The sequence below is a fragment of the Paenibacillus sp. p3-SID1389 genome (assembly GCF_025151705.1).
Classification (GTDB): domain Bacteria; phylum Bacillota; class Bacilli; order Paenibacillales; family Paenibacillaceae; genus Fontibacillus; species Fontibacillus phoenicis.
The window spans coordinates 1-91,664 of sequence record NZ_JALXVO010000012.1; the positions used below are offsets into that span (position 1 = coordinate 1).

75 protein-coding genes and 1 riboswitch are annotated in these 91,664 nt (G+C 55.2%); of the genes, 21 read left to right on the plus strand and 54 right to left on the minus strand.

Annotated elements, in window-relative coordinates:
• Positions 1-209: 209 nt before the first annotated feature.
• Positions 210-1,130, plus strand: coding sequence for a transposase (locus M3G15_RS07120; protein ID WP_260070480.1), 921 nt, complete (start codon positions 210-212; stop codon positions 1,128-1,130).
• Positions 1,131-1,565: 435 nt separating this feature from the next.
• On the opposite strand, the gene M3G15_RS07125 is transcribed toward M3G15_RS07120, so the two are convergent.
• From M3G15_RS07125 to M3G15_RS07160, 8 genes are all read right to left on the minus strand, one after another.
• Positions 1,566-2,132, minus strand: coding sequence for a flavodoxin family protein (locus M3G15_RS07125; protein WP_009223964.1), 567 nt, complete (start codon positions 2,130-2,132; stop codon positions 1,566-1,568).
• A 147-nt stretch (positions 2,133-2,279) separates the two neighbouring features.
• On the minus strand, positions 2,280-3,995 hold the full coding sequence (locus M3G15_RS07130; RefSeq protein WP_397376596.1) for an MGH1-like glycoside hydrolase domain-containing protein: 1,716 nt from the start codon (positions 3,993-3,995) through the stop codon (positions 2,280-2,282).
• A gap of 14 nt (positions 3,996-4,009) precedes the next feature.
• Positions 4,010-4,900: a glycoside hydrolase family 43 protein gene (locus tag M3G15_RS07135; RefSeq protein WP_260070481.1), complete on the minus strand. Its 891-nt coding sequence runs from the start codon at positions 4,898-4,900 to the stop codon at positions 4,010-4,012.
• A 46-nt stretch (positions 4,901-4,946) separates the two neighbouring features.
• On the minus strand, positions 4,947-5,786 hold the full coding sequence (locus M3G15_RS07140) for a carbohydrate ABC transporter permease (RefSeq protein ID WP_036644429.1): 840 nt from the start codon (positions 5,784-5,786) through the stop codon (positions 4,947-4,949).
• Between the two features lie 5 nt (positions 5,787-5,791).
• Positions 5,792-6,742, minus strand: a complete 951-nt coding sequence (locus M3G15_RS07145; RefSeq protein ID WP_009223960.1) for a carbohydrate ABC transporter permease — start codon at positions 6,740-6,742, stop codon at positions 5,792-5,794.
• An 83-nt stretch (positions 6,743-6,825) separates the two neighbouring features.
• A complete protein-coding gene (locus M3G15_RS07150; protein WP_260070482.1) occupies positions 6,826-8,181 on the minus strand; it encodes an ABC transporter substrate-binding protein in 1,356 nt (451 codons plus the stop codon).
• Positions 8,182-8,284: 103 nt separating this feature from the next.
• Positions 8,285-9,871, minus strand: coding sequence for a response regulator transcription factor (locus M3G15_RS07155; protein WP_028539833.1), 1,587 nt, complete (start codon positions 9,869-9,871; stop codon positions 8,285-8,287).
• Entirely contained in the window at positions 9,864-11,663 is a 1,800-nt protein-coding gene (locus tag M3G15_RS07160) for a cache domain-containing sensor histidine kinase (RefSeq protein ID WP_260070483.1), read from the minus strand. The genes M3G15_RS07155 and M3G15_RS07160 overlap by 8 nt, the downstream gene beginning before the upstream one ends.
• A gap of 315 nt (positions 11,664-11,978) precedes the next feature.
• On the opposite strand from M3G15_RS07160, the gene M3G15_RS07165 reads away from it, so the two are divergent.
• Together M3G15_RS07165 and M3G15_RS07170 are read left to right on the plus strand one after the other, a co-directional pair.
• Positions 11,979-12,203 carry a PspC domain-containing protein gene (locus tag M3G15_RS07165; RefSeq protein WP_260070484.1) on the plus strand — a complete coding sequence of 75 codons (225 nt, stop codon included), beginning with the start codon at positions 11,979-11,981 and terminating at the stop codon, positions 12,201-12,203.
• Positions 12,204-12,249: 46 nt separating this feature from the next.
• Positions 12,250-12,924 (plus strand): PspA/IM30 family protein, encoded by a 675-nt coding sequence (locus M3G15_RS07170; RefSeq protein ID WP_009223954.1) that lies wholly within the window; start codon positions 12,250-12,252, stop codon positions 12,922-12,924.
• A 104-nt stretch (positions 12,925-13,028) separates the two neighbouring features.
• On the opposite strand, the gene M3G15_RS07175 is transcribed toward M3G15_RS07170, so the two are convergent.
• The 10 genes from M3G15_RS07175 to M3G15_RS07220 form a co-directional block, all read right to left on the minus strand.
• Positions 13,029-13,967: an SPFH domain-containing protein gene (locus tag M3G15_RS07175; protein ID WP_260070485.1), complete on the minus strand. Its 939-nt coding sequence runs from the start codon at positions 13,965-13,967 to the stop codon at positions 13,029-13,031.
• The gene (locus M3G15_RS07180) at positions 13,967-14,401 is read right to left on the minus strand and encodes an NfeD family protein (protein WP_260070486.1); all 435 of its coding nucleotides are present in this window, start codon (positions 14,399-14,401) and stop codon (positions 13,967-13,969) included. Before M3G15_RS07180 ends, M3G15_RS07175 begins: the two co-directional genes overlap by 1 nt.
• A gap of 148 nt (positions 14,402-14,549) precedes the next feature.
• Positions 14,550-15,254 carry a hypothetical protein gene (locus M3G15_RS07185; protein WP_260070487.1) on the minus strand — a complete coding sequence of 235 codons (705 nt, stop codon included), beginning with the start codon at positions 15,252-15,254 and terminating at the stop codon, positions 14,550-14,552.
• Positions 15,251-15,796: a hypothetical protein gene (locus M3G15_RS07190; protein WP_085170864.1), complete on the minus strand. Its 546-nt coding sequence runs from the start codon at positions 15,794-15,796 to the stop codon at positions 15,251-15,253. The genes M3G15_RS07185 and M3G15_RS07190 overlap by 4 nt, the downstream gene beginning before the upstream one ends.
• Positions 15,793-16,752 carry a type IV pilus biogenesis protein PilM gene (pilM, locus tag M3G15_RS07195; protein WP_260070488.1) on the minus strand — a complete coding sequence of 320 codons (960 nt, stop codon included), beginning with the start codon at positions 16,750-16,752 and terminating at the stop codon, positions 15,793-15,795. Before pilM ends, M3G15_RS07190 begins: the two co-directional genes overlap by 4 nt.
• Positions 16,719-17,396, minus strand: a complete 678-nt coding sequence (locus tag M3G15_RS07200) for a prepilin peptidase (RefSeq protein WP_051417100.1) — start codon at positions 17,394-17,396, stop codon at positions 16,719-16,721. The genes pilM and M3G15_RS07200 overlap by 34 nt, the downstream gene beginning before the upstream one ends.
• A gap of 17 nt (positions 17,397-17,413) precedes the next feature.
• Entirely contained in the window at positions 17,414-17,863 is a 450-nt protein-coding gene (locus tag M3G15_RS07205; protein ID WP_009223947.1) for a prepilin-type N-terminal cleavage/methylation domain-containing protein, read from the minus strand.
• Between the two features lie 51 nt (positions 17,864-17,914).
• A complete protein-coding gene (locus M3G15_RS07210) occupies positions 17,915-19,123 on the minus strand; it encodes a type II secretion system F family protein (protein ID WP_260070489.1) in 1,209 nt (402 codons plus the stop codon).
• 52 nt (positions 19,124-19,175) lie between these two features.
• Positions 19,176-20,237, minus strand: coding sequence for a type IV pilus twitching motility protein PilT (locus tag M3G15_RS07215; protein ID WP_260070490.1), 1,062 nt, complete (start codon positions 20,235-20,237; stop codon positions 19,176-19,178).
• Positions 20,234-21,913: a GspE/PulE family protein gene (locus M3G15_RS07220; protein ID WP_260070491.1), complete on the minus strand. Its 1,680-nt coding sequence runs from the start codon at positions 21,911-21,913 to the stop codon at positions 20,234-20,236. The genes M3G15_RS07215 and M3G15_RS07220 overlap by 4 nt, the downstream gene beginning before the upstream one ends.
• 247 nt (positions 21,914-22,160) lie before the next feature.
• Between M3G15_RS07220 and M3G15_RS07225 the strand changes: the two genes are divergently transcribed.
• Genes M3G15_RS07225 through M3G15_RS07235 form a run of 3 tightly spaced genes read left to right on the plus strand, consistent with a single transcriptional unit; the run spans position 22,161 to position 24,405 of the window.
• The gene (locus tag M3G15_RS07225; protein WP_260070492.1) at positions 22,161-22,643 is read left to right on the plus strand and encodes a type IV pilus modification PilV family protein; all 483 of its coding nucleotides are present in this window, start codon (positions 22,161-22,163) and stop codon (positions 22,641-22,643) included.
• Entirely contained in the window at positions 22,640-23,125 is a 486-nt protein-coding gene (locus M3G15_RS07230; protein WP_260070493.1) for a prepilin-type N-terminal cleavage/methylation domain-containing protein, read from the plus strand. Before M3G15_RS07225 ends, M3G15_RS07230 begins: the two co-directional genes overlap by 4 nt.
• Positions 23,126-23,136: 11 nt before the next feature.
• Positions 23,137-24,405 (plus strand): hypothetical protein, encoded by a 1,269-nt coding sequence (locus tag M3G15_RS07235; protein ID WP_260070494.1) that lies wholly within the window; start codon positions 23,137-23,139, stop codon positions 24,403-24,405.
• 239 nt (positions 24,406-24,644) lie between these two features.
• Here the strand turns inward: M3G15_RS07235 and M3G15_RS07240 are convergent, their stop codons facing one another.
• Positions 24,645-26,036, minus strand: coding sequence for an L-cystine transporter (locus M3G15_RS07240; RefSeq protein ID WP_009223940.1), 1,392 nt, complete (start codon positions 26,034-26,036; stop codon positions 24,645-24,647).
• Positions 26,037-26,515: 479 nt separating this feature from the next.
• Here M3G15_RS07240 and M3G15_RS07245 point away from each other — a divergent pair, with 479 nt between their 5' ends.
• A complete protein-coding gene (locus tag M3G15_RS07245; protein WP_260070495.1) occupies positions 26,516-28,270 on the plus strand; it encodes an alpha-amylase family glycosyl hydrolase in 1,755 nt (584 codons plus the stop codon).
• 255 nt (positions 28,271-28,525) lie between these two features.
• Here the strand turns inward: M3G15_RS07245 and M3G15_RS07250 are convergent, their stop codons facing one another.
• From M3G15_RS07250 to M3G15_RS07265, 4 genes are all read right to left on the minus strand, one after another.
• Positions 28,526-30,601, minus strand: coding sequence for a methyl-accepting chemotaxis protein (locus M3G15_RS07250; RefSeq protein ID WP_260070496.1), 2,076 nt, complete (start codon positions 30,599-30,601; stop codon positions 28,526-28,528).
• A gap of 89 nt (positions 30,602-30,690) precedes the next feature.
• Entirely contained in the window at positions 30,691-31,536 is an 846-nt protein-coding gene (locus M3G15_RS07255) for a sugar ABC transporter permease (RefSeq protein WP_009223937.1), read from the minus strand.
• A complete protein-coding gene (locus M3G15_RS07260; protein ID WP_009223936.1) occupies positions 31,533-32,837 on the minus strand; it encodes a carbohydrate ABC transporter permease in 1,305 nt (434 codons plus the stop codon). The genes M3G15_RS07255 and M3G15_RS07260 overlap by 4 nt, the downstream gene beginning before the upstream one ends.
• A gap of 97 nt (positions 32,838-32,934) precedes the next feature.
• Complete coding sequence (locus M3G15_RS07265) at positions 32,935-34,257, minus strand: sugar ABC transporter substrate-binding protein (RefSeq protein WP_260070497.1); 1,323 nt, start codon at positions 34,255-34,257, stop codon at positions 32,935-32,937.
• Between the two features lie 599 nt (positions 34,258-34,856).
• Between M3G15_RS07265 and M3G15_RS07270 the strand changes: the two genes are divergently transcribed.
• The 4 genes from M3G15_RS07270 to M3G15_RS07285 all read left to right on the plus strand — a co-directional run bounded on the left by M3G15_RS07270 (position 34,857) and on the right by M3G15_RS07285 (position 41,134).
• Positions 34,857-36,599, plus strand: coding sequence for an alpha-glycosidase (locus M3G15_RS07270; RefSeq protein ID WP_260070498.1), 1,743 nt, complete (start codon positions 34,857-34,859; stop codon positions 36,597-36,599).
• Positions 36,600-36,854: 255 nt separating this feature from the next.
• Positions 36,855-37,892: a LacI family DNA-binding transcriptional regulator gene (locus M3G15_RS07275; RefSeq protein WP_260070499.1), complete on the plus strand. Its 1,038-nt coding sequence runs from the start codon at positions 36,855-36,857 to the stop codon at positions 37,890-37,892.
• Positions 37,893-38,005: 113 nt separating this feature from the next.
• On the plus strand, positions 38,006-38,665 hold the full coding sequence (gene pgmB / locus M3G15_RS07280) for a beta-phosphoglucomutase (protein WP_260070500.1): 660 nt from the start codon (positions 38,006-38,008) through the stop codon (positions 38,663-38,665).
• Between the two features lie 144 nt (positions 38,666-38,809).
• On the plus strand, positions 38,810-41,134 hold the full coding sequence (locus M3G15_RS07285; RefSeq protein WP_260070501.1) for a glycoside hydrolase family 65 protein: 2,325 nt from the start codon (positions 38,810-38,812) through the stop codon (positions 41,132-41,134).
• Between the two features lie 371 nt (positions 41,135-41,505).
• On the opposite strand, the gene pulA is transcribed toward M3G15_RS07285, so the two are convergent.
• From pulA to M3G15_RS07330, 9 genes are all read right to left on the minus strand, one after another.
• Positions 41,506-43,533: a type I pullulanase gene (gene pulA, locus M3G15_RS07290; protein ID WP_260070502.1), complete on the minus strand. Its 2,028-nt coding sequence runs from the start codon at positions 43,531-43,533 to the stop codon at positions 41,506-41,508.
• Positions 43,534-43,538: 5 nt separating this feature from the next.
• The gene (locus M3G15_RS07295) at positions 43,539-43,688 is read right to left on the minus strand and encodes a hypothetical protein (protein WP_260070503.1); all 150 of its coding nucleotides are present in this window, start codon (positions 43,686-43,688) and stop codon (positions 43,539-43,541) included.
• A gap of 304 nt (positions 43,689-43,992) precedes the next feature.
• Positions 43,993-44,817 (minus strand): carbohydrate ABC transporter permease, encoded by an 825-nt coding sequence (locus tag M3G15_RS07300; RefSeq protein WP_009223929.1) that lies wholly within the window; start codon positions 44,815-44,817, stop codon positions 43,993-43,995.
• Between the two features lie 12 nt (positions 44,818-44,829).
• A complete protein-coding gene (locus M3G15_RS07305; protein ID WP_260070504.1) occupies positions 44,830-45,699 on the minus strand; it encodes a carbohydrate ABC transporter permease in 870 nt (289 codons plus the stop codon).
• Between the two features lie 64 nt (positions 45,700-45,763).
• The gene (locus tag M3G15_RS07310) at positions 45,764-47,047 is read right to left on the minus strand and encodes an extracellular solute-binding protein (protein WP_260070505.1); all 1,284 of its coding nucleotides are present in this window, start codon (positions 47,045-47,047) and stop codon (positions 45,764-45,766) included.
• A gap of 12 nt (positions 47,048-47,059) precedes the next feature.
• Positions 47,060-48,787 carry a glycoside hydrolase family 13 protein gene (locus M3G15_RS07315; protein WP_260070506.1) on the minus strand — a complete coding sequence of 576 codons (1,728 nt, stop codon included), beginning with the start codon at positions 48,785-48,787 and terminating at the stop codon, positions 47,060-47,062.
• A 34-nt stretch (positions 48,788-48,821) separates the two neighbouring features.
• Positions 48,822-49,814 (minus strand): LacI family DNA-binding transcriptional regulator, encoded by a 993-nt coding sequence (locus tag M3G15_RS07320; RefSeq protein WP_260070507.1) that lies wholly within the window; start codon positions 49,812-49,814, stop codon positions 48,822-48,824.
• A gap of 155 nt (positions 49,815-49,969) precedes the next feature.
• On the minus strand, positions 49,970-53,437 hold the full coding sequence (locus tag M3G15_RS07325) for a DUF6359 domain-containing protein (RefSeq protein ID WP_260070508.1): 3,468 nt from the start codon (positions 53,435-53,437) through the stop codon (positions 49,970-49,972).
• Positions 53,438-53,638: 201 nt separating this feature from the next.
• The gene (locus tag M3G15_RS07330; RefSeq protein ID WP_009223923.1) at positions 53,639-55,075 is read right to left on the minus strand and encodes an NAD(P)/FAD-dependent oxidoreductase; all 1,437 of its coding nucleotides are present in this window, start codon (positions 55,073-55,075) and stop codon (positions 53,639-53,641) included.
• 65 nt (positions 55,076-55,140) lie between these two features.
• A riboswitch (purine riboswitch) is annotated at positions 55,141-55,240 on the minus strand.
• Between the two features lie 255 nt (positions 55,241-55,495).
• Here M3G15_RS07330 and M3G15_RS07335 point away from each other — a divergent pair.
• Positions 55,496-56,800 (plus strand): hemolysin family protein, encoded by a 1,305-nt coding sequence (locus tag M3G15_RS07335; RefSeq protein WP_036644407.1) that lies wholly within the window; start codon positions 55,496-55,498, stop codon positions 56,798-56,800.
• 95 nt (positions 56,801-56,895) lie between these two features.
• Here M3G15_RS07335 and M3G15_RS07340 read toward each other — a convergent pair whose 3' ends face one another.
• Both M3G15_RS07340 and M3G15_RS07345 read right to left on the minus strand, forming a co-directional pair.
• Positions 56,896-58,293, minus strand: coding sequence for a DUF4129 domain-containing protein (locus M3G15_RS07340; protein WP_009223921.1), 1,398 nt, complete (start codon positions 58,291-58,293; stop codon positions 56,896-56,898).
• Between the two features lie 127 nt (positions 58,294-58,420).
• Positions 58,421-59,410, minus strand: coding sequence for an NAD-dependent epimerase/dehydratase family protein (locus M3G15_RS07345; RefSeq protein WP_260070509.1), 990 nt, complete (start codon positions 59,408-59,410; stop codon positions 58,421-58,423).
• A 250-nt stretch (positions 59,411-59,660) separates the two neighbouring features.
• On the opposite strand from M3G15_RS07345, the gene M3G15_RS07350 reads away from it, so the two are divergent.
• Entirely contained in the window at positions 59,661-60,734 is a 1,074-nt protein-coding gene (locus tag M3G15_RS07350; RefSeq protein ID WP_260070510.1) for an LCP family protein, read from the plus strand.
• Positions 60,727-62,031, plus strand: coding sequence for a right-handed parallel beta-helix repeat-containing protein (locus tag M3G15_RS07355; RefSeq protein ID WP_260070511.1), 1,305 nt, complete (start codon positions 60,727-60,729; stop codon positions 62,029-62,031). The genes M3G15_RS07350 and M3G15_RS07355 overlap by 8 nt, the downstream gene beginning before the upstream one ends.
• A 4-nt stretch (positions 62,032-62,035) precedes the next feature.
• On the opposite strand, the gene M3G15_RS07360 is transcribed toward M3G15_RS07355, so the two are convergent.
• From M3G15_RS07360 to M3G15_RS07425, 14 genes are all read right to left on the minus strand, one after another.
• Positions 62,036-63,457: a sugar transferase gene (locus M3G15_RS07360; protein ID WP_260070512.1), complete on the minus strand. Its 1,422-nt coding sequence runs from the start codon at positions 63,455-63,457 to the stop codon at positions 62,036-62,038.
• Positions 63,435-64,661 (minus strand): glycosyltransferase family 4 protein, encoded by a 1,227-nt coding sequence (locus tag M3G15_RS07365; RefSeq protein ID WP_260070513.1) that lies wholly within the window; start codon positions 64,659-64,661, stop codon positions 63,435-63,437. Before M3G15_RS07365 ends, M3G15_RS07360 begins: the two co-directional genes overlap by 23 nt.
• Complete coding sequence (locus tag M3G15_RS07370) at positions 64,658-65,911, minus strand: glycosyltransferase (RefSeq protein WP_260070514.1); 1,254 nt, start codon at positions 65,909-65,911, stop codon at positions 64,658-64,660. The genes M3G15_RS07365 and M3G15_RS07370 overlap by 4 nt, the downstream gene beginning before the upstream one ends.
• Positions 65,880-67,163 (minus strand): O-antigen ligase family protein, encoded by a 1,284-nt coding sequence (locus M3G15_RS07375; RefSeq protein WP_260070515.1) that lies wholly within the window; start codon positions 67,161-67,163, stop codon positions 65,880-65,882. Before M3G15_RS07375 ends, M3G15_RS07370 begins: the two co-directional genes overlap by 32 nt.
• Before the next feature lie 2 nt (positions 67,164-67,165).
• On the minus strand, positions 67,166-68,296 hold the full coding sequence (locus tag M3G15_RS07380) for a glycosyltransferase (RefSeq protein WP_260070516.1): 1,131 nt from the start codon (positions 68,294-68,296) through the stop codon (positions 67,166-67,168).
• 12 nt (positions 68,297-68,308) lie between these two features.
• Positions 68,309-69,829 carry a polysaccharide deacetylase family protein gene (locus tag M3G15_RS07385; protein ID WP_260070517.1) on the minus strand — a complete coding sequence of 507 codons (1,521 nt, stop codon included), beginning with the start codon at positions 69,827-69,829 and terminating at the stop codon, positions 68,309-68,311.
• The gene (locus tag M3G15_RS07390) at positions 69,768-71,213 is read right to left on the minus strand and encodes a lipopolysaccharide biosynthesis protein (protein ID WP_260070518.1); all 1,446 of its coding nucleotides are present in this window, start codon (positions 71,211-71,213) and stop codon (positions 69,768-69,770) included. Before M3G15_RS07390 ends, M3G15_RS07385 begins: the two co-directional genes overlap by 62 nt.
• Positions 71,214-71,243: 30 nt before the next feature.
• Positions 71,244-72,290 carry a DegT/DnrJ/EryC1/StrS family aminotransferase gene (locus M3G15_RS07395; protein WP_260070529.1) on the minus strand — a complete coding sequence of 349 codons (1,047 nt, stop codon included), beginning with the start codon at positions 72,288-72,290 and terminating at the stop codon, positions 71,244-71,246.
• Positions 72,291-72,443: 153 nt separating this feature from the next.
• Entirely contained in the window at positions 72,444-73,025 is a 582-nt protein-coding gene (locus M3G15_RS07400; protein WP_260070519.1) for an acyltransferase, read from the minus strand.
• 33 nt (positions 73,026-73,058) lie between these two features.
• Positions 73,059-74,408: a nucleotide sugar dehydrogenase gene (locus tag M3G15_RS07405; protein ID WP_260070530.1), complete on the minus strand. Its 1,350-nt coding sequence runs from the start codon at positions 74,406-74,408 to the stop codon at positions 73,059-73,061.
• A 28-nt stretch (positions 74,409-74,436) separates the two neighbouring features.
• Positions 74,437-75,456, minus strand: coding sequence for a Gfo/Idh/MocA family protein (locus M3G15_RS07410; RefSeq protein ID WP_260070520.1), 1,020 nt, complete (start codon positions 75,454-75,456; stop codon positions 74,437-74,439).
• Positions 75,453-76,145: a YveK family protein gene (locus M3G15_RS07415; RefSeq protein WP_260070521.1), complete on the minus strand. Its 693-nt coding sequence runs from the start codon at positions 76,143-76,145 to the stop codon at positions 75,453-75,455. Before M3G15_RS07415 ends, M3G15_RS07410 begins: the two co-directional genes overlap by 4 nt.
• A gap of 11 nt (positions 76,146-76,156) precedes the next feature.
• Positions 76,157-77,218: a polysaccharide deacetylase family protein gene (locus tag M3G15_RS07420; RefSeq protein WP_260070522.1), complete on the minus strand. Its 1,062-nt coding sequence runs from the start codon at positions 77,216-77,218 to the stop codon at positions 76,157-76,159.
• A 131-nt stretch (positions 77,219-77,349) separates the two neighbouring features.
• Positions 77,350-78,624 (minus strand): glycoside hydrolase family 55 protein, encoded by a 1,275-nt coding sequence (locus M3G15_RS07425; RefSeq protein WP_260070523.1) that lies wholly within the window; start codon positions 78,622-78,624, stop codon positions 77,350-77,352.
• A gap of 170 nt (positions 78,625-78,794) precedes the next feature.
• On the opposite strand from M3G15_RS07425, the gene M3G15_RS07430 reads away from it, so the two are divergent.
• The 3 genes from M3G15_RS07430 to M3G15_RS07440 all read left to right on the plus strand — a co-directional run bounded on the left by M3G15_RS07430 (position 78,795) and on the right by M3G15_RS07440 (position 81,466).
• The gene (locus M3G15_RS07430; RefSeq protein ID WP_260070524.1) at positions 78,795-79,721 is read left to right on the plus strand and encodes a GNAT family N-acetyltransferase; all 927 of its coding nucleotides are present in this window, start codon (positions 78,795-78,797) and stop codon (positions 79,719-79,721) included.
• A gap of 182 nt (positions 79,722-79,903) precedes the next feature.
• On the plus strand, positions 79,904-80,785 hold the full coding sequence (locus M3G15_RS07435) for a hypothetical protein (protein WP_009223918.1): 882 nt from the start codon (positions 79,904-79,906) through the stop codon (positions 80,783-80,785).
• A gap of 3 nt (positions 80,786-80,788) precedes the next feature.
• Positions 80,789-81,466 carry a sortase gene (locus M3G15_RS07440; RefSeq protein WP_009223917.1) on the plus strand — a complete coding sequence of 226 codons (678 nt, stop codon included), beginning with the start codon at positions 80,789-80,791 and terminating at the stop codon, positions 81,464-81,466.
• Between the two features lie 31 nt (positions 81,467-81,497).
• On the opposite strand, the gene M3G15_RS07445 is transcribed toward M3G15_RS07440, so the two are convergent.
• The 3 genes from M3G15_RS07445 to M3G15_RS07455 all read right to left on the minus strand — a co-directional run bounded on the left by M3G15_RS07445 (position 81,498) and on the right by M3G15_RS07455 (position 83,977).
• Positions 81,498-82,580, minus strand: a complete 1,083-nt coding sequence (locus M3G15_RS07445; protein ID WP_260070525.1) for a DUF58 domain-containing protein — start codon at positions 82,578-82,580, stop codon at positions 81,498-81,500.
• Between the two features lie 3 nt (positions 82,581-82,583).
• The gene (locus M3G15_RS07450) at positions 82,584-83,561 is read right to left on the minus strand and encodes an AAA family ATPase (RefSeq protein ID WP_260070526.1); all 978 of its coding nucleotides are present in this window, start codon (positions 83,559-83,561) and stop codon (positions 82,584-82,586) included.
• 77 nt (positions 83,562-83,638) lie between these two features.
• Positions 83,639-83,977, minus strand: a complete 339-nt coding sequence (locus M3G15_RS07455) for a thioredoxin family protein (protein WP_311202263.1) — start codon at positions 83,975-83,977, stop codon at positions 83,639-83,641.
• 186 nt (positions 83,978-84,163) lie between these two features.
• Here M3G15_RS07455 and M3G15_RS07460 point away from each other — a divergent pair, with 186 nt between their 5' ends.
• Positions 84,164-85,126 (plus strand): helix-turn-helix transcriptional regulator, encoded by a 963-nt coding sequence (locus tag M3G15_RS07460; RefSeq protein ID WP_009223913.1) that lies wholly within the window; start codon positions 84,164-84,166, stop codon positions 85,124-85,126.
• 17 nt (positions 85,127-85,143) lie between these two features.
• Here M3G15_RS07460 and nfsA read toward each other — a convergent pair whose 3' ends face one another.
• Entirely contained in the window at positions 85,144-85,884 is a 741-nt protein-coding gene (gene nfsA, locus M3G15_RS07465; RefSeq protein ID WP_036644403.1) for an oxygen-insensitive NADPH nitroreductase, read from the minus strand.
• Positions 85,885-86,044: 160 nt separating this feature from the next.
• Between nfsA and M3G15_RS07470 the strand changes: the two genes are divergently transcribed.
• Positions 86,045-86,392 (plus strand): winged helix-turn-helix transcriptional regulator, encoded by a 348-nt coding sequence (locus M3G15_RS07470; protein WP_311202264.1) that lies wholly within the window; start codon positions 86,045-86,047, stop codon positions 86,390-86,392.
• A 53-nt stretch (positions 86,393-86,445) separates the two neighbouring features.
• On the opposite strand, the gene M3G15_RS07475 is transcribed toward M3G15_RS07470, so the two are convergent.
• Together M3G15_RS07475 and M3G15_RS07480 are read right to left on the minus strand one after the other, a co-directional pair.
• Positions 86,446-88,371: a beta-N-acetylhexosaminidase gene (locus tag M3G15_RS07475; protein ID WP_260070527.1), complete on the minus strand. Its 1,926-nt coding sequence runs from the start codon at positions 88,369-88,371 to the stop codon at positions 86,446-86,448.
• A 46-nt stretch (positions 88,372-88,417) separates the two neighbouring features.
• Positions 88,418-89,278: a helix-turn-helix domain-containing protein gene (locus M3G15_RS07480; RefSeq protein WP_028537523.1), complete on the minus strand. Its 861-nt coding sequence runs from the start codon at positions 89,276-89,278 to the stop codon at positions 88,418-88,420.
• A gap of 142 nt (positions 89,279-89,420) precedes the next feature.
• Here M3G15_RS07480 and M3G15_RS07485 point away from each other — a divergent pair, with 142 nt between their 5' ends.
• Positions 89,421-90,479, plus strand: a complete 1,059-nt coding sequence (locus tag M3G15_RS07485; RefSeq protein ID WP_085279086.1) for a Gfo/Idh/MocA family protein — start codon at positions 89,421-89,423, stop codon at positions 90,477-90,479.
• Positions 90,480-90,509: 30 nt separating this feature from the next.
• Complete coding sequence (locus tag M3G15_RS07490) at positions 90,510-91,388, plus strand: sugar phosphate isomerase/epimerase family protein (protein WP_028537521.1); 879 nt, start codon at positions 90,510-90,512, stop codon at positions 91,386-91,388.
• Positions 91,389-91,664: the final 276 nt, after the last annotated feature.

Below are 91,664 nucleotides of genomic sequence, written 5' to 3' on the forward strand. Positions count from 1 at the left end.
ATATCCCCTTTGCTCAGAATTGGGAAATCCATGAACGGGATTGAAATGAGGTGGCCCGTGGAGCTGATCATTCCGATTTTTACGAAGATAAGATGGTTATCTGGGATTTTTTTCTTGATTAACGAACATATGTTTGATATAATGACAAAAAAAGAGAACGTACGTGCGTATTTAGTGAACTAGAGGAATTTGAATTGGAGGGATCGGACTTGGAATTAGGTATGAATCCGGAGCTTCAATCTATCAGCAGCCGTTTTCAAAGTGAGGCCGACTGCATCGAGGCGATCATCGCTATGAAGTGGCCAAACGGCTTCGTCTGCCCGCGCTGCGCTTTTACCGAATGGACCCGCGTGTCCTCCCGTCGCCTTCCTTTGTTTGAATGTGGAAGATGCAGCTATCAAGCCTCGCCTTTGGTTGGCACCATATTTGAAAGAACTCATCTGCCCCTGGTGAAGTGGTTTCAAGCCTTGGAGCTGTTCCTGCTTCCCGACGGCATCTCGGCGCTCCGTTTGAGTCAGGTAATCCAAGTTACCTACAAGACCGCTTGGCTCATGCTGCACAAAATCCGCCATAGCCTCAGCGAATGTGATGCCCGAAATCTGCTTTCTGGAGAGGTAAAGGTGAACCGCGATCAGTATGGAACGGATCCCAACCGTTTTCATCCAGTTTCTCAACCTTATGCCACCGCAGTCGTCGCCGGTTGCACGGTAACTGAGTCTGGTGAACCCGGGCGAGTGAAGATCCAACTGGTATCACATAAAAGAGGAAGCGAGCAATGGGCTACCCGGTGCGATCTCGTCGCGTTCATCAACAAACATGTAGACGTCCATACCTCAACCAAGCGGTGGTTCCCTTTCGTTTATCGGATGTATCTGCCCTTACGGAGAGTCGTGAGACAAGCAAGGGACTCGATCAGACGCACGTATGTCGCCTTGGGGTTAACACATTTGCAGGCGTATTTGAATGAGTACACCGTCCGCCGTCACCTGCGCATGTCCTGTTCCGAGGAAGAGATGCGCCAGAACCTGCTACAGATGTGCTTGTCCATTCCTGCGATCCCTTACCGCCAGTTAATCGCACGCCACCAGAACGCACGCCATCGGAAGCCGTTCCTTGCAACAGCGGCGTAAATTGAAACGCTCGGGGCATTAAACTTGTCTTTATAATCTGGACTTGAACTTCTTGTCCTCTTCAATCTGAATTTCACTTTCAATTCTGGACGATCTATTACTTCCTTTAACTTTTGTAACTTGCCTTCTTGCCTCAGCTTCAATCTGTCATATTGGTCATACTCCTAGGTCGTATTCCTAGGGCTATCTTAGGTTTTTTACGATTAAGTAAGGACTTAGCTCTCGACTGCTTCAAAGCAGGCTATTCTCCTCAGACAAAGCGCTTTTTCGTAACAACGATTTCTCTTTCTCTACTGCCTGATTCAACGGGATAATCATGAAAAAGAGGGCGGCTGCATAGGTTCCTACCTATCTTCGACAAAGGGAGCATAAGAAAAACGTGCCGCTGCAAATGCAACCGCACGTCGGTCTTCCATCTGTCTATGAAAGTAAAGATCAGGAACGATTCACCGCCAACGGCTCGGCTTTCCGCAGTTCGGCGTTTAGCGCCGCAGCCTCGCGGATCGCCCGGGCGTCCTTGAAGATCTCGCCCGGTCTGCTGGCTTTGCCGATCACATAACCGGCAAACGGTAACCCCACGAAATCAAACGTGTACTGCAGCTGTTGAATGAGCGGCAGCGCTTTGATCCGCGGATTATCGCCGCCGACCACGACGGCATAGGCTGTTTTGGCCGCCATCCGCTCTTTAAAGTTGAAACGGACATCGCGCAAGCTTTGTGACCAGCGATCGATGAAGTTCTTCATCAAGCCGGATGGCCCGTACCAATATACCGGCGTGGCGAAGATCAAAATATCATGCTCCAGCACCTGCAGGATCAGCTCGTCGTAATCATCGTCCACGGGATCGAAGCCGCCTTCGTCGTGCCGTTGATCGTGGATCGGTTTGATTTCTTTCTCCCGCAGGATGATATTCGTATAGGGTAACCCCTCTAAAACCAGCCGCGTCAGTTCCTCCGTGTTCCCTCCATTCCTTGCACTTCCCTGAATGACAGCAATGCGCATTCCCTGCACTCCCCTCCGAATTCTCAAGCGAAACTTCCCGAAGTTGCGCCTGCTTTACGCCTATTTATTGTTATGCGACAGGCATCTGAAATATATGCAATCTTCATAAGTTTATGGCGTTTTTTCGGGAAACGTGCAGGGGGTTGTCTAATGATACGTAGGTAGAACGACACCGGGACCTGCCAAAGCTTCAGCAGAAGCTGACTTTGGCCCTGATCCGGGACTAGAAACCGCGCTATCCCGATTCAATCGCCAAACCTCGTTCCCGCCGAGGTTTACCGGATAAGCTCGGCCCCCAAATTCCAGCAGACCCTCCACCGTCCGAACGCTCATCCCGATGAGCGCTTTAGGCTCACCGCGTCGATCGGTGACGAGACGGGTCCCGTAGGGAAACCGGCAGTACGGCTCCCCGTCCCGGTATACGGTGCTGCCTTCACGCGTATTGACCAGCTCGAATACCGTGCCGTCCACTTTCCGGGCATACGCGGTTTCCTCGGCCGGTACTTCCCCGTGATCCATCGGATAAGGCAGCAGCCCGGTGAACCACAGCTCTTCCTCCGGCGTCGGCAGGATGCCGCACAACCGCTCCACATAGTCGAGCAGACACAAAATCGCAGGGGAGTAGGTCTCGGTGAAGCCTTCCTCTCCCGTCCAAGGGCTGAGGCACTGGGCGAAACGCTCCATGCGGGCCATCGCCGACAGAATCGGCTGCAGTACCCAGGTTAGCTCCACATGCCGCCCGTGGTACTCAAACGCATGCGGAGCACGGATTAAGCTAAGGAAGTTTATCGTCCCCGCCCAGGTGTTGTAGGCCGACGACGGATCAAACCGCGGGTCGTCCATGGCAATCGAAGTGAAGGGATACTTGGCAAAAAACTTCCGCGTATTCAGCAAATATCGTCGCAGCGACGAAGCGAAAAATTCCCCGTCCCCCACCTCGCAAGCCAATACGCGCAGCAGCACGTCAGACTGGATGCGGACGAACTGTCCGCTCGCGTCCACGTCGTAGAAGAACCCGTCTTCCGCATCATAGCAATGCTTCATCAGGCTGGACAGGCTCGCCTCCGCTTTAGCTGCCCACTCCGGTCCTGCTGCCGCCCCCAGCTCCGCGGCGATGTCCGCCAAATAACGCCGCTGACAGTAGACGTTAGCCGTCAGATCCGGCGCCAAAAACGGCAGCACCGGCGAGTCCGGATCGTACCGGCGCGGGTCGCCCAGATGCGACGTATCCGGCACATGCCAGAAGCGCGGAGATAGATCATGCCCCGTATCGAACGTGCAAAACGCCTCCACGCAGCCCGTCCCCCGCGTATCACGGAAAGCGGCCAGCCAGGCGTCGTGCCGCTCCATGGCGCGGTACATCTTGTCCAGGAACTCCCGGTCCGCCCGGCCGTTCAGGCGGTAGTGGTTCCATACCGAGCGGGCCAGCGGCGTGACCATCTGGATTTGCCGGTATGCCGGTCCCGTGCCGGTCACCTTGTAGGGCATGAGGCCATCGGAGCGTTGGTAATCGGCAAACAAGGTGAAGGTCGCCTGCGCCACCGATGGCACAAAGCGGCTGAGCAGCTCGGCATTGATCGTGCCGGTGCTCTCCAGCCAAGTGCCGAGGTACACGCCGCCTTCATGCAGCACCGGCACGCCGCTTACCGACGGCACGATGCAATCGAGCAGCTTGCGCACGCCGGCGTAATAGACCCGCTCCAGCGGGCTCCCTTCGTTCGCCGCGAATTTGACGCCCGAAGCGGCAAACTCCTCCAGCACGGCTTGATCCGTGCTCTTACGCAAACCTTCTCCGCTTACAGCTGACGCAACCTCCATCTTGCGCAACCGCTCCAACACGCCCATCTCTCCCATTTCCCCCATCTGTCCCACCTCACCTATCTCTGCACTTCTTTCGGATGCGCGTATAATCGCCCGTCCTGCTCCGTCACCGGGATGAAGATCGGACGTTCATTGGGGCTGTCGTTTGGCGTATGAATCGCCAGTCGCAGCTCGCCCGCGAACGTGCGGAACACCATCCCGTGGCCGCCGTCCCGTTTATACAACGGCTCTGTGTCCTGCACCCACGGGCCGGTAATGTCTCCACCAGCTTGGCGAGCGCAGCCGATCGTGTAGCCGCCGTCGCTAAAGCTGGACCAGAGCAGCAGCAGCTCGCCGTTATCAGCGCGGTACAAGAAGGGGCCGTCCGTGACGTAATTGGCCCCGCCGCGAATCCCTTCGGCCCATGGTGCCTCCGAAGCCCGGAACAATAGCACAGGCTCAGACACCGCCCGGTCCAGCTCGCGGCTTAGACGCACCGCGCAAATCTCCCCATCCTGCACCTGTACCCATTCATGGCAGAACACCATCCAGGGCTCGCCCTGCGGGTCGACGTAAAATGTCCCGTCCAAGCACTCCCAATCGCGCGGCGTCAACGGCCCGTCCCCAAGCGGCTGGAACGGGCCCAGCGGGCTGTCCGCCACCAGCGTTTGCGTGCCCCGGCATCGGCCGTCTGCCTTGAAGGTGGCGAACATGTAGTAGCGCCCCTGCCACTCATGCACCTCCGGCGCCCAGTAGTTGAAGTCCGACCAGAAATCCGGCTCCGGGCGGAACGCCGGGTAAGGACCTTCCCATGCCGCCAAATCCGTGCTCACGTAAACGTCAAACCCGCGCGGTTTGCCCTTCCAGCACGTCTCTCCGATCGTGCCGTACATATAATATTTGCCTTCCGCCGGCATCGGCAGGAGGAACGGATCCCGAATATGGATGTCCGATAACGCCAAGGTCATAACCAATCCCTCCTAGAAGTCGTGTACAGTTCACCGTCCTGTCAGCTTACTTCAGCCCCGTCGTCGAGATTCCTTCGACGATATAACGCTGGAAGATCAGGAAGATCACGATGACCGGCGCAACCGCCACCGTCGACATCGCCATCAACGAGCCCCAGTTCGACGTGCTGGTGGAGTCAATTAACGAGCGCAAACCGATCATTACCGTAAACAGCTTAGGACTGTTCAGGTAAATCATTTGCCCAAAGAAGTCGTCCCACGTCCAGTAGAACGTAAAGATCGACGTTGTAATCACCGCCGGTACGCACAGCGGCATAATGATCCGCAAGTATATCTGCCAAGGTCCACAGCCGTCGATCCGGGCGCTTTCGTCCAATTCCATCGGTAACCCGCGAATAAACTGCACCATCAGCAGCACGAAAAACGCATCCAATGCAAAAAACTTCGGCACAACGAGCGGAAGAAACGTATTCACCCATCCAAACGTGTGGAACAGAATATATTGCGGAATGAGCGTCACTTGAAACGGCAGCATCAACGTCATCAGCATCATGCTGAACCAAAATTTCTGACCGGCAAAATTCAAACGCGCAAAGGCAAAGGCCGCCAGCGAGCAGGAGATCACGTTACCGATCACCGCCAGCGCCGCGATAATAAAGGAATTAATCAGGAAATGCCCAAACGAATAACCTTGAATCCCCCGCCAGCCGTTAACGTAATTGGAGAACGTGAAGGAATCCGGCCACAATCCCATGTCCGAGAAGATTTCCGCGTTTGGCTTGAACGAGCTGCTGATCATCCACAACACCGGATAAATCATGATCGTCCCGATCACGATCACCACCACGTGTCTCCACAGTTTGCTTAAGCTTAGCCTCAACACCATCGCTCTCAGCCCCTTTCGTCCTTGCCGTCGCCGTAATAAACCCAATACTTGGAGGAAGCGAACACGATCGCCGTAAAAATACCGATAATCACAAGCATCACCCAAGCCATAGCCGAGGCGTAACCCATATTAAAGTAAGAGAACCCCTTCAAATACAGGTACAGCGAGTAGAACATCGTCGAGTCGATCGGCCCGCCATGACCGTCCCCGATAATGTACCCGGAGGTAAACACCTGGAACGAGCTGATCATGTTCATCACCAGGTTAAACAGGATAACCGGCGACAACAGCGGCAGCGTGATCCGCAGAAACTGACGCGTCCGGCTGATGCCGTCCACCGCCGCAGCCTCGTAGATTTCCCCCGGGATCTGCTTCAGTCCCGCCAGGAAAATCACCATCGACGAGCCAAATTGCCAAACCGACAGCGCGACGATGGAATAAATAATGTAGCTCGGATTCGCCACCCAATCGGGGGCATCAATATGAAAAATCCCGAGGAACCGGTTAAACAACCCGTCACCGGAGAAGATTTTTTTCCAAACCACCGCAATCGCCACGCTCCCCCCTAACAACGAAGGGATGTAATAGACGGTCCGATATAGGCCAAGCAGCCGTAACCCTTTATTCAAAATAATCGCGACCGCCAGTGCGAACACCAACCGCAGAGGAACGGAGAGGAACACGTATTGAAATGTCAGCTTCAACGAATGGGTAAACGTGGCATCTCCCGTAAACATCTCCGTAAAATTCTGAAGCCCAATCCAAGCGGGCGCTTTCAACATGTTATAGTTCGTAAAGGACAAATACAGCGAAGCCAGAATCGGCCCAATCGCCATGCAAAAAAATCCAATCAACCAGGGCAGCAGAAACAAATAACCCGTCAAGTTCCGTTTCAGGGATCGACGTCGTTTTGGCTTTACCATCGTTTGGGTTGCCACACCTGTCACCGAATCCATAAGTAAACACCTCCGTAACCATCATTCCTTGGGTTCAGAAAAAGGGGAACCCAACGGATCCCCTCTTTCGTGTGACAGGCCGGTTAATTTGTCGTTGCACTTAAGTTTGCCTGTAAGATTTTTTGTCCCTGTGCATAAAAATCTTCTGCTGCCTTCGCGATGTCCATCCGTCCGAATGCCACGTTCTGGCTGGCTTTCAGCAGCTCTTGCTTAAACTCGTTGGAGCCCGGAACGTTGTACAACAGGTCGACATCATCCACCGCCACGATATCCAGGTAATCGTATACCACTTTATCCGTTTCGGAAGCCTCCGCCTTCAGTACGGCCCGCATCTCCGAGGAGACTGGCACGCCGCGGTTGTTGCCAAGGATTTTGGCTGCGTCCGGATCGTTCACCCAGAAGTCCATCAGCATCGCTACTTCCTTCGGATGCTTGGTATTGGCATAACCCACGATGTTCTGGCTCGATTGAACGGAGATCATGCTGCCATTTGGTCCCATCGGAACCGGGATGAGCGTCAGCTTATCCTGGGACATTTTTTGGAAATCAGCAAACTGGTTCGTCGGAATAAACTGCATCGCCACTTGGCCTTTCGTCACCAGGGACATGCTTGTATCGTCCGGATCGGCCGAAATTTGCAGCTCCGGCGTAACGATGCTGCCGGCTTTGCGCATGCCTTCCCAGAGCGTGAACCACTCGGCGACGTCCGCCGCCTCGAAGCCCAGCTTCTTCTCCGGCTCATTGTAGATCATCTTGTCCCGCTGAGTCAGATATACCCCAAACTGGTCCATCTCGCCGGAATAATCGTAAGAGCCGTAAATGTCTTTGCCGGTAGCCGCAATCTGTTCATTGATCTTGATAAAATCGTCCCAAGTCCATTCCTTCGTCGGCAAAGGAAGACCGGCTTTCTCAAACAGCGCCGTGTTCGCAAGAATCGCTGTCGAGTTCGCCCCAATCGAGATCCCCCGCAGCTTACCATCAAACGTATTCACGTTGATGAGCTGCGGCGAAATTTTGCTGGTATCGACTTCATTGCCGACGTACGGAGTGATATCCAGCAGTACATCCCGGGTGGCATATTCCAAGATATTGCTCCCTAACGTAAACAGGTCCGGGGCCGTCCCCGATGCCAGCTGCGTATTCAGCTTATCGAAATATCCGTCAAAAGGAGAGAACTCTGGGATCACCTTGATGTTCGGGTGTTTCTCCTCGAACTTCTTCAGCATGGCCGTGGTAATGTCAGCCCGGGTTTGGTCCCCCCACCACATGACGCGAAGCTCAACTTGCTCCTCGCTGGCGGCGCCTCCTGCCTCCGACGGCTGGTTCGTATTCCCCGTAGTTGCACTCCCGGCATTGTTGTTACCGGAGCCGCACGCCGAGACCAAGATGGCCGTAACAAGAAGCAAACTGGCCAACAACATCGCCTTCGTCTTCTTCATCTCTTCCTTCCCCCTTCATGAGAATGGTCTTGCTGATTAAATGGTAGCGCATACAAAAAAGGAGAAGAATCCAATTTCTTTGGGCGTTGGACTTTTACTTTTTTTAGATGTTCTTATCCTTCTGCCGGTACTCGGACGGACTGATGCCAAATACCTTCTTGAATTTCGTGCTGAAGTAGCTGGCATTGGAGAAGCCCGTCAGCTCCGCGATATCGCTTAAGGACAGCGGGGTTTCGTCAAGCAGCTGCACCGCTTTGTTCATGCGTACATCGGTCAGGTATTGGAGAAAGGATTTGCCGGTTTTTGTTTTAAACAGATCGGACAAATAAGACAGGTTATAGTGGTACTGCTCGGCGATTTGCGACAGGTTCAGATCGTTCATGTAATTCAGCTCGATCATTTCCTTCATCGCTTCCACGATGGAGGGCTCCTCCCTCGTGCTGTCCCCCTTCTTCAGCGAAAACAGCGGCTCCGCCAGCCCATACAGGAACCCGCAGGCTTTGGATACGGTGCCGAGCCCCCATACTCGCTCCGGATCCAACCAGATCTCGTCCTTCTCCCGCAGCGCAAGCCCCATGGCATCCGCTGCCGCTTCGATGGCCAAGCAGCATTGGAAAATCAGCTTGATAAACTGCGGGTGCGAGAAAGCCAGCGCGGCGGCGAGCTCCTCCTCCACCAGCTTCTCAAACGCTGCCTTGCGGCCGTCGGCCAAATGCCGCTGCAGCAGCTTCAGCTTGTCCTGGGCCGCCAGCTGTGCCGGATCCGCCAGGCCCCGCGTAGGCTCCGCTCCGGCTTGCTGCGTGTGCCGGCTCATATACCAGGCCAGCACGGAGGAAAGGTACCCCTCCCGCCATGCCTCCAGACCTTGCACGGGTTCGCCGGCCATCACCAGCGCCTTCTGTTTCAAATAGCTGCGGACAATATCAGCCACTTGGCTGGAGAAGCTTTGCACAGCGGCTGGATCGCCCGGCACGATGGCAAACAGCAAGTCGGGATGCTTCGCTTCCCGAAAGACCGGGATACCGGGAGCAGAACCGGTTGTACCCGCCAGCTCGCGGCAAAGCAGCTCAAACGGCAGACGCAGGCCGGATTCCTCCGGCGCTTCTTCCGGTGCCGGCGGTAACCCGATCGCCACAAAACGCACCGGTTGCTCCGCCAGTTCATTTAAGCCAAACAACCGAACCCGTTCCGGCCACAGGTGGCTGCTGCCTGGATAAGCTCGGATCACGCTCTGAATAAATTGCTCCTTCATTTCCTCCAGGTAGCGGGACAGCTTCCATTCCGCCAGCTTCCGCTCCGCCTGCGCCGAGCGCTCCCGGTCCAGCTCAGAAGCGACCCTGCCCAAGGCTCCGGCCAGTTCGCTCCGCGTCACCGGCTTGAGCAGCAGGTCGCTGGCGCGATTTTTGATCGCCGCATGGGCGTACTGAAAATCGTCATATCCCGTCAGCACGATCAGACGAATATCCGGATATTGCCGGGAACAGCTTTCGAGCAGCTCCACCCCGTCCATGATCGGCATGCGCATATCGGTAATGATAATGTCGCAGTCCCCGGTCTGAAGCCACTCCAGCGCCTCCTGACCATTCCCCGCTTCCCCGGCGATCTGGAGGCCCAGCTGCTGCCAATCGATTTTTAGCCTTAGTCCTTGACGAATCTCCCGTTCATCATCAACCAGCAGCACGTTATACATCCGCATTTCCCTCCCCTATCGGCAAACTCAGTGTGATCGTCGTCCCTTCCCCGGGCGCCGATTGAATCGAAAACGCAAAGCCAGCTCCATAATAAAGCGCACACCGAGCCAAAATATTCCGCAAGCCGATCTGTCTCCCGCCGGTGCTTAATACCTGCTCCAGTTGGGAATGCTGGTACTCCTCGTTCAGCTGCCGCACCAAGTCCGGCTCCATGCCAACTCCGTTGTCGGCCACCTGCAAGAGCAACCGTTGATCCTCCTCCCAAATCCGGATGCGCACAACGGCAACGTCGTTTTTGACCTGACTGTATTTCACGGCATTTTCCACAAGCGGCTGCAAAATAAACTTCACGATATACACCGGACGGTCCGGCACCGCGTTCTCCAGCGTCAAATCCAGCTGTTCCGCAAACCGATGGTGCAGAATCGCAGCGAAAGATTCGGTATACGTCACTTCGTCACGCAACGGGATCAGATCGCTTTTGGCATTCAGCGAGAAGCGCAGCATTTTGCCTAGCGATTCGATAACGTCAACTGCATCATCCGTTCGACTCTGGATCACCAGACTGCTGAGTAACTCCAACGTGTTAAACAAAAAATGCGGATTAATCTGCATCAGCAGCGCCCGATATTCCGCCTGTTGCCGGCGCAGCTTCAATTCAAACTCGCTTTTCAAATGGGCGCGCAGCCGTACAATCATGTTACGGAACGTGGCCGTCACGAACCCGACCTCATGGTTCACCTGCTGCCGCTCAGGAATACGCTGCTCCGCCTGGGCGAACTCCCCGCGCTGGACAAGCCGCATCGCTGCCACCAAGCCGCCCAGCGGTTTGGTAATGCTGTAGGAAATCCAGACGGCCGCAAGGACAGCGAACACCAACAGTGTCCCGGTCGCCACCAAAATCCCTGATTTCAGATTGATCAGGTTGGCCAGCAGTTCATTTTCCGAGACCGCCCCAACGAGCATCCAATCGTTAAATTGCAGTTTTTTATAGACGTAGATCATGTCCTCGCCCTGAGGTTTGGCATAAAATACGCCTTCCCGCGGCCCCCGCTCCCGGATCTCCCCCAGCTTGTTCAGGACCGGTTCGCTGAAATCTGATAACGGCTGGCCTAACAGCGGTTCACCTTCGCCGCTAAGCAAAAAAATCGTACCATGGGTTCCGAGATGCACCTGGCTGAGCGGGTCCTTGAAGTATTCAGCGCGAACGTTCACCTTCATGATGGCGGTAGCTTGGGAAACGCTGAACGTCCCGATCGGGATCAGGAAGCTGATGACCTCATGCTCCTTCAAACGTACCGGTTCAAACGGATCCACCGCCGCCGGGGCCCAATGCTGCTCAGACTCGTAAAAATTTCGATACCAGTCCGTCTCCAAAAACGACGGGTCCTGCAAGATCCGGTTGTCCAGACCGACATACAGCCCGTCTTTGCGATAAATCGAGGCGGTGGCGATGATGGAATAGTTGTTCACCGTCCGCGTCAAAAATTTGCTGAGCTGGATATTTTTCAGCATCTTCTGCCCTTCGGACTGCGTGGGATCGGAGACGAATTCGCTCCAGTCGTTCGTGATGTCACTGTTATAGATCACTGAGGAGAAATCGTAGATTTGGCCAATCGTGGAGTTGATGAGTGCGGTGTAGGCCGTCATTTTTTCCAATGTCGCCGTTTCGCTGTCAGAGCGCAAGATCGCGCTGGACTTGTTATAGCTGATCAGGAACATGACGCAGAAGGAAATGACCAATAAGACGACAAATACGGCAATCAGCCGATTGCGTAGCGAAAAAAACATCGGCGCCCCTCCCTTATGCACAACACTATAACGAAAACGTCCATTTCCCGCAATAAGCGCTTACATAGGCGTGACGTCAAGCTTTTTTTCATTTCACTTGCCAGAATCCCTCCCGCGCTCAAGCCCCTGCCCCGACTTCCAGACGAGGAACCGGCCCGACCAAGGTCCAGTTCACAAACCGTCCCCAGCCCGTTATGCCCTGCCGCCATTCCCGGTAGAATGAAGACATGAACAACGGATAACACATTCGTTCAATCGAGACTCAGTCCCCATGATCCTATTGACTTAAAAATAAATGAAAGCGAGTGGTTGACCATGAGAAAACTGTATCGTTCGGCAACGGATAAGCAACTGAGCGGCCTGTGCGGCGGGCTCGCCCAATGGCTTGGGGTTGACTCCACGGTCGTGCGGCTGATCGCCGTCGTGGCGGTATTCTTCAGCTTTGGCACCGTCGTAGCCCTGTACCTGATCGCAAGCCTCATCGTTCCCAAGGAACCGATCGGCAGCTACAGCTACGATGATCCGTTTTCCCCGTTTTGATCTGTGAAAGTTCCCAAACTCTATTAACCCTAAAGGAGAGATTCCAATGAGCAGCGTATTTGATCGTATCGCCAATCTGGCCAAGGCTTCCATTCATGAAGTGTTAAACAAACTGGAGGATCCGGTCCTGATGACCGGCCAATACTTACGCAACCTGGAGGACGACATCGCCGCCGCTGAGAAATTGTTGAAGGAGCAGCAAATGACCGCGACCGTTCAGGAGCGAAAAAGCGCAGATATCGCGCATCTGGCCAAGCAAAGTGAAATTCGGGCTTTGACCGCTCTGGAGCAAGGCGATGAAGTGACGGCGCGCCATGCGGCTGCGGAGAAAATCCGTTACGAGGAGCAAGCGCAGCTGTACGCCAAAGAAGCGCAGGAGGCCCGTGACCGCGTCGCTGAGCTGGAGATTCGCATCGCGGAAGGCAAAGCGGAGTTTGCCCGCTTGAAGGAGAAACGTAACGAGCTCGCAGCCCGTGCCCGCAAGGTACAAGTCAAAGCCGAGACCGAACGGCCGAACTTCAGCCGCGGCATCGAAAGCGGCGCAGCCGCGCGGGGCTTCGAGCGCATGGAGGAGAAGATCCTGAGCTGGGAAGCTCAGCAAGAAGTCTCCGCCAGCTACGGGAGAACGGCCGGTGTCGCGGATGCAGGCACAACCCAGTCCGCCGCCGTCAACGAAGAGCTGGAACGTCTGAAGGCGCAATTGTCGAACCGGCATTCCTGAGCCGTTCATATATAGAGGAACCGCCCGAGAGAGCGCCGATCGAGTTAAGCATGAAAAAGAGCCCGGCAAGAACAATCTCTTGCCGGGCTTCTTCATTTGAAAGCTTATGATTTGCCGTCCTTGCCAGCTTTGAACACTTCGCCGATCGCGCCGAGGCTTCCCAGCGTTTCGATCGCATTCGATGGGAGAAATACCTTGTTGGCCGGTCCCTTGGCCACTTCCTTCAACGCTTCGAAGGACTGGTACGCCAGGACGGCTTCGGTTAAAGCAGCGTCGCGCAGCATTTCGATCCGCGTCTTTTCGGCGGCGGCAATCGACTCGATCGCTTTTGCTTGACCCAGCGCCTCCAGCTCCTGGGCTTGGCGGAAGCCTTCGGCTTCGCGAATACGCGCTTCCTTGTCGCCTTCCGCTTTCAGAATCTTACTTTGCTTGTCACCTTCCGCACGCAAGATCATATCCTGCTTGGCGGCTTCGGCCTCAAGCACGATGGCCCGTTTGTTCCGCTCGGCCTTCATTTGTTTGTCCATCGCTTCTTGGATATCGACCGGCGGCCGGATGTCGAGGACTTCTACCCGTTCGATCCGCACGCCCCACTTCTCGGTCGCTTCATCAAGCGCCGTCCGGATATCGGTTGAAATCTTCTCCCGACCGGACAACGTTTCGTCCAGTTCCATTTTACCGATGATCTGACGCAGCGTAGCTGTTGTAATGTTACGCACCCCGTACACAAAATCAGAAATGCCGTACGTTGCTTGTTCCGGATTTACAACCTGATAGAAAATAATCGTGTCGATCTGCACCTGTACGTTATCTTTGGTGATGACGGTTTGCGGCGGCACATTCGTCTGTTGAATCCGCAAATCGTGATACGTCCGCACCTGGTCGATGATCGGGATCAGGACGTTCAGACCCGGCGTCAGCAAACGGTTAAATTTACCGAGCCGTTCAACGACACCCACCCGTTGCTGCGGTACGATTTTGACTGTCAGTGAGACAAATACGACAACAACGACCACAATGACCGCAATAATTGCCCATTGCATTAAGTAATTTCCTCCCATCTTTCTACTTCGATAATTGTACTGCTTCGCGCCAGCACCCGAACCTTCTCATCCCTGCCGATCGGGACGGAGGCCTTCGCGCTCCACGAATCTCCCCCAACCTTCACGATGCCGTATTGACCGGGTTCAATCGGTTCCACAACGACGCCTTGCTTCCCTACCAGTTCGGTACCGATGTCCTTAAACCCTTTTGCCTTGCGAAATTTTCTGGAAAGCGGCTTCGTAAACACCGTCAGGACGACAGCGACCAGACAGCCCAAAGCAACCTGCCAGAAATAAGCTTCGGGGGCCACCCAAGCTACGACTACCGCAACCAACGCGCCGATGCAGAGCCATAGCAGGTAAAAAGTCATCGTCATCATCTCAAGTACCAATAAGATTCCGGCGACGATGAGCCAAATCGCCCACATTTCCATCCCCCTGTTGCACCACCTTTCAGCATTATAGTTATTTATACGGGAAACATACCAAAAAGTATCAAGGAATCGCTGGAAATAGAAAAAAAGCACCCCAGCACACCGCCGGAATGCTTAATTCAAACGTAAAGAGCTCTGATTTCCTGAGTTACCGGTACAATGCCAACAGCCGGAACGCCGCCGTTTTGCTCTCCACCTCTTCTTCTCTTCCATATTCAAAGGAGTCGACGATATAGAGTCGGTCGGCTTTCTGCAGAGCCGCGGCGAAGTTTTTGACTTCCGCCAAGCTCCCCCGGAGCTGAAGCTGCAGCGACATCACGGTGAACCCCGCCGTACTGAGTTCCGCTTCATTTAACAATCCGGAAGCCCCCAATGCAGAAGGAACGCCGTCTGTCGACGATGAACCTGCGGGCAGACTGTTCAAAATGGACACACTTCCGTCCAGAGACAAGGAATTGTCTACGGCCGCAGCATCAGCGGAAACCGCAAAGGACCCGCCGCTTTCCGGCCCTTCGAAGACAACCTCCCGAATCTGTACGCCGGAGGACTTGGCCGCTCGTTCCAGGTCTAGCAAAATCCCTTCCCGGTCGGGCTCCTCCGGTACCGCTGCCTCCCGCTTGGCCGTATCGGCCAAAGCGTCCGATGCTGCTGTATCTGCCCGTTTGGCCTCAACAATCGCCTGTGTTTTTTGCAGAAATAATTGTTTGGCTTCGTGGTCGGACGCCAGGTTCGCCGATTTCTCCATCTCCGGCCGGTATCCGAAGAAATAAAACGATCCCGCCGCTAGCAGCACTAGCGCAGCAACCAGCATCCAGCGGGCTCCGGCCGATCCGGAGCGATGTTCCGTATTCATTCGCCTTCACCTGCCTGTTCCGCCGTTCCCGTTCCCGGCTTCAGCTCAAATGTGCCGATATACCCCCGCCCCGGCAGCTCTTTCACCGATTGAATCAGCTCGCCGCTTAGTTCCGGCTGTTTACGCAGCGCGGTGGAATAGGCACTAGCTTCACTTAAGCTGGCGAATCGGCACGTCCAAGTGAGTACGGTCTCTTGAAAGCGTACCGTTTCCAACGTGCCCCCAGCGGGAAGCGGGGCTTCCAGGCTGGTGATGAGCGCCTTCACATCCGGCCGCTGTCCGCTTAGCTTCTCGATCAACTCGATGCCCGCCGCTCCGATTCCCGCAGTCCCCAAGCTTTGCAGTTCGCTTTGCAACTCCGCCTGCTGCCGTTCCGTTTCGGCGATTCTCGTAGTTAATTCAGCAGCCGTCTCGTGAACGCCCCAAAAGGCATACCCAAAGTAAGCGCAAAGCCCAAGCCCGGCGAGCAGCAACAAGAGCGGGAGAAGGACTCCAGAGGAAGCCGGACGCGGCTTGGGAGGGAGCAAATTGATATCGATCATCGGCCTTCCGCTCCCTTCATGGCGAGGCCAAGGGCAATCGCATAGCTGCCTTGGTCGGCGATTTCCTGTCCAGCAAAATACGGGGACAAGTCCACTTCGGACACGCTCACCTGATCAAAAGCCGCCGACAGCTGGCGCACGATCTCCGGCTTGTCCGGCGCGGCGCCGGCAATCACGATGCCTTGCACGCGTTCATGCCCTTCATGTAGCGTATACTCATAGAAATTCATGATCCGGGTCACCGAGGAGACGATCTCCCCATACCGCCACGTATTCAGCTTGTCCCCGGACATCGGCTCCAAGGGAAACGTGCGCACGAAATCAGGCAACCCCTGGTGGTAGGTATAGACCTCCGCTTCTTTGGCTTTGAAATTAATCGCCATCACATTGCCGGATTCCCCTAGCAGGCGCTGCTGCCGAAGGATGCGCGACAGCGCAGTGGCCGCCAAATCGACCGCTTCCAGACGAAGTCCAGCTTGTTCCAGTGAAGACACCATCTCTTGAATGATCGGACGCGGCACGGCGGCCACAAACGTGAGCAGCGCCTCCCCCTCCTCGCGCTCCTCGATCCAATGGTAGTCAATCACCGGATCCTCAAACGGCAGGCGAATGCTGCCTTCGATCTCCAGTTCGGTCACGCGGCGTTGCTGCCTTTTGCTCACCTTCGGGACCTGGAGCAAGCGGATAAACGATTGGGAGGTGGGCGCCGCTAGACGAACTTTCTTCCCGGCTAGTCCCCGGCGGTTCGCCCAGCGCTTCACCATCTCGGTGAAGCCGGACACGTCGGGAACCCCGTCCTCGTTCAGTTCGGCATCCACCGGCAGCAAGCCGGCCCGTTCTACGATGCCACGTTTGGCGTCAAATTTGACGAAACGGATTCCATCCTCATCGATCGTAATCCCAATGTGGGCCGACCGCCGGTTTAGTAAAAAGGAATGACGTTTTGCAGATACCAATGGATGATCTCCTTTCCATACATGTAAACCACCAAGGTGCCGATTGCCAAAAAGGGACCAAACGCCAGCGTCTGGCCGCGTCTTCTGCGGCCCCACGCCAGCTGCAGCAGTCCGGCGGCCGCGCCGGCTGCGCTGGCCAGAAACAAGGCCAGAAGCACGCCGGGAAAGCCGACGACCCAGCCAAAGACGGTCAGCAGCTTCACGTCGCCCATCCCCATCCCTTTCCCGGAGGTGAGGAGGGCGATCAGCAGCAGCAGACCGCCGCCGCCAAGCGCGCCCAGCGCTTGGCTCCACAACGGCACGCCGCCCGCCAGCGGGGCGGCGACGAGCAGCACGGCGCCGAAGCCTAGGACGGCGCCGTTGGGGATAATATGCGCGGTCAGGTCAGTGACCGCGCACAGCACGGCCAGCGCGCTCAGCAGCAGGCCGAGCGCCCATGCGCCCGATGCACCGAATTGCAGGTGCATCAGCGCGAACAGCGCCGCCGTCCCAAGGGCGGCGGCCGCTTCGCCCGCTGCCGGGCCTGCGGCTTGGCTGCTGCTTGCGCGCAGCAGCCCGCGCTTCGCCACCAGCCGGCGCCCGTACCACGCCAGGACCGGCCCCAGGGCCAGCCCACCGGCAACATTCAGCGCCGTCAGGATCATATTCGCGTCCATCCGCTTCAGTCTGTAGAAGAAGCAAGCTTCTTACCTGCTTTTAATTCAGAGGTTTTAAAACTGACGCTATCACTGCCGATGATCAACGTGACTACAGCATTCTCCGTATTCCAATTGTCCAGATTTACGGAAGTATTGTCGCCTAATGCCGCCCCGGTTTTGGGATCTGTAATTCCGCTCTGGATGTATTTTTCACTAACCAAGTCGGACAGCTTATGCGTCCCTGTAACTTCCCCGTTGTTTTTCGTAATCGATCTTAATCTCGCCGCTTCATACAGCTGGTTTGCCGTTGCTGTTCTGGCATTCTCCTTCGTATCGTTCAACAACCCGGAAATCAAAGGCACCGCGATTGCAGCGATCACCCCGATAATGACGATAACGGCCAGCAACTCGACGAGCGTAATCCCCTTCTCTTCCTTGCGCAATCGTTGAATCCGTTGGATAAGTGCTGTCATAATAATTAACCTCCTAAAATAATTTGCTTCACTTCGTGAGCTCAACCCAATTCAGCTGATACTTTGATAAATACTAAGCATCGGGATCATTACCGAAGCAATGATAAAGCCAACCACGCCAGCCAGCAGCAAAATCATCGCCGGCTCGATCAGCTGCTTCAGCTTGTCCACCGTGTTCTCAACGTCCCGTTCATAAAAATCGGCCACCTTGCCCAGCATCGCATCGATCGAACCGGTCTCCTCACCAACCCGAATCATCTGGGTGACCAGCGGCGGAAACACCCACGACTGGCGCAGCGGCTCTGACAGCGGCCGTCCTTGGCGCAGCGATGCCTGGCATTCCTGCAGCGTCGCTCCGATCACCCTGTTGCCGACGGCCTTCTCTACGATCGCCAAGGCTTGAAGCACCGGCACCGCGCTGGCAAACAACGAAGACAACGTCCGCGTCATCTGGGCGATCGCGCTTTTCCGATTGAGCATCCCGAACACGGGGACTTTGAGCTTGATATAATCCCAAGCATACGCCCCTCGCTCCCACTTCAAGAGCAGGTAGACCACAGCAACCGCCGCCAAAGCGGCCAGCAGCCATACGATCCAATGCTGTTCCACACTGCGGCTGAGGGTAAGCGTAAACCTCGTAATCGCGGGCAAATCACCGCCTAATTCAGCGAACATCGCTTGAAAGCGGGGAATCATAAATTTCAACAGGAAGATAATCACAAACACGGCCATCACGCTGACGATCAGCGGATAGGTCATCGCGGACTTCACTTTCTCCCGCGTGACATGCGCTTTTTCAAAATACACCGCAAGCCGCTCCAGCGTCTCTTCCATGCTGCCTGCCTCTTCCCCTGCGCGAACCATATGTACAAAGATCGATGGAAAAATCCGCGGGTACGCCGCGACCGCCCCGGAGAGCGTATTGCCCTTACGGAGCTCGGCGGTTACTTCAGCCAGCGTCTTCTTCAGCGGTTTGCTTTCCAATTGCTCCGCTAAGATCGCGGTCGCCTCCACGATCGAGATTCCCGCCTTAATCATCGTGGCAAACTGCCGGCAAAACACGACGAACTGCTCGTTCTTCACCGGGCTGCCCAGGTAAAACTCTTTATTCCACACCGTCTCGCGCTGCTCACGCAGACCCGTTACTACGATTTGCTGCCTCTTGAGTTCGGCAAGCGCGGTTGGCCGATCCGGGGCTTGCAGAGCCCCTTTGCATCGCTTCCCCACCACATCCTTGCCCTGATATACGTACTGGGGCATCTTCCATCTGTCCTTCCGCTTCACACATCTGCTGTTTACTTAACCTCGTGAATTAATGAGGGCTTTCCGCTAGGTATGGCCGGGCTGCAGCCTCATCAATGGCCCTTTGCCGCAGCAGCTCACGCAGACTCATCTCCAGCGTGTGCATCCCAAGCTGGGAGCTTGTCTGCATCACGCTTCGAATTTGGTGCACCTTCTCCGTCCGGATCAGGTTGCCGACCGCCGGCGGATTGAGCAGCAATTCCGTCGCGCACACACGCCCTTTCCCGCTGCGGGACGGAAGCAGCCGCTGCGATAGGATTGCCAGCAACACCGAAGCCAGCTGAATCCGGATCTGCCCCTGCTGGGCCGGTGGAAAAGCATCAATGATCCGATCGATCGTTTGCGGAGCGTCCGCCGTATGTAAGGTGGCAAAGACGAGATGACCGGTTTCGGCCGCCGTGATGGCCGTCCGAATCGTCTCCGGATCGCGCATCTCGCCAACCAAGATGATATCCGGATCTTGACGAAGCGCAGCCCGCAGTCCGTTATCAAAAGACAACGTATCCAGCCCCACCTCCCGCTGATTAATGATCGACTTGTCGTGGCGGTGCAAGTATTCGATCGGATCCTCCAGCGTTACGATATGCTTGCGCTGGGTATGATTAATATGGTCAATCAACGAAGCCAACGTCGTTGATTTGCCGCTTCCCGTCGGGCCGGTAACCAGAAACAACCCTTGCGGCTTCTGCGCCAGCTTCAACAGCACCGGCGGCAAATTTAACGTTTCGAAGGGCGGGATCGAAGGCGAAATGACCCTGGCCGCGATGCTGATCGAGCCCCGCTGCCGGAAGACATTGATGCGAAACCGGGAGAGGCCCGGCACGCCGTAAGAGAAATCCAGCTCCCCGAACTCCGTGAATTTCTTATACTGCGCCGGGCTCATCAGCTCTTGCACGATCTGCTCCAGCATGGACGGCGAGAGCAGCTCTCCGTCCAGGGCGCGAAGCGCTCCATCGATGCGCAGCACCGGAGGCGAATTCACCGTCACGTGCAAATCGGAGGCGCCGGCATCAAACGCCTGCTTCAACAGTCCGTTAAACGTCCCGTCCGTCACGATCGGTCCTTGATTCATCGCTCTCCCTCTTCCACTTCACGGATGATTTCCTGCAAGGTGGTTTGTCCCTCCAGCGCTTTCTGGATCCCGTCGGCAAACAACGGCGTCATCCCTTGCTCCTTCGCCATCCGGCGCAGCTCATGAATTGAGCGGCCTTCCACAATCGCCGTGCGCAGGTCGTCGCTGATCAGCAGCGCTTCATGCACCGCCATCCGGCCACGGTAGCCGGTTTTGCCGCAGGTGCCGCAGCCGTTGCCGCGGTACAGCTTGTCCGTTTGAATGCCGAGACGCTCCAGATAAATCATTTCCTGCCGATCTGGCGTATAGGCCGTTTTGCAGTCCGGGCAGATGCAGCGCACCAGCCTCTGGGCCACGATCCCGATTAGCGACGAGGCGATCAAGTACGGCTCGATCCCCATGTCACGCAGCCGGACGACCGTACTCACCGCATCATTGGTATGTAAAGTCGAAAATACGAGATGCCCGGTTAAAGAAGCACGAATTGCAATCTCCGCCGTTTCCAGATCGCGGATTTCCCCCACCATGATAATGTTGGGATCCTGACGCAGGATAGAGCGCAACCCCCTGGCAAACGTCAATCCGGCAGCCGGATGAACCTGCATTTGGTTCACGCCGTCCAGCATGTACTCCACCGGATCTTCGACCGTAATGATATTCGTTTCTTCCCGGTTCAAGTGCTGCAGGGCCGAATACAAGGTCGTCGTCTTCCCGCTCCCCGTTGGCCCGGTCAGCAGAACCATGCCGTGCTGCTTCTCAATCATGCGCCGGAACAGGCTTAACGTCTGCTCCGTCATGCCCAGCTTGTCCAAGCCCTTCACGCCTTCGGCAAGGTCGAGCAGCCGCATGACGATTTTTTCTCCATGGACGGTTGGCAGCGACGACAAACGGATATCGATCGTTTGGCCATCCACCAGCATTTTGATCCGGCCATCCTGCGGTAACCGCCGTTCAGCGATGTTCAGGTTGCCGAGAATCTTCAGCCTGGCGATGATGACGCCTTGCATCGACTTCGGAATCGTCCGCTCATTGCGCAGCTGTCCATCAATCCGATAACGGATCGCCAGTTGGGTCTCCATCGGATCGACGTGAATGTCGCTGGCGCCAAGGCGCACCGCCTGCTCAATCATTTGCTGCACCAGCCGGACGACAGGCGAATCCTCACCCTGAATCACCGCATCTTCAACTTCAATTTGAGCGGTGCCGGCCCCAAGATCCTTGATCATTTCATTCATGGAGTCCTGCAGACCATACAACCGGGCAATGCCCCGCTGCAGCTCGCCCCGCGAAATAATCGCCGGTTCGATCGTAAAGCCGGTGCTCATTCTGAGGTCGTCGATGATAAACAGATCCAAAGGATCGGCCATTGCAACCATGAGTTTACGTCCGTCTACGCGGATCGGAAGCACTTGATACCGTCTGGCCATTTGCTCCGGAATGACCTGGCTTAATTTCGTATCAATTTGAAACCTGGATAGTGTGACATGAGGAATACCCAGCTGAAATTCCAACACCTCGATGAGCTGGTGCTCCGTCAAGACGCCTTGTGCTAACAACACGTCACCAAGCTTTTTTCTGGTGCGCTGCTGTTCCTCCAAAGCGGCTTGCAGCTGCTGCTCCGTGATGATTCCGGATTCCAGCAGAAGTTCACCCAACCTTTTCTTGATCGTGTACATGGTTCACCTCATCACTGTTGGAGTTTTCATGCGATTTAATTAATAGTTCTATTGTCCTATTTATAGCAAACAAAAATAGTTCCAGAAAAATAAATCGTAGTAATTTAATACCGATTATATACCTTTCACTAAAACGATGCTATCATTTTTGTAGTAAAATATACCTAGATTACATAGGTCGACAGAACTCTCTATCGATTAACAACACTCTGCATATGTATCCCGTTTTGAAAGCGAGGGGACGGTCATGGAACCTGCCTATAGACAAAAAAAATCACCTCTTCTCCGGGCATTTGCGCGGGAAGACGGTCTGACCTTACTTGAGGTAGCCCTGGCGTTAGTGATTCTCTCCGTCGTCTGCTTAGCTTTGTTATCTTATTTCTCGAACAGTGCATCGCAGAGCAGACTTACGAATCAGCGTTTATCCGCAACCCATCTGGCGAACGCCCGACTGCACGAGGTGCAAGCGATGGGGTTTTCGCAGCTGCAGACTTGGGCCAGCCGATCCCCGGGGACGCTGCCGAATATCACTCGCGGAATCTATTTGCTAGAAACCGAGGTGAGCAGCCATCATTCGGACTATCCTTCCCATCCTGACATCCTGTACATCACCGTAACAGCCTATTGGCAGCCTGACCGATCCCAGGGCGCAGGCGAATATAGACACAAAGTCTCGATAACCGGGGCTGTGAAGAAAAACTACGCAATCGCCGGAGGGGGCTCGTCATGAAGCATCGATTGCGGCTGATTCGCCGGGAAGACGGAATTACGCTGGTGGAGCTGCTGGCCGCCTTGGCTTTATCCGGATTGCTGGTCGTCCTGGTGTCTACCGTGCTGACCACATCGCTGTTCGCTTTTGGACGGGTTAACCATGAAACCCAGCTTCGGAACGAAGCGATCACGCTCAGTTCAGCCCTTCAGACCAAGCTGAGAAACGCCGTGTCCATTTCGGGCTCGGGCACCTTTACGCAATTTCAAGCGGAAGTGGTCACCGATGCGCTGACGGAAACGACCCAGACGCTCCGCTTTCAGCTTGTCGGGGGACAGCTTCTCCTCAACGGCGAACGTTTCAGCGACGAGAGGTTGGATTTAACCGGCACCACTTTTTCCAAAGGCCCTAACGATCTGTGGGTGAACCTTCAAGTGGCGCTAAAGAATGAGCCCGAGGTCGAGCCAATCTATCTGTTCGTTTCCATCAAACTGATTTCGTGAGGTGCGTGTGGATGACAAAACGAGGACTAGCCACAATCCGCCAAGAGCAAGGTTATGCTTTAATCTCTGTGCTGCTCTTAGTTGCCATGCTGCTCGTGATCGGCACGCTGGTCGTGCAGTCGGTAACGAATTCTCAAGGGATGGTCAACGTCTCCGAAGATATCGTCTCCGCCCAAGCCGACGGCGAAACGAAGCTGCTGATCAAGCTTTCCGATTTGCGGGCGGCCGTGATGGCGCTGAGCGATAGGGACAAAGTGACTTTGGAAGACGTGCAAGCCGCTGCCGCCCCCTATGTAGAGGCTGAGACAGTCACCTTGGACACCGAAAACCAGCGGTACGTTGCCGTTGTCAGAGCCGATGGGGTATCGGACAAAATCACGCAAACCTTCCGGCGAAAGGTGGAGATTACGCTCGCCTTCACTCCTACCGACCCTTCTCCGGGAACCGGAACGGGCGAGTACGCCGTAGTTAGCTTTGGGTCCACGGCTTTGAACGGAACGACGATCAACGGGAATGTCTATTCGGCTGGAGCAGTAGCCAACAATCAGTCCCACATTAACGGTGTCCTTGTATCCCCTACCTTGCCGGGATCGAGTCTAACTCCGCCAAAAAGATTAGATATCACCTCCATCGTGAATCAGCTCGATCAGGACCTGAAGACGACGAAATCGGCCCTTTTTGCAACCCCGGCGACACAACTGGACTTCGAGGTTCGAACTAGCACCCAGTTCACGAAATCAACCGTATTAAATGCGATCAAATTGATGCCCAACGTTGCTTTAAAGGTGGACGGCGACCTCTGGGTAAAAGGCGGGGTTACGATGGAAGCCAATTCGTCTATCGTGGCCAGCGGGATCATTTACATTAGCGGGGATTTGTTGATCAACAACGGAAACAATATGAAATTGCAAGGCAGCTTAATTAAAGTGAACGGAACCACCAACTTTAACAGCGAACCTACGGTGAACATCACCGGCGATTTTTATGGAAGCTCCTTGAATACCAGCAGTACGCTGTTCGCCCAAAACATCTATCTCACAGGAGCCTCCAACATCAATAATTTAAACGGCAGCAATCAATTTGCCTTATTCGCTGCGGGTTCGGTCAATGTGAACAACGGGACTGCCCCCTCGGCCTTAACAGGCCACATCTATACGAACGGTGCGCTTCATATTAACGGGAACAACAAAGTAACCATCAACGGTGCAGCTTCTTCCCCCGCAACTCCCGAGAAACCGTCGGAGATCAAGTTCGAGGAAAAATATTTTGTTATTAACTGAGGGGGACTCACAGGGCCAACGCTATCTCATGACCCTCGTGACCTTCGTGCCCCCCTCTGGCTCCTCTTTCCATGATTATCCCTTTCGTTCAGAAATGGAAGGATTGAGTGAGGTGATCCCCGCCCCCCCTGATGCAACGGGATAATCATGAGAAGCGTGCGGCTGACATAGGTACCCTACACAGAAAAACCGCCGGGCATACGCCCAGCGGTTTTCGTTTGCATTTCCCATGCGATGTATTAAGCAGTCACAGCGTCCAAGTCCACGTCGCGTTTGAACGCCTCGGTGTCGTTCTCGCCCAGAATCTTGCCGGTGATTACGCCAGCGGTGATCGAATCGTTGACGTTCAGCGCCGTCCGGCCCATATCGATCAGCGGCTCGACGGAGATCAAGAGACCCGCCAAAGCAACCGGCAGGTTCATTGTCGACAGAACGATCAGCGAAGCGAACGTAGCCCCGCCGCCAACGCCGGCAACCCCAAACGAACTGATCGTTACAACCAGGATCAACGTCAGGATAAAGTCCCAGCTCATCGGGTTGATCCCAACGGTCGGAGCGATCATAACAGCCAGCATTGCTGGGTAAATCCCGGCGCAGCCGTTTTGTCCGATCGTTGCACCAAACGAAGCCGACAAGTTGGCGATTCCTTCTGGAACGCCCAGACGTTTCGTTTGCGTCTCCACGTTCAACGGAATCGTTGCCGCACTCGAACGCGAGGTAAACGCAAATACCAGCGTCGGGAACACTTTACGTACATACTGAATTGGATTGTAGCCAAAGGCGGCCAACAGAATCAGGTGAATGATGAACATCACGATCAGCGCCACATACGAAGCTCCCACGAACTTGATCAGCTTCAAAATCTCTTCGGCGTTGGTCGTAGCAGCGACGTTCGTGATCAACGCCAAAATCCCATAAGGCGTCAAGCGCAGAACCAACGTAACGATCCGCATCACAACGGTGTAAACCGCTTCGACCATTTTGCGGAACGTATCCGCCTGCTCAGGTTTTTTCTTATCGAGTCCAAGTACCGCTACCCCGATAAATGCCGAGAAAATCACGACCGCCAAAGTCGAGGTGCTCCGCGCACCGGTCATATCCGCAAACGGATTGGTAGGAATGAAGTCGAGCACCTGCTGCGGAATTGTCTTATCTTCCACTGTGCCCAGCCGGTCTTCAAGTGCCGCCCCGCGCGCCTGCTCCCGTTCGCCTGCCTCGATTTCAATTGCCTTCAGATCGAAGCTCAAGCTGGTCACGATGCTGACGCTGGCCGCGATCGCCGTCGTAATCAGCAATACCGCGATGATCAGACCGCTCATTTTACCTAAGTTTTGTTTCCCCTTCAAATTCATGATTGCCGAAATAATCGAAACCATGATCAGCGGAATAACAACCATCTGCAGTAGCCCGACGTAACCACGCCCAGCCAGGTTAAACCAGTCGGTTGATTTCGCGATAACCTCAGAGCCGGCGCCGTAGGACACCTGCAGGATCACTCCAAACACGAGCCCAAGCCCCAGTCCGGTAAACACCCGCTTGGTAAAGGATATGTGCTTCTTCTGCATCCAAATCAGAATGCCGATCAGCACGAGCATAACGGCTACATTAATGATAATACGCAAGGTATCCATAACCTGATCTCCCCCTGAATATGTCCTTAAAATCGTGTTCGCACCTTGATAGGCAAACGCCGAGTTGCGAATTACAAATCGTATGATAACACATATACAAGTATTTTGATAGGATTAACTTTCACACAGCTTGTCACTAAATTACAAAGGTTGTCCCTGCTCCACACAGTAAGACTTTGCCTCATCCCCACATCTCAAATTCTAACGTTTGCATACTGATATATTGCATAATTGGGATAAATTAGATTCATTTTTACGGATACCAATCTAAATTTTCATGGTTTTGTTCAATAACAATTATGAGAACAGGCGATTATCTAATTAATATGGAGATAACTAATGATTTCGTCTTAATAATTATGTAATTTACTTATATTAACTGAAATTTCCTTAAATTCTCCTTGTGCAAACGTTTTATTTTTCTTGTTGCTCAGGTATGATGGTGAAATAAAGGTACTTTTGCGAAAGGAAGATGTTCGATGCAAACCCCAAGTCTTCTTCAGCGAACGAAGCTCCGGCGAAATGGAAGCGCTGTCCCGTTGCTTCCCCCGCACCTGCTTCGGATCCTGATCCTGCTCTTGGTGCTGCTGCCGATGCTGCTTGCCGGCTGTACCGATACACCGGGCAGTAAGAGCACCGCCTCGGAACCAAAAGGGAATTCCACCGATACAGCAGCCACAAGCCCGAACCCCCCTGAAGGCGGGAAAGCCGCTGCACCTAATGCGGTGGATTCCCAACCCTCTACGGTTTTTTATGAAATTTTTGTCCGTTCCTTTGCCGACTCGGACGGCGACGGCATTGGGGATTTCAAGGGGCTGATCAGCAAGCTCGACTACTTAAATGATGGGAACCCGGATACGGATACCGACCTGGGGATTGGCGGCATCTGGCTGATGCCGATTAATCCTTCGCCAAGCTATCACGGTTATGACGTCACCAACTACAGGGACATCAATCCGGATTACGGGACGATGGACGACTTCCGCACGTTTTTGAATGAGGCCCATAAGCGCGGGATAAAGGTCATTATGGATCTGGTCGTCAATCATACCAGCAAAGAGCATCCGTGGTTCACCCAATCAGCTGCCGATCCAAACAGCCCGTACCGGGATTGGTACGTTTGGGCCGAGGATCAAGGCCGTGCTGTGTCCGGCACCAGTGCCGCCGGAAGCGGCAACCCTTGGCATAGCCTGAACGGCGGCCATTACCTCGGAATCTTCTGGGACGGGATGCCGGATCTCAACCTCGATAACCCGGAAGTACGGAAAGAAATGATCGAGATCGGACAATTCTGGCTGGAGCAAGGCGTGGATGGGTTCCGCCTGGATGCAGCGAAGCATATCTACGAGGATTTGCTGACCGACAAGAGCCAAGAAACCACGAACAAAAATGTGGCTTGGTGGCAGGAGTTCCGCAGTGGGCTCAACGAAGTCAAGCCGGACGCCTATCTCGTTGGCGAGATCTGGGATCCTTCCGCAGCGCTGATCTCCTCCTATCTGGACAAAGCCTTGGATTCCGGGTTTAACTTTGGCCTGGCCGAAACGATCCTCAGCAGCGTCAAGAACGAAAAGGACGCGAACATCCCTTTTACGCTGGAGCGTACGTATAAGCTGTACAGCGAAAAATCCGGCGGCAACTTCGTCGACGCTACGTTCTTGACCAACCATGACCAGAACCGAGTCATGACCCAGCTGGAGGGAGATGTGCCGCACGCGAAGATGGCCGCGAGCCTGCTGCTCACGCTTCCCGGCAATCCGTACATCTATTACGGCGAGGAAATTGGCATGTTTGGGGCGAAGCCTGACGAGCTGATTCGCGAGCCGATGCGTTGGACGCCGGACGACAGCGAAGGCCAAACGACCTGGGAGCCCGCCAAAAACAATGCCGGCATCAAGGGCCTCAGCGTAAGCGAGCAAACCGGCGACTCCGCCTCCCTGCTGTCGCATTATCGCCAGTTGATCCGGATGCGCAACGATATTCCGGCGCTAAGGGACGGAGCAATCCAGGAATATACAACGGATCAGCCGGGAATCACCGCGTTTGTTCGCTTGACAGAAGACCAGGCGGTGCTCGTCGCTCACAACTTAACCGGTCAAGAGCTCACGGTCTCCTTGGATCCGAATCAAGCAGACGGCAAGAGCTTCACCAAGCTGTTGGCGGAAACAGGCGAAGGCGCCAGCCTCAGCGGCAATACGCTGACGCTGCCTGCGTATTCAACAGCGGTATTAGAATAGTAAAAGGCCCTGCCAGCTAACAAACAGCTGCAGGGCCTTTTTAAATGTAACGGACTGTATGGACGTTATTTGCTCATTTTTCGCATATTTCAAAAACTAATGGACTCCAGTGACGTTATTCGGGCTAAAACTAGCGTTTGGAGCTATCCAAGCAGCAAATAGCGGCTCCTGGGTCCGTTAGTTTTCGAGGATCCCGCTGATCAGCGGATATAACGGCATTTGAGTCCGCTAGCGACACGAAAACACGACAGACAATTAATGACTCGCCGCGCCTTCACCCTGGAACGCGCTGAGCGAACGCTGCAGTTGCCCCGCCAGTTCCTCCAGACGAGCCGACAGTTCAACCAACTCGGCGCTGACCCGATGCTGCTCTTGAGACATAGAGGCTACCTCTTCGGTGGAGGCGCTGGTTTGCTCCACAACCGAGCTGACCGTGTCCACAAAATCCTGCAGGGTCGCTTGCGATTGCAACAGCTCCTGAACGGAGGCCGACGAGCTTCGGATCTCCGTCACGAACCGCTCCATCTCCCCTTTAACGTTCTGGAAGATGCCGGCTGCTTCTTTGACGGCTTCGGTTTGTGCCGCAAACAGCGGCGCAATTCCCGTCAATACCTCCACCGTTTGTCCTATTGCCTCCTGGATTTCCTCGGTGATCGCCGATACGGTTTGGATCGATTCCCCCGAAGCGGCAGCCAGCTCGCGGATCTCCCCGGCAATGACCATAAAGCCTTTGCCGGCTGCCCCGGCACGGGACGCTTCAATCGAAGCATTTAACGACAAAATGTTCGTTTGCTTGGTCATCTCCACCATCGGGGCAAGGATCGAGCGGATCGACTGAGTGCTTCGGCTGAGCTTCGCCGAATTCTCCTCCAACAGCGCTGTCATCTGCGACACGGCTTCCGTCTTCTCCACCAGCTCCTCCATATGCGCTTCCCCATTGCGGCTGACCTCGATGACACGACCGGCGGATTCGTCCATCGCCGCGTTCAGACGAGCCACTCGGCTCATTTGATCACCGATCTGCTCCGCAGTCTCGGTGCCCTTGTCCGCCTCCACGGCCAAGCTTTCAGCTCCGGCGGCGATTTCTCCGGTCGCCTGCGCAATCTCGGCGGCAGTCTGCGACGTATCGCGCGACGCCCTCGTTAAATTCTCCGCCGTAGCCAGCAGCTCCACGGCGGATTCATTGGTCCGTTCCACCAGCCGTGAAATTTGCTCCAGCATCCGGTTGAAGCTGTGTCCCAGCCGACCGATCTCGTCATGCCCTTTAAAGTTGGTACGCACCTGCAAATTTCCGCGTTCGCCTTCCTCCATTAATCGGCACAACTTCTCCAAGGGCCGGCCGACCATGCGCACCAGGAAATAGCCGATCAGAGCCGCAACGACCACGGCGCCCAGAAGCACGAACAACATGACGACAAGCAGCCGATCCGTCGCACTCAAAAAGTCATTCTCCGGAGCATATCCAACAATCCGCCAGTCGACCGTTTTCAGCGGCCGGAACACGACCAGTTGCTGAACTCCTTGCTCGTCTGGCGCCTGGAACGAGCTTTCCCCCGATTCCGCCCGTTTGGCATCTACCTTAATTATGGATTCCGTCTCCAGGAGAGCGGAATCGTTCGCATGGACAATCCGGTTATCGGCGGTAAGTACCCGCACCTGACCGGTTTTCCCGATTTGCAGGTTGCCCAAAATATCCCCCAGCGCCTGCGCCTTAATCTCAAACAGCAGGATGTACTCAGCCTCCGGGTGATTGATATTCCGCAGCAAGCGGGCCATCGTGATCGTCGGCTCGGTATAAGCGTTAAAGAAGCCCTTCTGTAACGCCGGGAACCACACGGGCTCGCCAGTTGCTTCCAATACCTCCTTCACCCGGATTTCCACCGCCTCATCCGTACGCACCGAACTGACCCCTGAAGATTTGTACGACTTCACGTCTTCCAAGTCCTTAGAAACAAGACGCACTCCCTGAAGACGTTCATCGGCACTCTTCAACGCGTCAAGCTTCTTGCGGATCCGGTCCTCGGCTTGCGTCTTCACAACGGTTCCGATTCCCGGCTGGTTCACCGTCTCCAGATCGCTCCGCAGCGTCTGATCAACGGCCAATTGCCGCGACGTAGCCTCATATTGTTCGAACAGGAAGTCGAGCTTGTCCGCTGCCTGCTCCACCGCCTGAGTGGAGGCGGAAGCCACTTGCTCCCGGATGATCTCCCTGGACGCCCGGTAAGAGCTGAACCCCAGCACCACCGACAACACCACGACTGCCGCAAATACGATCACAAACATCTTTAGGCCCACGGAATTCCAGTGCCGCCCACCGCGAAGCTTCTTCATTTCCGCATCCCCTTTTGTTTTATGTATAAAAAGGGTATAGCCCCGCTTTGACTGAGGCTATACCCAGGTGTTGATCAACTCTAGCTGCATTATCCTTTGCTGGCGCCCGAAGTTAAGCCGTCAACAAGCAGCCGCTGCAGGAACATAAACAGGATCGTGATCGGAAGCGCGATCAGAACCGCCCCTGCGGCAAACAGCGTAAAGTTGCTGTTCTGATTGCTGCTGACCATATCCCACATCCCGACGGCCAGCGTCCAGTTTTCCTTCGTTCGCAGGACGAGCCGGGCAAAGATGAAGTCAACCCAAGGACCGACAAATTGGGTTAGCGCCATATACGTCAGCATCGGCTTGGACAACGGCAGAATGATGCGCCGGAAGATCAGGAAGTTGCTCGCTCCATCGATCCGTGCCGCTTCATCCAGCGATCGCGGAATCGTATCGAGGAAGCCTTTGGCGATAAACGTGCCGCCCAGCGGAGCCCCAGCCGCATATACGATGATCAGAGCCAAATGCGTATCCAGCAGCTGCATCTCCCGCAGCAGCAGATAGATGGCGATCATGCTCATGAATCCCGGGAACATCCCAAGCACGAGCAGGCCGGAAAGCGCCGTTTTGCGTCCGCGGAACCGGAACCGGGAGAGCGCATAGCTCGTAAGCAGCGTCAGCAGCACGCCCAGAATCATGGAGCAGACAGCAATTTTCAACGTATTCAGGTACCAGGTGCCAAACAGATAGGTTTTGGATGTAAATAGTTCGTGATAATGATCAAACGTAAATTTTTCCGGAATCAACGTTTTGCTGTAAAGCGATTTACCCGGCCGCAGCGAACCGAAGACGACCCAAAGCACAGGGTAGACGGCGGCAATGCACAGCAGGATCAGCACAATGTAGCTGGCGCCCAGACGAATCGCGTTTCGTATTTTCCGTCTGCTCATTGGATCATATCCTCCTCTTTAAACGACTTGGTTCTGCGGTAGTTGTAAATCGAGAACGAAGCGATAATGATGAAAATGATGATCCCGATCGCAGAGGCCATGTTGTATTTGTTTTGGTTCAACGTCAGCTTGTACAGCCACGTTACCAGGAGGTCGGTCGCCCCGGCATACTGATAATCGCCCTTCACCGGATCGCCGCCCGTTAACAGGAAGATGGCGTTAAAGTTGTTGATGTTACCGGCAAATTGGGTAATCAGCGTTGGTGCGGTCGTGAACAGAATCATCGGCAGCGTGACGATCTTAAATTTCTGGAACCCGGTAGCTCCATCCACTTCCGCTGCTTCGTACAAATCCTTTGGAATCGTCGTCAGCACGCCCAGAATCAGCAGCATGGAGACCGGAATCCCCACCCACATGTTAACGACGATAACCGTCACTTTCGCCCAGAACGGGTCGGTTAACCACGGCAGCCCGCCCAGACCGAAATAACTAAGATATTGGTTGATTGGACCAAACTGACCGTTAAACATATTTCTCATGACAAGCAGCGAAATCAGCTGCGGAATAGCGTAAGGAAGAATTAAAATCGTTCTCCATAGCCCTTTGAAGCGAATGCCCTTTTGATTAATAAGTAAGGCGACAAGCATACCACCGAAATAAGTCGTTACCGTGGACAAAATCGCCCAGATAATCGTCCAGGTCAATACGCCGTAAAAGGTATGGCTCCAGGTTTTGAGTGCCACCAAATTTTTAAAGGTTTCGAAGCCAACCCAATCGACCAGCATGGCCGGCGGGATGTGCTTCGGCGCCGAATAGTTGGTGAACGCAAGCAGAATCATGAACAGAATCGGCATTACGGTAAAAAATAAAATCCCGAGGGCGGGAATGCTCAAAAATGCAACAGCGAACTTGTAATCCAGGATATAACGTACCGTTTGCTTAAAGTTATTCGGTGTCTTGCCTTTGTCCCGTTCGAGCCCGATGGCGCGAGCATCGCGGACGTTCATCACATAAACGATAATAAAAACCGCCACAAACAGCAGCGTAATCAAGCTTTGAATCATGATGAAGATCGAATGATCCCAGCTTCCGTTCATATTGGCTCCGGTTCTTGGCGTTTCACCAAGCGTAACGATTCCCCAGAGCGCAAACCCTAAGTTCCGGATCAAATAGATCACGCTAAATGCTTCAAAAAGGACGAACAACAACCCTTTGATATATTGTCGATTGTAGAGTTGTCCCAGGCCCATGCACAGTATCGACAAAAGCGTCGCCCGATCCCGATGTTGGTGTCGGTCCATTTCCCTTCCTTCTCCTCTCCCTTGGGAAATTAAGGATGACCCGCCGCTATCAGCGGCGGGCTCAACCTTCCCTCACTGGGTGACAGTTCGTTCTGCCTTACTCCGTTGCCCCTTGGTTCAAATCCCGAATTTGTGTCACGGCATTTTCCATCGCGGCTTTTGGATCTGCATTGTTGTTCCAGATTTCCGGAAGCGCAGCGTTAACAGGAGCCCAAACGTTAGCCATTTCCGGAATGGAAGGCATCGGCTGGGAGTTCTTCGCTTGCTCAGCAAAGACGGAAACGAAAGGATCGTTTTTGATTTGATCGGTTTCCAGCGCTTCCAGGTTCGTCGGTACGGCGCCGACTTTTTCGTTCAGCAGCAACTGAGCATCTTTCGTGGAAGCGAAATGAGCGAACAGTTTAGCTGCATTCGGGTATTTCGTAAAGGAGTTTACGACCCAAATTTTAATACCGGAGAAGGTGATCGCTGTTTTGCCGTTGACGGAAGGATATAGAGCAAGACCCAGGTTGTCGCCGAGAGCGGCTTTGTATCCTGCCAATTCCCAAGGACCGTTGATGTCCATTGCCACGTCGCCTTCGTTAAACAAGCTGCGTTTGATGTCCGGGTTGATGTCGCCGCTGTTGATCGGCAGAGCTTCTTTCAAGCTTTGGAACACTTTCAAGCTTTCGATCGCGCCATCGTTAGCCAAACCGATGTCGTCTGGGTTCGTACCGTTATCGCCGAACAAGTAACCGCCGGTGCTCGCAATAAACGGATAGTTGAAGTACATGTTGCCGACTTCCCACATGATGCCGTATTTGTTTTTGGATTTGTCGGTAAACGTTTTGCTGAATTCCAGAACGTCTTTAAAGTCTTTAGGCGGTTCCGGAACGAGCGATTTATTGTAATACAAAGCCATCGTTTCGGCAGCTCTTGGATAACCGTACAGAACGTCGTCATAGGTTGCACCTTGAATGGAGGCTTCTGTATTGTTCTTCGTCGTTTCTTCGGCGAATACATCGTTCGGCAGGATCAAGCCGGAAGTCGCTGCGTTCCCCAAGTGGTCATGAGGGACGATCAGCACGTCGGCCGCCAGACCGGACGGTCCGTCTTGCGTCAATTTCCCGATTTGGTCGGTTGGCGATACTTCTTCAATTTTTACAGGTACGCCGTATTTTTCGGTGAATTGCTTCGCGATTTCTTCAGTGAACACTTTCTCTTCTTTACTATCCCAAATGAGCAGCTCAGCGCCCTCTTCCGGAACGATCGCATCAGCGGAAGCGTTCTCCCCGGCACCGGTATTCCCCGTATTTTCAGTCTGATTCGCCGGAGCATTTGCACTTCCGTTGTTGCCGCCGTTGTTGCCCGATCCGCAAGCCGTGATCGAAACAACCAAGGACAGCGCCGCGATCAAGGTCAATGCCTTTTTGAACTTCATGACTATAACCCCTCCTATAATTATAAAGACGTGATGCGCAAACGTTTTCAGAAAATACTTGAAACTATTTTTCCTCCACGACTTCTTCCTGGGATAGTTTAGTATTTCCCGCCCGAAAGCGCTTTATCCATGAACTCATGATACATCATACCTATGAAGTTGTAAAAACGTTTGCACAGAGAATAAACGCGGGTTAATTATCCTCTTCCTCTGTTTTTCTTACGTTTTCTCTAATATTCGCACTTTTTATATATTCCCAACTTTGTTGTGCGCCAAGTGAACATTGCATATTTGCGCAAAATTTTCACGATTTATCAGCACAATCTCCTATTTCATCGTTAGGTTATCATCTATCGTCTGCTTTCCCCTGAACATTACTTTCTCCCGTCTTGTGCAATGGTTTGAACAGTGTTATAATCCGGATCAATGAGAGCAATACTAGCTTTGCCGTTCGGTTACACAATTTGAAGGCACTGTTATCGAAAGGTACATCCTCGGCCCGTTTCTCCGGCTTGGATGTGCTTTTTTTGCTTCCAAAGCAAGTGGATACGGGGGCCTGGCGGACAAAGCTGTCCACAATCCACTAGGAGGGATTCATCATGTTACTTGAAGCGGTCTATCATCGCCCTAAGCTGAACTGGACTTATGCTTACGACCACAAAACGCTTCATCTGCGCTTGCGCGCCAAGAAGAACGATCTCACTGAGGTCTATGCCTTTGTGGGGGACAAATACATGTGGGATCAAAGTAAAGAACTGATTCCGATGACCCTGATGATCAGCGACGAGATGTTCGACTATTGGGAATGTACCTACCAACCGCCGCTGCGCCGAACGAGATACGGCTTTCTGCTGAAGTCCGGCGACGAGCAGATCTGGATGACGGAAAGCGAGTTTACGAAAGAGCGTCCATCTGGCCCTGAGCGGCTGTTCGAATTCCCGTTCATCAATCCGGTTGACGTCTTTACGCCGCCGGCATGGGTGAAGGATGCCATCTTCTATCAAATCTTCCCTGAACGCTTCGCCAACGGCGACCCAAGCAACGATCCGAAGGGCGTATTGCCTTGGGGCGGCAAACCGGAGCGCGATAACTTCTTTGGCGGGGATTTGCAAGGCGTCATCGATCATCTCGATCATTTAAGTGAGCTTGGCATTACCGGGATCTATTTTACTCCGTTGTTTGAAGCGACGACCAACCATAAATACGATACCGCGGACTATATGAAGATTGACCCTCATTTCGGCGACATTGCCACGGTCAAGAAGCTGGTTCAAGCCTGCCATGAGCGCGGAATCAAGGTGCTGTTCGACGCGGTATTTAACCACTCCGGCAAAACCTTCGCTCCTTTCGTTGACGTGATGGAGAAAGGTGAAAAATCACGCTACAAAGATTGGTTCCATGTGCGCGAGTATCCGCTGCAAGTGAAGGACGGCGTGCCTAGTTACGATACGTTTGCTTTCGAGCCGCTGATGCCTAAGCTGAACACGGAAAATCCGGAAGTAAAAGAATACTTGCTGAAAGTCGCTGAATTCTGGATTAAGGAAGTGGGCATCGACGGCTGGCGGCTGGACGTTGCCAACGAAGTAGACCATGCCTTCTGGCGCGATTTCCGTAAAGTCGTGAAGGCGGCCAACCCGGATGCCTACATCTTGGGCGAAATCTGGCATGAGTCCTCGGCTTGGCTGCAAGGGGACCAATTTGATGCCGTGATGAACTATCCGTTCACCGAAGCGGTACTGGACTTCGTCGTACGCGGCACGTTGGATGCCGAGGGCTTCGCGAATGCGATCGGCAAGCAGCTGTCCCGTTATCCGCTCCAAGCAAGCGAAGTGGCGTTTAATCTGCTGGACAGCCATGACACGCCGCGCTTGCTCACACTATTCGATGGCAACAAAGCCAAAATGAAGCTGGCCGCCCTGTTCCAATTTACGTACAGCGGAACGCCTTGCATTTACTATGGCGACGAAGTTGGTCTCGACGGCGGACCGGATCCGGATTGCCGCAAATGTATGGAGTGGGATCCTAAACGCCAGGATCGCGATTTGTTCGCGTTCTACCAGAAGCTGATCAAGGTTCGCAAGCAGCTGGCTCCGCTGCGCACCGGCAGCCTGAAATTCCTGCTCGCCGAGAAGGGCGGCTCGAAGCTGGCTTATGAACGCGTACTGAACGGGGAGAAAGTACTTGTCCTGCTCAACAACTACGATGCCGGACAGACCTTTACGATCCCTGCGGATGGGAAAATGTGGCGCGACACCTTCAGCGGGCAAACCTACAACACGGCGGACGGCAAACTTGCCGTTAAGCTACCAGCATACGGTTATGCAGTATTAACGCAAGCATAATCTACAAACTGCTTTTTATACCTGCGGTCGGCCCTAACTCGATGAGAAAATGGGCCGGCCGAATTCTTTTTTAAGAGTAAAACGTTTGCGCAAAAATCTCTTGATTTTCCTGCATTGAATGCCCATTTTCGATGAGAATATGAGAAGCTTTCAGCGGTGTTATACGGGGTTATCCCTAGATTCTCTATTTACTTTCAGATTTCTTTAGATTAATATTACAGTGTAAAGCAAACGGTTCCACAGAGGAGGTTTTTTATGGCTGTCACCATCAAGGATGTTGCCAAAAAGGCCGGAGTATCGCCCTCTACCGTGTCCCGGGTGCTGTCCAATCATCCCAGAATCAGCGAGGAAACCTCGCGTAAAGTAAAGCTCATTATGGACCAGCTTGGCTATCATCCCAACATTATGGCCAAGAGTCTGGTCTCCAAAACGACAAATAGCATTTGCATCCTGCTGCCAAAGTCCGCCGAGGAATTGTTCTCCAACTTCTTCTTCATGGAACTGATCCGCGGCATTGTGACCCAAGCCAGCCGCCTGGGTTATGACGTTCTGATCAGCTCCGGAGCCAATGAGAAAGAAGAAGTCGAAAGCGTCTCCAGACTGCTGAACGGACGCCGGGTGGACGGGGTCATCTTACTGTATTCCCGGCAGAACGATCCCGTGATCGAATTTCTCCATAAAGGCGGTCATCCCTTTGTACTCATCGGGCGCAGCGAGGAATATCCTGATATTTTAACGGTGGATAACGATAATATCCAGGCGTCGTACGACGCCACAAAGCATTTGATCGCGTTAGGACACGAACGGATCGGGTTCGTCAGCGGACCGCCGGAGCTCGTTGTTTCCAAAGACCGGTTGAAAGGCTATCAGGATGCGCTCAGAGATGCAGGCTTAGAGTGCCGGCCCGAATGGATTGTCGAAGGTGAGTTTTTGCAGGACAGCGGCTATCGGGCCATGTCGTTCTTCATGAATCTACCGAACCGTCCGACGGCCTTGGTCATGATCGATGACGTCGTAGCGTTTGGCGTGCTCCGCGGCCTGCATGAGCTGAAGTACAAGGTACCTGAAGACTTATGCCTGGTCAGCTTCAACAATATTCCGTTGTCCGAGCTTTCAACGCCGCCGCTGAGCAGCATGGATATCGGCATTTACAATCTGGGCTATACGGCTTCGCAAGTGCTGATCCAAGCGGTTCAGAACAACGGCGACAAGGTGTATCCGAAACGGCAAATTATTCCGCATCGGCTGATGGTTCGTGAGTCGTCCATGTATTCGGTTCCCAAGAAGCCTTGAGGCAACAGGTTGCATTAGACATTGGAGAAAAAATAAACGGAAGCTCACGCTTCCTTTATTTTTCACGCTTTGTTCAAACGTTTGCGCTAAATCCACCATAGAGGAGGTTCGTTATGAATCCCATTCAAGCTTGTTTATTTGATCTCGACGGCGTGCTCGTGGATACCGCGAAATACCACTATCTCGCCTGGAAACGGCTGGCCGCCGAGCTCGGCTTCGAATTTACCGAACAGGACAATGAGAAGCTGAAAGGCGTCAGCCGCATGGCCTCGCTCGACATCTTGCTTAGCGTGGGCGGCCTTCAACTGGAAGACAACGTCAAGCAGGAGCTGGCTGAACGCAAAAATAACTGGTATGTCGAGTACATCTCCCAAATGGACGCGTCGGAAATTCTGCCGGGAGCGCTGGAGTTCTTGCAGCAGTGCCGGGAAAACGGATTGAAGACCGCGCTAGGATCAGCGAGCAAGAACGCCCCGATCATTTTGCGGAATACCGGGCTTACCCCGTACTTTGACGCGATCATCGACGGCACTCGCACCTCCAGCGCCAAGCCCGATCCGGAAGTTTTCCTGCTTGGCGCTGCGGAGCTGGGCGTTGCCCCCGAAGCGTGCGTCGTGTTCGAGGATGCGGAGGCCGGAATTGAAGCGGCCCGCCGTGCGGGCATGCGCTGCATTGGCATCGGTTCGCCGGATACGCTGGGCAAGGCGGATCGGGTGGTCTCCTCGCTGGGCGACGTTTCGGTCGCCATGCTGCAGCAATTAGCCGCGAAATAAGCGCAGTCAACACTAGGGCCCTAGGGCAGCTTCGCAGGAAGCACAGCTCGCCTTGCTTTAATTTGTGCGGGCCGCGTGCGGCGAATACCTCTCGTTCTTTTTTTGCATAATAATCTATTCGAAATGACTAAAGGAGCGGTTAGCGTGAAACAGTATTTGAAAGTGGATCCCTGGTCCATCCTGGAAGAATCGTTTGATCCGGCGAATCATGAAATTTCGGAAAGTATTTTTAGCATCGGCAACGGTTATATGGGCCAACGCGCGAATTTTGAGGAGCAGTACAGCGGCCCTTCCCTGCAAGGCAGCTACATGGCCGGCGTGTATTATCCGGACAAAACCCGGGTGGGCTGGTGGAAGAACGGCTATCCGGAGTATTTTGCCAAAGTGCTGAACAGCACCAACTGGATTGGCATTAACGTATTTGTGGACGGCGTAGCGCTGGATTTGGCCGAATGTCAGGTGAAGGATTTCGTCCGTGAGCTAAACATGAAGGAAGGTTACCTCTACCGCCGCTTTACCGCCGTGATGAAGGACGGCAAAGAGCTGGCTGTGGAAGCGCTGCGATTCGTCAGCATCGTACGTCATGAGATCGGGGCGATCCGCTACGCGGTAACGCCGCTCAACTTCAACGGAGAACTGCGTTTTGCGCCTTACCTGGACGGAGACGTGATGAATAAGGACTCCAACTATGAGGAGAAATTCTGGCTTGAGGTGGAAAAATCGGCCGGTACCGACGTCTCCTACTTAACCGTAAAGACGAAAAAGCTCGACTTCCACGTCACCTCGGTGATGGCGTTTGACGTGGAACAAGGCGGGAAACGCCTGGAGCTGGCCCCTGCGTTCCACGAGCAGGAGAAGTTCGTCTCCGCCGAAGTGGCCGTGGCAGCGGTCTCCGGTGAGACGGTAACGTTGTATAAGTATGTTGCCAATGTCACCTCCCGCGATCATGGGCTTGGCGAGTTGGTGAAAGCCGGCAAGGCCGCGCTGCACTCCGCGAAAGAGGCCGGTTTCGATGCCCTGAAGCGCGAGCAAGCTGAAGCCTGGGCGAAGAAATGGGAAATGAGCGACATCATCATCGAAGGCGACGTTGCGGCGCAGCAGGCGATTCGCTTTAATATTTTTCAATTAAACCAAACCTACAGCGGCGAGGACGACCGACTGAACATCGGGCCTAAAGGCTTCACCGGGGAAAAATACGGCGGCAGCACCTACTGGGATACGGAAGCCTATTGCTTGCCATTCTACCTCAGCACGGCGGAGTCGGATATCGCTCGCAATTTGCTGATTTACCGCTATAAGCATCTGGAGAAAGCGAAGGAGAACGCCCGCAAGCTTGGCTTCACCAAAGGCGCGCTCTATCCGATGGTGACGATGAACGGCGAGGAATGCCACAACGAGTGGGAAATCACGTTTGAAGAGATCCATCGGAACGGGGCGATCGCTTATGCGATTTATAACTACGTTAACTATACAGGGGATAAAGCATATTTGGGCGAGTATGGCCTGGAAGTGCTGGTGGAAATCTCCCGTTTCTGGGAAGAGCGCGTGAACTTCTCACAAGCCAAGGGCAAATACGTCATGCTCGGCGTAACCGGCCCTAACGAATACGAGAACAACGTCAACAACAACTGGTACACGAACCGGATTGCCGCCTGGACGCTCGAATACACGCTGGAAGTGCTGGCCGAGCTCAAAGTCCAAGATGCCGCGCACTATGCAGCGCTGGTGGAGAAGCTGGGGCTTCAGGAGTCGGAAACGAAGCAATGGCAGCACATCATCGACAACATGTACTATCCGTACGATGAGGAGCGCGGCGTGTTCTTGCAGCAGGACGGCTTCCTTGATAAAGAACTGATGCCGGTGAAGGAACTGGATCCGAAGCAGCTGCCGCTGAACCAGAACTGGTCGTGGGACCGGATTTTGCGCTCGTGCTTCATTAAGCAGGCGGATGTGTTGCAAGGCTTGTATTTCTTGAGCGACCGTTACGACCTGGATACGAAGAAACGTAACTTCGACTTCTACGAGCCGATGACCGTTCACGAGTCCTCCCTCTCCCCTTGCGTGCATGCAATTCTCGCCTGCGAGCTGGGGTATCAGGAGAAGGCTTACGAGATGTACCTGCGCACCGCGCGTCTGGACCTCGACAACTACAATAACGACACCGAAGACGGCTGCCATATCACCAGTATGGCCGGCACCTGGATGGCGATCGTGCAAGGCTTCGGCGGCCTGCGCGTCCGCGAGGGCGAGCTGGTGCTGCGGCCGTTCATCCCGTCGCACTGGACCTCGTTCTCGTTTAAGGTGATGTTCCGCGGCGCCCGGCTGAAAGTCAACGCAACCGCTGACAGCATCATCGTCTCGAACGAATCGGATACGCCAGCAGCGATCCGCATTTACGACCAAAGCTACACGGTCGATGCGAACAGCCAAGTGCAAGCGAAGCGCCTGGAGCCTTCGGCGCTGAGCTGAATTTATTGAACCAACCCCCATGGCTTTGCCGTGGGGGTTGGTTTTTGGGGGCGCCCGGCGTTGCGGGGGCCCCAGGGAATAATAACGGTAATAAGTTCCCTTATTTCCGGCGATTGAGCTTCATTTGAACAAATAGCGGTAAAAAATGGCCTTATTTCGGTCCGGCAGGAGCAAAAAGCCCCATTTGGGGGCTCCTGCGGGAGAATAAGGCCATCAAATACCGCTATTTTGTTCAAATGGGGCGGCTACGCGGAAATAAGGGTCAAAAATACCCTTATTTCCGCGTAGCCCGCTAGCGCCCGGCCGATCCTCACCCGGCCGCGGCGCTAAACCAAGGGCAACGGGGCTCACGCCCCTTGCCCTTGTCGCGGTTACCGCGGGACGGCGAGTACGACGACGCCGACCCCGCGCACCTCCAGCCGTGCCCCGCCGGCTGGAGGCCCCCCTGCTGCAGCGTGCGCCGCCGCTGCAGCCTCAGCGCTCGCGCCCGCTTCCAGCGCGAGCACGTGCTCGCCCCCGAACCGGACCTCCCACGGTCCGAGGGCGGGCAGCTCCAGCGACAACGCGCCCGGGTTCGCGTTGTAGAGCACGTACAGGTGGCGGTCTGGATCGCCACCCGCGTGGTCGCGCAGCGTAAACGCCACGGCGTGCGGCGGCGCTGCCTCAAAGCGCAAATGCGCGCGGATCTCGTCCGCCGTCTTCAGGCGGAACGCGGGATGCGCCTTGCGCAAGGCGATCAGGCTGCGCATATAGGACACGTCGTCCTGATGCGCAGCGCAGCGCTCCCAATCGAGCCAGTTGACCTCGATCGGCGATTTATAACTGTTCTCCACGCCGCCCTTCGTGCGCATAAATTCTTGACCGGCGTGGAGGAACGGGATGCCCTGGCTCGTCAGCACGATCGCGGAGGCGAGCCGGTGCATCGCCCGGCGTTCGTCGTCCGAAACGCCCGGCGTGGACAGCTCGATTTTGTCCCATAACGTATGGTTATCATGGCACTCCACATAGTTCACCGATTGAACCGGTTCCACCGCAAATTGCCGGAGCTGGCCTCCGTCATAGTTAATTCCCCCGGCCACGCCGCGCTTCACCCCGTCCTCGAAGCCGTCGCCGGCGCTAATAAAGCCTTTGCGGTCAAAGATAAAAATATCCCCTTTTACCGAGTCCCTCAGCCCGTCGTTAAACATACCGATGCCCGGCAGCTTCCCGGCGTTGTCCTGGTTGGCCCGACGCTCCTTGGGAAGCACCGTCTCCATCATCCAGCCTTCGCCGATCGTCAGGATCGTCGGATCGATCTCGTCCAACCGCCGGCGGATTTCATTCATCGTTTCGATGTCGATCAGTCCCATCAAATCAAAGCGGAACCCGTCAATATGGTATTCCCGCACCCAGTGCAGGATCGACTCAATCATATATTTTCTCATCATCGGCCGTTCCGAAGCGCACTCATTGCCGCAAAATGCCCCGTCCGAGAACGTCCGATCCGACTTGTACCGCAAATAATAACCCGGCACGAGCTTGGTGAAATGAATCAGATACCCGTCATAAACGTGATTGTATACTACATCCATAATCACTCGAAGTCCGCGAGCGTGCAGCGTTTGGATGAGACGTTTCAGCTCAAGGATCCGTGCGGCTGGGTTATACGGGTCCGTCGAGTAAGAGCCTTCCGGCACATTATAATTCTGAGGATCGTACCCCCAGTTGTAATGGGGTTCATCCAGGCGGCTTTCATCCACGCTTTCCTGCGAGTAATCAAAGATCGGCAGCAGTTGCACATGCGTCACGCCAAGTCCGGCAATATGGTCGAGCCCCGTTGGAATGCCGTTCGGCCCGCGAGTACCTTCCTCGGTTAAGCCGAGGAACTTCCCCTTTTCGCGGATGCCGCTTCTCGGGTGAATCGACAGATCTCGAACATGCAGCTCATAAATCACCGCATCCGTCGGCGAAGCCAGCGGAGGCTTCTGATCGTTCTCCCATCCTTCCGGATTGGTGCTGCGCAGGTCAAGGATCGCCGCTTTTTTCCCGTTCACGCCCACCGCTTTCGCGTAAGGATCAACTGCCTCGTTCCACTGCTCCCCAACCTTCACACGATACGTGTAGAATAACCCCCCGCAATCTTCCGGTACCGTTAAGGTCCACGTTCCTTGCACATCCCGCTTCATGGGCAGCTCATTTACCGGCGTCCCGTCCTCGGTTTCGTACAGAATGACTTTGGCTTCGGAGGCGGTGGGGGCCCACAAGCGAAAACGAGTTTGTTCCGGGGTATACACCGCTCCTAAATCATCACCATCGTATACATACAGCTCATCAAACTTCGCATCAAACACCGAGATTCCCCCGGTGACCGCCACATCTCCGTAATCGATGGTGCCGTGGAATTCTTTTTGTACTGACAACATCCTCACTCCAATCCCGTTAAATTCAGCAGCACGTGTTTCATTTGAAGTCCGAAGAATTTCGCCCGCACCAAGCAAGGGTTAAGAAGCTGAGCCCGGTGCAGACCATTTCTGTCCAACATCTTCTCCGCGCCGCCGAATCTCCGCACCTGCACGATGCATTTACCTCATCATATGGCCGCTTTTCCCGGAAACATTCCGCAAGCTGGTGGCAGGAACCTGTAATCATCTTCCCCATCAGGTGGTTTCAAATATTCATAGACAACGTGCGCCCTGTTGGTTCTCATTAGCCAATGCTTCTCTTTCCGTTCTCTGAAAAAAACATCTGCGTCCAATGTAGAACCTTTTTTGCGCCTAACGTAAACGTTTACTTTCCTGTATGTGCTGGATTATATCACCGGTGCTAAGACTTGGTCAATCGTTTGCACAAAAGGTGGAATTACACTTGCGGTCGCTTGGTTACCCCTTTACCGCTCCGGCCGTAATGCCAGCGATAAAGTACCGCTGCAGCAGCAGAAACAGTAAGATAATCGGGACAACAGCGATCAACGAACCTGCGAACACGATGCCCCATTGCGTCGTATATTGCCCTTGGAAATTGGCCAGGGCAATCGGTAACGTTCTTTTCAGTGGATCATTGATGATGGTTAGTGCCCAGGGGAACTCTTCCCACACGGTCAGCGCGTTAAAGATCGTGGCTGGAACAAATGCCGGCTTGGAGAGAGGCAAAATGATGGAAGCGAATAACGTCCAGGCGCCGCCCCCTTCCATCTCCACCGACTCATCAATGTCACGGGTTATGGAATCGAAAAAGCCTTTAAGCAAGAAAGTTGTAAACGGAATGGCACCTGCGGCGTAGACAACGATAAGCCCCCACCGTGAATCGAATAAACCCAACTGACGAATCAGGACAAACTGGGGAATCAGCAACGTCAAACTTGGGATGACCAAGCCTCCCATAATAATTGCAAAGCTTAGGCTTTTTCCCTTAAAGTCAAACCGCGAGTAGGCAAAGGCTAACATGGAAGACAGCAGAAAAATAAGCGCAAAGCTAGCCAAGGTCACCAGCAAGCTATTCAACAAATATAACGCGAAATTTTGACTTCCCCACGCTTCTCTAAAATTGGACCAGGTCATTTCCGAAGGCAAAAAGCGAGGCGGAAACTCAAATAACAGCGTCATGGGTTTGAGAGCGGTTAGCAGCATATACACTAAAGGGTAAATGGATATCAGTCCGCCCGCGACAAGCAGGGCGTAGATGCAAAATGTTTTCAGCGAGCGCATATGGTTCGCCCCCTATTCCTGTTTGTTCAGACGGAACTGCACAGCCGTTAATCCAGCAATGATCACCGCAAAGACATAGGATAACGCCGATGCGTAACCCAGATCATATTCGGAGAACGCCTTCTGATACATTCTCGTCAACATCACTTCGGTCTGATGCAACGGTCCGCCATTGGTAATGAGGTACACGGATGTAAACACATTAAACGCACCGATAATTAACATCATTTGGATAAAAAACGTCGTGTTTCGAATCGATGGCAGCGTGATATAACGGATCTGGTTCCACGCATTGCAGCCGTCTAAAGAAGCCGCTTCATATTGATCTTTGGGTACCCCTTGCAGCGCGGCCATGTAGATAACCATCGCCCAGCCAACCCCTTTCCAGATCCCAAGGGCTCCGATCACGATCAAGGCTTTTCCCGGTTCACTTAACCAACTGATCGTCCGGTCCGTCAGATGAAGGATACCCGTAATGGCATAATTCAAAAAGCCCTGATCGGCAAAAACGTATTTAAATATTAACGAGGCAACGACCCAAGACGTAATGACCGGCAAGAAGTAAAGCACCCGAAACGTCTTGGTACCGGGGCGATTCTGATAAAGTGCATAGGCGACCAGAAAACCCAAAATCATTTGGCCGGGTACAGAAATGATCCCGTAGATAAAAATATTTCGTATCGAAATCCAGAACACTTCATCCCCGAACACATGCTTATAGTTATCCCATCCCACAAATTCAAGATGATTTATGTTCGTGAGCCGAAAATCATAAAAGCTGTAGATCAAATTCCGGATCAACGGGTAGAGAATAAATAAGGCAAAAAATAAAAATCCGGGCAAAAAGAACAAGTATCCGGCTGCTCCTTTTTTTTTGCGCATGTCATGTTGACTCCTTCGTAAAAGGGAGCGCCTCCCGTACGGAAAACGCTCTCCTGATAATGGACTACTCCTTCAACAAAGCATCGATGGCACGGACTGCCGCATCCAGCTCCGTTTTTACATCCGCATCCGTCATGAAAATTTTACTCATCGCATCATTAATCACGCCGTCGATTTGCGGCCAAGCACTAACCGGCGGGCGAGCTTTAGCCGTCTTCAACTGTTCAAGAAACGGTGGATAATAATCGATCGCCTTGACATCGGCATTCTCCATTGAGGCGAGGTTAACCGGAATCTGTCCGATCTTGCCCATCTCGATCTGAGCCTCTTCCGACACCATGAACTTCACGAATTTCCAGGATTCCTCCTGCTTGTCTTTACTAAAGATCCCGATATCCTCTCCGCCCAACACCTGAATGGAGCCCGCCGATCCCGCCGGAAAAGAAGCCATTTCGACGTCGAAATCAGGGAATTGCGATTGGAACTGAGCCACCGCCCACGGGCCTTCCGCCATCATGGCATAGCTTCCGCTCGCATGACCTTCCGTAACCGCTACATCTCCCGGCTTAAATCCGGAAATTTGACCGGCGTTGTAGGCGTTTTTAAGTTTCGTCAAAATTTCTACCGAAGCTGGGCTATTCAAATAACCGTCAGCCGTTGTGAAGTCAGGCGAGAGTACATCCCCACCGTTGCTCCAAATCCACGGTAAGACGTTCCAGCCTTGAAGGGCCGGTTCACCGAATCCCCAGCTTTTTTCATACTTACTTTTGATTTTACCCAAAGCCTCAAAAAACTGTTCCGTGGTTTCAGGCGCTTGCTCTACACCGCTTTGCGACAGCATCTCCTTGTTCCAGAACAACACCTTGGTATTCGTATTGAGAGGAAGTCCGTAATAGTGATCGCCTACCTTCGCTGTAGACAGCGGGCCTTCCAGCAAGCTGCCGGCAACCTCGTCAAAATCTTCAAATGCGTCTAACTGTTGCAGCAACCCGCTTTTCTGGAACTCCGGCACCCAGATAATGTCCAACCGGGCTACGTCCGGCAAATCGCCAGCGCTGCCGCTGATCTGCAGCTTCTTATGCAGGTCTTCCCAAGTAAAGGCAACAGGGTTAACTTTAATCCCGGGATTCTCCTCCTCAAATTTCGGAATAAGCACCTCTTTTAACGTCTTCTCTTCCGGAGATGCAGTACTGTAGTGATGCCAGAACGTTATAGTGACCTCCTTGCCCGGCTTCGCATCCGAGCTTGTCCCGTTCGCCGTCTCTTGCTTCCCCTTGGAACCGCAGCCCGCCAAAACCAGGGTCACGGCGAGTAAAATCGGCAATAACTTGCTCCATTTATTTATCATAGATTGATCTCCTTAATTCTGTTTTTGGAAAAGAATCGTATCTCCGGGACCGATGAATTCAGGCAAGTTCCCGGTATCCTGCGAATGATCCATTGTATAAGCGCCAATCAAGTCAAACTGCTTCATCACGACGTCCAAAGCTTGCCGGTCCTGCGAAAAATTGATTAAAAGCACCGCTTCTTTGGTTTCGGTGTAGCGCCGAATGACGTAACACTCCGAGTCTTCCCGGTATCTAAGCTCCGTGTTGCCGTGCTGCAGTACCGGATCGGTTGTTTTACGCCGAATCCAGGTGCGGAACTCTCTTAACAACTGCGGTTCGGCCTCGACGAGCTGCCAAGGCATGCTCCCGCGGCAGCCTGGGTCATTCTCCCCGGTCATTCCCAGTTCGTCCCCGTAATAAACGGTAGGATTCCCCGGCAGGAAGAATTGAAGGGCCAGCAGTTGCTGTAGTTTGCTTTCATCCTTCCCGCAACGCGTCAAGATTCGTTCCGTGTCATGGCTTCCTAGCAGGTTAAACATTTGATTTAGTTCAGCCAAGGAATAACGATGGAGTAAACTCACAAGTCTGGAATGGAACTCCGCAAGCAGGATGGAACGATCCAGACAGTAATCGAACAGAATCGTTCGCAGCTCATAGTTCATCACGCTGTCCACGCCGCCAGACGCCATCAGGCGCTTGGCATCATCCCAGATTTCTGCAATAATGATAGCGTTAGGATTTAATTTCTTGACACAGGATTTCAGCTCCCGCAAAAAGCTGATTTCCACCTCATCTGCGACATCGATTCTCCAGCCGTCGATGCCCGTCTCCTTCTGCCAAAAGGAAACGATATCGTATACGTACTGCTGAACTTCGGGATTCGATGTCCGCAGCTTAGGCATCCATTGATAATAACCTACAGAATCGTAACCGTCTTCGCTTCGGTGAACCGGGTACCGGTTAATATAGAACCAATCTTTATATACCGAAGCTTCTCCTTTTTTCACGACGTCCTGAAAATATGGATGATAGAACCCGCAATGATTGATTACCAGGTCGAGAATCACCTTGATATCGCGTTCGTGGCATTTTTGGACAAGCTCTTGCAGATCTTGTACCGTCCCGAATTGCGGATCGATTTGAAAGTAATCCACGGTGTCATATTTGTGGTTCGACGTAGCCGCAAATATCGGATTTAAGTACAGCGCATTAATGCCAAGCCCGCTCAGGTAATCCAATTGCTTGATGATTCCTTGAAGATCACCTCCCATATAATTGTCCCGCGTTGGCACGCTCCCCCAAGGTTCCACAGATTCCGGATCATTCTCGGGATCACCGTTACAGAAACGTTCAGGGAAGATTTGATACCATACACGGTTCCCAATCCATTCCGGAGAGTTCACCATGTCGCGATCTCCCGCATAGGCATACGAATAGCTGCCTCTGGTTCCTTCCGTCTTACATAATCCCTCAGCACCCAGCCAGTAGGATTCCCCCTTTGCAGCAAACTCGAATTTATATTGAAGGTACCGAATGCGAGATTCCATACCCGTCAATATCGTGCGATAGTACTTAAATTCCCCCGATTCCGCCCATAACGTCATCGCTTGCTTCCGAATACCATACTCCGGCTTATATTTATTCCAATAGTTTAGCGTGACTTGATTCGCATCAGCAGGGAGCTTTAGGCGAACTTCCAATTCATTCAGAGAAATTAGGGTAGCATCTACTACCGGATCGTGATACAAATATTGGGTCATCAACTTATTACCTCATTATGTTTAGTTTGTTCGATCATTTACCGATTTGCGTTGGAATCGAGATAAACGGCGGTACCCCCGATTCTTTATTCATCCGCGAAAACAGCATTTGCGCCGCTTGCTTCCCCATCATTTCCAGATCGATTTCTACGAAATGCACCGGGTATTTCAAGTATTTGGACATCGGAAAGCTGTCAAATGTAGCTAAAGCCAGCTCGGCCAAGAGAGGATTACCGTTCTCCCAGTCCAAGATTTCGAAAAGCTGTTCATGCGTACAGCAGATCAGAGCATCGGGCCGTTGCGCTTCCGATCCAGAGCGAGGGGAATCGTAAAGCTTTTTCAAAAAATCGGCATGCTCGATCACTTGAGGTTCCAAGTGGTGTTGACGCATCGCTTCATGGTAGCCGTTCAGGCGATCACCCAGAAATTTGTCCCTCTTGGCGGCTGATCCGCCGGCATAAATCATGATGTTGCGACAGCCCAAATCGATTAGATGCTCGGTCAGAATCCGACCAGCCTGAACGTTATCGATATCTACCCAAGGTGCGTCCGCTTGCTTCAGCGTATTTTCGCCGGATACGACAAACGGCATGTCATGTTTGGTTAGCAATTCATAATTCCGCTCATTAAGCAGCGTATTGGGGATAATGACACCGTCAACCCGGCGCTCAACCACCACCCGCTCGAATGTTGATCTGCCGTTCTTCCCATCATGATCGCTCATCATCAGAAACATGTGATCGTGATTGTATACGACCTCTTCAATCCCTTGAAGGACTTTGTAAAAATACGGGTTAGCATAGGCCTGTTTATTGGTGTAATCAAAACAAAAGCCGACCGTAAACGTCTTCTTCGTCGCCAATCCGCGCGCAATGGAGTTGGGGACATAGTTATACTGCTTCATGATGTCTTCGACTTTCTTCCGAGTTTTCTCGGAAATGTTCCGATTCCCGTTGATCACCCGGGATACGGTCGCCTTGTTAACACCCGCCAAAATCGCAATTTCTTGAATAGTTATCTTAGACACGATTGATCTCTCCTTAATCTGCAACCGGTTGCATAACTCATTATACAAAACGCTTTCATTCTTGGCAAGCCTGGTTTTTTTAACGAACGAAGGCAAAAAAGTCGCTCAGGCATCTACTCTATCCTGAGCGACTTTTCTATTCCAAGATCTACAAGCTAAGCCGCCACTCCCCCGATATACTCCAAATCCTCCAGCATCAGATTCGCGAAGCTCTGCTTCATGGTTAATCCGCTTTGGACGCTGATCGTGATCTTCAGCGCCTTGAGCCTGATATCGCGCTCCAATGGAGTTTTGGCCTTTTGCAGTGTGGCGATCTGGGCTTGCAAGCTGGTTGCCGCCCCATTGGTTAAGAAGCAGCCGCGGTCTTTGCCCAAATCCACCAGCTCATTTAAATGGGCGATGTCGATGGTTACTTGGAATGTAAATTCCACCGACGCGGTATGTCCCGCTGCATCCGTTGCTTGGACCGTTAGCTTGTGCGTACCAACCGATAAAGAGAAGGGAACGATTTCGGCTACGCCCGTGATGCTGCGTCCGTCAAGCCGGTAAGCCGTTGATTTCGGCCCGCTGACCGCGTCATTTACGGCGATGTTGAAAGGAACACTTGGGGCAACTTGGAGCACTTGGTAATCCCCTGTAAACGTCACTTCTGGTGCCAGACGATCTACATTAATATACAGGGTATTCGGCGCTTCCTCGTTACCTGCCCGATCCACGGAGCGGTATTCGATCGTATACTTCCCGTCGTTTGACAGTGTAAAAGGCTCAGCATACTGAATCCACTCCCCGCCGTTCACCCGATACTCAGTCCGTTCCAAACCGCTGCCGCCTTGATCCTCTGCGTACAAAGCTACCGTGACTTCCATCGGATTATAAACGTCCGCCCCCTCAACCCCGGCGACATCGCGCTCCGTCACCGGAGCCGTTAAATCCGCCTCGGTCGCGCTTGGTACGACATGAGCCAAGGCAAGCGGCTTCAGCTGGTAGGTCCCTCGGTATACCGAGGCGATACCGCTGATATTCACGCGGGTACCTTCAGGGTACAGCGCCAAAAAGGAATCCATCGTCACTCCGGTTCTACCATCAAACCGTACTCGGGTCGAACTGCCGTCTTCGCGGACGGCATTAAATTCAAGAGAACCCGCCGGAGTCGCAGCAACGACATCCTGCACCACTACGTTGGTCAAGGTAATCATCTGTCCTTGATTCGCCTCCGTCACCGCATCCTGAACCTGCGGCTGCGGCAGCGGAGCTGTCCCCAGCTTCTCGATCAGCACCGGATTCTCCAGCTCAACTTCCCCGTTGTACAACGTACGGGTTGCGCTGATACGGATAAGGTCACCGGCATGATAACCCGCTGCTGTTTGGAAGACGTAAATGCCTCCCGTTTCATCCTGCAAATAGAAGCCTTGACCGCCAAACACACCCGGTTCGGAAGTAATCACCCCCTGAACCGTGACGACCGTCCCTTCCGCCGCCTCACGTGCTGCGGCAATTGTGCTCGACTCCGGCACCGGCGGATGATCGCCTGGCAACGGCTCGGCATCCACATTCGCGATCTCGACCTGCTTCGTGAGTTCATTCGCGCTGCCTTTTTTCAAACGTAAGTTAGCGCTTGAGGCCGTTACCCCCGGCTTCAGTTGCACGGTCAAATCCTTGGACGCATGCCCCAGGGCATCGCCCGTCAACGAAAACGCCGGGCTGTAATTGTAATCCGACCAGCTGCCGTCCGCACTCTTGAACCGGGCGATCTGTTCACCGCCGGCCAAGTAGATGCCTACCCGCAAATCGGACACCGTCTGTCCCGGCGTTAAGCCGTCTGCGGTCACGCGGATTTGGAATTCCTGCTGGCTTGGCAGCTGTGCTTGATGGACGAAGGCAAACGTTGGCTCCGTTTCCGGTGCTTGCGACGAGCCGTACGAACCCGGCTTAAACGTAGCCGGATCATACCATTTATATCCGGGGGCCGGCTGCGCCCACGGCTCTGGCTGCGGTTCGGTGGTGGCGGCCGGCTCCTCATCTGCGTCCAGCGCAGTTGGCGTATCCAGCACCAGTCCCGGCACCTGATCAAAAGAGGTGTAGCTCTCGTCATGCGCCAGCCATTTCACCGTTTGCACCAGGAACAAGCCGTCGTCCACTTCCTTGAAGCCGTCATAGGTCGTTTTCTTTTGGCCGTTTTCTTCCCGTACATACTTCGGGGTTGCGTCTTCAACCGGCGAAGAGTCACCGATAAAAGCGGCTTTACCGAGACCCAGCTTGGCGATCGCCGCATAAGGGCCTTCCGCCCGACCGCCGCCATTATAGACGCCTTCGTCAACGGCATTGCCCCATGCCGGAACGCCAGTCGGGACATAGACAAGCCCTTTGGCTTTGTTCGGATCGAGAATCGCTACGGTTGACCCGGCATGCATGGCGACAGCTTCCACTCCCGCCGTGATACCAAAAGATTGCGACGGGCTGACGATATCCGTTGCATTGACGTCGCCCAAGGCGTTATAGCGGAAGCGAACGCCAAAGTTGTCAGCTAACCAGTCGGAGCTGCTCACCCCATGCATCGCTGGAGAATTGGCCTCTTCAGCCGTCATCCCTTTGGCTGGATTTTCGTATGCCCCGCGGCGATAGCCGTTAAATACCTCTGAGGCGTCCCAGCGGTTCTTGTTACGGTCAGCATTATAATGGTCGGAGATGAAAAATACGGCGCCGCCATTTTCCACGTACTGCACCAAAGCCTCCTGCTCAGCCTCCTTAAACGGAATGTTCGCTTCAGGAATCATAAAGACGTCATAAGGCTCTAATGCCTCGTAGGTAATGGCCGTTTCCCCAAATGTATACGGCATCGGGCGTTCCAGCGACTCTACCGTAAAACCGGCCGCCCGCAGCCCATCGGCAAAGTCAGAAAACCCGCCATCGATAACCCAATCCGCTGCGCCGGCGGTTTGGCCGTGGGCGTTGTCAAACAGCACCTTTTTGCCGGTGCCGTCCGGAAGCTGCGGGATGTCGCCCGGATCCGGATCTTGACCAGGGTCCTCACCGGGATCCTCGCCAGGCTCTTCCCCCGGGTCTTCCCCATGATCGCCCGGCTGGTCCCATAATGAAATCGCGGTTACGCTTTTTAATCCCGCAAAATTGTTGTACGCCGCCAGCGACCCCGATACGATCACCGACTTCCCGATCAAATCCGGGTTGCTTTGAAGACCAAACTCCGCTCTGAAACTGGAAGGAATCTGTACGTCGATGAGCTTCGTCTTATCCTGTTCCCCGGCCGTATCGGCAATCAGGAAGTTAAAATCGTTGCCAAAGGGCGCTTCAAAGTCGGCAGTAAGCGATCCCGTCGCATGGCCCACAATGATGCCGGCCACTTCCACAGCTTCGCCGCTGTCCCCCTTGGCGATCGCTTCAGCGACGCTGAGCGGAGCGGCAGCGATCTGCAGCAAGGCCTCTCCGCTGTTCGATGCTGCGTTAAGCTGCGCGCCTGCCCCGGCCCGCGATACATCGACCGTTAAATCGGCAGGCTGGGCTGCCGCCTGTGGTGCCCATCCCGGCAGACCGGTTACGACCAATGCGCCGGCTAATAAGAAACCTAACCATTTCTTGCGCCAAGCGTTCGCCTTGCCCTTACCCATAAATCATCGATTCCTCCCCATGCGCTTGATTTTTATTGGACTACCTCCTCATCATACTTATTTTAAAATTGAACATTATTTCCTGTCGATTAAAATTATGTAAAATCAATCCGCCAAAGCATGAACATCAACGATTCACGAAGAACAAAAAACGGGCACTGCCCCCGTTTCAAGGACTGTACCCGTAATCTTATGTGCTCCTTACACTCCCGCTTTCTCGATCATTCCGCGGGCGATCCATACTCCGGCCGCTCCCGCCTGGGCTAAGCCGCGGGTAATCCCCGCGCCGTCACCGCCGCAGAACAAGCCGCTGATCTCCGTTTCCAGCGATTCGCTCAGCTTCGGACGGGCCGAATAGAACTTCGCCTCCACCCCGTAGAACAACGTATGCTCCGAAGCAATCCCCGGCGTCACTTTATCGAGCGCCTCGACCATCTCGATCAGGCTCTTCATCGTATTGTACGGCAATACCAGGCCGAGATCGCCCGGCACCGCTTCCTTGAGCGTTGGCTCCAGGAAGCCTTCGGCAATCCGCGCAGCTGTGGAGCGGCGTCCGCGCAGGATATCGCCGTATTTTTGCACGATGACCCCGCCGCTCGACAAATCGTTAGCCCGCTGACAAATTTCCCGCGCATACTCGTTTGGTTTATCAAACGGTTCGGTAAACCGATGCGATACGAGCAGCGCGAAGTTGGTATTCTGCGAACCAAGCGCCGGATCTTTGAAGGAATGACCGTTGGCCGCCATCACGCCGCTGTGGTTCTCGACGACGACATGTCCGGAAGGATTGCTGCAGAACGTGCGCACTCGCGTGCCAACCGATGTATTAAAAATAAACTTGCCCTCATACAAATGCTCGTTGATCTCCCGCATCACCACATCGGAAGTTTCCACACGAACGCCAACGTCCACCTGATTGTTCGTCATCTTCAGACGGCGTTTCTTAAGGATCTCGGTCAACCAAGCGGAACCGTCCCGGCCTGGAGCTACCATCACCAGATCGGCTTCGTACGTTTCGCCGTTCTTCAGTGTGATCCCGCGGACTTGGTGGCTTCCATCGATTTTTTCCGTGATCAGGTCTTCGACTTCTGCCTTGAACAGCATATCAATGCGCGTGTTGAGATATTCGTAGATCGATTTCAGGATTTCCAGATTCTGCTCGGTCCCCAGGTGCCGCACCTGCGCCCGCAACAGCTTGAGCCCGGCGGCGTATCCGCGTTGTTCGATCTGTCGGACCGCTTCCGTCATCGGATCGGTGATGGTGGTTGTCGCCCCGTGCTCCAAGTTGATCGCATCGACATATTTAATCAAATCCAGCACCTTGGACGGCGCGATATAATCGCTCAGCCAACCGCCGAATTCCGTCGTGATATTAAATTTCCCGTCGCTGTAGGCTCCGGCACCGCCAAATCCAGCCGTGATCGAGCAGGCCGGCAAGCATCCGGCAAACTCCTTGCGCCCGGCCGCAGGCGGGCAAAGCGTAATCTTCTCCTCCAAGATTGGGCAACGGCGGCGGTAGATATCATGCCCCTTGTCCACCAGAAGCACCTTCCAATGCGGCGCTTTCCGGGTCAGTTCGTAACAGGCGAAAATCCCGGCAGGGCCGGCTCCCACTACAATGACATCGTATTTGCTCATCTGTATCCTCCTGAGGTGATTATCATTCACATCATAAACCAAAAAATTCCTGACCTCTCATAGGTATGCGAATGCACCCTATTCGTAGTCAGGAATTTATGGTTCCTTGTAGAGACCCTCAATCCATATTATTGAGGATATACGAACTTGTTCTTTAATCTATGGACTTGTTTGTGTTTTGGAACAACCTGAGTATAAGCGGGATAAACGGATAAGTCAAGCCTAATTTAAATTTAATATTCGTGTTTTTTACCAAAACAAAAGAAAATAACGTGGATTTTTTCACAACGACTGCTAAAAACACGAACATTAACACCTAATCCGCCCCGCGAGCGGGTTCGCATGAACGGGAGAGTTTATTGTATAATAGTGATAAGATTCACGCCATTATATTAAATTATCGAGGAGTAGATGCATCGAATGGACAGTGACAGGTATTTGGTTTTAAATGTGGTTTTGGTCGTCATTCTTATCGCGTTAACGGCGTTTTTCGTCGCGGTAGAATTTGCGATCGTTCGGGTCCGGGGCAGCCGGGTCGACCAGTTTGTGGCGGAAGGACGGAAGGGTGCCGTCGCCGTCAAGCAGGTCACCTCCAACCTGGACGGATTTTTATCGGCTTGCCAGCTCGGAATTACGATCACCGCGCTGGGACTCGGATGGCTGGGTGAACCAACGGTGGAGCGCATGCTGCATCCATTGTTCCATAGCCTGAAAGTACCTGAGACTGTTGGCAGCGCGCTTTCGTTTATTATCGCGTTTGTCGTCATCACGTATTTTCACGTTGTTGTGGGTGAGTTGGCCCCTAAGACCGTGGCAATCCGCAAAGCCGAAGAAATTGCCATGATTACAGCCAAACCTTTGATTCTTTTTACGAAAGTCATGCGCCCTTTCATCTGGGCCCTAAACGGTTCGGCCAACCAGCTCGTGCGCTTGTTTGGCATTAAGCCGGCCTCCGAACATGAGGAAGCGCACTCGGAGGAAGAACTGCAGATCATCATTAACGAGAGCTTCGAAAGCGGCAAAATTAACCAAAGCGAATTTGGCTACGTGAATCGGATATTCGCATTTGATAATTTGCTCGCCAAGGAAATCATGGTACCTCGCACCGATATGGTGTGTTTATATACGGACAAGACGCGGCAGGAGAACTTGGAGATCATCCGGGAACAGCAATACACCCGTTTTCCGGTTGTTGATGGCAGCAAGGATAACGTCATCGGAATCGTAAATACGAAACAGTTCTTCTTGGCTTATGATCACAATCCAAATCTGGATTTTTCCGCTTTGCTGCAGCCGGTGATGGCCGTCTCCGAAGTAACTCCAGTGAATGAGTTGCTGAAGAAGATGCAGAAGGAAGGCACCCATATGGCGATCCTGATCGACGAATACGGAGGAACCGCTGGTCTGGTTACACTGGAGGATATTCTCGAGGAGCTTGTCGGGGAAATCCGCGACGAATTCGATAAAGAAGAGGAAGATCCGATCGTCCAGCTCGACGAATCGCATGTGGTTGCCCTCGGCACGGTGACGGTGAATCAGATCAACGAAGTGCTGCTAACCGACCTGAGCACGGAGGAAGTGGATACCATTGGCGGCTGGCTCTACGGCAGAAACCCGTCTATGGATGTCGGAGACACGCTGGAGCATGAGGATTTAACCTTCACATTGCTGGAGAAGGAACCGCATCGCTTTAAGAAACTCGAAATCGTCAAACACAGTTCCTAATGAAAAAAAGAACGCGAGCAAGCAGAGTAAATCTCTGCAGGCTCGCGTTTTTTGCGTCTAACCGCTAGGTCGATCCGGAGCACACCTGCTTCGCCTTACCGCGCAAGGCGCCGCCGCAGCTCCGCCACCTCCTCGTCTCCCGGCAGCTCTTCCCCATACCTCGTTTCATAGTACAGTTGGAGCAACGGATCAACTGCAGCTTCCAGCTTGATCTCTTCCACCAATTCCTTTGGGGTCAAATAGGGCTTGAGCGAGACCCCCCGCTGACGTTCCTTCCGCAAAAATAGTCGGTACAAAAAGCGGACGCGCTCTCGGTTATCCCTCATGTCCTCCCAACGTTCGGCTGGCTTCCCGGTACGCAGCAGGCGGGCGCCAATCCTGCGCCAGCCTTGCAGTGCCGATTCCCAAGTCAATAAACTCGTCTCCTCGTCGCGGTAAGCAGCTGGCTCCGGCGCGGCGCTTTCCCGGCGCAGCAAGTTGAGCAGGCGACTGATCGCTTTGCGCCAGTAACCCCCGGCGTTCTTATACAGCCAATACAGGACGAAGCCCAGCAGTGCCGCCAGGAGCAAGCCGCCAAACACATAAAACGCATAGTTCAAAATTTCCGACAGCAACCCCGGTTCCTGGGGTTCCGCTGGCAGCATCGGCTCCTGCGGCGGAGTTACCGCTTCCGGCTCTTCCGTCGGCGGAAGCACAGGCTCCTGCGGACGGGTTAACCAACGCACGATCGCTTGAAGCAATCTCCACAGCAGGCTGCCGATCCAGCGACCAACGCCGGCCGCCAGCAACAAAGCGGCAACAACGATCACGCCGACAAATAAGCGGTTATGGCGGCGGAGACCAGCAGGCAGCCGCTCTCCCGAGTCACCGGATTGCGAACTGTAGCACAGAAACTGATGGTTCGTCACGAACAGAGCCGTGGCCAAGTTGATAACGCCGGCCCAGGTGATGAGCGGGACCGTCGCTTGAAGCGCTTCGATTCGCGGGAAGAAGATTCCCGCTAAGAAATAGAGGCCAAGCCCAACCCAGTACAGCCGAAAATGGCGCTGGCGATTCCGAACCGTCAGCCCTTGCAGCGAGCAAAACACCCCGGCGGCAAACAGCGCCACCGTTTGCAACAGCGCAACGACGGTGGAGGCTAGCGCGGGCGTCTGGCCGGCCGATGCGGCGTTACCGAAGCCAAGCGCGCTCGCGCCCCCCGCCCAAGCGAAGGCGGCCGCGGTATACACCGCGCCAAAGGCGAGGGCCGCAGCCCCGCGCTGCCACAGCTTACGCAGCCGGGTGCCAAGCAGGACGCCGGCCAGCGAGAGCAACGGCAGCAGGCCAAGTCCCGCGACCGGAAGCTCCGGCGGCCGAAGGAACGACGCGAACAAGATCCATGCCGGCAGCAGCAGCACGTATTCCATCAGGCAGGTGAGGCCAAATCGCAGAGCCTGCACCAGGTAAGCGGATTCATTTTGATGCGGGTCTGCGTATTCGCCCTTGTCGTTCATCCCGTCATCCCTCCCGATATGTTCCTCCGATGGCCGGCTCCGGACCCTATTCCGACACCTATCCGAACGAAAAGCTCTCCTTCTTCTAGATTCATCATATCACAGAGGAGGGGGCTGCGGGCGTCGTTTATCCGAGGCTCCCCCCAAAAAAGAAGACCGATGGTTCACTGTAGTTGGTTCGCTGGATGAGCAGTGGATTTTTTCTCGCTTCCATTTCGAATTCCATCATCTCTACTAATCCATTATATAGCGAATATCGCGGCTCCCACCAGAGGATCTCCCGAACTTTGCCGTTATCAAGCACACTCTGGTCAATATCCCCCGGCTGGGCGGGACGGAATTGCGGCTGCACATGGCGGCCGGATATCTCCGATAAGACCCCCAACGCCTCCAGAATAGAGATACCGCGCCCGCTGCTGACATTTATAATCTGACTGCCCGCGCATCGCAGCGCCTGCACGTTCGCCTCTGCGATATCCTTCACATAGACGAAATCCCGCGTCTGCGAGCCATCTCCGTACACCTCCAGAGGAAGGCCCGCAATCAGTCGTTCGACGAACGCGGTCAGCACGCCATCCTCACCGGTACGCCGCTCCCGTATCCCATAAACATTGGCATACCGAAGGATCGAATACTCCAGCCCGTAGCGCTCGCTAAACGATTGGATATACATCTCGGAAACCCGTTTCGACACACCGTAAAAAGACAAAGGCTCCGGTCGTTGCGACTCTTTGATCGGCAAATGGTCTGGATTCCCGTACACTGCGGCCGATGACGCAAAGACAATCCGCCGCACTCCGAAACGAATGCATTGCTCCAGCAGTTGGATCGTCCCCAGGATATTCGTCTCGGCGTCGGCCGTTGGGTTTTGCAAGGAGCGACGGACACTGGTTTGGGCTGCAAGGTGAATAACGGCATCCGGTCGTTCCTCGGCAAAGATCAACTCCAATTCATCGGACATAATGTCCGTCGCGTAGTATGTAACCAACTCGTCTTTTTTCCTTAGATTCCCGGGCAACCCGGTATCGACCACCACCACCTGCTCCCCCTCTTCCACCAGCCGCTTGACTGTGTGGCGCCCAATAAACCCCGCTCCCCCCGTGACTAGCACTTTCATCGGCTTGACTCCCCTATTCCCTAAAAAAATATCGGCATTCGCCCCATTTCCACCACCTTATGTAGGTCTAGTCCGAAATAGACTTGGTAAAATGCTGGAATTTCGTCATTTTTGCACGCATTCGCGCACTCTGACGCTGGCTTGGCAGATTCCTTCATTCCGAGCATACGGTTCAGATTCCACGAATATACTGCTATGAAACCCTTTCACGAGATCTACTCGAATCGCTAGAGACGGAGTGGAGAAACGAATGAAATTCAAAATCCCCAAAAAAGTGGCAATCCCGGTAATTCTTCTGCTCCTTGCGGCTTTCGGACTGCTGACCGCCTATTTGAAATACGAGCCTTCACGGCATTTTCGGGGCACCGAGATCCCGGTATTGGCTACGCCGGAGCGTACCGGTGGAGATGTACTGTCGGATACGGAGGAAGGCATCGGCGACGAAGCTTCAAGCTCTGGGCAAACTGGTGTTATTGATAATGGAACGGCAGGAAAATCCGGTGCGGCCCCTTCGTCAGAGGAGATTCGCGGAGCCCGGGGCAGCTTTAACCTGCTGCTGCTCGCCACTGACGCTCGGGCAGAGGAAGCTTCGCGCACCGATGTGCTGTTGCTCGCCCACGTCAATCCGGAGGACAATACCGTCAACCTTGTATCCATTCCGCGCGATACCCAGGTCAACCTTCCCGGCATTGGACTGACCAAGATCAACCATGCCCATGCCATGGCGGAAGCCCGCGGCAAAGGCAGCCACGCCGGCACCCTCGCCGCAATTCAGGCCGTCAGTAATTTATGCCGCTGCACCATCAACTATTACGTCAAAACCAACTTCAGCGGGTTTGAGCATTTCGTGGATACGATCGGCGGCATCGACGTTAAATTGGAGGCTCCCGTTAAGCTGACCTACAATTATCGGACTTTGCCTGCAGGAGAACAGCACTGGAACGGCGAAACGGCTCTCGATTTCGTCCGCGAGCGCAAATCGCTGGAAGACGGCGACAACGCCCGGCAGCGAAATCAGGCGCTGGTCGTGCAGGCGATTGCCCGCAGGCTGCTCGTTCCGGATAACCTGACCCTTCTGCCCGAGCTGATCCGGCAAGTGAAGGAAGACATTTTGGACACCAATCTGACCGATGCCGATATGCTGAGCTTGGCCTGGATGGTTCGCAGCATTGATCCCGAGGAGATGTATTTTGTGCAGTTTCCGGGGAGCAACGGCAAAGCGAAGGACCCGTTGGTCGGCGCTGAGCTGTACTACTGGATTCCGAGTATGACGGCCTGGTCCGAGATGTCCCGTCAGCTTCTGGGGGATGAGCCCAATGAGTAAAAAATCTCCCTGGCCACATCCAAACGGCCCGGTTCGCCCGAAGCGAGGCGGCGGTGATCCGCGCCGGCGTCAGAGCCGGTGGCTGCTCCTTGCACTGTTGATTTTGAGCTTGAGTTGGGCCTTGCTGCTGCGTTGGGAGGCGAACTCCCCCTTCCCCGCTCCCACCTTCAACATAAAGGAGGCCGGCGCCAAAGGCGACGGCCTCACAGATGATACGGCTGTTTTTTTGCGCGTGCTTCGGCAAGCGGCGGCCACCGGTCATAACACGACCGTCCTCGTCCCCCCTGGCACGTATCTGCTCGCTCTGGACGAGCCGCTGCCGATCCGCAGCGGCGTCACCCTCCGCGGGCTGGGCCGGCCTGTCCTGAAATTCTGTGCGATCAGCGGAGCCCGATACGGCTTTGAGGCCGTCTCCGTCCAGGGGCGCAAGGTCCGCATCGACGGCATCGTGATCGACGGCGGTTCACGGCTGACCCGCGGGATCGGCGTGCATAGCGGATCATCGAACGTGCAAATTGTGAACAGTACGATCCAGAATTTGAACCAGCCGGCCGATCCGCAGCACCCGTTGTCCACTACCGTCGTCGCCGGCATTATGATCTACGGCAACACTCTGGACATCAATATCCTCGGCTGCACGATCACCGGAATCTCCGCGCGAGAAACCGCCCCCGTCGCACGGGGGATTATGGCCTGGAGCGAACCGGGGCGCACGATCGCCCGCCGCGTCAGCATTACAGGCAACCTGATTTCTTATATTACCCCGCGAGAGGATGCGGACGGAATCTATTTTGATCAGCCGCCTGCTTCTTCGCCGCGATCGGATTCTGTCATCTCCGGGAACATCCTCCACCACACCGCCAAACGCGGCATCAAAATCTCCGCCCCAGGCGTTGTCGTCAAAAATAACCGGATCCTCAACTCCTACTCCGGAGATAACCGCTATCTCGTTACGCCCAAGGACCCGCTGCCGCAGGACATGTACTCTGCCATATCCGTATATGCCGGCGATGTAACCGTCTCCGACAATACCATCGGGGGAAGCGGCAGCTTCTATGCTGCGATTGAGGCCAACGTTGGCTCGGCTGGCGGCGTCGTCATTGAACGCAACGTCATCGAAAGCGGCGAAGGCCAGCCCTTCCCCGATTCAAGCGGGATCCGCCTCGACCAAATCGGCAGCTTCCACATTGCCGATAACGTAATTACCGGCGCGGAAACCCCTATCCGCTTGTCGGAGCAAGCTAGGGCAGCGCTGGCATCGGGAGCAGGAACGCTGGCGGACAATACGGCCAAGTAATTCATTAGATTTGGAGGCCGGTGGAGGCATTTTCGCTATCCTTTCCCGCTGCCGTGGACGTTGCCGCTGCGCCTGCCTCCACGCCTTTGGCTTGCTCCCGTTGAAGCACGACCCGGATCGTCTGGAACAGGATCTTCAGATCGAGCAGCAGCGAATATCTTTTGATGTACATCAAGTCGTAACGCAGCTTGTCGGACGGTGTGGTGGCATACCCTGCCATCACTTGGGCATATCCCGTTAACCCCGGCTTCACCATCAGCCGATACGTGTAATGCGGCAGTTCCTCTTTAAACCGGTTAATAAAAAACGCCCGCTCCGGCCGCGGCCCTACCAAGCTCATATGACCAAGCAGCACGTTGAACAGCTGCGGCAGCTCGTCGATCCGGGTGGCGCGCATCCACTGGCCCAGCCGGGTCACCCGGGCATCGTTCCGCCCGGCCAGCACCGGGCCGGTTGCGGCTTCTGCTCCATCCACCATGCTGCGGAACTTGTACAACGAGAACGGCTTTTCATGCAGCCCGATGCGCTCCTGAACATACAGCGCCTTCCCTCGCGACGTCAGCGGGATGAGGAGGAACATCGCAAGCATCACGGGGGATGCGGCAAGCAGCAAAACCGAAAATACCGTCAGATCAAAAAGGCGCTTGAACAGGCGCTCCGGCAGCGTCAACTGCGGCGGTATCAGCGAATACACCAGCAAATCGCCAATTTGTTGCGGCTCGGCATCGGCGAGATACAGCTCGTAAAAATCGGGAACGATGACCACTTCCATATTTCTTTTCCCTGCGGCCTGAACCCATGCTGCCTTCGTTTCGGGAGTCAACCCTGGACCGATGAGCAACGTCTCCATCCCTTCCCATGCCTGCTCCGGCAGTGCTTCGCCCGCCTCTCCACTGTCCGCGCGTACAATCCGCTCAACGCGGAACCAGGGCTTGCCCTGTTCCAACATGCCGCGCAGCGCTTCTTCACCAGGAGCTTCAGCGCTGACCACGGCCAACGTCTTTTTGCGGGTAAATCCTTTGCTCTGGATGTAAAACAACAGCAACCGAAGGCCAAACGATAACAGCAACTGGGCGGCAAATGTAAAGAGCAACAGACGCGGAGGCAAGCTCAACCATTTGCTCGCATAGCTGAACACGATCAGCTCCGCGGCGACGAATAACTGGGCCAGCAGTAAATTCCATAGAAATTGCGCCGGCTTCCGCCGTCCTGCCAAATCGTATAAGTTAAAAAAATAATACGTCATCACCGTTAACATCCCTAACCATGGGGCGCTACCGAATGATGAATCCCCCAGCACACCGGGCTGGCTCCAGCTCCCTTGCGGCAGCAGTCCGGCAGCAAGCCAGTAGCTGGCATATATCGCCAGCAGATCAAGAAGGAGAAGCACCGCCTTCATCCCATTATTCCGAAACAGCTTGATCATAAATCCCTTCCCCCTCCGCGTCTTCCAAGCGCGGCTGATCCTCCCAAGCTTCTGCCCGCTTGTGCACCCCAAGCTGCGTATACATCGCCGCCACGTCGCGGCGAATTTGCTCCAAATCGTACAGCCGCGCCAGCTTGCGGCCGTACTCGCCCATGCGCTGCCGCAGCCCGGCGTCCTGCTGCAGCCGCTCGAGCGCCTCGGCGGTGGCCTGCACGTCCCCAACCGGAACGAGGTAGCCGTTGCGGCCGGGGGCGACGAGATCGCGGCTGCCGCGCACCGCCGTGGCCACCAACGGCTTGCCGGCGGCCAGCCCCTCCAGCAGCGCCTTGGGCAGGCCCTCACGCCGCGACGCGAGCGCCAGGACGTCCGCTGCTTGCAGCAGCTGCGGCACGTCGCGGCGATAGCCGAGGAAGCGCACGGCCTCTGCCACGCCGGACTCCGCGGCGAGCTGCCGATACCGCGCTTCCTCCCGGCCAACCCCGGCCAGCAGCAGCACGGCCGGGACGCCTCGGCGCCGAAGCTCCGCGATCGCTTCAATCAGCTGCGCTTGATTTTTGTTGCGGTTCAGCTCCGCAATGCAGAGCACGGCGAAATCGTCCGGGGCTAAGCCCAACTCGCGGCGTTGCTGCTCGCGATTTCCATCCCCCAAGGCCGCGTCCGAATATAAAGTCAGATCTGCGCCAACCCCGGGGACGTAGACGCTGCGGCCACGCACCGGAAAGGCGGCCGCCCGCCGGGCATCCTCCCGGTTGATCGTCACGAGAATATCGGTCCACCGGGATAAGAGCCGCTCCAGCGGGTAATACAACAGCCAGTTCAACCAAGGAGCTCCGGTATAAAAATGAAAACCGTGGGCGGTGTAAACGACTTTAGGATACGGACGGCCTGCCATTAAGGCGGCCACCCGGCAGACCACACTTGCGTTGGGCGTATGCACATGAATCAGGTCATATCGCTCCCGTTTGAGCCAGTCCACGAGCTCCCGCAAGGCTCGAACGTTCCCGGGGGCCAGTGGATTGCGGCTAAACGGCAGGTCCCGGCACGTAAACCCGGCGGCGTCCACCTCTTCCCGGCCGTGATCCGGGGCGGCGTAGGCATGAACGGTAAACCCGGCAGCCCGCAGATCGCGCATAAAAGGCAGATGGAACGCCGCCAAATGGGCGTATACCGTTGCGATATAAGCGGCTTTTCGCGTTTGCGTCATCCTTTATGCGCCTCCTTGGACAACATTCGGGCAGAAGGCAGCTTCCGGCCGGATGCCTGCTCGTAAAGCTCAATCCATTTCCCGGTGACACGGGAAATGTCATAATGGGCCGCAGCGTGTTCCCAACCGCGCTGCCCCATGGCTCGCCGCTCCTCCGGCGGCAGGGCCGTCACCTGCTCCATCGCACGAGCCAGCGCGGCCGGCTCCGCCGCCGGTACCAGGTGGCCATTTACGCCGTCCAGCACCACCTCGGCATTGCCGCCTACGGCGGTAGCAACGATCGGCAGCCGGCTGGCGCAAGCCTCCAGCAGTACGATCGGCAACCCTTCCCATTTCGAGGACAGGACAAATCCATCAGCGGCTTGCATCAGGGCCGGCATGTCCGTACGAATGCCGAGGATGCGCACGTATGCCGATAAACCCAGCTCCGCCGCCAGCTGTTCGATCCGCGGCCGTTCCGGTCCGATTCCGGCGATCCACAGCACGCTGTTCGCAAAGCGCTGCCGCGCTTCGGCATAGGCTAGCAGCATAGCCGGGTAATCCTTCTCCGGGACGAAACGTCCGGCAGCCAGCCAGACAAACGGCTCCTGCGGAAGCCCCGCGCTCTCCACAACGGCTTGTTCACCTTCTCCACCTGTTCCGGCCCGGACTTCCTCCCCGCGTTCCTCCGCCTCACATGCGCCCCCTTGCTCCACCCCCAGCTCTGCCCGCAACTGCCGGCGTTGTCGGGGATCCTCGGCGAAGCGGCTGAGATCGATGCCATTTTCCATCAACCGGGTTTTACGGGCTGGCGCGATTCTGCGCTCAGTATATATGCGCACCGCTTCCTGGCTGACATTGGTCAGCAGGTCCCCCAGCGGATCGGTAAGCCGGTACAGCAGCTCCCGCCGCCAGCCCCCTTCGTTGACGTTGTGGGCAGTGCAGACCAAAAACGGAATGCGCACAAACAACCGCGTGACACGCGCCAAAATATTCGCATGCACCAGATGGCTATGGACCACATCGGGCCGCATCCGCCGAATCAAGCTGGTAAGCCGGCAGATCGCCCGAGGGTCCGGTACCCCTTTTTTCATGCCGAGGCTGACAACTTCAATCCCCAGCTCCTTAAGCTCCTCCAAGTACGCCACCGGCGGTATCATCGTCACCAGACGGACCTCGCAGTCTCTGGCCCGCAGTTCGCGGCACAGCAGCAGCACTTGGTTTTCCGCTCCCGCATAATCAAATCCGGTGATCACAAATAAGAGCTTCACGTTGGATCCCCACTCCTTCCCGTTGCTTGACCGGCAGCAGCGCCAATCCTGTCACGGCCATCACCACGTATTCGTAGTTGTAACCAAAGTCCCCGCTGAGCAGGGAGTAACCCACCGACTGAACCAGCAGGATGGCCAGCACCGGCGTACGTTGGCAAGCCGCCCCTAAAGAGAACAGCAGGGCGAATGTCCATAATGTTAACCCCACAAATCCCCCTTCAGCTGCGATTTCCAGCACCAGATTATGCGGAAAATCCCGGGCTAAGGGAGGTGTGACGCTGCCTAGCCCGGCCCCGAGAAACGGAGTGGACTCCAGCTTCTCCAAGGCCCTTGTCTGCAAGTCCAACCGGCCGATATAGTTATCGTCGCCCTGCAGCTGATTTCGGTCGAACAGGACCATAAACCGGCTGTTTTCCACCCAATCCTCCAATTGCTCCGCATAAGCCGATGCGACTCCACCCGCTACGATCGCCAGAAACAGCAGCGGCACAGTGAAACGCGACAGTTTCCTTAACTTCCGCACCCGGAATTGACGGATGAACCATACGCCCAAATACAGCGCGTTGGCGAGCAGAAAAGCCGCCAGCGGCCCCCGAGACTGCGTGGCCAGCGCCGAAGCCAGCGTGACGCCCAGCGACAGAAGCCTGAGCGGCAGCGGAATCCGCGGCGCCCAAAGGCATACCGTTGCCGTAATCAGCGATGTCCGGGCGTTAAAGATCGGATTTCCGCCAGGAAGCGTTAACCGTCCGGGATATTCTTCGTTGTACTCGCCTAGCAGCAGATGCAACACCGCGTAAGCCAAGCCGGCCCAGGCGACGATGCTCCAGGAAAACCGGCCGTATTTTCGATAGACGAGATAGATATACAGCGCCGGAACAACGCCATGCGCCAACAGAATAACTTCCTTCATGAATCCGTTGGATTCAGCCGGAGCCCAGGTCAGCGAGATGAGGGCATAGCCGAGAAAAATCGCCCAAAGCCAAATCCCTTGATCCCGCAGCGTCTCCAGGACAATTAACGGTTTAAGCAGCAGAGCGGCACCCACCGGCAGCAGCGGCGCTCCAACTAACAGGATTAACGATTCCCCGGGAACGGCCAGCTTGTAGAAGTAGGCAAAGAAATCGAAATAGATGCAAAACGCAAACAGGTAGGCGGCGTCCACTTTCATTATTAATGACAACAGGCACTGAAGGTTAAAAAATATGACGGCCACAACCAGCAATCCGATCCATATCAGACTGGTCTCGACCATCCTCAGCCCCCTCCTTCCTGCCGCCCAGCAATCCGCCGCATATAAGCCACCCGCGCCGCCTCTTTAAAGGCGACGTCCAAGTGACGCACCTGCTCCCGTTCCACCCGCCGCCCCCGCCATTCGCGGACAAAGCGTTCAATCTCAGAGAGATGGCGGATCACGTTCGCCGGCTCGCCCGGCAGTTGGAGAAAGATGGGGACCGGCTCCGGAAAATCCGTCTCCCGGTAGGCCGCGATCACCGGCAGGCCGTTGGCCAAATATTCGCGGACCTTCAGCGGCGAGGCTTCCTTCATGCCTTTGCGATACAGCGCCAGCGTTCCGATGGCGATATCGGCCTGATCGAGCAGCGGCTGATAACGATCACGTGTCAACTGGCCGTGAAACGCCATGTTCGCCGGCACCTGCAGGCCAGCCTCCTCCAGCTCGCCGCGCTCCGGACCGATGATGTCAAACTGCCAGTCCGACTTAACGGCGGCCAGCCGGGCGATCTCGTCCAAGCCCTGCCAGGCTTGGCCCGGCGAACTGATAAACACAAACCGCACTGGATCAGAGTCCGAGTGATTCGCCGCATCCTCCACAGCGGTTGCTCCAAACTGATCCAACGGGATACCGTTGCCGATCACCACATAATCGTTCTTCACGTACCGCCGGAAGCTCGCTGTTTCAGCCAACTCCCCGCTGACGAACACAAATCCTCCGGCGGCTCTCAAGACGAAGCGGCGCGTCAGCAAGTGATACATGCGGCGGAGCCCAAGCCCGCCGCTTTCCAACTCCAGCTCCGCAAGATCATCCGTGTTAATCTCCAGCACGGACGGGTGATCCCGGAGCAGCCGAGGCAAGGAGGGATAATACAAATCATAGCGGTGGTAGATGACGTCCGGCTTCCAGGCGCGCACTCGGGCAGTTAACGCTTTAAATCGGGGGGCCCGGCCCAACCTGCCGCGATACGTTACGCGAAAGACAGGCAGCCCGCAGCTTTCCGCTTCCGTCCAAGCCGCGGCCGTATCCCGGCTGAACAGAAACAGCGCCGTTTCATGGCCTAGCGCTTGCCAGGTTCGTGCTTGGCTGATGATTTTTTTGAATACGCCGCTCTCCGGCCCTTCGTTCCAATGAATCAAATAGGCGATTCTCACGCATTCTCCCCCTTACGGCTGCGTTGACCCGAGCAGCTCCAGTACCACCTTGCGGTAAAGCCAGCGATCCGACGATTTCACGAGCTGGCTGTTGTGCCACAGCAGCGTGAAGTCGCCATTGTACTTCCGGCATTCCAGGTATAGCCAGCGGATCGTTTCATAGGCTTGTTCGAGGGTGAGCCCCATATACTCTGGGTGCAGGATGGTTTGGTCCATCACGATGAGTGGACGCTCACGCAATGCCAGCTCCCGCCGGGTCTTTAGATTAAACACCGGAAATTCATAACAAACCCCGCAGCGGAAGCCCGCCTGGTCCGCATATCCAAGCGTGCCGTCATAGTCCAGTCCGGCATCCTCCCAGAATTGCCATGTGTCCGGCGCCTGCCAGCGCAAATAGTGCTGGCGCCCGCCCCAAGCCACCTGATGAATGCCACCAGCTTCAGCAATTTCCCGCAGCTTCTCAAATTGTCTGCGGGTCCGTGCGGGATTCAAAAACGTATAGTACCCCGGATGCAGCCCGATCTCATGCCCCCGGGCATGGATTTCCTGCAGAAGCTGCTGGATCGCCGGGTCGTCGATGGAATAGTTGCCGTCAATCCCGGATTTGTCTTGATGCTCCTCGGTGATGAAATAAAAGGCGCTGCGCAGCCCGGCTTGTTCGCTTAGCTCCATCAACCAGCCAAACGTGTTGAACGGATCCTGGTCCAGTGCTCGTCGGGATCGAAGAAGCACCCCGGCTTTCTTACGGGCCGAATCAAGATCCCGGCGGCGAACAGCGTCCATCATCACTTCGCGGATCATCCGCAGTCGGCTGCGGCCGTAAACGTAGAACGGATAATCCACGTCATGACTCAGGTAAATCGCCGCCTCTCGCTTCCTGCGGGCCAGCTCCGGCCACAGCCCGTGCAGCAGTTCCCACAACAGCTCCACGTATTCATTGACGATCGGGCGATGCAGGAAGGACTCGCGCCAGGCGAGAGAACGGTATCCCGGAAACCGGCCGTGCCCGTCTCGCTCCTGGACCGCAATCTCTTCATACCTCGTCAGCATAAACAAACAGCTGCCGAACACATCCACGCCAAGATAGCAGCCTTCCTCGCCCTCTTCGTTTAACGGCTCGATGTAAGCGCCTGTCCGTCCTTTTTTGCCATAGATAACCGGCAGCAGTTCTTCCCCCGTTCCTCTTGTTGGTTTCTTGAACCGATCCAGCGGCAGCTTCGGCAAGGAAGCGGAGGTCAGCCATATCCGGTCGGGCGTCTTCAGAAGCACGTCCGGCATGCGGAGGAGTCTGCTAGAGGCTGCCTCCCCCTCTCGTTCTGCAGCCGTTCCCGATGCCCAGGTCAATTCAACATGCTCTCCGTCCCGGTAAATGATGGTATAGTCCAGACCAAGGAACTCGCCCAAAATCACGCGGTAGATGTATTCTCTCTCGGCCGCCCTTGCTGGAGGCGAATAAATCGTCAGCATCCCGTTAACCTCGCTCCTTGCCCAGTAGTGATCTGTCCGCAGCAGCTTCGGCTGCAATGATTTCAACGGTTTCTAGCGTATCCTCCGCCTTGTCCTCTGCCCCCCGGTACTTCCGCACCGAATGCCACGACAGCCCCAGATGCAGCGCGTACCCCAACGTAGATGCAGCGCTGAACAGCCCGATGGCCATTTCGGCCGACTGGTGCGTATGCCAGGCGAAATACAAAGAGCCCAAAATGAGCACCGTCCGAATGATCTCCCGGTACAAATGCAGATCCTGCCGTTCCATCACGTCGATCGTGGATCCAACGGAATTGGCGACAAACTGACTTAAGTACATCATCGAGAGAATGCGGATAAAGCTGCCTGACCGGGCCCACTCTTCGCCAAACAGGAACGAGAATAGGTAGGGACCTACCCCAACGATGATAAAAATAACCAAGGCGCCGAACAGAAAGACGTTGCGTACCGTTTTGCGGAATAAGGGATACAGTTTGTGGGGATGGTTGATCATGGAGTCGGCGGATTCCGCCAAGTACACGTTGCGAACGGAGGTCATGATCAGCGTCATCGGTGAGCCGAGAATCCGCTGGCAAAGCGCGAACCAGCCGGCCACCTGCGGGCCGTAGAACGAAGCGAGCAGGATGGTAGGTACGTAGAGGACAACGCTGTTCAGCAGCCCGGCGGCCATCGACAGGAACGGAAACCGCCGGTATCGGTAGGCGCTCTCCTTCAAGTCAGCCCAATCCGAGGTGATGGCCTGGCTTTTGACATCTCGGCGCCAGAGCTTCCACTGCGGCAGCAATCCGCCAAATCGGCCGATGATATCCCCAATGATCAGCCCTAACGGCCCGAGGTGGAACAAGCTCAAACCAATCTGCGAGGATACTTGGCTCAGGCTTTGCGTATATTTCGTTCGCGCCAGCTGCTTAAAGTATTTTTTGCGGATCGACCAGTAGTTCAGGATTTGATAGAACCCGGCTCCGAACAAGCTGACGATAAAGAACAGATAATAGTGCGTCAAATAAGATTCGTGCAGCCAAGCCGACAGCGGTTCCTCCAGGATATGAATCCCGATGCCGCTGGCAATGCTGACCCCGATACAGATGCGCAGGGACAGACTGAGCACGTTGGAGGCGGTACGGTCGTCTTCCGGCAGCGTAATGGCATTTTCGTAGGAGAACGAAATCACCATCAGCAAGATCCCGATAATCGACAGGTACATCGAGTACGTCCCGTATTCAGTTGGCGAGTAAAGGCGCGTCAACACCGGCAGCGTCGCCATCACGATCACCTGGCTGACAACCGTTCCGCTGGCCAGCACGGCTACGTTCTTCAGGAACCCGTCGTTCTTGAGTTTCCACAGCAGGGCGGGCACGTTTTGGAGCCGCAGCAGTTCCCCAAGCTGTCTAAGATGGCGGATAAATTGGAAGTTAAATTTTCTTATCATGTTTGGCATAATCGTCCTTTGAAAAATAAATTAGCCCATCAGCCTGCGAACCTGCCCGGCAATGTGTTCCTGCACTTCTGCGCTGATTTGCGGCCAAATCGGCAGCGACAACACCTCTTGCGACAGCTGCTCCGCCAACGGAAAGACCAGGTTGTGGCCTACGTAGACAGGAAGCCGATGGAGCGGCAGCGGGTAATACACGTAACTGCTGATTCCGGCTTCAGCCAGTCCTGCCTGGAGGGCGTCCCGCCGTCCGTTCAGCACCCTCACCGTATATTGATGGAACACCTGCTTGTCGCCGGACGGAACCTCGCCTGGAAGCACCAGCCCGGGGATGTCCTGCAGCAGCTCGCGGTAACGCGCGGCAGCCTGCCGGCGGCCCTCGTTCCATGTCTCAATATAGGGCAGCTTCACCCGCAGGATCGCCGCCTGGATCTCATCCAGCCGGGAATTAAAGCCCACCCGCTCGTTGTAATATTTGCGCTTCGAGCCGTGCGTCCGGAGCATGGCTGCGGCTTCGGCCAACCCAGGGTCGTCCGTAACCAGAAGGCCGCCGTCCCCGTAGGCTCCCAGGTTCTTGGATGGGAAGAAGGAGTAGCATCCCATATCTCCAATCGTCCCGGCCTTCCGCCCTCCCGTCTCAGCGCCAAACGCCTGAGCCGTATCCTCAATGACGATCAGCCCGCAGCGCCTAGCCAGCAGCATCAATCGTTCCATATCCAGCGGGCGGCCAAACAGGTGCACAGGGATGATCGCCTTGGTGCGCGGCGTGATGGCCGCCTCCAGGCTATCCAGATCCAGGTTATACGTCAGCGGATCCACATCGACGAATACCGGCTCTGCCCCTACGCGACTGATCGCCTCCGCCGTAGCGAAAAACGTAAACGGAGTCGTAATCACCTCGTCTCCGTGGCCGATCCCGGCAGCAAGCAACGCGATCACCAGCGCGTCCGTACCGGAGTTCAGCGTGATCGCATGCTTTGTCCCCAGGTACTCGGCAAGCTCCTGTTCCAGCCGCTTGACCTCGCTGCCCATAATAAACGCCGCTTCGTCCAGCACTTTTTCGATCGCCTGCATCAGCTGCGGCTTCAGCTCTGCAACCTCCCGCTTCAGATCCAGCAAGGGGATGGCTGCTTGCTTTCCTTGAGCTGTGGCGATGCTGCCCGCTTCCTTCGGGCTTCCCGCAGCACCGCTCGCTTGTTGCCCGGTTTGTAATGGTTCCATACCCGCTCACCCTTCCTTTATGATCGCTACGGCATCCTGCTCCAGCTGGTATTCCCGGCCGCAGTCGCCGCACCGTCCAATCCCGCCGCTAAAGCCCAGCGTTTTGCCGCAGCGGCACACCCAGCCGATACGCCGGCCAGGCACTCCCGCAATCAGCGCATAGGGCGGCACATCGCGGGTGACGACGGCCCCCGCCGCGATCAGAGCCCACTCCCCGATCGTAACCCCGCATACGACGGTGGCATTCGCCCCGATAGAAGCACCGCGTCCGACCCGCGTCTTGAGATAATCCTGGCTGCGATTGCGCGGAAACGCCGCGCGCGGCGTCCGCACATTCGTAAAGACCATGCTTGGCCCGCAAAACACCTCGTCCTCCAAAATGACGCCCTCATAGACGGAGACGTTGTTTTGGATCTTCACCCCGTTGCCGATGCGGACGCGGTCTGCAACGTAGACGTTTTGCCCCAGGCTGCATCGGCCGCCAATCACCGCACTGGACGACACGTGGGTAAAATGCCAGATCCTTGTCCCTTCCCCAATTTGCGCTCCCGGATCCACTACGGCAGTTTCATGAATCATTGCATCCATGGTTATTTGCTCCTCATCAGATTAATGGGTGAGTTACAGCAAGTAATACCGATCCGGCTTGACCTGATCCTTCATGGCGTTTCGTGTATCCAGCAGGCAGCGGCTGGCGCGCCCGATCAGCTCATAGTCAAATCCCGAATGATCCGTTGTGATCACCGCAATATCCGCTGCTCGCAGCCGCTGTTCGGTCAGCTCCTCGCACGTATAAGTCAGGCCTTGATACTTAAACTCCGTAATATGCGTATCGCTCGTCCATACGGTGGCGCCGCGCTCCTCCAGCAACCCGATCATCTTCAGCACCGGTGATTCGCGGTAATCGTCGATGTCCTTCTTGTAAGCAACGCCCAGCAAATAGACGGTTGAGCCGCTCAGCGACTTGCGGTCGTTGTTTAAGATGTCGCCGATCCGCCGCACAACGAATTCCGGCATCGCATTGTTGATCTCTCCCGCCAACTCAATCAAGCGGGTATGGTACCCGTATTCCCGCGCCTTCCAGGTCAGATAAAACGGATCCACCGGGATGCAATGCCCGCCAAGCCCCGGCCCCGGATAAAAGGCCATAAATCCATAGGGCTTGGACTTCGCCGCGTCGATCACTTCCCATACGTTGATCCCCATGCGGCTGCAGAGAACGGCCATTTCATTCGCCAGGGCGATGTTGATATGGCGGAACGTGTTTTCATAAATCTTCTCCATTTCCGCCACGGCCGGACTGGATACAACGTGCACGTCGCCGTTCAGCACCTCGCGATACAGTGTCTCGGCCACCTCCGAGCAAGCGGCAGTGACGCCGCCGACCACCTTGGGAGTATTTTTCGTATTGTACGTCTTGTTCCCGGGGTCCACCCGCTCTGGAGAATACGCCAGGAAAAAATCAATGCCACAGCGCAGCCTAGTCGCTTCGAGGATCGGCCGCACCAGCTCCTCTGTCGTTCCAGGGTACGTGGTGCTCTCCAACACGACCAGCATCCCCTGGTGGAGAAACCGGGCGATTTCCCGCGTGGAGTTCTCGACATAACTCGTATCTGGCTGCTGATAAATATCAAGCGGGGTCGGAACGCAAATCGCCACAGCATCCACTTCACGCAAAAACGCGTAATCCGAGGTAGCCCGCAGCCGCCCGTCCTTCACCATTTCGCGTAAATCCTCGTCTACGACATCACCTATGTAATTATGGCCGCGATTTAGCATCTCGATCTTTTGGCTCTGTACGTCAAAACCGATGACGCTGTAGCCGGCCTTCGCTTTTTCAACGGCCAGCGGCAAACCGACATACCCCAATCCGATCACGCCGATCACCGCGGTTTTGTCCTTTAACTTGCGCAGCAGCTCGGCTTGCCCGTCCCCGGGATTCTCCGTGTTCTGCACCCACCGGCTCTGCATTCCACTATGCATATGTACCGTCTCCTTCCTATCCGCGGGTATGAGCGGGTTCGCCGCTGCCCCCGCCGGTCATGTCCAGTGCCAGCTTGACGGCGCGAATGCCGTCCTCCAGCGTAATTTCCGGTTCCCGGTCCTCCTGAACGGCCCGGACCAGATCGGCGATGATGCACTGGTGCCCCGGCTCACCGTAAGGATCCTCGTCCACTCGGCGAATCAGCGCCTCCGTCTCTTCCCGCGACATCGACGCGCAGACCCAATGCCGGATCCAGTTGGCCGTCTTGCCGCCAATCACGGCATATCCTTCCTCGCCGAACACCCAGATACTTTCCTCGAGATTATGCCCGTACACCGTGGTCGCAGCTTCGATCACGCCCAGCGCGCCGCTGTCGAGCCGGATCGCGGCAATGGCGACATCCTCCGCTTCGATCTGCTTGATCCGCGTAGCCGTCAACGATTTGACCTCCGCAACCGGACCAAACAACCACTGGAGCAAGTCCAGGCCATGAATCGCCTGATTGAGCAGCACCCCGCCGTCCATCGCCTTCGTGCCGCGCCAAGCCGCTTGATCATAATAGGCTTGGCTCCGGTTCCAGCGGAGGGTCATGTTGACGTGGCTCAGCTTACCGAACCGGTGCTCCGCCAACGCCGCCCGGAGTGCCTGCATCGCCGGCCGATAGCGGTTCGGATGAACGACCGTCGCCTTGACGCCGCTCACGCGAACAGCTTCCCGCAGCTGCTCCGCCTCCGTCAGGCTTAACGTCACCGGCTTCTCCAGCACGAGATGCTTGCCCTCCCGGAGCGCCTCAAGCGCCAGCGGCGCGTGCAGCCCGCTGGGCGTGCAGATGCAAACCGCGTCAATCTCCGGCTGCCTCGCCAGCATCGTGCCCAGGTCCGGATAGGCCGTAGACGACGTGACCGCCCGCAGTTCCTTGAGCCGGTCCGGATTTGGATCGCATATGGCGACCAGGCGGGCTCCTTCCGTTTTTTCAATCGCGTCGACATGCTTGTAAGCAATATGTCCGCAGCCCGCGATGGCGAAATTCATCATTTGGCGGCCCTCCCTATATATTTCTTCTCAATCCGAACCAGGGCGTCGCTAAGCTCCGAGTAATCCTCCGGCAAGGGTCGCCGCGCTTGGCGGTTTCTCTTGTTGCGGATATGGCAGGCATCCAGGATCAGCGCCAGGCTGAGTCCCCCGAACAAGCCTACGAAGCCGGCGAGCGCGATGTTCAGCGCTTTACGCGGGCTGACCGGCTTCTTGGTCTCCTCCAGGCTGGCGTAATCCAGAATCGAAACGTTAGCTGCGGCCACAATCTCCTTGGATTTGGCGATAAACGTTTCGGCGAAGGCGTTGGCGATCGCGACAGCCTGCTTCGGGTCGTCTCCCGTATAGGACAGCATGATGACCAATGTACCCGGATCGGTGCGGACCTTGATCTTTTTCAGCAATTGAATGACCGTGTCAGGGGTGGAGACTTGCTTCTTGACCTCGGAGGCGATATAGCGGCTTTGAATCGTATCCTCATACGTTTTGGTCAGCATTTGGCTGGCTAGAAACTCGTTGTATGTACTCGATTCCGGATTCGAGGCGATATTGGCGACCAGACTCACATTCGCCCGGTAGGAGGGAGTCACCACTTCGTTCAGAAGCACAGCCAGTCCGACGCATGCCGCGATGACGAGGGAAAAAGCGAGAAGATGTCGTCGAACGGCATTCCACACATCTACCATATCCATAGTCGTTCACCTCATTCGATTAATGCCTGCAAGCTTCGGTTCTCAGTAAATCCCGCGGCTTCCTCCGGGATTGCCGCTGCCGGTTTCCCCGCTCCCGCTAACACTCGTTCTCCAAGCTCCTCCATATTCAGGCTGATCATTCCGTATTGCTCGGCCAAATGGCGATAATGGCGGATTACCGCTTCCAGCGAGCGGAATAATTCCTCGTCCGCCGCGTTGTAAGGATGAAGCCAGAGATGATACACTTGCCCCTGCCGGGCAGCCTGGGTCATTCCGTCCTTGATCCGCTTCAATCGAAGCGGATCAAGCCGCCGAAGCAACCCCGGCGGGGTCCGGAAGAAGAAGCTTGCCGGCAGATTGATCGGCAGCCGAGGTGAGATCGAGTCCACGGAGTAAGTGTGGTGCCCGGTCAGGTTCAAGTAGCTGTCTGCCAGCCGCAGCATCCGGCGGAACCAGGGATCGGACGGCGAATAGCCGCCGCGGTACAGCGAATGTCGGGGATTCCCCCGGTACGTCTTGAACCCGAGCTCCGGCAGTTGGTGCAGATACCGGCGGCGCAGCTGGTTGCGCGGAAGCACCAGGCTTTGAAGGGATATCCCCTTTTGTTCGGCTATGGCTACGTTTGCCTGCAGGTCGCTGTAAAACTCGTCTGCGGTTTGGCCTTTCTCGCTGCAGTAATAATGGGAAAACGTATGGGAGCCAATCGCTTGACCCGGAGTCTGGCGGATTCGCTCGATCAGCGTTGCGGCAAAGGAAGAAGGGTCCTCGGCTTCCCCGTCCCCAACCGCACCGGCTTCAATCTCGGCGTAAGGGGACAGCCTGTTGTCGGCATAACTAGGTTTGAGCTTCGGCAGCCCGGCCAACAGTTCACGTCGATTTTCGAAAAACAACAGCCCCACCGTGGCCCACGTCGCATGAACGCCGGACGTCCGGAACAACTCTAACATGCGAGGAATCCATTCCCTCTCTCGCAACCATTTCGCTCCATACTCCGCTTTGGTATAAAGGTCGCGAACACCCCAATATAACTCGAAGTCGAGCGAAACAACCAAAATGCCCGCTTCCTCCGCCAATGTTCTCACCTCTTGCGGGTCAAGCGATGGCTTCTACCGTCTACCAAGTTGATTGCTATACCGTTTTATATTCAGGTTTTTGCTGTTTTAGTAGCTTATTTTTAAAAAATCCCTCCGCGCAGAAGGATCCTCTATCGAGCCACCACATTCGAATTGGTTGACGAAGAGGTTTTCACTTTAAAGGTGGACGCCGTAATTTGGTTCCCCGTGCAGACGATGTTCTTTTGCGTGTACCCGCGCAGATACGTCGTCAGGTCAATCCCGCCCCCCTTCAGCATCCGGATGACGTTGCTTTCAATCCGCCCATTCTCCGCATTTTGCCAGGTCCAGATCCCGCGTTCGCCGTGATTTAACGTATTGCCCCGAATGACGAAATCGCGGATATTTCCAAGCCGGATCGCGGTCGTGCCTTTGATCTCGCTTTGGCTGCCCATGGTGACGGAATTCCCTTGAATGGTCACGTTGTCGACGACCGGTCCGGCCCCAACCTCGATGGCGGCATAGAAGCTGCCGCCCCCTGCGATTTGGTTCTCTTCCACAACGCAATCCCCGCCATAGATGCTGATCGCCGAATACATATCCGGGGCTAAGCGGCCCTGATCCGCCCCCTTATAATAGTTGTTGTTTCGATACGGGTTGTTGATCGTATTGCCGCGGATCGTGACGCCTTTCGCAAACACCTTCACCGCCCGTTTAGCACATTCATCAAAGCGGTTACCGACAATCGAGCTGCCAACCCCCGAGGCGCGGTTCTCCTCCATGGCCGGGTCCTCATAATAAATCCCGTCCCCGTCGTCCGCTGGCCCAATCTGATGAATATAACAGCCGGTGATCGAGACTTGCCGAGCGGCCCGTTCCTTGCTGCCCCAGGTCGTGGTGACATAAATCCCCCGAGCGACAAGACCGGCTGCGCCCATGTTCCGAGCGATAACGTCCGCAACCTCGGTTCCCTGGATCATAATCGATTCAGTGTTCCCCAACACCACGATGCCTGACACAACGCCCGTATTATACTCGCTGCGCCGGTCACTGCTATGAGTCGCCCCTTGGACGAGCAGCCCTTGGACGTTCACCCGCGAACTTCCCCCGGCGATCGTAAGCACCCGGTTCACCCGCCGATTGCCGTCCAGGACAATTCCAGTCAACAGGATGTTACTCCCCGACACCCGCATCAGTTCCCAACCAAAGCTGCTGGACGCTGCACGGATGATCGAGGTATGTCCGTCGCCCTTCACGGTGGTGTTCCCGCCAACTTTTAACGTTTTGGCCGGATTGACCAGGTAAACCCCCTTGGGAAAATAAACCGTATCCCCGGTAGCCGCCGCCTGGTTGAACGCTTTCTGAATCGCCGCGGTGTCGTCCGTCACTCCGTTGCCTTTTGCACCAAAATTCGTTACTACAATCATGATCTCACCTCCTTTGAGTTGGTTGATATATATAATGCCAAGTCTTTATGGAGGGAGCGGCAGTTGCCTTGATCTGCGCTGCGCGCCTTTTTCACATATTCTCATGGACGAGATCATAGGTTGGCAGTAAGGCATGGTCTGCCTTTAATAATGAAACCAGAGGTAATCGTATGGATGATCGTAATGAAGTGGAAAAATGGGCGGAATTTCACACGCGAAAATGGGGCTGCCGCGCACACCTGGCCCGTTGGGAAGCTCCTAATTCGCCAGCGCGGGGGGAGGGATTGTTATTTTTCAACCGGAGAGGCCACTTGTATTTACCGCCCTTGAATCCTTACCACCCCTTCGTCTTTCACCCGACGCCGACAGATAAGCCGTATAAGCTGACCCGGCAATGGCACGAGGTGGCCAAAGCGATGATTCCGGATTTGCGGAAGGTCCAGCGCAGCGCGAGCTTCGTCTTTCCACCTGGTATTGCCGATATTCGTCCGTTTGTATGGAGCGGTTTTATCGCCGAGGTGAAATATACATACATCGTGGAGCTCCCCTACGAGATAGACCAGGCCAGCACGGAAATCCGGGCAAAAATCAAAAAAGCGACCGCCGCCGGCTACTGGACGGCGCTGACGCAGGACATGGCCGAGGTATATCAGTGCTTGCAGGGCACGGAAACGCGGCAGGGCTTCAGCCACCATCTCACGCAGCAGGATCTTGAGCTGGCCCAAAGTCTGCTCGGGGATCAAGCCTTCCGCGCCTATGTCTGTTATGCGCCGAATGGAGAGCCGGTCAGCACCAGTGTAGTTGTATCGTTGGATGGCCGCCGTGCCTTCGGCTGGATCGCAGCCAGCAAAACGGAACATCTGAACCTCGGCGTGGTTCAGCAGTCGCAAAGCTTCGCCCTTCAGGATTTATCTGACCTGGGCTTCGCCGAATTTGATTTCGCTGGGGCCAATCTCCCGACGGTCGCCTATTCCAAAACCAATTGGGGAGGCCGGGTCACCCCGTACTACCTTATACGGTCGCCGGGATTAAAGGAGATTTTCCGGGCGGGACGCGACTGGATGCGGTTTGTACGCAGATCCCGACAGCCCCTGTAGGTGAGATGAATCGAGCAGCCTGATTTCCCCCTTCCCATTTATGGAAAATGAGATATAATAAGCATAAGTATTAGTTCGTTATAACGAACATTTCAACGAATAGCGATAGCTCTCGGCACGAATTGAACGCCTCCCTCAGTCTGAAAGGGCTACATCGCAAGGAAGGGAAAGGATGGGGACGATTGAAAAGGGTGAGGTATCGGAGCTTCCGCAAATACGCCGCGGCCATTTACGCTGCGTCCATCCTCGTCGGGGTGGTATGGCATGCAGGACAGGCCAGCGCCGCAGATACCTTGAAGCTGCGGATCGGAACGGAGCTCAGCAGCGAGCTGCCGATGACCAATTTAAAGCCCGGAGACCGGGTTGAACGGACGTTTACGGTCGCGAATGACGGCAGCATCGCTTTTGATTACAAGGTGCGGACGCGTTTTGTCTCGGGGGACACCGAGTTCTTCGATGTCCTTCAGCTGACGGTAAAGGACGGGGACACCGTGATTTATGACGGCGCGCTGCATCTGCAGCAACAAGAAATCGCGTTAGGACGGCTTGCAGCCGGTGGAGAGAACGAGCTGGATTTAAGCGTGAAATTCCCGGAAGAGGCCGGCAACGAATATCAAGGCAAAGCAGCAACGATCGCGTTCGCCTTCTCCGCCTATGCCGAGGAGCCTTCCAACGGCGGGGGCGGCGGTTCCAATCCGCCGGGCGAGGGGCCGAATCAGCCCAATGATCCAACGCCGGGGAATAACGGCAATCCTCCAAGCAACCCTGGAACGAATCCGGGCCAACCCACCGAGGAGCCTTCGGGCAACCCTTCAGGGGAGGAGCCTGATCCTTCCACGCCGGAGCAACCGGAAAATCCCGCTCTGCCGCAGCCTCAGCCACAGCCGGAGGAGTCACCTCAACCGCAGCCGCCGGCCGATCCAGGGCCAGGACCAGGCGATGGCGGGTCAGGCATGATCGAGGAGCTGCCGCAAACGGCGAATCCGTGGTATAACCTGATTCTGATCAGCTTGTTTGCTACGGTCGGCACCGGCATGTTCCTCCGCAAGTCAAGACGGGAGTAACCGATGCGACGCAAACGTTCATTATTACGAATGTCCGCATGGCTGGTATTTTCCTGCTCCTTGGTTGTATTGGCGTACTCCATCTATCAGGTGATCCAGGCCCCGCTGGAAGCGCAGCAAGCCTTGCGGCAATGGGATGAACTGCAGCGGGAAACGGACAGCGAACGCGCGGTGCGGTCAGCGGACGAAAACCCGCTGTCCCCGGCCTTGGCCAGCAAGCTCCAGCAGACCGGCGGCGACGGAAAGGCCGCCGCGCCTGCGCGGATCGCCGAGGATGGCGAGCTTCTCGGCAAGATCGCCTTTCCTTCTCTCGATCAGCGCTATGCGATCCTGGAGGGAACGGGGAACGGCCCCCTCAAACTGGGGGTCGGGCATGTAACCGGCACCCCGCTCCCAGGAGAAGACGGCAACAGCGTCCTCGCCGGCCATCGGGATACCGTCTTCCGCAACATCGGCAAGCTGAAGGCAGGGGATCGGATCGAGGTAGAGACCGCCGCCGGTAACTTTATCTATGAAGTGACGGGCCGGAGAATCGTCGACGAGGACGATGCCAATGCGGTGCAAGCCTCCACCGAACCGCTGCTGACGTTGATTACCTGCTACCCGTTTACCTACGTCGGGCCAGCCCCGGAACGATTGCTGCTGACGGCAAAATTAATAGAAGAAGCGCCGGATTCCTGACCGGCGCTTCTTCTATTAGGTCTGGCGGCTCTTACACCACCGCTGGGATGTCCATCCACTCCACGCCGTTGCCGTTTTGCCGCAGCAGTTCGGCGGTTTCCACCAGCTTCTCGCCCCGGTGGCAGGAGATGATCAGATAGTCGGTATCGGTCGTCCCCGCCTCCAGCTCGATTTCCAGCAGTCGGATCATCGAGACGGTTTTGTCCAGCACCATCCGGGCCAGCGTCTCAAGCAGCAAGGTGAACTGGTCGGCGGAGGCATACGGTGTGATCCGGATCGGCTCCCTTGGCCCGTCCGCCAGGCACGCATTGCAGGCGAAGCCCGCCGCCAGGCCGCTGCGGAGCGCATGCTCGGCCACGGTCGCTGCGTAACGGATCCCCAGCTCGATGCGCTCCGGTTCGATGACCGTCTTCCACATCGAATCGCTGGTCTCCAGGTTCAGGCAAATCATCATCCGATGGTCGGCCGTGTAATCGCGTTGATGCACCTGCAGCTCGCCGGTGCGGGCCGTCGCCTTCCAGTTGATGCTGCTAAGCGGGTCGCCGGCCCGGTACTCGCGGGTGCCCGCTGTCAGGAACGGATCCTCCACGATCCAACGCCGGACGGGCAGCTCCCCCAGCCAGCTGTGATTAGGCAACGGCAGCTCCTGCAGCTCCAGAATTCGCGGGTACACCAGCAGTTCGAGGTCCAGCGGGAACCGCTTGACCTTGGCGTTCATCCCAAACGGATCGCCCGTCGTCATCGTGGCCGATTCCAGCCGATACCATCCCCGGCGCGAGCAGATTACTTGGTGGCTCCGGGTGATTTGCCGGTACGGCCGCAGGTGGAATAAGCTGCTGTGGTTCTGATAGATCTCGCCGGCATGGATATTCAAGTTGCTCTGCCGCCCAAACGTCAGGCCGGCAGCGATGCTGGATTCGAGCCGAAGCCACGGCAACGGCAGCAGCTTGGCGTTCGCGATCACCTCGACCATTTCGACGGTATCCCCTTCAAACACCGCCCGTTCCGTAAAATAACGCCGATAACGGATCCCCTTCAACGCTCGCCAGCGATAAACAAGCGCCAACGACACGATGATTCCTACGGTGCTGATAAGGAGCCATGGCAGCAGCATCGGTCAGTCCCCCTGCTTGCCCTGTGCCGCCAGCACCGTTTCAGCCGGGACCTCCACCTGCTCCAGCGCCTGACGCACCACCTCGGCACCGGGATTGTCCGCACCGCGCAAGCTGTGGCGCAGGATCAGTCGATGCGCCAGCACCGGCACGGCCACCGCCTTGATGTCGTCCGGCGTCACGTAATCTCGGCCTCGAACCAATGCAAAGCCTTGCGAGGCGCGCAGCAGGCTCATGCTCGCCCGCGGGCTCGCGCCCAGCTTGACCTCCGGATGCTTGCGGGTTGCCTCGGTGATCGCCACGATATAAGCGAGCAGGTCCTCCGCCGCGCGGACGGACTGCGCGAACCGCTGCGCTTCCGCCACTTCCGCAGCCGAGGCGGCCGGAAGGAGCTCCGCCAGCGGCTGGTGCTCCTTGAAGCGCCGAAGGATGGACACGCCCTCGTCGGATGTCGGATATCCCATGGCAATCCGCACCAGGAAGCGGTCCAATTGGGCTTCCGGCAGCGGGAACGTTCCCTGCTGATCGACCGGGTTCTGCGTAGCCATGACGAAAAACGGCGCCGCCAGCTCATGCGTCACTCCGTCGATCGTCACCTGCCGTTCCTCCATGCACTCCAGCAAGCTGGACTGCGTCCGCGGCGTCGCCCGGTTAATTTCGTCCGCCAGCAGCACATGAGTGAACACCGGCCCGGAACGGAACTCGAAATCGCCGGTCTTCTGATTATAGAAATTTATGCCGCTCAAATCGGATGGCAGCAGGTCCGGTGTAAATTGGATGCGCTTAAACTCGCCGCCAAGCGATTTCGCCAGCGCTTTAGCCAGCAGCGTTTTTCCGGTCCCCGGCACATCCTCCAGCAGCACATGCCCGTTCCCGAGCAACGCGGCGAGCAACAAATCCACCACGTTCTCCTTCCCAACCACCACCTCGCCGATATTGCGGCGAATCCGCCCGATAATCTCTACCGCTTCCCGCAGTTCCATAGGAAAAACCACCTTCATCGCAAAATTAGTCGTGCGTTGTTACCGCTTTCCAAATGCTATAACCCAAAGCAAAGCCCTTATACCCGCAGCCACTCGCTTAAATCCACCACCGAACGCATGGCGTATTCCTGCCGGACCGGCACACCGTCTTCGAGCACGATCAGACAAGGGACGCTGGCGATCCGCCACAGTTCCCGCAGGATCGGGGTATAGTTGATGTTCAGCTTGGACACCGGAATGCAGGGGCCGGACGCCAGGACGATCTCCAGCATTTTTTCCGCCAGTTGGCAGGTCCCGCAAAGAGCCGTAACGAAAAATAAAGCCTCCCTGCCGGCTTCCTTCCCCTTCTGCGCTGTCTCCCTTCTCTTCTCCGCTTGCATCAGCCATTCCTGCTCAGTGATTTCGCGTAAGCTCACGGGTCCCCATCTCCTGTCTCTTTGTCTCTGTATCCCTTTAACGCAACTCTTACCTCTTATCATAGCATAGGAAAACGCACACATTGGTGCAGGGTGAAGTCCGTTCACTGGACTTTGTACTCCGTGTAGCTCATAATAGTGACAACTATTGTCGTAATTAAAAAACAAGAATGGAGCATCAACCTCATGTCCAAATCGAAACGGCTCATGGAGCTGATGATGACTGTAAACCGTAAACGTAGGTTCACCGTCAAGGAACTGGCTCAAGAATTCGGCGTCTCCTCCCGCACGATCCTTCGGGACCTGCAGGAGCTTAGCGAGCTTGGCGTGCCCCTGTATTCCGAGGTTGGGCCGCATGGCGGGTACCAGGTGCTAAACGAGCGGGTCCTGCCGCCGATCGCGTTCACCGAAGAGGAGGCGGTGTCGATCTTCTTCGCCAGCCACGCGCTGCGCCACTACAAATTTCTTCCGTTTGAAACGGAAGCTTCTTCGGCGCTTGGCAAGTTCTATCACTATATGTCCAGCGACGTTCGGGACCGCATCGACCAGATGAAAAACCGGGTCGACTTCGTGACCCCAACGCGGCAATCGGCTTTTCCGTATTTAGGCTTGCTGCTGGAAGGAGCTATACAGCAGCAAGTCCTTCGCATCAACTACGAATCGCGCCGCAGCGTCTCTACCTGCCGCCAGATCCAGCCGGTCGGCATTTTTGCCAGCGGCGGCTTATGGTATTGCCCGGCCTACTGCTTTGAGCGCCGCGATTTCCGCTTGTTCCGCTGCGACCGTATCACCTCGGCTGAGGCGGCCGTGGGTCCCGACGCACCAGAACCGCTCGACCTGCGCGATGTCCATCTCGGCAACTGGGAAGAGCACCTCGGCCGCAAGCCGGCTCTGCTGGACTGCCTGGTCGAGCTCACCCCGCTGGGCGTCGAGGCCTGCGAAGGCCAGCTCGTCCGCCGACGCCTGAAGCTGCACGTCCGTGAGGACGGCTCCGGCCGGCTGGAAGGATCGTTCCCGATCAGCGAGCTGTCCTACCTCGCGACGTTCTTTATTGGCCTCGGTCAGGAGGCCACCGTCCTTGAACCGCCGGAGCTGGTGGATTCGATCAAGCGAACGCTAAGCGAACTGCTGGATAAGTATCGCTCATAAGTAGAAAATCTCGACCGTTATTTTTTCGCAAATCCTTGCTTGTTCAAATAGTCCATCATTTGAGGGAGCGTACTTCTCTGGAGATGTTCTTGGATATGGTCACTCCATCCTTTGACTTTTTTCTCGGTGAAGGGAGGCGTAACCGGACGGTTCTCATAATACTTCAACATGGCTTCATCATAGACGGCTAATTTCTCTCGATCCAGTGGTTGATACTCATTTTCTAGCAAGACCATGGATTGAGGCAGCCGCGGCTTCATCCCAGGTTTCTCTCCTGCCGGGGTACCCAAGCATAACCCCACCAAAGGGATCACATACTTCGGTAATTGCAACTGGTCAGATAATTCGTCGATATTCGCTCGGACCCCCCCGATAAATACACCGCCAAGTCCCATGGATTCGGCTGCGGTTAAAGCATTTTGTGCCATCAGACCAGCGTCGAACGTACCGACCAACAGAAAATCAATATATTCAATATCCACCTCTGGGGCAATTTGATGATTCCGGTTGAAATCTGCACAGAAAATCCAAAACTCTGCGGCTTCTTCAATATAGGGTTGATTCATGCTGAGTTGCATCACTTTTTTTCGCAGATCCTGATCGGTGATTCGAATAATCGAAACGGTTTGAAGAAGACTGGAAGATGAAGTTTGACTGGCTGCTTTAAAGATGGCTTCCAGCTGTTCTTCGGTTATAGGTGTATTGGTAAAAGATCGCACAGATGCATGATTCTGAAGCAATGAAATGGTTTCATTCATGTAATCCATCTCCACATGTATTTGATACAATAAACTAAACATTGGCCAATGTTGTTCTGTCCCAGGACATTGACATTATCATAAAATGTTTCGCTACATCCGCAAAGAGGGCAATAAAAATGCACATAGTACAACTTTTTGTACCTTTAGGGGGAATACAATGAGGGTCTGCAGTGAAGGATTTGATGAAGCGTTTATCGATGAAAACAGGGATATGTACGCGATATCCTTTACCCAATATATACTTTCCGGACGTTGGAAACACTTTATTTTATGGTATCTAAGAGAAGGACCTCGTCGCTATTCGGATATCAAAAAATATCTTGGCGGTTTATCGCAAAGCTCTCTCACCAAGCAGCTTCGAGAGTTGGAGCAAGATGGAGTCATTCAACGTGAAGTTTATCCGGAAGTCCCTCCACGGGTAGAGTACTCGCTTACAGACAGGGGAAAAAAATTACTGCCGATCCTCGAGAAGATGGAAGCCTTCGGAAGAGAATACGGCGGCTAAAAACAAACCCGATCACAGATAAGAATCACTTAGCTACGATCGGGTTTTGTGTTTTACATCGACAGCGAACCCGCCGTCGCAATCTGATGGTACAATCCGTTCACATCCAGCGTGCCAAACACGTTGTTCTGATTGAACACCAACCGCTCCGCCTCCAGCTCCTCCAGCTGCGGCACCCGGCCGTTCACGTAGTCCAGCAGACGATCGCGAGCCGATGCCGCGCGGGCCAGTACACCGCCGTAGCGGATATCGAGCACTTCCCAGCCAAACGGCTTGTACGTTCCAAGCCACAGCTCCCGGTGCGCCACGCGCAGCTCCTCGACCCGACGGCTCAGCTCCGGCAGCGTCTCGTCAGCGATCCGCCGCAGCCCGTCCCGGTCCCCGGCGTCGTAAAGGCGCTTGATCGTCACGCCCAGCGTCGATTTTACGGACAGCGCGGCGGCAAGCTTTTCATAGAAGGCAAACATCGCGGTAAACGGTTCCGTCCATCCGCTTCCCTCTCCTGCAAGGTAACCCCGCCATTTCTCAGCAAGGCCGGCATAATAGTCCGGCAGCGTCCCTTCCATGCCTTCCACATGCTTGTCGAACAAGCCGATCAGCGGATCTTGCCAAAGCAGGAATTTCGACGGATTCGCGCCGTAATAGTTCCCCTCGTAGACCTCCGGCACTTCGTCCATCCCCTTCAACGCTTCGAGCGGTCCAAACAAATCAAGCCCCGTGCAGGCGGCCAGCCGCTTCTGCAGATGCTCGTCCGTCACCTCGCCGTCATGGTACCCGTATTCGGCAAACAGCTGCAGCCCCGGCAAAATTACGAAATGATTCGCCTCGTTCCCGTTGTCGCCCCACGCGGTCGCAAACACCTCGCGCAGGCCGCTCCGTTTGGCTGCCCGCAGCGCGGGGTGCATGGACGACCACGTTTTGCCGTGGTTCGGGGCCATCAGGTTCCACATATGGATGCCTCCCGCAAAAATCGGCTCCGACCCAAGCAGCCGGTGCTTATCAAACACCTCTTTGTACGCGTTCTCGTCCGTCCCCCAGTAGTTCCAGTAAACGAACCGGAGGCCTTTCGGGATTTTGGCCATATTTTCCTCAGAAAAATCCGCCTCCATGTTATACAACCCGCCCTGCACGTCGTTCGACAGCAGGTTGAAATACATGTCGCTCCAGATCATCGGCTCCAGCCCCAGCTTCCCGGTGATCTCCATCACCCGCCCGACATGCTCGTTCATGACCTCGAATCGGTCGCGGAAGCCGTTGTCCCGCAAATACCGGCCAAGTCCCACCTGAAACGCTTCATCCATGCCGATATGGATCCGCTTTGACCGGAACGGCGCCGATGCCGCCCGAATCGCCTGCTCCAGGAATTCGTACGTTGCCGGCGCACCCGGCAGCACGATGTCCGGATGGTCGCGCAGCGGCTCCGCATACTGCCATTTCAGCGCATGAAATAAATGCCCCAGCGTCTGAATGCACGGGATCATCTCGATGCCAAACAACGCCGCGTAATCGTCGCATTCCCGCAATTCCTCCGCAGTGTACCGTCCCCGCATATACCCGAAGTAAGGAAGTTCCGGCACTTCGTACGTGTCCTCGGTGTACATCATCAGCCCGTTCAGTCCCATGACCGCCATATAGCGCAGCATCTGCTTGATCGCATCCACCCGCATCACCGCATTGCGCGACGCGTCCAGCATCGCTCCGTTGTAATCGAAGCTCGGCCGCTCCGTGAGGTCAAACGATTCTTTCGTCTTGGCGTGCTCCACAAACAACCCTAAGGCGCGGAAGAAATGAATCTTCTCCACATATTCAATCCGGCCTTTCCCGCCGCTCAGCGTAACCCGCAGCTGTCCCGCATCTGGAGACAATCGTACGACTTCCACCGGTAATCCCGAAGGATCCATTTGGAATCCGAGTTGAGCCTCCAATTCTTTCACACCATGAACTAATTCCTCATCCCATCCTTGAAAAAAAAGCTTCATCCCGTGAACCTCCTCATCAAATGTGTAAACCCCTGCGCCCAGAGACTCACTGTCCACCTTCGCGTCGATAACTTCGCGGCGAACATCCAGTAATTCGCTTGAACACACGCGAGAAATAAAACGTATCCTGATACCCCAGCGATTCGCCGATTTCCTTGACGCTTTTCTCCGTGTTCATCAGGACGTTTTTGGCCTCAGCCACCTTCAGCCGGTGAATGAATTCATTCAGCGGATAACCCGAATATTCGTGCACGATCCGCCGAAGCGTGGACATCGAAATATGATGCCGCGCCGCCAGCTCCTCCGGTGTTGGACCAGCATACAGGGAAGCGGCAATGTCCTCGATGACTTTCATCACGAACCGTCCCCGGTTTCCGGCTTCCGCTTGATCCGCCTGCGATACCAGCTCGTACAGGAACGACTCCAGCATGAGGGAAGCCCGGTCGAGATTGCTTGGCACGCCGCTGTCAATCAACATGAACATGAGCTCCATTCGGTTAATGAGGGATTCATCGATCGTTGCTCTTTTCACCTGCTCGGGGTGCTGCAACCAGCTGCCCAGCCATTCCTCCACCCTTGAACCTTCCACCGTGAAATAATATTCGTCCCAATGCCCTTCCGCGTGTGGACCGTACTGAAACGTTTCGTTCGGATACAGACAGAACCAGGAGCCTGCCGTGACCTCCTGCCTTTCCGCGTTGCCAGCTTGGTAGTACCCGCTCCCGCCCGTGATCACCACAAATGCCCAGTACCGAAACCTCGCGTCCGCACGCTGCATCGTACGCCCGGGCAGATGACCGGCGTTCACGACGGATAACGATTGGATTTTGCGCCGGCTCGCATCCACCGCGGGATTAAACAAACGAATTGGCTCAGGACTGATCATATAATCCAGATATTTTGTCATCCTGAACATTCTCCCTTTTAAATCCCTGTGCTAAATTAGGGGTGCCTAAACATAGATTTGAATAAATAAAACATATCCTAGCGAATGAATGCTCTCATTGTAGCAAACTCGCGCGGAGAACGAAAGGGTGCACTTGCGAAAAATGAGCCAACTGAACATCGGCCTGGTCGGCACAGGTTCCATTTCCGAGTCCCATCTGCAAGCCTACCGTGCCAACCCGCGGGCCAAGTTGCTCGCCATCTGTGACGTGAACGAGGAACGGGCTCGGAGCATGGCAAGCAAATACGACATCCCGCACGTTTACACGGATTACCGCGAGATGTTCGCCAATCCGGAAGTCCAGGCAGTCAGCATCTGCACCTGGAACAACACCCACGCACCGATTAGTATCGCCGCTTTGGAAGCCGGCAAGCAGGTTCTCTGTGAGAAGCCGCTCTGCATCACGGTGGACGAGGCTCTGCAAGTACAACAAGCCGTCGAGCGGACCGGTAACCTGCTGCAGGTCGGTTATGTACGGCGGCACGCCTCCAACATCGCGGTGCTGAAGAAATTTATCGATGCCGGAGACCTCGGCGAGATTTATTATGCCAAAGCGAGCCTCTTGCGTCGGCTTGGCAATCCCGGCGGCTGGTTCGCCGACAAGTCGCGCTCCGGCGGCGGCCCGCTGATCGACATTGGCGTGCACGCCATCGATCTGTGCTGGTACCTGATGGGCCGGCCGAAAGTCAAAGCGGTGAGCGGCAACACCTATGCGAAACTGGGGAATCGTTCGAACATCGAGAACTACTCGTTTTACCAAGCAGCGGACTACGATGCCTCCCTCAACACGGTGGAGGATATGGCCAATGCGTTGATTCGCTTCGAGAACGGTGCGTCACTGCTTGTAGACGTCAGCTTCTCCTTGCATGCGAAGCAAAATTCCGCACTGATCAATATCTATGGCGACAAGGGCGGCGCCGAAATTGAACCGACATTGTCGATCGTGACGGAGCGCCACAACACCATCGTGAATATCGAACCGCAGATTAGTACGCCAGGCTTTGATTTCAGCGGGGCCTTCCAGAATGAAATCGACCATTTTGTCGCTAGCTGCCTGGATGGCATTCCGCCGATCAGCCCGGTGGAAGACGGTGTGGAAATGATTAAAATCCTGAACGCAATTTACGATTCGGCTGCCGAAGGCCGGGAAATTCATTTTTAATCTTATGAAGTCCAAGGAGGCGTGAGCACGATGAAGCTAAATAACAAAATTGGCATTATCGTTGACAGCTTTGGCGTAGGCGTGAAGGAAGGCTTAAAGAAAGCGAAGGAAGCCGGAGCTGACGGCGTACAGATCTATGCCGTTTCCGGCGAGATGGATCCGGAGGTTCTCACTGGGGCTAAACGCAAAGAACTGCGAGATTACATCAGCAGCCTGGGGCTTGAAATCTCCGCCTTGTGCGGCGACCTGGCCGGCCACGGATTTCAGGATGCCGCCGCCAACCCCGCCAAAATCGAAAAGTCCAAGCGCATTCTCGATCTGGCGGTGGAACTGGGCACCAACGTGGTGACTACGCATATCGGCATCGTGCCGGAGGACACCAACAGCCCGATTTACGCAGCCATGCAAGAGGCGTGTGAGGAGCTGGGAGTGTATGCGAAGAGTCTGAACGCTTATTTTGCGATCGAGACCGGACCCGAACCTGCTGCTCATCTAAAAAGCTTCCTGGACACCCTCAGCACCAACGGCGTCTCCGTCAACTTCGACCCGGCCAATATGGTAATGGTCACGGGAGATGACCCGGTTCAAGGCGTCAAAACGCTGCGGGAATACATCGTCCATACGCACGTCAAGGACGGCGTCCGCCATCGCCCAGTGGATCCGCGGGACGTGTACGGCTTCCTTGGCTACGATGCCATGAGCCACGAAAAAATCGCCGATATGGCCGCCTCAGGCGCAGGCTTCGAGGAAGTGCCGCTGGGCAAGGGCAGCGTTGACTTCCCGGCATATTTCGCCGCCCTGCAGGAAATCGGCTACACCGGCTACCTGACAATTGAACGCGAAGTCGGCGACAATCCAGAAGAGGATATCCGTCAGGCTGTGAAGTTTATCCAGTCGTTCCGGGGATAGTTGCCTCTCGGGAAATCATTCGCTCTCTCTGCCTCACGTAACGGACCCAAATGACCTTATTAGCTTATTTCCTGATGATTTCCCGCCGTAACGGACTCCAGCGACCTTATGGACTCTCTACTGCGGCGATATGATCGGCTCCATCCGAAATAAGGCCTCCTCGGTCCGTTACGTGAGTATAACGCCCTAAAGCAGGCAAATAGCGCTTCTGGAGTCCGTTGCTATGAACGTTTTTGTCAAGCCCTCGGTTTTAACTCTGCCTGAGCACGTGGCGCG

Excerpts from the sequence above, each read along its gene's own strand:
- M3G15_RS07255 (WP_009223937.1), bottom strand. The coding sequence starts at position 31,536 with ATGAGCAGACGGAAAATACGAAACGCGATTCGTCTGGGCGCCAGCTAC.
- M3G15_RS07350 (WP_260070510.1), top strand. The coding sequence starts at position 59,661 with ATGAAATTCAAAATCCCCAAAAAAGTGGCAATCCCGGTAATTCTTCTG.
- M3G15_RS07425 (WP_260070523.1), bottom strand. The coding sequence starts at position 78,624 with ATGATTGTAGTAACGAATTTTGGTGCAAAAGGCAACGGAGTGACGGAC.
- M3G15_RS07460 (WP_009223913.1), top strand. The coding sequence starts at position 84,164 with ATGTCCAAATCGAAACGGCTCATGGAGCTGATGATGACTGTAAACCGT.
- M3G15_RS07440 (WP_009223917.1), top strand. The coding sequence starts at position 80,789 with ATGCGACGCAAACGTTCATTATTACGAATGTCCGCATGGCTGGTATTT.
- M3G15_RS07155 (WP_028539833.1), bottom strand. The coding sequence starts at position 9,871 with ATGTATAACGTGCTGCTGGTTGATGATGAACGGGAGATTCGTCAAGGA.
- M3G15_RS07450 (WP_260070526.1), bottom strand. The coding sequence starts at position 83,561 with ATGGAACTGCGGGAAGCGGTAGAGATTATCGGGCGGATTCGCCGCAAT.
- M3G15_RS07185 (WP_260070487.1), bottom strand. The coding sequence starts at position 15,254 with ATGAATACGGAACATCGCTCCGGATCGGCCGGAGCCCGCTGGATGCTG.
- M3G15_RS07165 (WP_260070484.1), top strand. The coding sequence starts at position 11,979 with ATGAGAAAACTGTATCGTTCGGCAACGGATAAGCAACTGAGCGGCCTG.
- M3G15_RS07265 (WP_260070497.1), bottom strand. The coding sequence starts at position 34,257 with ATGAAGTTCAAAAAGGCATTGACCTTGATCGCGGCGCTGTCCTTGGTT.
- nfsA (WP_036644403.1), bottom strand. The coding sequence starts at position 85,884 with ATGAATGAAACCATTTCATTGCTTCAGAATCATGCATCTGTGCGATCT.
- M3G15_RS07340 (WP_009223921.1), bottom strand. The coding sequence starts at position 58,293 with ATGAACGACAAGGGCGAATACGCAGACCCGCATCAAAATGAATCCGCT.
- M3G15_RS07365 (WP_260070513.1), bottom strand. The coding sequence starts at position 64,661 with ATGACGCAAACGCGAAAAGCCGCTTATATCGCAACGGTATACGCCCAT.
- M3G15_RS07400 (WP_260070519.1), bottom strand. The coding sequence starts at position 73,025 with ATGGATGCAATGATTCATGAAACTGCCGTAGTGGATCCGGGAGCGCAA.
- M3G15_RS07245 (WP_260070495.1), top strand. The coding sequence starts at position 26,516 with ATGCAAACCCCAAGTCTTCTTCAGCGAACGAAGCTCCGGCGAAATGGA.
- M3G15_RS07275 (WP_260070499.1), top strand. The coding sequence starts at position 36,855 with ATGGCTGTCACCATCAAGGATGTTGCCAAAAAGGCCGGAGTATCGCCC.
- M3G15_RS07430 (WP_260070524.1), top strand. The coding sequence starts at position 78,795 with ATGGATGATCGTAATGAAGTGGAAAAATGGGCGGAATTTCACACGCGA.
- M3G15_RS07210 (WP_260070489.1), bottom strand. The coding sequence starts at position 19,123 with ATGCCCCAGTACGTATATCAGGGCAAGGATGTGGTGGGGAAGCGATGC.
- M3G15_RS07125 (WP_009223964.1), bottom strand. The coding sequence starts at position 2,132 with ATGCGCATTGCTGTCATTCAGGGAAGTGCAAGGAATGGAGGGAACACG.
- M3G15_RS07485 (WP_085279086.1), top strand. The coding sequence starts at position 89,421 with ATGAGCCAACTGAACATCGGCCTGGTCGGCACAGGTTCCATTTCCGAG.
- M3G15_RS07205 (WP_009223947.1), bottom strand. The coding sequence starts at position 17,863 with ATGACAGCACTTATCCAACGGATTCAACGATTGCGCAAGGAAGAGAAG.
- M3G15_RS07130 (WP_397376596.1), bottom strand. The coding sequence starts at position 3,995 with ATGGGGGAAATGGGAGAGATGGGCGTGTTGGAGCGGTTGCGCAAGATG.
- M3G15_RS07325 (WP_260070508.1), bottom strand. The coding sequence starts at position 53,437 with ATGGGTAAGGGCAAGGCGAACGCTTGGCGCAAGAAATGGTTAGGTTTC.
- M3G15_RS07215 (WP_260070490.1), bottom strand. The coding sequence starts at position 20,237 with ATGAATCAAGGACCGATCGTGACGGACGGGACGTTTAACGGACTGTTG.
- M3G15_RS07330 (WP_009223923.1), bottom strand. The coding sequence starts at position 55,075 with ATGAGCAAATACGATGTCATTGTAGTGGGAGCCGGCCCTGCCGGGATT.
- M3G15_RS07445 (WP_260070525.1), bottom strand. The coding sequence starts at position 82,580 with ATGCTGCTGCCATGGCTCCTTATCAGCACCGTAGGAATCATCGTGTCG.
- M3G15_RS07220 (WP_260070491.1), bottom strand. The coding sequence starts at position 21,913 with ATGTACACGATCAAGAAAAGGTTGGGTGAACTTCTGCTGGAATCCGGA.
- M3G15_RS07135 (WP_260070481.1), bottom strand. The coding sequence starts at position 4,900 with ATGACCTTGGCGTTATCGGACATCCATATTCGGGATCCGTTCCTCCTG.
- M3G15_RS07395 (WP_260070529.1), bottom strand. The coding sequence starts at position 72,290 with ATGCAGGCGATCGAAAAAGTGCTGGACGAAGCGGCGTTTATTATGGGC.
- M3G15_RS07230 (WP_260070493.1), top strand. The coding sequence starts at position 22,640 with ATGAAGCATCGATTGCGGCTGATTCGCCGGGAAGACGGAATTACGCTG.
- M3G15_RS07160 (WP_260070483.1), bottom strand. The coding sequence starts at position 11,663 with ATGTTTTTTTCGCTACGCAATCGGCTGATTGCCGTATTTGTCGTCTTA.
- M3G15_RS07270 (WP_260070498.1), top strand. The coding sequence starts at position 34,857 with ATGTTACTTGAAGCGGTCTATCATCGCCCTAAGCTGAACTGGACTTAT.
- M3G15_RS07355 (WP_260070511.1), top strand. The coding sequence starts at position 60,727 with ATGAGTAAAAAATCTCCCTGGCCACATCCAAACGGCCCGGTTCGCCCG.
- M3G15_RS07235 (WP_260070494.1), top strand. The coding sequence starts at position 23,137 with ATGACAAAACGAGGACTAGCCACAATCCGCCAAGAGCAAGGTTATGCT.
- M3G15_RS07345 (WP_260070509.1), bottom strand. The coding sequence starts at position 59,410 with ATGAAAGTGCTAGTCACGGGGGGAGCGGGGTTTATTGGGCGCCACACA.
- M3G15_RS07360 (WP_260070512.1), bottom strand. The coding sequence starts at position 63,457 with ATGATCAAGCTGTTTCGGAATAATGGGATGAAGGCGGTGCTTCTCCTT.
- M3G15_RS07305 (WP_260070504.1), bottom strand. The coding sequence starts at position 45,699 with ATGCGCAAAAAAAAAGGAGCAGCCGGATACTTGTTCTTTTTGCCCGGA.
- M3G15_RS07410 (WP_260070520.1), bottom strand. The coding sequence starts at position 75,456 with ATGATGAATTTCGCCATCGCGGGCTGCGGACATATTGCTTACAAGCAT.
- M3G15_RS07240 (WP_009223940.1), bottom strand. The coding sequence starts at position 26,036 with ATGGATACCTTGCGTATTATCATTAATGTAGCCGTTATGCTCGTGCTG.
- M3G15_RS07480 (WP_028537523.1), bottom strand. The coding sequence starts at position 89,278 with ATGACAAAATATCTGGATTATATGATCAGTCCTGAGCCAATTCGTTTG.
- M3G15_RS07405 (WP_260070530.1), bottom strand. The coding sequence starts at position 74,408 with ATGCAGAGCCGGTGGGTGCAGAACACGGAGAATCCCGGGGACGGGCAA.
- M3G15_RS07315 (WP_260070506.1), bottom strand. The coding sequence starts at position 48,787 with ATGACCCAATATTTGTATCACGATCCGGTAGTAGATGCTACCCTAATT.
- M3G15_RS07490 (WP_028537521.1), top strand. The coding sequence starts at position 90,510 with ATGAAGCTAAATAACAAAATTGGCATTATCGTTGACAGCTTTGGCGTA.
- M3G15_RS07140 (WP_036644429.1), bottom strand. The coding sequence starts at position 5,786 with ATGGTGTTGAGGCTAAGCTTAAGCAAACTGTGGAGACACGTGGTGGTG.
- M3G15_RS07375 (WP_260070515.1), bottom strand. The coding sequence starts at position 67,163 with ATGGTCGAGACCAGTCTGATATGGATCGGATTGCTGGTTGTGGCCGTC.
- M3G15_RS07475 (WP_260070527.1), bottom strand. The coding sequence starts at position 88,371 with ATGAAGCTTTTTTTTCAAGGATGGGATGAGGAATTAGTTCATGGTGTG.
- M3G15_RS07170 (WP_009223954.1), top strand. The coding sequence starts at position 12,250 with ATGAGCAGCGTATTTGATCGTATCGCCAATCTGGCCAAGGCTTCCATT.
- M3G15_RS07310 (WP_260070505.1), bottom strand. The coding sequence starts at position 47,047 with ATGATAAATAAATGGAGCAAGTTATTGCCGATTTTACTCGCCGTGACC.
- M3G15_RS07470 (WP_311202264.1), top strand. The coding sequence starts at position 86,045 with ATGAGGGTCTGCAGTGAAGGATTTGATGAAGCGTTTATCGATGAAAAC.
- M3G15_RS07390 (WP_260070518.1), bottom strand. The coding sequence starts at position 71,213 with ATGATAAGAAAATTTAACTTCCAATTTATCCGCCATCTTAGACAGCTT.
- pgmB (WP_260070500.1), top strand. The coding sequence starts at position 38,006 with ATGAATCCCATTCAAGCTTGTTTATTTGATCTCGACGGCGTGCTCGTG.
- M3G15_RS07150 (WP_260070482.1), bottom strand. The coding sequence starts at position 8,181 with ATGAAGAAGACGAAGGCGATGTTGTTGGCCAGTTTGCTTCTTGTTACG.
- M3G15_RS07335 (WP_036644407.1), top strand. The coding sequence starts at position 55,496 with ATGGACAGTGACAGGTATTTGGTTTTAAATGTGGTTTTGGTCGTCATT.
- M3G15_RS07145 (WP_009223960.1), bottom strand. The coding sequence starts at position 6,742 with ATGGATTCGGTGACAGGTGTGGCAACCCAAACGATGGTAAAGCCAAAA.
- M3G15_RS07260 (WP_009223936.1), bottom strand. The coding sequence starts at position 32,837 with ATGGACCGACACCAACATCGGGATCGGGCGACGCTTTTGTCGATACTG.
- M3G15_RS07190 (WP_085170864.1), bottom strand. The coding sequence starts at position 15,796 with ATGATCGATATCAATTTGCTCCCTCCCAAGCCGCGTCCGGCTTCCTCT.
- M3G15_RS07225 (WP_260070492.1), top strand. The coding sequence starts at position 22,161 with ATGGAACCTGCCTATAGACAAAAAAAATCACCTCTTCTCCGGGCATTT.
- M3G15_RS07250 (WP_260070496.1), bottom strand. The coding sequence starts at position 30,601 with ATGAAGAAGCTTCGCGGTGGGCGGCACTGGAATTCCGTGGGCCTAAAG.
- M3G15_RS07175 (WP_260070485.1), bottom strand. The coding sequence starts at position 13,967 with ATGCAATGGGCAATTATTGCGGTCATTGTGGTCGTTGTTGTCGTATTT.
- M3G15_RS07200 (WP_051417100.1), bottom strand. The coding sequence starts at position 17,396 with ATGATCCTGACGGCGCTGAATGTTGCCGGTGGGCTGGCCCTGGGGCCG.
- M3G15_RS07415 (WP_260070521.1), bottom strand. The coding sequence starts at position 76,145 with ATGGATATGGTAGATGTGTGGAATGCCGTTCGACGACATCTTCTCGCT.
- M3G15_RS07180 (WP_260070486.1), bottom strand. The coding sequence starts at position 14,401 with ATGGAAATGTGGGCGATTTGGCTCATCGTCGCCGGAATCTTATTGGTA.
- M3G15_RS07300 (WP_009223929.1), bottom strand. The coding sequence starts at position 44,817 with ATGCGCTCGCTGAAAACATTTTGCATCTACGCCCTGCTTGTCGCGGGC.